Source organism: Pseudochrobactrum sp. B5, from assembly GCF_001939785.1.
Taxonomy (GTDB): Bacteria; Pseudomonadota; Alphaproteobacteria; order Rhizobiales; family Rhizobiaceae; genus Pseudochrobactrum; species Pseudochrobactrum saccharolyticum.
The window spans coordinates 1-115,343 of the sequence record NZ_MOYL01000006.1; the positions used below are offsets into that span (position 1 = coordinate 1).

The window sequence follows — 115,343 nt, forward strand, 5'->3', positions numbered from 1 at the left end:
CCTCAATCGCTTAAGTAAGGATGAGGGAAAGCTATAAACTGCTACTCAAGCTGTCAGAGTAAGCGTTCCTGATAAAGGCTGCCTTCCAGACGCAATAGTGCCTCTTTCTTGGCTAGGCCACCGCTAAAGCCTGTTAGCTGACCATTGGCGCCGATAACGCGATGGCAGGGAACAATAATCGAAATCGGATTAATCGCATTCACACGGCCAAAAGCACGCGCAGAGCCGCGATGACCGGCACGTTCTGCAAGTTCACCATAGGTGACAACTGTACCATAAGGCACTTTTGCAAGCTCCTGCCATGCTGCCTTGAGAAAAGGTGTGCCAAGTGGTGCAAGTGTAAGATCAAAATGACGTCTCTCCCTTGCAAAATACTGATGTATCTGCTCGGCGACATGGGCCACAGCCGCATCATCGTGCTGTGTAACAGGGATTTGTGTATTGGCCGGATGAACGCGGCTGTCATTCTCAAAATCAAGGCGCATAACCGCGCCCTGATCATTCACAATAACGGTCAGCTCACCAATAGGCGTCCGAATACAACCTGAGTAAAAACATACCGGCATGAGCAATGTTCCGCTTGAATATTTTGAATGCATAAAGCAGTGACAATCTACCACTTTATGCCTGATGGTGCAGCGCCAGCAAGCGAGGGAAATAAAGGTAAAACTTCTTCTGCCGCTATAAGCACGTTAATGTCATCTATTTACGTGTCGTGCTCTTCTGCGCAATGTCACTGGTTCACGGTAACTTACATCACATGGCATTGGTATTGCGTGATCTAGATAGGTTCATGCTGAAGTATGTTGTTTGGAGTTTAATAATTTAGAAGTTATGATTATTTATAATTTCAGCTGTAACAAGCAGTAGGACTTTTTATGCCGAGCCAGCTTCAGAAAGAAATCAAGCGTTTAAAGCAAGAGTTGGCTGAAAAAGAGGAGCTTATAAAAGAGCAAGCTCAAACATTTTCACACTACAAAAAGATATATGGTCAGTCTTCTATCGTTGCACAAATAGGTATTTGGGAGTGCGCATTACCTACTGAGGAATTGACTTGGTCTGATTATACCTATGATCTGTTTGAATTGCCGCGAGGAACTCGACTTGATAGGTCTCATACCTTGGCTTGTTATACTGAAGCCTCTCGTGCGGAGCTTGTGAAGCGACGTTCAGATGCAATTGCTGCGCGTAGCGGTTTTACATTGGAAGCTGAAATAATAACGTTTGGCGGTAAGAGCCGTTGGATACGTATTACGGCATCAATTGAGTGTCAGAACGACATACCTGTTCGGATTTTTGGCATGAAACAAGATATCACTGATCAAAAACTGTCATTTGATCATATGATGTATCTTGCGGAATATGATCAGATGACTGGTTTAGCGAACAAAAGCCAATTCCTTCTAAAACTATCATCTGCCATTCAAGGAGATCAAGTAGCTAGAGGACATGGATATCTGTTGTTAATTGACTTGGATGGGTTCAAGCCGATCAATGATGAATATGGCCACATCGCAGGTGATGAATGTCTGAAAGAAATAAGTAATCGACTAAAATCGATTAATCACTCTTATAAAGAGATATTCAGAATTGGTGGTGATGAGTTTGCCATTATCACTACTGACAGTCAGGACATAAAAGCTGTTCAAAAATTTGCACAGCGCATTATTGATTGTTTGAGCGAGCCGTTCATATTCGAGAAGCAATTTCTGAAACTCGGAGCGTCAATTGGCATCGCAAGAATAGTTGGTGATTCAGTACCGGACGTGTTTGTTAATGCAGATACGGCTTTATATGCGGCTAAAGCGGCAGGAAAGGCCACTTATCGTTATTATAACCCGAATATGGGAAGTTGTGCAGTGCGGATTTCAGTGTGATCTTCTTCGCGTGGTAAGTGTGACTTTTAGCTGCAAATGGTCTGTAGGTGGTGTAAATCAACCCACTGAGAATGAAATTATCTTTAAATAATTAATTGATCTAATAAGATAAAATGGCGGAGAGGGTGGAAGAAGTTTCTCGTTTCTGCGTTTTCAATAAATACAAAGCTTTACGTCTTTGCCCTCCATGGCGGCGTATTTGAAATGTACCACATTTGTGTATCTCCTATAAGCTGAGCTGATATAGCAATCAATTTTGAAAATGCAAACATTTGCAACTTAAGTAAAAATTATTACGTTGAGGCGAAATTTTGCGAAATATTATGAATAGTTGTTGTATATAACAATAATTGAAATATAGATCCATTTTCCGCATGTTCCGCTCTAAATATGAGAATATTAAGTGAAAATTACATTATCGAACCAGTTTAAATCAGTTCCTCCTTTCGATACAGTTGATCTCCCTGAATTCTTAGTGATTGTTGGGCTAAATGGGACTGGAAAATCACAGCTTCTTGAGGCTATCCAGCTACAGATCGCTAACTGCGATGCGATCACTCTTTCTAGCGATATCATGGTAAATGAGGCACATCCAGGCATAGTGAGGCTTACAAATGCAACATTGACACTGCAATCAGATATGTTTGATTGCATAAGTTCAGCAGACAACAATATATCGCAGTCAGTTTTCGAAGTGCACCGCGAGGCCATGTCTAAGTACTTTGTTTCTAACATCAAGCCGTTATTCCAAAATACGAAGCTTAGCCAGCGAACAGGGGCTGAGCTTCTATTGATGCCTCGTGAGGAATTAATCAGTAGCTTGAAGGAACTTGAAGACAACGAAATATTGATTATGCAATTGGATCAGCTGTTTAATAACGTGAACCACTCGCTTTCACATAATTATAATAATACATCTTGCATTGCTTCACAAAAAGCTATTCAACGCGTCTCTAGTGTTTTGAAGATTGAACCTCGATTAGTAACCCTTGAACAGGTTAACACATATGGATCTTGGGGAGACCATTCTTTATTTAATTCATACCTACCACGACTTTTTGCCGGATATCGTACTGAACAGATTAAAAATGAAACATTAGCTGCTACAGCAGGCCGTCCAGCAGCCACCAATTGGCTTGACCTGGAGGAGTTTCAAAATAAATTCGGTCATGCCCCTTGGGAAGAGCTTTCATCTATTATGGAGACCCTTGGTCTTAATTATCGGTTCGCGCCTCCCGGCAAGCGCATGATTGATCCAGTAGTATTGTATTTTGAACGCTTAGATGATGCTAATAAACATGTTGAGTTTTCTTCACTTTCGGCTGGTGAAAAGGTGCTAGTGATCCTCGCGATCGCATTATTGAATATTGATCCGATCCGTGCAAGCGTTCAAAAACCACAGCTCCTTTTGTTGGATGAAATCGATGCATCGTTACATCCAGCTGTTCTTCATCAATGGATGTCGACAATTCAGGAAAAAGTCGTTGGAGAAATGAACATCAATTGTATCATGACTACACATTCCCCGGTTACCGTAGCCTTAGCACCAGAGGCATCACTGTATGAGATGAGCCGAGGAGATATACCATTAGCAAAGGTCTCAAAACGTGAAGCACTGAATAAACTCACGGTTGGCCTACCTTCTATGGAGGTCGATTTTACACAGCGCCGACAGATTTTTGTTGAAGCTGAAGTTGATGCCCAAGCTTATGATCGATTGCATACGCTTATGAAAGCAGACCTACAACTTGTTCGTTCCCTTAATTTTCTCTCCACCGGTATTAAAAATAAAGATGGTATTGAACAAGGTACAGGCTGCGCGGCTGTAGAAAAGGTTGTGGGACAGTTAGCCAGTTATGGTAGTATATCAACCTTTGGCTTGCTCGATTGGGATGGAACCCGAAGTGCAAAAAACCAAATTCATATACTCGCCAAAGGCACACACTATGCGTTTGATAATGTAATTTTGAACCCGTTACTTGTCGGATTGCTACTAATCCGAACCGGCTACCCTCCAGCTGAAGATTTGCCGAAATTCGTAGGGATTGATCAACTAAACGTAATTGATTTACAAAGAATAGCAGATGCTGTGCAATCGCAGCTTTCCTATCCGGATCATGCCCCTACTGGACAAGTAGAAACATTTTTCTCTCGCGGTCTGAAAATTATGACAGATAAAGCATTCTGTGAGTGTAATGGGCACAAGATGGAAGAAGCACTTCATAATGCATTTCCTTCGCTAAGGGCGTACACAAACAAAAAAGGGCAATTGGCACTTAAAGTAATTGATCTTGTTATTGGAGACTGCCCCAGCTTATGTCCGATGCCATTCATAGATGCATTTAAAGAACTTTCAAATGCTAATCCTTGTAATGAAATCTAATTATCCATATTCGCATGCGCTATAGAAGGTGTTTTGAAAAAAGACAATGCGACGATCTTTCTTAGATGGTTACTTAAGTTTGGACTTGCGGCTGTGGCTCAAATATTGTTGCACTAATATCGTGATTTCATAATAAAATTATCAAACGCCAAGAAAGATAATTAGATTTTATGAATGGCATTTTAGACAAGATTTTATGATCATGCGGGCGAGTTGATTGCGTTATGCTCGCCCAAAATCATTATAACCCCTGATAATTGCTAGTTATCCAAGCTGAAAAATATTTTCAGAGAGGCTATTTGCACATAATTGCACTCCGTTTGAAGTTCAAACCCAAAAGCGTCCTGCTCTGCCTCTGTATTTTTTTATTGTTCTCTTCCCCGTAAGTGAAAAGAGAGCGTATAGGCCTAATAAGGAAACGGGCTACATATGCAAGGTTTACAGACTGCTGCTGAATGTCGATTGCCTTTTATTCCGTTGAACTTATGCTAGGGTTTCCGAGTGGGCCTTTGGGGGGGATTATCATGGGAAAAACACGACCATTTTCTATTTATCTACTGAAAGAAGATTTCGAACCGGCGAATTCTCTGAGAGAAGATCACGATCTTGAGGTAGCCGAAGCAACCGATCTGCCAGAGGGTGCAGCGCTTTACATACTCAATGCCGCTCCGAAACCTCCCATGGTGGAGAGGTTATTTCGGCGTTACAGAACCTCTCGAGCAGCAATTTAAGGGGGCGCTCGTTTTTCTTCCGGTCGGTGGACGCTGGTTCGCTCTATCTTTCGGGCAGGTTTTCCATCATCTGAACGACGCCGCCTACGAATACGATTTTGGCCTAAGGGTAACGCTGAACAGCGTCGATCCAAACGAATTGAAGAGCGCCGACATGGTCGCACCCGGCGTAGCGCGCCGAAAAAGAACTCAGGTGCCGGTTTCGACCGAACTTACCTATCTTGATTTCGATGGAAATAGCGAAATCATCAAGAGTCTTACCGGCAGGGTTAAAGAAGAATATGAGGAGCTGTTCAAGAATGCGACTGGCTCGGTATCGCTAAAATTAAGTCTCAACCTCGAACCCAGCGAGTTACCGGGCATATGCGAGACTTTGCTCACTCTCTATAGTTCGGACGATTACAAAGACTTATTTCCTAACATACAGAATATATCGCCGGTCAACGATCCACTCAAAATCACCGAACTTGATAATTTGCTGTTAAATTCCCTGAGGGCGAAGGACGGTAAAGCCACACTGACGATCCCAGACATCATAGATTATCGGGATAATACGTGTTGCATCTTCCACGGTGATGGTCGAGCCAGCGATGTCTTCCCGGATATTTCGCTGGAGGAATTCTACCAATTTCTCGGACAAGACTATGATCTCGCCGGCATAACGGTTGAGAGCTTCAAAGACTTCCGAATGATGTTGACGGATGTCGATGGAGCGCCCGGCCGGACCTATAGCGTCTATCGTTCTCTGATTTGCGATGGAGAACCCGAGGGAGAGGGCCTCGTCTACCATTTGTGTGAGGGGAAATGGTATCGCGTCGAAAAAAGCTACATTGAACGGTTGAAGAACTATCTCGACGCAAAATGCGCAAACTCCGATCTACCACCTTACAATCACGATGCCGTTAAAGACGGAAAAGCCGTTTATAGCGAGGGAGGTTACAACGCAGCCATTCCTGGCTGGAACAATGCTTTTATCTGCCTTGACCAGACAGATATCAGCCCAGCAGGTAGCACGCAAATCGAGCCATGTGATATCTATACGGTTAGTGCCGACGCTGGGGCCTCATGCGGCCATCGCTCGTTCTTCTACCATCTTAAGATTTCAACCCGTTCTTCTCACCTGAGCCATTTGTTCAATCAAAGTGTCAATTCGGCTGACCTTATCTAGTTGGAGACAGTCTCTCGCGAAAAGATAAAGGCACTGGTGACGGAGAAGTTAAACGGGAACGATTCAGAAACATTTCTCGCGCCTCTCGATTCGTTCGACTTCAAGGTCGTTTTCGGCATCATCACACATAAGAACAGCAACGATAGATCGGATAATCTGCCGCTGTTTTCGAAAATCAGTCTTATGCGTAACATGCAGCAGCTTGATGTTCGAAAAATACCGTCCGTTCTAATGTTCATAGAAGACCAAAGTCCGAAGAAGAACGGTCATCCCAAGCACGAGAAAATAGTTATCGAGATCATAGAGCTGGACAACGGCAAGACCGAAGTAAGAGCGGTCAATGGTCAGGGATATGATCCTGCAATTCCGATAAAATCGTGTCCGAAAGAAGTCCGAGAAAGCCCCGCCGGAACGCGCTATAGGTTGATAGTGAAAAGAGCGGAGGACGGTGCGTTCTCAAGTTATCATGGCTGGCCATTTGAGATTGTCGAGTAACGGCTTCGTAGGATATAGATTGCATCGTTAAGGAGTGAATCGCCGGGGCTAATCGCCGCTTATTGAGTGAAGCGTCCGCATAAAACAGCCCCAAGTATTTGACAAACGGTTCAGTGCCGGAAATGTGGCTCCTGATCACAATTGACAACACGCCGCGCATTGAAATTGTTTTAAAACAATATGTTTTCATCTAACTAATTGATTTAATATGATAAACTGGAGGAGAGGGTGGGATTCGAACCCACGATGGAGTTGCCCCCACGCCGCATTTCGAGTGCGGGGTCTTTGGCTGAAATCTTGTGGTTATAGAGGTGAAGAGGGGCTTTAAAGAATGTGAGAGCTGCCGCTTGAGAGTAGGTTGATGCCGTTAAGCGTCTGCCGACTGAGGTCTTGTGCCTGTTATGTGCCCGCATTAAAGCAGTCAAATCTTCGGTAACTGGAGAAAGTCGTTTTTCGCTAGGAGTGTATGGAAAATTTTTATTTTGTTCATATTTAGCTTGATGAATAAGCACTTTCAGTATTTGTGTCATACAGATTGTTTGTCGTAAAAAATCGTGAATCAGATGAAACGCGGCATTAAATGTGAGTGGCCCGATAGATGTATGACTTTTACAATCTATTACAACAAAATTATCCATTAAGTTATAGACAACTAATAGCATTCAAGGACAATACTGTTTTCACAGAGAAAAAAATCACCACTAAATGCGTGCTAGTCTAGATTGAGTAGAGCGAAGGAAAAAGCACAACAAATAATTTTAACATCCAGATGGATTGTTCTGGGATTTGAGGGACGTGTAGCTTATAGCACTTCTTATGTCTGACCCTATTTCACGTATTTTGACACAATTAAGCATTGATACAAAGACTCTTTCGACCATCCTAAATTTGGGGCCGAATGGCGAGGATAAGCTTGCTTTTTGGCGAGAAAATCCTTCTAAAATGCCTAAAAAAGAAGCCGCGCGCTTACAGCTTCTAAGAACAGGCATTCCACATCGTTCACAAGCAGGAACCTTTAAGTTTATAGACCTCTTTGCTGGGATCGGTGGCATGCGCCTGCCTTTTCAAGAGTTGGGTGGGCAGTGTGTTTTTACGGCAGAATGGGATAGACATGCTCAAGCTACCTATGCAGCGAACTTTGGTGAGCCGCCGTATAAGACAGGTGATATAACGGCCACCAAGGCATGTGATATTGCAGCCCACGATATTCTTTTGGCAGGATTTCCCTGTCAGGCATTCTCTCAGGCGGGGCGGCGTGCTGGGTTTCACGATACACGCGGGACTATGTTCTTTGAAATTCAAAGGATTTTAGCTCATCATCATCCTGCAGCATTTCTACTTGAGAACGTTAAACAGCTCAAAGGGCATGACAGTGGACGAACACTGGAAACAATTCTCTCAACGCTTAGAGGAGATACTGTTCCCAATATTCCGGATAAGGTTCCAATGTCGGTTGAAGCACGCCAGAGTCTTGGCACGAAGTTGGATTATGAAACCGAGACGATTCTCTTGAAAGCGCGTGATTTCGGTGTGCCACAAAATCGTGAGCGAATCTATATCGTAGGTATTCGTCGTGATTTGGGTTTGCCCTTTGGGAGTGTTAGAGCATTGTTGAAACGCGTCGTTGAAAACTACCAACAATCAAGCCGTTTGTCAGACATTCTCGAAGCCGACAGTGATTATACACGCAGTTTTACAATTTCTGATCGTTTATGGCTAGGTCATCGCCTGCGCAAAGAGAGAAATCGCTTAGCAGGTAAGGGGTTTGGGTATTCTATTTTTAATCACGAGAGTGCTTATACCAATACAATCAGTGCAAGATATGCCAAAGACGGAAGCGAAATTTTGATCGAGCAGCCCGATGGAATAAACCCACGTAAACTAACTCCAGAGGAGACTAGAGCATTACAAGGTTTTCCGCGAAATTTTCGCATTGATATGGTTGGAAATGGACAGATATATAAACAATTTGGCAATTCTGTCGCTGTGCCGGTGATCCGAGCCATTGCGACAGAGTTGATGGCGACTTTGCGGGTCGCACATCCACCATTGCATTCAAAAGCTGTGTCTAAGGTTAAGCCATAATTATATCAGTTGATTTTGATTTAGCAAATTTAAGATTAACTTTTAACCGAATACAGATATAATTTTTGAAGTAAAGTATTCATTGAAAATATATCTGTGTTACCGGTTGATGTAGTAAATTTCTTGGAGACTAAAATGCAAAACCAAGGCGAAGAGCACAATTTTCTTAATAGGATTGTCGAAGATAATATAGAGATTCTAGCACTTCGTCCTATTTCAGCTACAGTTATACTGTTTAGTAATGCTGGGCGTGGTGGAAAAAGAAACTGGTTTGTAATTACTACGGCACAGATTCTTTCTTGCCTCGAAGATATTCGAAGTAATATTGATAGCTTCCCTACGACCTACAATGAAAAACAATGGAGGGGCTTATTTTCCGAGCATTTGTGTGATGATGTCGCTCGAACTTTAGGTGCAACGCAAACCTTACCAATGTTTGAAATTCTCGCGAAAACAATTCATTTCGCAAATAGTTCTGGGGCGAGAGTTTATAAGGTTATTGATCTAACTCCTGATGCACTTGACAGGGCAATTACGTCCCTATCAAATGTGAAAGTGTAAATTATATTTTAAACCCAAGCCCTTCTGCTTTTTTAAGGGTGGATAGTGCACGCTTACATTGCAGCTCATTAGGGATTTTTCTGGGGATAGCACTGCAAACTTTGAGTGCGTTAGCTTCATTCTCCGTAAACGCGCGTTTGGCCATACCCCAGTCGTAAAGTTTTTGCCAAAAATAGCCACCGAGCTCTATTACTTTAGTCTCACCTATCAGATTATTTGTCTCTTTAGTCGACTGAAGCCGTTCACGTGCGCAACTTTTGTATTCCTCAAGATCCATCGCAGCATTTTCTAAATTTCGGTCGAAATTGATTTCTTGTTCTTTCAAACGCTTCCAACACATGGCCTTCTTAGTCCATTCTCCGGTATGGCGGACGCTGGAATCACCATTGAGAATGACAAATTGTGCCGCCTCGCCCGTAATTGAAAGAGCTTCCTCCAAAGCATTTGGAAGAGCTTGAAGTTTCCAGACCTGATCCAGGTCCATAATTTGGGATCTGATGCTAAGATCGTGAGAAAGTTTGGCAATCGCATAAGCAACAATGTTTGCGCGATAACCGCCTTGATACCATTCTGCTCTCGATACCATTCTCTCAGTTTCGCGGAATACGATCGCCTTTGCCACAAGACGTTTGAACCAAAGTTCATCATAATCCTCACCAGACTCTCCCCATTTCTTTCCAGTGTTTTCTGCAAATTTCACAAAGCATTTTTGTGCGCCCAAGCTAACTACATCGGGCTGGGAGTCGAAAGCTAGGACGAATTTTGCTAGGTCTGTCTTGGTGAAGAAACAAGATTTTGGAAAATCGGTGTCAAATTTTTTGCGTGCAGCAATAGTAAGTTTGGAGCGAGCATCTGCATATTGGCCTCGAGCCCGTTCATAAAACCATTTGCGCTCGACGTAACCTCTGACACCTGCAGGGGCAAGAACTCGACGCGATAACTCTTCAACACGCACATGGAAAGGATGGTTAGCAAAGAAATCCGCGGCATTAACTTTATTCTGGGAGTTTGCATATTCCGAGATGCGAGGAACTACTTCTTCACTTTGTTCGCGCGAAACAAGATTGATTTTCATTTGAATGCGCACGTTTTTAAGCTGCTCTGCAGCCTCTTTACGCACGGAATGCAGGGAGGCAGTGGTTTGGCCGCCATTGACAATCTGCATATTTTCCGCAGAGATCATCATAGTGCCATTTTCCGTTGTGACTAGGTCAATTTTATCCGCAGTGACTGATAATCCGTTATTATATGCGAGAAACATATGCGGTTCTTCAATAATAGTCTTGCGAATTCCTTTGTTCACAGCACCTTTCGCTTGTAAGAAACCGCGCACATTGGCTTCTAATAGTCTTGGTCCCCATTTTTCATATATAGCGGCTAGGGTGCTTCCAGAAATTACGGCGAGATAGCTGTTGATAGAAGCGCCCAGTGCACTGCATTCTAAAACAGGAATAATCTCATTAAATTCATTTTCAAAATCGATGAATAGAGTTTCGCGAGCATTTCCTTGTTCAATAAATCGGCGCAGGCGAGTTAAGTCCCAGACGTTAAATATAACGTCTTTTCCATCAATCGACCCCATAGAACGTGTATCAACCTTGGAGCTTGCAATGCCGTTGGTTACGAAGAAAAGATTGAATTTTTCAATTCGTGTCCATCGTTTCCATATTAAATCAATCAGAGCTGCGCCTTCACTAGCTTCTTCAAGGGAGTCACGAAAGACTGGGTCGCGTGCAGCTCGCACGAACTCTACCAGTTGGTTAAAGGCCTTTTTTACATCAGCACTGCCGACAGCATGAGGTTCTTCACCGTATCCCATATCTATTAGTATTAAAGAGAGGATATTATTGCTTTCATTTGGATCGCCGCTGAAGCCAGTTACACCCAATTCAGCTGTTTTTGTGACTTTGTCTTGTGCAAGTTTGCGCCTTCTTTTACCGGAATAATGACTCCACGTTGCTCCTTCTATTTCACCCGCTTCTGCCAAAAGGTCCACAGATTTCGCAAAAAAGCTTTCTACAGCATAAGCGGAGCTACTTTCAGCATCGCTTTGGATATCCGCTAACAGACTCCGATGGAAATCAATAATTTCGGTATCCAGCATCAATTTAGCTCCAAACATTCTATAGGATCGGTATCACAGAGATACTGTTCGCAAGCGTCTATGGCGACGTTGTAGGTAATGCCCGAGACACCTAGAAGAACTGGTGGCACCACACGAGGGAAACCTTCTTTGACGTTGAAAGTTCGGCAACGAGTAATAATCCAGCGCCGTCCATTATAATCATCCATAGAATCATAGCCAACTTCAGCTAAGAGCGTTTCCATGCGAAGCGAAGCCTGAGCATGGGCGCGGCACATAGCCAATGTTTGATTAACATGATCATGTAGATCAAAGCCTTCAGGCTGCACCGCATTTTGGATATCATAGATACGAAGTAGCAATTTACCATTTGCAAAATTGGCTAGTTGCTCTTCCGATGATATCCGCACAAAAGGCTTGGCGCCTTCACGTTTAGCCTTTACCTCGATAACTAGATTGGGTAGTTCGAAATCACGCGAAGCGCCTTCTGGCCCACGCCAAGCCTCAACAGCAGCTGCGGGGCCGATGGTCTGTATGAGAGTTCTTAGGCAAGCAAGTTCGCCGACCAACCCTCTTTGTTGTTCGAGAGATAGACTTTCTGCACTTCCAGCTTTTAGCAAAAAATGCCAACGACGCGCACGCGCAATACTCGCATTGAAAGCGCTTTCCGCATCTTTACTCAGCTCTCCAGCTCGAACAATGTTTTGACAAAGAATACTAAAAATATTGCGATGGCTCGGATCCTTTAGAGCCACCATAAAGATAGGTTGAGGAAGCGCTTGGTAGGACAGATCCATATTGCGTAGTTTAGGAATGTCTTTTGGGGGAGGAAGTCCAAGGGGTAAAAATAAAATTAGCGCAGATTGTCCCGTTTCTAGGGAGGCCCAGAAATAATTATATTTTCCATCTTCTTCGACGCGGCGCATTTCACCACGCGGAAGAGACTTCCAAGGGTCATTAATCATTTTCGGTCTCGTCATCTTCGTCGTCATCAGGTTGACCAAACAATTCGCGCTGTTTGACCTTGTTAATCACATATTCGACACGCTCATCTGGGCGCGTAGAAACAGGGAAGCTGATCGCCCAAGCTACAACAGGTTCTTGCGGGAAATTGTCCGGTAGGACCACCTTTAGTTCATCGGGTCGTTTAACCGAAACAAAATAGAGTGCCAATAGTGGTCGCTGACGCACTTCTCGATAAATATAGCCAGGATAATTTATATGCTTGTTATCGATGAGATTTTTGTTGCTACGATAGCTGGTCTCGGCGTCAGTAATTTGCGCAATGGTAAGCCCGAGCTTTTCAACATTACGCGACGAAACTCGCATATTGTGTTTACCCAAGGAGATGATGTCTTGTGCAAGATCATCAGTATTAATCGAGCGTTCGATCGGAATAATGCCATGACCGATTGTCGTGTTGATAACGCCATCGGCCTTGGTGCCGATTAAAACATCCCAAGTGTCCATTTCATCGGCACGATTATCGATATATGTGAGCAACGGTGAGATCTGAGTTGTTATATTGGCATCAGAATTGTTCCACGCCAACAAAAATGGTTCAATAAGCTCGCGTTTGATGTGTGTGAGAAATTTGCCACCAGAGACTTGCGGAGTGCCTTGAATGTTGAAACCTTCATTAGTGAGGCGGTCAAGCAAGGCCAGCGCGGCAGTGTGATTATTATCGAGTTCATGGTTATTAGCGGGAAGGCGGGCTGTTTCTACAAAACTGTTTGATAAACCTACAGAAACAGTGCGCTCACCGGATCCGACCTTGTTTCGCGCTGTAATCATTAGGGCTGATGGATGACTGCGCACAGCTAAACCAAACTGCATTGGTGTGGCCCGTGATTTTTCCATACGCTTGAGCTCTCGATGCAACTCATCGGTTGCAGAAGCAATATGGGAATACCAAACCGAAGCTGCACGCGGCATCCAAATACGGCAGAGGTCTTCATAATCGGGCCGATAGCCGAACCACCGCCCCATTTGCATGAGCGTGTCATACATCATAGTATTACGGAGGAACCAAGTGATTGTTAGTCCCTCAAGCGTAAGGCCGCGCGAGAGAGAAAAGCCGCCGACGGCAATTATCGTAGCGCCTAGAGTAGAGTAATCAAGGCCATTGGCTCTAGAGTTGACTTCAACAACTCGAATTGCCGCGACCGCATCAAACATAGCTGCTTGGATCTCGCTCCAAGAAAAGCCTGCATTGTAGAATTCATTTCGCCAGACAACTTGAAGAGCAGCAATTTCTGAGTCTTTCAGCCCCCTTGCTCCCCGCGAACCATTGATACGTAGAGCATCTAGAATTTCGTTGACCTTTTCATGTATACGATTTCGCAGCAGGCTCTGCATATTGGTGAAGCGACTGGCATTCACGAGCATAGAAGCGTGTTTTTTCTCTTGTCCTCGCAGATTTCGTATAGTGCGTGTGATCATAAAGGCGCGGATTGCAGTGATCAGGCTATGTGGGATTGTGTCGAGAGCATCATGCTGTTTATGAATAATGGGGAGATGAGCTTCATTGTCTTCAATGTAGCGAATGTAATCGGGGCTCTCAGTGTCGTCCTCAGGGATTCCATCAATAAAGATTTTTTTACCGCCAAAATAGTTTGTTGGTGCGTCGAGACCAATGATAAAATTGCGTGGGAAGAGATCTTCACCGAGCATTTCATGATCTTGATCTGGATCTATAAAAATATTAGCAAATGGTGTTGCTGTATAACCAACATAACAACTACGATGAAATGTTTGTAAAAGCTCTCTAATCTGACCATTGATGCGAGTTACTTCATCTTTACCATACTTAGTATTGATAGAAGCATTATCCGCCTCGTCATCTATCAAAAGCATAGGCTGATTAATAGTCAGTGCGTCCCCTTCGGCGCTGTTCTCTTTAAGCCAAGAAATCAAATTCTTTAGAGTATTTGAATTCTTTTTAATAACTAGAGCGACTGGGACTTTATAAGAATCAATTTGGCTTCGGTTTGTTGTTGCAGTAGTTTTTTTAAAGTCTTGAAGTGAGGTCGTCAAAGTGACTGGGAAACGCCCAGTCTCAAGTAGACCAACACCTATCTCTCTGCGATTGGCTTTTCCAAAGCCGGAGCTGTCACGACCAATAAATCCTTCGTCGATACGCTGTTGAGTCTGGCTGCGAAGATTGTTGTGAATACCAGCAATGACAATAATTAGACGGTATCCTGCATCGGCAGCTTTACATAAAAGTCCAGTATAATTAGCAGTTTTACCACTTTGCACATGGCCCATCACCATGCCTTTACGCTGCCAATATGAACCGCTATGGGGATTGCCCATTTGCGACAAAATCTTTTCAGTAACATTATCCATTTCATTGACAACATCACGCGGTAGGCCTTGACCAATTAACAGCTGGCGATAACGTTTCCAATAGAAGGGGTCGATAGTTTTTTTTGCCTCATCAAGCCAAGGCATGACGCTGTCATCATGCAGCACTGCTGCCTCCGAGATGCGCACCCCATTGGCTGCTTCAATCCTACGTGCAACTTTTTCAATTTCATTTTCATTGGCCTTTGGAGAGACAAAAAGCGTCAACCCATTAAGAAGAGCACGTAGTTCGATCGAGGTCTTGCGCGGCTGGTTAATCAGTGCCTGTGATGCTGTTGCAAAAAGTGCATCAATCGCCTCTTGACTTTCATTATTCAAATTCATTCAAGATTTCCTCAATATGCGCTTCAGCTGATTTCCAGTTGTTTTTAAGGAGTTCGTTCGTTCTGAATAATGCGATAGCATCTTCTTTGGTATAATTTTGTGTTATGCAGAAATTATAAATAGCTCTGGCCTGCAAAATCAAAGCCGAGTGATCAGCATCTGTGGCGATAACTTCTGCTTCATTCCCATGCATGTCTGCATATAAAGTAGCCAAAGGAAGGCCTGCGCCGAGTAGCCTTATACAAGAGAGGAATTCCTCTCTTAATTCTTCTGGCAAACGCTCAGCGAAGTTCATTAGAGCGGGATGTTTTAAATTTGGCTCGAAGGATATTTTCCCTGCTCGCAATATTCTATCCCATAGAGGGAGTTGCTCGTCGGATACAAGTTTGCGCCCGCGTGTATGATAAACGCGTTTTGAATTACTCGAAATGCGTTCTAAAATACTTGATAAGCGTCTGCGAACAACTAGAGGCAATTGCGCGGAAGCTTTTTTGACGTCGATCTTCCATTCGGAATCCATCGAATTAGGAATATCAACACGCACTCGAGCAAGCTTAGTGAGTTCGGTTTGCTTGGCCAAGCCAAGCCAACTGCCTGCAATTATCAATCTTTCCGCACGATAGACATAAAAACCTTGAGTTTTTAACATGCCTTCCCCGCGTCCCAACGCTTCCCACTGCGCGATTGTCATCCTCTTATGGTGGGGTAGCGTAACAGATTGGATTACGACTTTTCCTGCCGCTAAAGGAAGAATTTCTTCAGGATCGGATTGTCGGCTAGGCAAGCTCTCTGCAAATGGATCGTGTGGTGTGAGTTGTTTACCATTGAGCGTTAAGATCATTCGCGGATTGGGGCCCTGCATGAAGCGGTGAAATACCAATTGCAAATAGTTAGCAGCCTTTGATAGAGCTTCGTTGAGAACTCTGGTGCGATCAGGATGGATGTTACGAAAGCCGCCATCTAGTCGATCGAGGTTTTGCCAGATCACAGCAGTTCCAGTTGCGCCGATTGTATGCGCGCCCAAGAATATTTGCCAATCCGAGATAAGCTCAATTTCCCATTTGTTGGTGGCTTTAACCGCATCTAAGTCCCAAGCGGCACAAGAAGTGACACTGTTTTTTCGGCTTACTACAGTCAGTGAGCGACATTGTGAGAAGCTTGCGCTTTTAAGGCCGAGACCGAAGCGCCCAAGATCCTTAGCGTCGCGTGTGTCGAGAGGGTTCTTTGTGCCAAAGCGCATAGCCTCTATCAATTCTGCTTCTGTCATCCCGTGGCCATCGTCAATAATCGCGATCCAAGGATTGGCAGAGGTCGTGTCGGCTTCGAGGGATATATTACGCGCACCAGCTGTAATGGAGTTGTCGATGACATCTGCCAAAGCGGTTTCAAGACTATAGCCGAAATCGCGCAGGCCCTCAATCAGGTTGGCGGCATAAGGAGTGACATCAGCGTGGCGCATTCTGGTAAACATCGCGTGTATTAAGAAAAATACTAAGGCTACTAATGTTGATCATAATGTATTCATCTAGATCGGCAAGAGATTTTATATGTGAAATAAATTCAATGGTTCGCATAAGGTGATGTTTTATTTGGTTCTGTAATTACTGAGCCAAATAAAAGAGACGCTCCTGCGAGAATGATGGCTGAGATGATAACTCTTACACTGTGTAGTGGTTCGTTCTCAGTCGTCCTAAATGAGCCCACATCATAGAGCTGTATATGTCATATTTGATGGATTTTCGCACCATAGGCACATGAGGCTGATGCCTTGCTTAATTGCTTAGGTAACTGGAAAACCACAAAAGGCACCTGAGAGTATCCGCGAACGCGGTAATTAGTAATTACAACATCTGTGCCTCACAAAGATACCAAGCCGCAGTGATAATTTTGAATGACTCGGATGTGTGGCGCAAAACTGATACTACAGTGTTTCGGGGCTGGATTGCTACGGAAGATCACTCGAAGCCACATAACGAAAACTATGGAGCTACATGCTAATTCCTGATAATGCTGTTCAGCCCAGCTCAACATTGGACGGTTTAGTTATCATTCATAAGACCTCCTGCTGGTGGCCTATTCGATGCGTATAAATTGACTGGCGAGGAGATCTGCCCAGTTAAGAATGGGAAAGTATCATTCGTCTGTATGCGTGAAACAGTTGTTGCATAAATTTTAAACTTCATCGAATGGGGGGGCAGCGATCGATCACATTCTCCGAGCTTTATTGGAAACCTAAGTTTGTGCATGTCTGCTGAAGTGTGCAGTAATGTCTACGGATCTTAAATGCTAGCTGGCTCTGCGTGGTGTTGATGCTTTAATCACTACATCGCATTTCAAAGCGTGTTAGGTAGTCAAGATGATCGGTTAGGCGAAAATGCTCGAGCGGGGATAGTAATGGCGAAGCAATAGGTGCAAAATCCTTCTTACCAATAAAGGTGCCTATTATGCGATCTTTTGCCGCTCAATAATTGCTCGCAGCCTAGCATGCCATTGAATATATCTTGGATGAAATAGCTCACAGTCTTTAAATTTGCTCCCAGCGCTGGTATCCAAGAATAGTATTTAGCAAACTGGGTCGATTATATTCATAGTATGATCTTAAGAGATATGCTGCTCACTTTTGTTTCTTTTCGCCTTGAACCTGATAGTCCACCCAGTAGTATACCAGTAGGTCAGAATAACATGTCGCCAACGGCTGCATCTCTTAATTGGCTAGCTGATCATATTACTATAAGCGAAATCATGAGCCAGATAAAATTTCACAAGCTTTAATTGCGGCAGCCATTTCGGTTCTGAAATGTTGTCTTTGCTCAGCTCCAAACAGGACAATGTTTAGCTCCGGTAGATCACCAGCAGATGGAACGTTTATTGTGATTGGCATCCCATCATACCAAGATCGGCCAATGCCGGAGGCTGTGCTGCCAACATCCATTGAGATATCAAGACCTTCTCCAATAGTTGCAGCTAATACGCTTCCGGTGAAGGGTGAGAATGCTCCAACAGATTTCACTTCGCCTTTTGTGCTGAAACTTTCGGCGAGCGATTTCCAAGGGTTTAGATCTTTTGGTATATAAAGATGGAGAACGTGTAATTTTTTGTCGTTGCATGACAGCGAGACGCGTGGTCGTTCTGTTATTATGCGTTCTGTCAGGTTTTGGTCGACCAGTTCACTGCGGAAACTCACTCTGAGTGCGTCAATAGTCGTTTCTGCCGTTGGCCCTTCAAGAAATAGTGGGATGTTCACCTGTTCAGCGTTTGAAACATTTATTGTGCTGAGAGTAATAGCAAGAACTGCAAGTGCTGATGAAACAGGCTTCATTTGTGCGACATTCATGATGGTTGACTGCACAAAAGGGAACCCTTCTCCTAGTGCTTGAATAGCTATTTTTAAAAGACCGGAAGTCCTTGATTTTGATAGGCAGGCTTAAACGGTCAACAACTAAACCCATGCCGCACGAAAGGGTTCCTTTTCGTCAAGAGGGGAACGGGTATCTTCATCTCGGAATAGCTGAATATTTATCTCTAGTTATCCGGAATGAGTGAGATGAAAAAAATAGGATATGCCCGTGTTTCAACCAGCGACCAAAATCTTGATCTGCAGCTCAGCGCATTGAAAACAGCCGGTTGCACGAGGGTTTATACTGATCAGGGTGTGTCCGGTGCTGAATTTGAACGGGATGGCCTCATCAAGGCGCTAAAAGCGTTACAAGCCGGAGATATGCTGGTTGTATGGCGGTTAGATCGTCTCGGACGGTCATTGGTGGATCTTATCACATTAATCAATGATCTCGCCGGGAAGAAAATTGAATTTCATTCTCTGACGGAAGCAATAGATACTTCAACATCCGGCGGTCGGCTTACATTTCATATTATGGGAGCCATGGCTGAATTTGAGCGTGCAATCATTAGCGAGCGCACCAAAGCTGGAATGCGAGTTGCGCGTGCCAGAGGTAGCAGGATCGGCCGAAAACCCTCATTGACTGAAGGCGATCGTATTGCTGCACGCTTGGCAATCGAAGAACATGGCCGGACGGTTTCGGCCGTTGCGGCGGACTATAATGTTCATCCTCGAAGCCTTATCCGGATACTGAAGCAAGATGCTTCGTAGGATGAGCGTTTAATGCGCTCTGGTTGACACATAACGAGTCATGGGCGCGTTCCAGCGGTGGTGTTGTGAAATTCATCATCGCTAAGCTGGTGCGCGCCTGCACCTTTTCCTGCGGTTTTTTGCGAGGAGGGGTGGATTGGTCATAATCATTTCGCTGGTTAAATATGGTCTGTAAATCCGCAACTGTTGCGGATTTATTTTTCTATTGGTGCAACCAGTATAAGTTGGACCTCTCAATTCGGGCAGGTCTGCGGAAGTTCTTCGCTGTGAAGCAGTGCTGATACCCACAGACCACCCAGACGCAATATACCGTTTTCATGTGCGTTTAAACGATAGGTGAGCAACCGAGCCACCTCGCCATAAGTGCGGGCCTGACGAAGCCAGATCAGATACTCATGACCGCAGATCTTGCGGAAACCCGGATCGTAATTCTGAGGAAACGGTTCAGTGTCGTCTTCGAGCAGTTTGCAGACATCACCGAGTGTTAACGGCACGCCGTCGTTAACATAAACACCGGAAGCATCACTATGGTCTACAAATGATTCAAACCGGTTGCGGAAAAGCCGACGTGTAGTGGTGAGATCATATTTCATTATTTCAGTTCCTTATAAACATGCATCTTCCTCGCCGGTATAGACGCGTTTAGTGATTGATTTTGTTGAGGTTATTCAGGTGAGCTTAACCGGAGTGCTTCTGCATTTATATGAGGAATGAAAGCCCTCATGTTTCCCGGAAGATGTAAGCGCTTCCTATGTTATTATTATCCTTAAAAGAATATAGAACCATAGAGAGCGCTTACATCCTCCGGTTCCAGAGGTTATGGCACTTCTGAAAGGATATCTCCGGCTTCAGAGAGGGCATCCTCTTTCCGCTTCCGGTGATTGGCTGTATTCGTCCGGTTCCGTTTCTTTTCCGATTCCCAAGCTGGCGAGGAAAAGCCGGTTAAACGTTCGGTTTCCCTCATCGCTTTCTGGCCGAATGTCCGACACTGTTTAGCTACAGGGCAATTTGAGCAGGGCGATGCTTTGACGTTGATTGATTCAAACACGCCGAAACAGCTGGGAAGTAAGTTTACTGCGTCCAGTTTCTTTTCAGGTTCAGCAGGCCAAAATCCATCACTGAATGAAGATAAGGCATCCTTCTCAACTTTCTCCCGGTCGTCTTCCTTTACAAGATTAAGCGCGGACTCAAGGTAGATATGCCGTTTTGCATGGACACGTTCAGCAATTTTTTCAGACATCAAACGAGGGGAATTTTCTAATACACTAAGCATAACCTCTCGAAACTGATTTTGTGCCGGAAGACTGAGATCGTTTTCCAAGCGATAATGAGGCATATCTCCTGCTCCACGGATCAATGCTGGTGCGCGGTCATTGTAAAATTCGTCAAAACATTCCAACCACGCTTCTTTATTCTTGGCCGATGGGTGGAGTTGGCTGGGGAGCATTGTCCAATATCGCTTCCGGCGTGACGAAAAATCGAAAGAAAACTCTATATATGCCTCATAGGGGAGGAAGAATTCGTCAGCTCTTTGCCGTGCCTTCCATAAAGCTGTAAACCATGCAGCTGGCTCGGCAGGAGTATAGGTTTGGGTGCCGTAGACTGTATTCGATTTCGCCACGTCTTCGTGCCGACGAAGATGGGCGCGTAACTTCTCTTGATATATTTTTCCGAACTGTAAGGTGAGGGACAATGGTGATGTGAACCTATAGTCAAACCACCTGTTCATCATCAGGGCGCTTTCGTTTTTCCACTCTCTCGGATGTAAAAGAGTGCGCATCTTAATTAGATCGTCCAACCTGCTAGATATCGCATCATTCTTTGTAGGCATAAGCTCTCCTTCGAATAAGCATGATGGCCTATTCGTTTAGCTATTGTTTTTTGGGAGATTTCCCTGATGCTTTCGTTATAGCGAGATTTCGTTTGAGATGACGCAAGTTGTCTAGTTTTTTAAGAAATCGGATCCAAGAGGTATTGAAGATCCTGCAAATTACATTGTTGCGAATAACAGGCAGACTGCAGGCGATTGCCCTTAAAAATCGAATTTCTTTGACTTGAGGTTTCTCTCAGGCGCGCTCCGCGGTGTCTATTGCTAAACATTGCTGCTAGATAGCTGACGCTCGCCAGTGAGCTTCTAAGCCGGTGTTCCGATATGGGAGGTTTCAGTCACAAAGATGCGGTGAAGCCAGAAGGCATCCCCATCACTTGGCTTGTATTTCTCTAGGACTTCGATTGCTGCGGCAGCATCAATCCGGCGGATGGTTTGAAGCGCGGTGCGATGAATGAGGAGGTTGCGTTTCACCGGAGCAGGAAAAAGATTGCAACGGCGCGTCTCTGACAATCGTCCAGATCATACAAACTATTTCGACCGGGATTTGCTTAGGAGGATCCGGCAATGAAATTCATATCCGGAAGATGGTGACAGATGGCGATTCACAGACTGATTTTCTGCTGCCGATAAAAGACTGAAAATATGTTTTCGCTACTGTGCCACAAGGGTTTTGAGCGATGGCAAACGCAGTGATCAGACTATGATGCTGGTAGATGTATCTACTATTCGGAATGCTGCACGGCGTATGGCTTTTTTGCTGATGGTGCGTGTGTAATGTTCACGTGCCAATGTTGACAGATTTCCAAAACAGCAAAATTTGGTCGAAAGTGACAACATGAGGTAAAACTCTGTCAACATAGCGCAACAAAAACGGGCGTTTCCATCAATGTTGACGCTGATTATGTTGCGCTATGTTGACAAAATCGAGCGTTTTCCGAGCACTATGTTGTCACTTTTTGTATCTTTTGGGTGTAGTGACAATATTATGTTTCCACTTCCGGATGCATTTACCCAAGGCGACCAACCAGCGCATCAGCACTCAAATGTGTGTAGCGCTTCAGCATAGATAGTTCTTTGTGTCCGGAGATCGTGCTGACTTCCATCACGTTTAGACCTAGCTCAAAGAAACGGCTGACGGCTTCGTGGCGCAAATCGTGAAACTTAAGATCAATGATACCGGAACGTTTAATGACGCGTTTCCATGTTTGATCAAAAGCGGAGATCGTCATCCCAAAGGGCATGGATTGATCTGCACTGTCATTGTGATGAAGTGACATGAGCGCTTCATATGCACGGGTTGATAATGGAACTTCCCGGCTTGTTCCGATCTTAGTCAGAGCTAATGAGATCACCCTACGGTTATGTGAGATATCGCTCCATTTGAGTCCCAGAAGCTCACCACGGCGCATCCCGGTCTCAATGGCTACAATGACTAGCGCACGAAAACATTCGACTCTACCGTCGTCACAGGCGGCTAATAAGCGCTGCTCTTCTGAGGCAGTCAAACGACGTGATCGGGCATTATTAATGGTCGGTCGCCGGATCATCTTCACGACGTTCTGGGCGAGGGGGTAGCCCCAATCACGCATTGCAACATCTAGGACGTGGCTGAGAATTGCAAGCTCGCGGACGGCTGTAGCGGGTTTGACTGACCGGAGACGCTCGTCCCTGAATGATGCAATATCTTGCTGAGATACACCTATGAGCGTCCGGTATGCGAGATCATGACGCTGAAGCACGCCGAGACGCTGTATCTCTTGAGTAGCGCCGCGTTTGGACGGCGATACTTCTTCAGCGTATCGCTTCATTAATTCGCCAAGTGTCGTGCTTTCAAGAATGCGTGTGTCTGGTGCTGAGCCGAACTTGTCAACTTGGCTCTCTAGTTCACGTGCCCACTTTTCGGCTTCGGTCTTTGTATCAAATGATTTGCATCGTGGTTTCATACCACGTCTGCGGACTTGTGCTTGCCAGCGTCCTCTGAGTTTGCGGATCGTTGCCATGTGATCTCCAATGGATATTGAAGATCACGCGTAGGACGCCCCCGATTGGGAGCCAAGGGTAATTCCAGAGCTGCGGTGGGATTGAATAGACCTCAGAATAGATTGGGTTGTTGGGCACTCATCGACCGCTCAAGGCGGTCATCCAAGCTAACATAATCGGTGACATACATAAATGACTTATGAACCCCCGTGATAGACGGCTGGTTGGTAATTATTGCTCTTCAGCAATTCTGTGTGCTTCTGCCAATGTTGTCGGGTTCAGCGTGCGCTGACGTCGCCATCCCGTTCCGGAGTCCTTTTCTATAATGAATCCAGAGTTACTCTCGAGAATTCGTATCGCTTTACCCTTCTTGCGAAGAACGGGGTGCTCATCGAAAGTCCAATCGTGCACTTGCCCCCTGATATTGTTAAGAGCAGCAGATAAATCTGCACACGACTGGTAGCGATCACTGGGCTCTGCGCGCAAACATTGTCTGATGATTGATATCAATGCTCTAGGAACGCTATCCGGAAGGCTTCCATAGTCCAATAGTTTGCCAGCAGTGATACGCTGCTCAATAATCTTGGTTGCGAAATCTTGTTGATCAAATCCCGTAAGCTCATCGTATTTAGCTTGCTGCCGAGCCGTAAGCCAATCCCGCTCGGAATAAGGAAGTGATCCGCCTAGGAGCTGATACAGCAGTATACCTAGCTGATACACGTCGCTGGACTTGAAGTAACTATTTGATTGAATGGTTTCGGGTGGACGGTAAATGAGAGAGTGTTTGGTTAAGCATTTGGCATAACCCTCTTCGTCACAAGGAACTACAGAGCCAAAATCTCCAATCATGTATTGATCATTATCGCAGAAGATATTTTGCGGCTTCAGGTCACGATGTAGAAATCCGTTCCCGTGCAAGAACCCTGCGCCAGCCGCGACCTGCATGGTAACGTCTATGGCTTCCTTCAAACCAAAGCGCTTGATCTCCAAAACATTATCTACGTCACCGTTTGCGCACAACGGCGTAACGAAGAAAGCGAAATCGTCGTTGACCTTGGATGCGTCATGCACTTTTACGATGTTTGGATGTTCAAGCTTCGCTAGTAGCTTAGGCTCCGCGTGATCACTTCCCTCCCAAAAGTAAAATTTAACAGCCACCTCTCGTTCGAGAATCTTATTGCAGCCCAACAGCACGTAGCCGTTAGCGCCCTTCTCGCTCTCAGAGGTAAATTCAATGTCCTTGGCCAGATGCTTTATAGCGTCATGAATCTCAACCGGGAGGTGATCTATATTGATCATCAAATAAGTCCCAGGGTTTTCAAGTATACACCAGCTGATAGGTAGGCATCTTTTTGGTATGCAGCTACTCTACTCGGAATGCCGCCGACATTTGTTTTTGAAAATGAGCTTATTGCTTGTGGCGAGATAAAAGCGATATTTTTATGGGCCAGTTGGAATAGCGTTTCAATTTTGAACGTTACTCCCGAAGATGCCATTGCTCCGCTGCTGGCACGCTTTTTCACAGCTATGACGTCTATAGCATTTTCATGAATGAATGATTTTACAGCCTGAAAAAAAGATTCAAGTTCGGCACTGTCTTCATGATTTTTGAGGATCAAACGTTTTGTCTTACATTCCACAAGAGCAGGAGCTCCTGCAGCCTCCTCGACAATGATGAGTATTGCTTCACTAGCTTTAATTTGAAGACCACAAACTTTCAAAACACGCTCCAACTTAGACCTGAATAGTCGCAACCTATGCAGTCAAGAGCTGAGTCGTCAATCGAAAGATGATGGTTCATTTTCTGAGGAATGAGTGGCTACATGTGCCACAAGCGTGGCCCATAATACTAAAATTAACAGTGGATCGCATAGCTGAAGTCAAATGAGCAGAATAAAGCTTTTATACTAATTGATTTAATTAAGTAAAATGGCGGGCCGAAGCCGACGAAACGGAGAACTACACCTACGCTATAACCCTCTAAATAAGGCCCGAGCGAATGGCTCCGGTGGAGTGCGAAGCGGTCGGCAGGCTTCAGGCTGCTGCGTCGGGTCGGCAGCCCGTCACCTAGTTTACGGCCTCGTAGGCAACACAACTATATTTGCGACAGCGAGGCCAGCCGCTCAGCAGCCAAACCTTGATTGTCGATGTTCCGCGCTACGAGTTCAGTAGGTAGTTTTGTTGCGGAAATGTTCTGACTTCTCTATACAGCGACAGAAACGGTGAATTCCGCACAGGCGATTGGTTCACCATCATTTCCGCGTGTGCGAGGGGCGAATGGAGCATGTGCTTGTAGCCGATACGAATCTCTTCTTCGAGTGCAAGCGCCTAGAAGAGCTTCCTTGGTCTGACCTCGCCGTGGATCCGGTTGTGATCGCACTGACCAAACCCGTTTTGGCGGAGATCGACAAGCACAAAAAGGGCGGCGGCAGAACACGCAAGCGGGCAATCGAGATTTCGGGGCGCATACGTGGAATGCTTGCGGCCCTTCCGCCGGAAGTCGTTATTCAGGAAGCCGGACCACGCGTCCTGCTCCGGCTGATGCCCATCGTCCAGCCCGCCCCCGAACTCGCGAGCTCACTTGACTACGGCATCAACGACGACCGGATCGTCGGAACTGTCGCCACCCTTTCGAAGGACGAAACATTCGCCTCCGTCAAGATGCTCACAGATGACAGTGTTGCGGCGTCCACCGCGCAGGGACTTGGGGTTTCCTTCTTTCTGATCCCGGAGAGTTGGAAGCGACCGCCGGAGCAGACGACCGAAGCAAAGCGGATCAAGGAACTGGAAAAAGATCTATCGATCTATAGATCGCAAGAGCCTGTCATTAGCATCGCGAACGTCTCCGGCGAGGCAACAGCGGCTAATGTGGTCCGCCGGATCGCATTGGCACTTGAGCCCTCCGAAATTGACCGACTGATCGACAAACTAAAAGCGCGTCACTCCCCAACGGAGGATTTCTCTGCTCCGGAAGCCGAGATTCAGGCCGATGGAACCGAAATTTCCTACGAAGCGCCGGATGCTGAAGCGATCAGGAAATACTCGTCCGAAGCCTACCCAAAATGGATCGACGCGTGCCGCTCAATCTTTGAATCGCTGCATAAGGGCCGCGTCGAACCTGAGGCCGAAGTGGCGCTAACATTTGGGGTCGCCAACGGTGGAACTCGACCGGCCTCGAAGATGCGCGTCTCGTTTGAGGCTGTCGGCGACATCGATTTGAGCCGTGACGCAGATGATCCAGACGATCACGAGGATGGGAATGATGACGATGGGCAACCCACACTTCCCCCCATTCCTAGGCTGCCCGCACCGCCTGTTCCGCCAGCGGTTCGACGCATCGTGAAGCGGCCGCCTTCTGCGGCGAAAGGTGTTGATATCGCTACACTGAGAATGCCCGGCAGTGGTCTGAGGATTTCTGAGTTGGAGAAGGCTTCGCGCGGAGTGATGAGCGGTCTCGGTCCCCAACTTGCAGCGATACATAGCGCGCAGTCGATGTTTGACAACCTTCACGGTACAGGAGCGCTCGCTGACTTAGCGCGTGGCATAGGGCCAATGTCGGACATCATGAGAATGGCAGAGGAGCATGACCGCCTGCGTAGATCGCTTATTCAACCCACCGGCATTGCTAGGTCAACATATATCGATGTCCCTGCTTTCCGTATGCCGCTGATGCCCGAGAAGCACGATCCGGAGGGATTTTACTACGACCGGTGGCCAAAAGGGAAGCCGACCAAGCGTGGCGCTCTGACTTGTGATCTGTTCCGCCATCAGCGCGGAGAGGAGTTTTTCGAGATCGACGTACTGTTTCCTGACGATGGAGACGTCACTGGCGCAGTGCGGTGTACAGTCGAAGCCGAAAACCTCACTAAACCGGTGGAGCTTCTGATCCCTGTCAGCAGAAAGGTTGAAGCATACAATCTCATGGTGATTGCGGATGAGATCGTCGAGCACTGCGGCCGCTAGTTCGCCCCTTATCTTGCTCGCCCGCTACTGAAGTAACCGATTCTGGGGGAAGCGTTGGCAGGACTCAAAGATATCATCGGCAGCATAATCGCCGAATTGAAAGCTATACAGGTTGCGGACGAATTTCCCGGCCCAAATCACGGATTTCCCGGCCTGATTGACGGGGGCGACCGTGGCTCGCTGCTCGTGAACGAAAACATTGAGCGTTCAATTACCGAACTATCGAAGTTGCTTATTGAGAACGATACCGCCGCAACGCGTCAATTTTCCAATGCCGAATGGCGGGCGCTGGTTCGGAAGTCGCTCGGGCCGCCTTTGGCGTCGATTGACCTGGACGATCCCCTTGCGGTTGACACCGTGAGGAAGGAGTTGCGTAAGGCACTGGACGAGGCAAGGTCGAAGAATGGGGATCGGGAATACGCGGTAGGCTGCACGCTGTTTGAAAGCAACGATGACATCGAGCCCATCCGCGTCGGCCCGGTTGTTATTGAGGCTCGCCACCAGTGGCTGGCCCGCATGGAGACCGAGCAGAAAATCGGCAAGGTTACAGCCAAAAGGATCAGGAGAAAGTGGGCGGGTGGCAAGCTCGCCAAGCGGAAGGATGTTGTTGACCAGATCAGGGAGAAGGACGTTCTAGCTGTCGTCGGTGCATGCCCATTCGTGTGTAGTGTAAAGACAAAGGGACTTCCGCCCGAATCCGGAAAGCAGAAGGCGATCACTGCGGCGCGAATGGCACTCGCCATTGTCGCCCTTGCTTGGGACAAACCCTCATCGGCTCTTGACGGGTTCCGGCTCCTTATCGACCAGAATTTCCGGCAGGTTCGTGTCCTGACATTTGAACCGGGCAAGATCACGCTCGCTGGCTCAAAGCTCTCGCATCTACCTTCGGGGTACACTTTCAAGCCCGGTGAATGGCAAGTTCAGGCCAAGAGGCTGGCCCCGCTGTTTGGTGCTGCGGGCGAAGTGTTGGACTTCGTTACTCACGCGACAGGGCGGGTTTCTCGCCCCGCCCTGAACAATGTGCTCATGCAGGCGGTACTCTGGTTTCACGAAGCATGCCGTGAAGCTGTCGATGCAATGGCAGTCGTAAAGTTTGTCGCGGTGCTGGATGGGCTGGCCTGTGGCAACGGCGAGCCAGAGATTCGAGCACTGTTAACGGCACGAGTGGGATGGGACGATGACGACAACATCTACAGGAGCGGCGGACCCACATTGAAGCAAGCTGTCGCCCGGCTATATAGCGAAGGGCGCAGCCGAACCGTCCATGGAACCAGCGAGCGGTTGGCGCAGGATTGGTCGGAAATGCGCGGGCTGGCAGAAACCCTTTCCCGGCTGGCGTTGCTAGGCTGCCTCAACTGGTTCGAAAAGAACGCGTCAGGTGATGATCCGGCGCAGTTGAGGATACGTTAAAGTGATCGATATTGCGTGGTGTCTTGCTCGTCAGCCTTTAGGCGGCCGAATGCGTAATCCAACGTTCAACCAGCCCATTTTCGTCTAGTGCCCTAGGATGGTCTGCATCCTGCTTTGTAGCGTAGCAGTTAGAGCGCCGCGCCCTTCGACATTGTTAAGGTAACGGACATGGCGAAGGTGTCGTAGATCGAACGGAATATCGTGCTCGCTCTGCGTGATAAGAATCACCTCACGCCCAAGCGTGTGCGCAATGCCCGCCTCATAGAACACGTTTGGGTTTCTGCCGGTGCAGTCGCATACAACGACGCGCGAACGGTCGATGAGGGAAACCACATCCTGAATGATTGCCGGGTTCTCCCAAATATCGTCCGCCCGCCTGCAACGAAGGCCAGCATTGCCAGCACCAAGTTGGATGGCAGCATAGACATCATTGAAGCCAGCATCGAACGGCATCATCACTGATGCTAAGGCAGGCTCGATGTTTTCATGTTCGGGGATTTGGAACACGGCCGGGCGCTGACGGCGGGGGCGCACGTTGCGGAGCAAGAATCGGTAGAGGTCTACGTCTTTCACCGCCCAGTGATTCCGCGAAAACTCGAAGTCGTGAGGCATGTGCAACTCTGCCCGGTTCGCGTGAAGCATGCTGTTTTGTAGCGGTGGCACTTCCCCGTCGAAGCTGACTTCAAGAGACACATCCCTGCCGACGATGCGCGCGCGGTTGATCTGACCGACATAAGCGGCTTCATCCGTCGTGCCCTCTTCGCAGAACAAGCACGGCAGAGCGGCGAGACGATCTAGAAGAGGGTTCCCGCCTTCACGGAACTGTTCGGTTATGTGGTCATCCGTGTATTCAAACATCCGCCCCATCGGAACCGTGACTCTACCCGAGTGCCAATCGACGTTGAACATCAAGAGATTGAACATTGCTCCCCCAAGCACTTTGGAACGGGCTTAGCTTCCACGCTTCTTGTAGAGGCCGGCCCTCATCCAATCAGCTTGCATCGAACTGCGCATAATGCCTAGCGCCACCATTCCTATCAGCGTAGCTGAGCCGGCTAAACTCGCTGGGCCAGTTAGCCATCGCGTGCTTCAATGCAGAAAGCTTATATGGGATGTGAACGACACAGCCCTTGTCGCGAATGATTGCGGGGCATCTGTTGCTATCTTGTCGATTGGTTTCATTCAAATTTGCCGCAATGATCGGCAGGCCAAGCTCAAGGGCAAGCTCCAATTCCCATCGCACATACTTGTATAGATTTTTTGTTTTTTCACCTATCAAGACAACAACAGCGGACGACTGCCTCATTCTCTCGCGCAGCTTCGACTTGACGTATTGCTCATCTTGGGCACGACCCGTCATCGTATCCAGATCGTGCGCATTCTGATACGTGAAATCTATATTTCTGTTGGCCTTCCAGCCGTTCATATAGGCGTACGCCCATTTATCATTGTCGCCGTCAAATACGACATAAGCAGCGCCAGACATCTATTCCCCCTCAGTCCGATTGCCTTGCAAGCCACAAGGTATGTTCTCTTGAAAATGCTTTTTCCGCATCATTCACAAATTCTGAGAACTGCCCATCAGATTTCATGTCGTCTGTTAGTGCTTTAATCAAGCCGATTTCATGTGCGGTTACTGTGTAAGCGGCAGATAACTCATTAAATTTTTTAATTTGCATCCAGCCTACGATTGAAGCTGCGACGACAATGAGCGGCTCTATTGGCCAATACTGCCAACTTGGTAGAGCGATACGACTCAGGGCCATCGAACCCGCGATGACGTAACAGGCACCACTCACCCATACCCACATCCGGGAAGCATTGCGATTAGCCTTAGATTTTCGCCTATACCAACTCCGCTGATCCTCGACACGATGCTTTATGTAATACGCCATTCTGTCTTCGCGAGTTTTAACTCGCACGGCGTCCATAGCTCGGGTGATTTGGTCATTTCCAGACCAATCGTCCGTAATGCGTTTCGCGGTTTCTATGTTTTCGCGAAAAATTGCATTCAACTGATCTCGAAACTGCATCCTTGCTTGTGCATCTTCTCCCTCGAACGGCGCGGCGTGCATCATATACCGCCAAGTCAATGTTTTGACGCTTTCGGCTAATGCACGACACCTATACCACCACTGCTCCGGTTTACTGTGTGCGCGAGCTATGAGGATGACTAATCCGACAACAAACACTCCCGCGTAAAGCACGTAGTAGATAATATCATTCATGAAGCTCATGGAAAATATAGCTGCAAAAAACAACGCAACGTATTCGCCACGTATGAGCCGCAGAAACGTTCTTTGATACATATTGGAAGCGTTGTCTGCGTCTAGAAACAGCGCAGGGTAATCGTCGTGCTTCATCATGCCCCTCCCGTCACCGTTGCAAATATTATTGTTGCGTCCTGCGCGCAGAAGCAAGCGCCATCACGACAGTCCCCTAGAAATGCCAGAAGATTCTGGGATGTCCATCCCCCGGCGCTCCGCGCCGCTGGCTGCCCTCCGGCTCTCTACGGCGCAATATGGAAGCGCGTTCGCCTCCGGGCAGACGCGGCTATCGCCGCATGACGCTCAACAGGTTTGCTAAGGGCTTTGCCCTCGCGCCAGCAAGGTAAGTTGAACCGTCCGGGGCGGTATCCCCAGCCTTCCGCGCTTCGCTTGTGCAGGCCGGGTGATCCCCCTCCGCCCCGACCGCCCTTGCTCGTTGCTACCCCAGTCTCGGCGACGGCCATAAGGTCAGGCGCGGCGTTCCGCTTCGCTGACCTTCAGACCCGAGGATCAGAGACATGACCAACGTATCCGACAGCAATCCCCGCATCTATGTTGCCTGCCTTGCCGCCTACAATAACGGCTATCTGCATGGGGCTTGGATCGACGCGGATCAGGACGCGGACCAAATCAGGGACGAGATTGTGACCATGCTGGCACGGTCCCCCATCGCGCACGCAGAGGAATACGCCATCCACGACTTTGAAGGCTTCGAGGGCGTCACGATCAGCGAATATGCCGGCATCGACACTGTGGCACATATAGGCGCTTTCATCTCAGAGCATGGCGCACTCGGCGCGGGCTTGCTGGAGCAGTTCGTCGGCGACATGGACCAAGCCGAAACCGCCTTGCAGGACTGCTATCATGGTCAGTTTGCCAGTCTCGCCGATTACATGGAGGAACTGACCACCGAGAGCATCACGATTCCCGAGGCGCTACGCTACTATGTCGATTGGCAGGCAATGGCGCGAGACGCTGAAATGAGTGGCGACCTTTTCACCGTAGAGACCGCACATGATGAGGTCCATGTGTTTTCCAGCAGATGAAGGCCGGTCGCTTGCTCGCACATGCGGGCGACGACTGTAAAACTCAACGAGATAGTGTTAAGAAGAAAATAACCAATATTGATCGCGCTAGACGATCAATATATCTGCTTTGAGCAGCTTATATTACTTGAATAAATACTTGAATCTCTCTTGTCCGGGCGCAGCCTCGCGCGCCCCGGCTTTGAGAGGTGACGCCATGCTAAGCATCGACTGGCGTTTGCCGGCGGCATACAGACACGCGAAGCAAATTCCGGCCGCCGGTTTCGCTTGGGAATACCTGCGCCGGAATGACGATTATCGTCAGGACTTCGAGACCATCGCTAGGACCGGAGAACCGACCGGCAGTGACCTCGAAATGTTTGCACATCGCTGGGGCTTGCGATTTCCCGTGCGATCCCGATGCGCCGCATGACCGTCAATCGCCGATCTGGAATCCGAATCTTCACCCGCAAGCGGTGATGTTGTCGCCGGTCGATCACAAGAACGGCGATACCGAACCAATATTGACGCTGGCGCATCTCGATGGCCTTGACCTGCGCCGCGCCGCCGATGGTTGGCACGGCATCTGGCAGGTGGATGGCGTCGCGCATCAATTCTGGCTGCCCGATGCCGTGCCCGATGCCGCCGCATTCTACGCCGTCACGTTGCCGATGGATTCATTTCTGGAACTGCGTGCTCACGCTGTCCGCCGGTTCTGGCGGTCCCTCAACGGTCGCGCGCCCGGTCCTGATTTCCGAGCCGTGCCTGCCCAACTCCGGCAATGGCATATCTTGACCCTGCGCGCGCTTGACGCGCGGTTGCGCGGCGAAAGCTATCGCACCATCGCTGAAGTCCTGCTCGGCTTTCGCGGCACGAAGGAGGATTTCGAGAGCGATCCGCGCAAGAACAAAGCCCGCCGCCTGGTCGCGCACGGCATCAAGATGATGCGCGGGGGCTATCGCCTTCTGCTCCACTATCCGATCAAGCCCGACAAGCGTTGATGGGCACGGCCATCGACCTCACGCCCTATTGGCTGCCGCCTGCTCCAGAATCTTCCGGTAGCCTTCACGCGATAGCCATTGCGCGCGTTCGAGATGGCTTTGCCAGCAACGGCGGGTCAGCAGTTCCTCAGCGGCCGGATCACGGTGCAGCACGATCCGCGCGACTTCCTTCCAGTCCGCACCCTCGGCCTTCGCATCCAGCAAACGCAGATAGGTGACGTAATGCCGTTCGTCATAGACGGTTATGGTGTCGCCGGTCGGCGCTTCATCGTCCACATCTGGATCGAGTTCGACGGGCACCCGCATAGTCATTCCCCGTATCCGAGAGAGCTTTGTCTGCGGTGCGCCCCCGCAAACGATTCTCTCTGACTCTTGGTGATCGGGGAGTTAGTAACCGTCACGAAACGGCCCCATGGCCTTTAGCTCGGAAAGCCTGTTGTATACGCCACAGGCTCCCCGACCATAGGTCAAGGAGTTGGTGCCGTTCTGGCTGGCACCGGCCATTCGTGAGGGGTTACTACGCCCCAGAGCAGCGCGTCTGCTCCGCTGCGATTCTTAACCGAACCGCGTGGGAATGTCTCTGGCTTTTCGGCGCAGCAGGCAATGAGCCGCTGAAATCCCTCATCTATTGGCCGCGCACCGCCCCGAAGGGGGTGCCGCCAGCGCATAGGCGCAAATGCGGCACGCTACGCGCCGCCGATCCCTCGCCATGGTTCGCCACAGTCTGCTGCCGCCCCGGCAGCCCATTTCCGACTGGAGGTGATCCATGCCCAACCCACTTGCGGGCCTGCCGCCGCGCCTGCTGCGCACCAAGGAAGCCGCGCGCTTCCTCGGCATATCCATCCGCACCCTTGAGAAACATCGCACCTACGGCACCGGCCCGACCTATCGCAAGGTCGGCGGTCGCGTCCTCTACACCGTCCGCGATCTGGAGGACTGGAGCGCGGTCGGCGAACGCAAATCCACCCGCGACAAGACCGCCGGCACGGTCTTTCCCGCGCGTCCGCTCACACCCGAAGAACGGGACGAGCGCTAGATGCTGCGCGAGGACGATCACGCCCCCGCGCAGCCGACCGAGGACAGCGAGCGCAGCCGCCTAGACCCCTTCGTGGTCGCAACGGGCGACGCGCCGCCGCGCGACCAACGCGACTTGATGGAACGGCCGTTTTTCTCGCTGGCGAAGACCCCGCGCACCAAGCCGATTCTTTACAAGGCCGCCGACATAGAGGTGCAGGTGTTCGGGATGCCCGAGCATGGGATGGCGAGCATATGGGACGCTGATGTGCTGATATGGGCAGCCTCGCAGATCGTCGCGGCCGAAAACAACGGCCTCACGACTTCGCGCTTCGTCCGGTTCACGCCCTACCACCTGTTGCGCGCCATCGGCCGCCCGACCGGCAATCACCAATACCGGCTTTTGAAAGCCGCGCTGGCGCGGCTGCAATCCACCGTCATCGCCACCACCATTCGCAATGGCCCGCATTGGCGTCGCCGGCAATTCTCTTGGATCAACGAGTGGGAGGAAATGACGACGCGCGCCGGCCGCGTCGAGGGCATGGAGTTCGTCCTGCCCGAATGGTTCTACAACAGCGTCATCGACCGTTCGCTGGTCCTGACCATCGACCCGGCCTATTTCCGGCTGACTGGCGGCATCGAGCGATGGCTTTACCGCGTCGCCCGAAAGCACGCCGGGCACCAGCGCCACGGCTGGATTTTCGAGGTCGCGCACCTTCACCAGAAATCCGGCAGCCTCGCGCGGCCGTCCGACTTCGCGCTCGACCTTCGCCGCATCGCAGCCCGCCAGCAACTCCCCGGCTACCTGCTCCAGATCGAGCGGGAAGACGGCCGCGAGCTGCTGCGTATCCGCCCCGAAAACCTGTCAACAGGCACTGTTGATAACCCTGTTAATGCCATCGGCAGATCAGGCGCACGGGGTATCGGCACATCAGGCGCATCACTATCGGCAGATCAGGCGCACGAACCACAGCTAACGCTTTGGCCTGAAAAGCGAAATTCGACCGCTAACTTATCTAACAGAGAATCTAACTCTTTTTCTTTGACGCGCGCGCAGGTGAAGCGTGGTGCCGGTTCTGCCCAAAGGGGCGAGCCATGACGGCCGCGCTCGACGCGCTGCGCCCGCGCAGCCCCCAGCACATCACCGGAGACGCACAATGACCCGTCGCGCCCACCGCAGCGCGCACGGCCGTCCGCTGCCGGACGGGCCTGCGCCCTTCACCACATTGGTTGAGCTGACCTTCGAGAAACGCCGCATCGAGCATTGGATCAGGTTCGGCCGCAAGAGCTATGAACAGATCATCGACCGCCGCCGCAGCTTCGTCGGCTTCGCGCCGGGCAGCGTCTTCGCCTTCGTCCGATGGGCGAACGGCGACCATGGCACTGTCGTTTCCCGCATCGACATTGTGCGCGCAATCGGGCGCGGCGAGCCGTTCCAGACATTGCCATTCGTGCGCCCCGGTGGCGAAATCCTGTTGCGCCTCGATAGCTGGCCGAAGGTGCAGCGCGCGCTTGCCGCCATCGACGCCGTGGAATCGCTCGGCATCGATCCGGCCGATGCGTCGCCGGAGCATTGGCGACACGTCCACAACCGTTTGACCGCCAATCTGGAACCGCACGCCTACACCCCCGAGCGACATGCCGCTTGGCTTCATCGCCGAAGGATCGACCCATGACGCGCCGCCGCACCCTCACGGTGACGGCGCTGGCGGTGCTCGGCATCGCCGCTGCCAGCGCGGTCGAGACGCCGACGAAACTCATCTGGAACGCCACCGCCAGCGCGCCAGTCGGGTTCTACACCGTTGAGCCGCCAGACCGGATCGACGTGCCCGAGCTGGTCGCCATCATGCCGCCCGAACCGCTCGCCGGCTTCATGGTCGATCGCGGCTATATCGCGCGAGGCGTCCCGCTCCTGAAGCGCGTCTTGGGCCTGCCCGGACAGCGGGTTTGCCGCGCCGGCCGCACGATCACGGTGAACGGGATCGAGATGGGCGAGGCGCTGGAGCGCGACAGCCTCGGCCGCGATCTGCCCGTCTGGCAGGGCTGCCGCGTCATCGGCGACGACCAGCTTTTCCTCATGAATTGGGAAGTCCGCGACAGCCTCGACGGCCGCTATTTCGGACCCATCCCCGCAGCTTCCGTCATCGGCCGAGCAGTCCCGCTCTGGACCGATGAGGAAGGCGTCGGCCGCTACGAGTGGCGCGCGCCGACCCACTGAAACACCCCCCGAAAATCAACCGCAGGAGATTTCCCATGGCAGAGATAGGCACCTTCGCCCGCACCGAAACCGGCTTTGCGGGGGAGCTTCATTCGTTTGGCCTTCACGAAAAGCTGTTCATCGTCCCGGCTAAGCCGAGCGACGTGAAGAACGCGCCCGACTATCGCGTGCGCCTCGATAGCGAGAACGGCCCGGACGCCGGCCCGGCATGGAAGGACGCCAGCGAAAATGCCGGCGAGTTCGTGTCGATGAGGCTGGAAGGGCCGATCTTCCCGTTCCCGATCCGCGCCAAGCTGTTCCAGTCCAACGACGATCCTTCGGTCTGGACCCTGCGTTGGAAGCACCCCCGGAAAGTCGAGGATGAGGAATGACGGCGGGGCGTGTCCGGCCTGCTATCCGGTCCAAGATCGTCATCCCTTTGTTCTTGGAAAAGCCGTCTCATCCCTCCGTCCCGCTCGACAACCGGACGGCCGGCGCGCGCAGCGAAGGTCAGGGGCGGCCATCGGCCAGCGCTTGCGCCTTGACCTTGATCGCAGCGAGCACGCTGGCAGGCTGGTGGCGAAGCGGAGACAGGACTGCATGGCATTATGCCGTGCTGATACTGGCCGGCACGCTTTTTGTCTGCGCCGGATCGGGCGTCGCGGTCGCGCAATCCGCGCCCGTGGAGCGCCCGGCCGCAGCCCATCCCCATGCGGCCCACATTGCCGAGGCGTCGCAGCGTTTCGGCATACTGGAGCATTGGATCGTCGCGGTGCTGCGCGCCGAAAGCGCGGGCGACGTGCGCGCGATCTCAACGGCCGGGGCGATGGGATTGATGCAGGTCATGCCCGACACATGGGCGGGCCTGCGCGTCCGCTATGGTCTTGGCCGTGATCCCTACGACCCGCGCGACAACATTCTCGCAGGCACGGCCTATCTGCGCGAGATGTTCGACCGCTACGGCAATGTCGCGGCGATGCTCGCGGCATACAACGCCGGCCCCGGTCGCTATGACGAATACCTTGCGACCGGCCGCACCCTGCCAGCCGAAACACGAGCCTATGTCGCCGCGCTCGCTCCGATCCTCGGCGGCGCGGCTCCATCGGGTGCGCCGTCGCAACCACCGGCACCGCCGCCCGACTGGCGCGAGGCACCACTATTCGTCATGCGCCCGGCCGACACGCAAGCTGCCGCCGCGCCGCAGTCCGACGCACGATCCGGCGACGGCCGCGCGACCGTTCCGGCGCACGATCCTGTCGATGCAGAGTCGCAGGACGGCAGCATTTTCGTAGCCAGCGCCAGCGACGGGGGAAAGCTATGAGGGCGGCGTTCCCTCGCTCGGCGACGCTGGTTTCCGCATCCGGTCGGGCAGGTTTGCGCCCAGCAGGATTCCCGGCGGGATCGGCAGAAAAGACAGAAAGGGCGGAGGGCAAGATTAAAGAAGACGGCACCATATCGGGCCGCTTCTGGAAATTATTGTTGTCTGCACACTGGTTAGGTTGCCGGTTCCGGCACCATGGTTTTGAGGGGCCGCGTGCCGCGATTTCGCGCAAAGCCTTGGCTTTGCAGGGTTTCGAGCGGCACCATAGGCCCATATCGGCCGTTTTTCGGCGGTTTTTTCAGGAGTCGCGCCCATGAGCGCCGACGACGAAAACCGCTTCCGTCCGAAGCCCGGTCGCATCCGATCCGACACGCCGAAGGCCGGCAAGACCAAGAGTTTTTTCACGCAGGTCAGGAAGATCACCCGGCAGCATCAGGCAGCCGCCTCCCGCGATCCTTCCATGCCGTCATCCGCTCGCCCGTCATCGTCGGGGCGGTCCCGTGCCGTGGTCGCCAGCGGCAAGGGCGTGAAGCGCGGCCGGGGCGCGAGCTTCGTCCGCGCCCGGAACATCTCCGGCCGATGGCATCATCGTCAGCCCGGCAACCGCCGCGTGATCGTCAAGCAGCGCAGCGTCCGGGCCGCGTGGAAGGGCGGACGCGCCCGCGCGCATCTGCGCTATGTTCAGCGCGACGGTACGTCACGCGACGGCGAGCGGGGCCGGCTCTATTCGGCGACCGAGGACCGCGCCGATGGCGACGCCTTCCTTGATCGCGGCACGGACGACCGCCACCAATTCAGATTCATCGTCTCGCCCGAGGACGGCGCGGAGCTGTCGGACCTCACGGCCTACACCCGCGATTTCATGAAACAGGTGGAAGCCGACCTCGGCACGAAACTCGATTGGGTTGCCGTCAACCACTACAACACCGGCCATCCCCATGTGCATATCATCGTCAACGGCCGCGACGACACGGGCGGGGATCTAGTCATCAACGGCGACTATCTTTCCGCCGGCCTGCGCGAACGCGCCAGCGAGCTTGCCAGTCTTGAACTCGGCCCCGTGACCGAGATCGAGCAGACCCGCAAACTGTCGGCCGAAATCGACCAAGACCGCTTGACCCGGATCGACCGCGCCATGTCCGAAGAAGCCGATGCCCGTTTCCTCGACCTGCGCCATGAACCGGCAGAGCCGAAACGGCAGTTCGAGCGGACGCTGCGCCTGCGACGCCTCGCAAAGCTGGAGAAGATGGGGCTGGCGACCGAGCACGCGCCCGCCGTTTGGGAATTGAGCAAGGACATGGAGCCAGCCCTGCGCGAGCTAGGCGAGCGTGGCGACATTATCCGCACCATGCAGAAGGCGCTCGGCCCGCAGGGCGGCGAACGCGATCCCATGAGCTTCCAAATCCATGACGGAGCGCCCGAGACGCCTATCTTCGGGCGTGTCGTGGATAAGCACCTATCCGACGAGCTAGGCGAAGACCTCACCATAGTAGTGGACGGGATCGACGGGCGGACGCACCATATCGCCGGTATCGCGCCTGAGCGGCTGGAGGAAGCCCGCATCGGCAGCGTCATCCAGATCGGCCCGGCCGAGGTGACGGCCCGGCCGTCCGACCGCACCATCACCGCCATCGCCGAGGACGGCATCTATCGGCCGAGCCGGCATATGGAGCAGGCGAAGTTCGAGGGCCGTGTTCCGGGCGGCGACTATGAGGGCTATGTCGATGCCCATGTCCGGCGGCTGGAGGCGCTACGCCGCGCGGGGATCGTCGAGCGGATCGACGCCGACCAATGGCGCATCCCCGATGATCTGGTCAGCCGCGCCGCCGCCTATGACGCCGGCCGCGACCGGCAGGCCAGCGTTCGCGTCCTGTCCCCTGTCAATCTGGAAAGGCAGATACGTTCGGACGGCGCAACATGGTTGGACCGGCGATTGGTCCATGGGGAAACGGCCGACCTTGCGCCGGCCGGTTTCGGCCAGCAGGTGCGCGAAGCCATGGACCATCGCCGCGAGCATCATATCGAACAGGGCGATGCCACCCGAGCACGGAACGGCCGCATCTTCTACCGGCGCAGCCTTCTCGCCACCTTGCGCGAGCGGGAGGTTGCCCGCATCGGCGCGGAGATGGCCGAGCGCAAGGCGCTGCCGTTCCGTGCCGCCACGGACGGAGAAAGCGTCAGCGGCAAGTTCACCGGCACCGTGCAGCTATCGAGCGGCAAGTTCGCCGTGGTCGAGCAACCCCATGAGTTCACGCTTGTCCCATGGCGGCCGGTCATCGACCGCCAGCTCGGCCGCGAGGTCATGGGGGTCGTGCAGGGCGGATCGGTATCGTGGCAGCTAGGGCGGCAAAGGGGTATAAGCCTCTAACTGCCGGACGCGCGCATGGCGCTAAGCTTTTAGTCTCTTCAGCCGGTCAAGGTGAAGGATCAGAAGTCTCAGTGCAGCCTCTCCACTTTGCAGCCCGATCATCACAGCAGTGCTAAGGCCGTGCATCAGCCCTAGTAGAATAGCGGCCTCATCATCGGCATTTAGTTCGGCGTCGAACTCTCCTGCTCCCTGTCCTTGCTTCAAAAGCGAGACAATGCGCTGAAGCAACCGATCCGGGCCTTCAACGAACATCCGGTTTGGAACTTCGGTGTCGGTCATTCCTAGCACCGCATAGGACATCCAAAGCAGATGAAAATCGCGCCGCCGTGAGTCGGTCGGCAGAGCTTCTACAAAGAGGGCCTTTAGGATTTCTGTAGCGGTCGATGGCTCCGGCGAACTGGCGGCGCGATACGCCCACCGTTCGTTGCTCATCCTGTCCAGCATCGTGAGTCCTGCCCGCATCAAGCCGCTCTTAGTCTTGAAATAATACTGCACGAGACGAAGCGATATCCCGGCCTCGGAAGCCACTGAGCGCATGGAAACGGCGTGCAAGCCCTCTCGCACCGCCAGCGTGACAAACGCTTCTAAGATCGTTGATCGGCGTTCATCGTGGTCAACCGTTCTTGGCATAAAGGTTCCCTTGGTTCCGCAGAGTTTTCATGATACGACTGTATCATGAAAATCCAATTGAGTCCTCTGGTGTCGTAACCTCATGTCGTCAGCCCCTCCCAGCATCTCGCTTCGTCTTTGGATGGTTGCCGCAGTCACGGGGTCCGGCGCGTTCATGGCCATGCTCGATTCCACTGTCGCCAATCTTGCCATCGACACGATCAGTCGAGAGTTCGGTGCGCCGTTAGCGGACGTCCAGTGGATCGCCACGAGCTACCTTATTACGCTCGCACTCTCACTCCCGTTGACCGCGTGGCTCGCACGACGTTTCGGTTCAAGCCGCGTCTGGGTGGCCGCCATTCTTGTGTTTGTCGCTGCGTCTGTATTGTGCGGAATATCGCGTGACCTGACGACATTAATCGTCGCTCGATGTTTGCAAGGGCTGGCTGCCGGTTTGATGGTGCCAGTAGGACAAGCGATGCTTAGCGAAGCTGCCAATCGCCAACAACTCGGCCGTTTGATGGGAACAGTAGGCTTTGCAGTCGCGCTTGGCCCCGCATTGGGGCCGGGGCTAGGCGGTGTGCTGATTGATAACTTGTCTTGGCGCTGGTTGTTTTGGATTAATTTGCCGGTAGGAATCATCGCAGCGGTCGCAGCCAAGTATGTGCTGCCACCGGACGAAGTGTCACATACAAATCGGCTCGATACCATCGGGGTAATACTAATTGGCTTGGGGCTTCCACTCGCGTTGTATGGTAGCGCTGGGATCGGAGCGATGGGCATTACCACATCATCAATCCTTTCCCTTATACTCGGAATTATCCTTACTATCTCTTTCATCATACATGCTCGCCATTCAAGAAACGCGCTGATCGACATTCGACTATTCCGCCGAGCAGGTTTTGCGGCTGCCGTAGTCACCGCGAGCCTTACGGGGGCTGCAATGTATGGCGGGTTGCTCCTTATACCGATATTTTTGCAAGACAGTTTGCATCAGTCTCCGACTGATGCTGGTTTGATGTTGTTTTTGATGGGCTTGGGGTCAGCGGTCATCTTGCCAATCGCAGGCAACCTTACTGACCGCTACGGCGCTCTCGCAGTTTGTTTAGTCGGAAGCACAATACTACTGCTAAGCACGGCAGCCTTCTTTTGGCCCTCAATGCTGCCACTCGCCTTAGCTTCTATACTATTTGTCCGTGGAGGTGGGTTGGCATTGGCACAAATGCCAGCCATGACTGCCGCTTATGCCGCTGTTTTGAAGAATGAGACAAGCGACGCGGCGACAATTATCAACATCGCCCAACGTCTTGGCGGTGCGCTGGGCGCGATCACCACAGTCATTGTGCTTGAGCAAGCCGCGACGACGGACAACCAACTGGCTTACGGATGGGGGGGCGCTCTCTTAGTCGCCTTCGCAGTTGCATCAATGGTCACATCGACGCTGTTGAAACCGCCATTGAAACAATCCGATTAGTGGTGAGTGATGCGTCGTCGTGCCACACATACGATTGATCGCCCATGGGGAGCGCCGACCGCGCTCGGATCGCGCATCCCCCTCGCGTCGCTCATCCAGACGCTCGCCGTCGCCGAATATCTCAATTTCCGCCACGCCGCCAATGCGCTCGGCGTGGCCCAATCGAGTGTCAGCGCCCGCGTGAAGGCGCTGGAAGAAGACCTTGGCATCCTCCTGTTCGAGCGCCATGCGCGGGGCGTCCGGTTGACCGAAGCCGGACGCCACTTCGTGGAGAGGATCGCGGCCGGCGTCGATCAACTCGACCATGCGGTGAAGACCGCAGGCATGGCGGCGGTAGGCGAGTGCGGCCGGCTTCGTATCGGCATCCACGCCCTAATCCCGCGCAGTTTCCTCGCCGATCTGATCGGACGGTATCGGGAGGAACATCCCGGCATCGAGGTCGAGATCGCCGAGGGCACGGCCCGCGATGCGATCATGCAGCTTCGCGCAGACCGGCTGGACGTGGTGTTTGTTGCCGGCACGCCCGCACTGCCCGACTGCCATAGCCGCCCGATCTGGACCGAACCGCTGGTGGCGGCGCTGCCGGAGGGGCATCCGCTCGCCGGGCAATCATCGGTCACATGGGCCGATCTGGCGGGCGAGACGTTCCTTGTCCGCCATGGGGGCACCGGCCCGCAAGTTCATAGCCATATCGTGCTACGTCATGCCGGGCGCTGGCCCGCCCCGTCGATCCTGCGCTTCGACATTGGGCGCGGCGCGCTGCTGTCCATGGTCGGACAGGGGTTCGGCATCACTATCGCCGGTGCGGCTACGTCGCTGCTGAAAACATCCGGCGTCGTCTTCGTCCCGTTCGCGGATGAGCCGGAACCAGTTCCGTTCTCGGCCATCTGGTCGCCGTTCAACCGTAGCGCGGCGCTTCGTAACCTGCTCACCCTCGCCAGCGACATGGGCCAGCTAGTCCGCACCGACTATATCTAGCCGGCTGGCGGCCGACCATCGACCGCCAGTTGGGCCAGGAAGTCATGGGCGTTGTGCAGGACGGATCGGTGTCGCGGCAACTCGGGCGGCAGAGGGGGATAGCCTCTAATCTATTGTAGATAAATGTAGCCGCTCGAAACCGGTGATGAGGCTGTCGAGTCCGAAGTTGAACGCAGCATCCGTGCCGTCTGCTTCCAACTCGTGAAACAGATCGTGCAGGAAGGACGACGGTGCTTGCTCGGACACATCTGGCCTGTCCGAAATTCTCTCATCGGCATCAGATGCCTGCTGTTCGAGAACGGAACCAACCACATAGTGACTGACCGCCCGGAGCGCCCAAACGGCGCGCTTCGGGCTAAAGCCCGCTGTGCAGAGAAAGCGTATTTGTGCCTCGGCGGTGCCAAAATTCGGTTCTGTCGGTCGGGTGCCCGCATGGATACGCGCGCCGTCGCGATAAGAGAGCAACGCCGTTCTGAAACTCAGGGCGTTTTCTTTCAGGTACACCCGCCAGTCCTCGCCTTCCTTGGGCAGGGACCGGGTGTGGCGTTCCATCAACATCGCCTCCGCAAGAGCGTCAAGCAGCGCGCGCTTGTTCTGGAAATGCCAGTAAAGCGCAGGCTGCTGAACCTTGAGGCGTTCAGCGAGCTTTCGCGTCGTCAGGTTGTCCATGCCAACCTCGTTCAGCAGCTCCAGCGCCGCTGCGATCACGGTGCCCTTGTCCAGTTTGGTCATTCACGTTCCTTCGCCAACGCTTGACAATTTATCACCGATAAGTTCTATGTCTATGTCCTTATCATTGATAAAGTCGCTCGCATTGAGCGGCGCTGGAGTTTCAGGTGCGCAGCTCTGCCATCATTGCCCTGCTGATCGTGGGTCTCGACGCCATGGGTCTCGGCCTCATCATGCCCGTCCTTCCGACGCTTTTGCGTGAGCTTGTGCCAGCAGAGCAGGTCGCTGGTCACTATGGTGCCTTGCTGTCGCTCTATGCGTTGATGCAGGTCGTCTTCGCGCCCGTGCTTGGACAACTTTCGGATGCTTACGGTCGGCGTCCGGTTCTTCTGGCTTCTCTTGCGGGAGCCGCAGTCGATTACATGATTATGGCATCTGCGCCGGTCTTATGGGTGCTCTATATCGGCCGACTCGTCTCCGGCGTCACGGGCGCAACCGGAGCTGTAGCTGCCTCAACCATTGCTGATTCGACGGGGGAAGATTCTCGCGCGCGCTGGTTCGGCTACATGGGGGCCTGTTATGGGGCAGGCATGATTGCCGGGCCAGCACTTGGTGGCATGCTCGGCGGTATTTCTGCTCATGCTCCGTTTGTCGCCGCTGCCCTTCTCAACGGGTTCGCGTTCCTGCTTGCCTGCATTTTGCTCAAGGAAACTCATCGCAGCCATGGCGGGACCGGAAAGCCGGTTCGCATCAAACCATTCATTCTGTTCCGGCTGGATGATGCATTGCGCGGGCTAGCTGCGCTTTTCGCAGTTTTCTTCATTATTCAACTGATCGGCCAAGCGCCTGCGTCCCTATGGGTCATCTATGGCGAGGACCGTTTTCAGTGGAACACCGCGACCGTTGGTTTGTCGCTCGCGGCGTTTGGGGCAACACATGCGATCTTCCAAGCGTTTGTTACCGGCCCGCTTTCAAGCCGGCTTGGAGAGCGGCGCACGCTACTGTTTGGCATGGCTGCGGATGCGACTGGCTTCGTTCTTCTGGCTTTTGCCACGCAGGGATGGATGGTGTTCCCGATTCTGTTGCTGCTTGCCGCCGGGGGTGTTGGCATGCCGGCCTTGCAGGCAATGCTCTCAAACAATGTCAGCAGTAACAAGCAAGGGGCTTTGCAGGGAACGCTAACGAGCCTCACCAATCTAAGCTCTATCGCAGGACCGCTTGGCTTCACAGCACTCTATTCTGCCACCGCCGGAGCATGGAACGGTTGGGTTTGGATTGTCGGCGCGACCCTCTATTTAATATGTCTGCCAATACTACGCAGACCTTTCGCAACTTCATTGTGATTGAGTCATGGCGAATTGGTATGCGTAGACTTACGAGGAATGACGGATTAAATCCGTTGAGCCATCATCTCCTCTCGGGGCGAGTGCCGATGATGACCTTAGTTCACACTCTCGCCGTCGCCGAATATCTGAACTTCCGCCACGCCGCCAATGCGCTCGGCGTGGCGCAATCCAGCGTCAGCGCCCGCGTGAAGGCGCTGGAAGAAGACCTTGGCATCGTTCTGTTCGAGCGCCATGCGCGGGGTGTTCGGTTGACCGAGGCCGGACGCCACTTCGTCGAGCGGATAGCCGCAGGCATCGACCAACTCGACCATGCGGTGAAGACCGCCGGCATGGCGGCAGCCGGAGAAAGCGGCCGGCTTCGCATCGGTATCCATGCCCTGATCCCTCGCAGCTTCCTCGCAAAGCTGATCGGCCAATACCGCGAAGACCACCCCGGCGTTGAAGTCGAAATGACCGAAGGTACGGCCCGCGATGCGGTCATGCAGCTTCGCGCCGACCGGCTGGACGTGGTGTTCGTGGCCGGCACGCCCGAGCTGCCCGACTGCCATTCCCGCCACATATGGACCGAACCGCTCGTGGCGGTGTTACCGGAGCGGCATCCGTTCGCCGAGCGGTCGGCCGTTGCATGGGCCGATCTGGCGGGCGAGACGTTTCTTGTTCGGCATGGCGGCACTGGCCCGCAAGTTCATAGCCATATCGTGCTGCGCCATGCCGGACTCTGGCCCGCGCCGTCGATCCTACGCTTCGACGTGGGGCGCGGCGCGCTGCTGTCCATGGTCGGACAGGGCTTCGGCATCACCATCGTCAGTGCGGCCACGGCGCTGTTGCCGTCAACCGGCATTGTCTTCTTGCCCTTCGCCGACGAGCCGGAGCCGGTCGCCTTCTCGGCTGTCTGGTCGCCGTCCAACCGCAGCGCGGCGCTTCGTAACCTGCTCAGTCTCGCCAACGACATGGGCCGGCAGGTCTGCACGAATTCGGTACTGCCACGGATAGCGAGGGCGTGAGCTGCCGGTCCATCGGCATCGTACAATTATCCAGCAGCAAGTTCGCTGTGGTTGAAAAGAGCCATAAACGCACCCTTGTCCCGTCGCGGCCGGTCATCAACCGCAAGCTCGGCAGCGAGGTCATGGCATCGTGCAGGGTGGATCGGTATCGTGGCAGTTGCGCGAGCAGATAGGACTGGCGCTATAGGATCAACGCTATATTCGGCCTTCCTCTCAACAGCGTAGCGAACCGAAGTGGTCGCGGAAGCCACCGTCCAGAACTGTTACTGCCATCGCCGGAAAGCGACACTTGCATTAACGCCGCCAAAGCCGAACCCGTTGGAAATGGCATGTTCCATGAGAATGGGACGTGAAGACTGATAAACGAGGTCGATACCTGCGACCGCAGGATCGGGGTTTGCTAAATTTCTCGTTGGGGGAGCGATTTGATCCCGTAGGGCGAGTATCGTGAAAATCGCCTCAATGCCGCCTGCGGCACCAAGTAAGTGTCCGGTCGCCGATTTCGTGGCGCTTACCGCCACATCATGATTGCCAAACACGGATTTTATCGCGGCAATTTCTCCTCGATCTCCTACGGGGGTGGAGGTCGAATGAGCGTTCAAATGCTGTATATCGATTGGCTTCAATCCGGCACTCTGGAGCGCGATTTTCATCGCACGGGCCGCACCTCGACCGTCCTCTGGACCGGCAGTCATATGGTGTGCATCAGCGCTTGTGCCGTATCCCACCAATTCGGCTATGGGCGTGGCACCCCGAGCCAGGGCATGTTCCAATTCCTCTATGACGATCAGACCCGCCCCTTCGGACATTACGAAACCATCGCGCCCGGCGTCGAACGGCCTCGACGCCAGTTCCGGGGTAGTATTGTAGCCGGTGGATAGTGCTCGCGCGGCGGCAAATGCCCCGAGACTAACCTTGTCAATACACGCTTCTGCTCCGCCGCACAGAGCGATATCGGCCTCGTTGGAGCGTATCAGCCGCGCGGCGTCTCCGATGGCCTGAACGCTGGCAGCGCAGGCGGTTACAGGCGTGCCAATTGGGCCTGTAAATCCATACCTGATGGTAACCTGTCCTGCCGCGAGGTTGGCGAGGAACGATGGCACGGTAAAGGGTGAGAGCCTCCGTGCTCCCCGTGTATCCGTTATGCGAACGGCCGAAGCGATAGCAGGAAACCCGCCTATACCAGAGGCGATAATTGTCGCCGTGCGCTCGCGTTCGTAGTCGCTCGTGGGATGCCATCCCGCCGTTTCAAGAGCCTCCTTCGCGGCCGCAAGTGCAAACAGAATGAAGCGATCCATTTTTCGTTGATCCTTTGTGTCAACGATTAAATCGGGATCAAAACCGGCTTCGGAATCTTCAATCAGGCTAGGAACGATTCCCCCGATTTTCACCGGTAGATCGTTGGAGATTTCATCGGGCAAACTCCTGATTCCCGATTTCCCGTCGAGAAGTCTTTTCCAGCTTGATTCGATGCCAGAACCAAGAGGGCCAACTAAACCCATGCCGGTTACAACAATTCGGCGCATTGGATTATTCCGTTTCTTTTTCTGAGCTTATTCGCTTCACGCGATGTATGACGCGCATCGTTTCCTCTGTTGCGGCGGGGCCTGCCAGAAGAACGGTGTTCTCAGGAGTGATTGCTTCTCCTGTATTCGCGTCGATGATAAGGGCGGTCCTCTCCCGTCCGGTTTTCTTGTCTCCAAGGCGCATGGCTATTTCATTGGGCGCAAGGTTCCGGTTCCCCCATGCGAACAGGGCGATTGCTACCGGATAAAAATCTCGCCCCTTGTCGGTAAGGACGTATTCAAATCGAGGCGGATGATCATTGTATCGTCGCCTTTCAAACAGTCCTTCCGCCGTGAGGTGTTTCAATCGCCTCGCCAAAATGTTCGCGGAAATACCGAGATTCTTCTCGAATTCATCGAATTTGCTCAACCCTTGGAAGGCGTCTCGCAGGATCAAGATACTCCACCAGTCACCGACGCTTTCCAGCGCGCGGGCTGCGGGACATTCGGATGACAGAAAGCTTGTTCGTTGCATGGCACATCCATAATGATGTAACTTCTATTATGCAAGTTACATCTATGACAGCGGCGACATGACGCGAGGGCCATCCGATGCGTCTGTTGCGGCGATTCGCCCGGCCAGTTGGGCAGCGGCGATCATCCCGCCGGATGGCGGTGAAGGCACCCTGTCCTATTTGCCGCCGATAGTATCCGGCAGCCCTCCCGCACCCCCTTTCCTGTTGCCTGTCCCGATTTTGCCTACTCTCTGATCGGCTCCGTCTCTTTTGCTGACTGGAGCCTGCATTGCGCGGAGGACGAATCCTTTGGGGTCAAATCGCTGTCGTCTTCACCATCGTTCTGGTGATGGTGTGGGCAGCGACGCAATGGACGGCGTTCCGCCTCGGATTCCAGCCGCAGCTTGGAGCACCATGGTTCGAGCTGGCGGGCCTGCCGGTCTATTATCCGCCCGCCTTCTTCTGGTGGTGGTTTTCGTTCGATGCCTACGCGCCCGCGATCTTCGTCGAGGGCGGCATCATCGCGGTATCGGGCGGCTTCTTCGCCATTGTCGTCGCCATCTTCATGTCGATCATCCGGGCGCGGGAGACGCGCAACGTCGCGACCTACGGATCGGCGCGATGGGCCGAGGACAAGGAAATCCGCGCGGCCGGATTGCTCGGCCCCGATGGCGTCCTGCTCGGCCGATACGACCGGGACTATCTGCGCCATGATGGTCCCGAACATGTCCTATGCTTCGCCCCGACGCGCAGCGGCAAAGGTGTCGGGCTGGTGGTGCCGACGCTGCTGACATGGCCGGCATCCGCCATCGTTCACGACATAAAAGGCGAGAACTGGACGCTAACAGCGGGCTTCCGCGCGAAGCATGGCCGCGTGCTGCTGTTCGATCCGACCAACGCCAGATCGTCGGCCTACAACCCGCTGCTGGAGGTCCGGCAAGGGGAATGGGAAGTCCGCGACGTGCAGAACATCGCGGATATTCTGGTCGATCCCGAAGGCAGTCTCGACAAGCGCAACCATTGGGAAAAGACCAGCCATTCGCTGCTGGTCGGCGCGATCCTGCATGTTCTCTATGCGGAGAAGGACAAGACCTTGGCGGGCGTCGCCAACTTCCTGTCCGATCCCCGCCGTCCGGTCGAGGCGACCTTGCGTGCCATGATGGATACGCCGCATCTCGGCGAGGCCGGCGTTCATCCAGTCATCGCGTCGTCGGCCCGCGAGCTGTTGAACAAATCCGAGAACGAACGGTCGGGCGTATTGAGCACCGCCATGTCGTTTCTCGGCCTCTATCGCGATCCCGTGGTGGCGCGGGTGACGGCACGATGCGACTGGCGCATTGCCGATCTGGTCGGCAGCCGCCAGCCCGTCACGCTCTATCTGGTCGTGCCGCCGTCCGACATAAACCGCACCAAGCCGCTCATCCGCCTGATCCTCAACCAGATCGGCAGGCGGTTGACGGAGGAATTGACCACCTCCGGCAAGCGGCATCGGTTGCTGTTGATGCTGGACGAGTTTCCCGCGCTCGGCCGTCTGGATTTTTTCGAGTCCGCCTTGGCCTTCATGGCGGGCTACGGCCTCAAGGGCTTTCTGATCGCGCAAAGCCTCAACCAGATCGAGCGCGCCTATGGCCCGAACAATGCAATTCTCGACAACTGCCATGTGCGCGTCAGCTTCGCCACGAACGACGAACGCACCGCCAAACGAGTGAGCGATGCGCTCGGCACCGCGACCGAGCTGCGCGATTCCACCAACTATGCCGGCCATCGCCTTGCGCCGTGGTTAGGGCATCTCATGGTGTCGCGGCAGGAGACGGCCCGGCCGCTGCTCACGCCGGGCGAGATCATGCAGCTTCCGCCCACCGATGAAATCGTGATGGTCGCGGGCACGCCGCCGATCCGCGCCACCAAAGCCCGCTATTTCGAGGACGCACGGTTGCAGGAACGCATCCTGACCCCGCCCGATCCGGTCGCCGCTCCGCTGGCGCCCAGCCCATCCGCCGATGATTGGTCCGGCCGCGTGGTCGCGGCGGAAAGCCATTCCGCGCCGGCCGCCGCAGACGGGGCCGATGGCGATCCGGCCAATGCCGGCATCCGCCGCGAGCCGGAATTGCCCGAGCATGAGGAAATCGTCACGCCGCCGCCGTCGCCCGAACAGGAGTTCGAGTTTCTGGACGACGAGCCGGACGTTGACGCGGCCAAGGCCCGCGCCATGCGTCAGCGCATGAAGATGGTCGCGCGGCAGGTGGCGATGAACCCCGATGATGGAATCGACCTTTGAGGACACGCCCATGACCACACGCACCCGCCTGAATATCTATTTCGACCCCGCGCTCATTCCGCAGATCGAGGCGATGGCGCTACGTCGCTCGGTGGCGCTGCGCCGCAATGTCTCGAAATCCGCCATCGTGGAGGCGGCTGTCATGTCCTACCTGTCCGGCGATGCCGACGACCAGCTTGAAGCCGCCATGTCGCGCCGCTTGGACAAGCTCGGCCGCCAGATCGACACGCTCGACCTAGATCTCGCCGTCCTCGGCGAGACGGTCGCGCAGTTCATCCATTTCTGGATGACCATCACACCGCCCCTTACGGGAGCCGCGCAATCCGCTGCCCGCGCCAAAGGCGCGGAGCGGTTCGAGGGCTTCATGCAGAATCTCGGCCGGCGTCTGGCGACGGGTGACAGGTTTCTCAAAGAGCTGTCGCGTGACCTCGACTCGCTCCACGACGATCCCGTGCCAGACGAGACACAGATCAACGGCGATCAATAGTAAGTATTCGGACCCATCCTATTTACCGCCGTTCGCCGCCGATCACCGCCGCCGCTTAGATACTTGTTGAACCGGCCGCATTTCGGTCTCTCTTAATCGACCCCGATCCGGGGATCGCCTGTCGCGCCCCATGAAGAAACGGGGCCGACATGACCACCAACCACCAAAAACCGGAAGCCATTGCGCGCGGCGCGCGCATGTTGCGCACCGCGCTCGGCCCCGCCATTGCCCGGCTGCTCGAAGACCCGGCCGTGGTCGAGGTGATGCTAAACCCGGACGGGCGGTTGTGGATCGACCGCCTGTCCGAAGGGCTTTCCGACACGGGAGAGCGCCTGTCCGCCGCCGATGGCGAACGCATCGTGCGGCTGGTCGCGCATCATGTCGGCGCGGAGGTTCATGCCCGCAGCCCGCGCGTCTCGGCCGAGTTGCCGGAGTCGGGCGAAAGATTCGAGGGCCTGCTGCCGCCCGTGGTCGCCGCCCCGACCTTCGCCATCCGCAAGCCCGCCGTCGCCGTGTTCAGCCTCGACGACTATGTGGCGGCGGGCATCATGTCCGCCGATCAGGCCACGACGTTACGCGCAGCCGTTTCTTCCCGCGCCAACATCCTCGTGGCGGGCGGCACCAGCACCGGCAAAACCACACTGACCAATGCGCTGCTCGCCGAGGTGGCGAAGACGGCGGATCGCGTCATCATCATCGAGGACACGCGCGAGCTGCAATGCGCCGCGCCCAACCTTGTCGCCATGCGGACGAAAGACGGCGTGGCGACGCTTTCCGATCTGGTCCGTTCCTCGCTGCGCCTGCGCCCGGATCGCATCCCCATCGGCGAGGTGCGCGGATCGGAAGCCCTCGACCTGCTCAAAGGGTGGGGCACCGGCCATCCGGGCGGGATCGGCACCATCCATGCCGGTTCCGGCATCGGCGCGCTGCGCCGCCTTGAACAGCTCATTCAAGAGGCTGTCGTCACCGTCCCGCGCGCCATGATCGCCGAGACCATCGACCTTGTTGCCGTCCTTTCCGGGCGCGGTTCCGCGCGCCGGCTTGCCGAGCTTGCCCGCGTCGAAGGGCTGAGGCCGGACGGCGACTACCGCATCATCCCCGCAATCCAAACCAGCACAGGAGAATCTTCATGATCCGCACGATTTCGCGCGGCTATCGCTTCGCCGCGTCTGCCGCATATGCCCTTGTCCTCAGCGTCATGCTCGCCCCGGCCGCCCATGCGTCCGGTTCGTCGATGCCATGGGAACAGCCCTTGCAGCAAATCCTCCAGTCCATCGAGGGGCCGGTCGCCAAGATCATCGCCGTCATCATCATCATCGTGACCGGCCTGACCCTCGCGTTCGGCGATACAGGCGGCGGTTTCCGCAAGCTGATCCAGATTGTGTTCGGCCTGTCCATCGCCTTCGCCGCATCGAGCTTCTTCCTGTCCTTCTTCTCGTTCGGCGGCGGGGCGCTCATCTGATGGCCGCCGCGTTCGAGCAACTGGACGCCGTGCCGGGATTTTCGGTCCCGGTCCATCGGGCGCTGACCGAGCATATTTTGCTCGGCGGCGCACCGCGCGCCATCGCCATCATGAACGGAACGCTGGCCGGGGCCGTGGGCCTCGGCCTGCGCCTCTGGCTGGTGGGCCTCGCCCTATGGGCCATCGGCCATTTCGCGGCCGTGTGGGCGGCGAAGCGCGATCCCCAATTCGTCGAGGTCGGGAGGCGGCATCTGCGCATCCCCGGCCATCTGGCGGTGTGAGGGCGCGTCGATGATGAACCTTGCCGAATACCGCCGCACCGCCACCCGGCTCGCCGACTATCTGCCATGGGCGGCACTGGTCGGCTCCGGCGTCGTCTTGAACAAGGACGGCTCGTTCCAGCGCAGCGCCAAGTTTCGCGGTCCCGATCTGGACTCCGCCGTCGCCGCCGAACTGGTCGCCGTCAGTGGGCGCATCAACAATGCCATGCGGCGTCTGGGCTCCGGCTGGAGCATCTTCGTCGAAGCCGTTCGGCTTGCGGCTCCGCAATACCCGGAGAGCCAATTCCCTGATCCCGCGTCCGCGCTGGTCGATGCCGAACGAAGGGCGCAGTTCGACGAGGATGGCACCCACTTCGAGTCCCGGTACCACCTGACCTTCCTTTGGCTTCCGCCAGCCGATGAAGCGGCTCGCACCGAGAGCTGGCTCTATGAGGGCCGGGAACAATCCGGCGTCGATCCATGGGAGGCCCTGCGCGGCTTCACGGATCGCACGGACCGCGTGCTGGCGCTGCTTGACGGCTTCATGCCCGAATGCCGTTGGCTCGATGACGGCGAGACTCTGACCTACCTGCACTCCACCATCTCGACCAACCGGCATCGTGTGCGCGTGCCCGAGGTGCCGATGCATCTCGACGCGCTGCTGGCTGACCAGCCGTTGACTGGCGGGCTGGAGCCGCGCCTTGGCGACGCGCATCTGCGCGTCCTGACCATCGTGGGATTCCCGACCGCGACGACGCCGGGCCTGCTGGACGAAATGAACCGGCTGCCGTTCCCCTACAGGTGGAGCACGCGCGCGATCCTGCTCGACAAGACCGATGCGACCCGGCTGCTGACCCGCATCCGTCGCCAATGGTTCGCCAAGCGCAAGAGCGTCGCCGCGATTCTGAAAGAGGTGATGACGAACGAGGCGTCCGCGCTTGTGGACACCGACGCCGCGAACAAGGCGCTCGACGCCGACATGGCGTTGCAGGAGCTTGGGGCGGACGTGGCGGGCATGGCCTACGTCACGGCGACCGTCACCGTTTGGGATTCCGACCCGCGCATTGCCGACGAGAAGCTGCGCCTGGTCGAGAAGATCGTTCAGGGCCGTGACTTCACCGTCATGGCCGAAACCGTCAACGCGGTTGACGCATGGCTCGGCAGCCTGCCCGGACACGCCTACGCGAACGTCCGCCAGCCGCCCATCAGCACTTTGAATCTCGCCCACATGATCCCGCTTTCGGCGGTGTGGGCGGGGCCGGAACGGGACGAGCATTTCGGTGCGCCCCCTTTGCTCTTTGGAAAGACCGAAGGCTCAACCCCGTTCCGGCTAAGTCTCCATGTCGGCGACGTAGGGCACACCCTTGTCGTCGGCCCCACGGGCGCGGGCAAGAGCGTGCTGCTCGCCCTCATGGCCTTGCAGTTCCGGCGCTATGCGGGATCGCAGGTTTTCGCCTTCGACTTCGGCGGCAGCATCCGCGCCGCGTCGCTCGCCATGGGCGGCGACTGGCACGACCTTGGCGGCGGGCTGACAGAAGGGGCCGAGGCGTCCGTCTCGCTCCAGCCGCTTGCCCGCATCCACGATACCTATGAACGCGCATGGGCGGCGGACTGGATTGCGGCCATTCTCATGCGTGAGGGGATCGCCATCACCCCCGAGTTCAAAGAGCATCTTTGGACGGCGCTGACTTCGCTCGCCTCCGCGCCGGTCGAGGAACGGACCATCACCGGCCTTGCGGTGCTGTTGCAATCCAACGATCTGAAACAGGCGCTCCGGCCGTTCTGCGTCGGCGGGGCCTATGGCCGGCTACTCGACGCCGAGACAGAGCATTTGGGATCGGCGGATGTGCAAGCGTTCGAGATCGAGGGCCTTGTCGGGACCGGCGCGGCCCCGGCCGTGCTCGCCTATCTGTTCCATCGTATCGGCGACCGGCTCGACGGGCGGCCGACGCTGCTCATCATAGATGAAGGCTGGCTTGCGCTGGACGACGAGGGATTTGCCGGCCAGCTCCGCGAATGGCTGAAAACGCTGCGCAAGAAAAACGCCAGCGTCATCTTCGCCACGCAAAGCCTGTCCGACATTGACGGCAGCAACATCGCGCCCGCGATTATCGAGAGCTGCCCGACGCGGCTCCTGCTGCCGAACGAGCGCGCCATCGAGCCGCAGATCACAGCCATCTATCGCCGCTTCGGCCTCAATGACAGGCAGATCGAAATCCTCGCACGGGCCACGCCCAAGCGGGATTATTACTGCCAAAGCCGCAGGGGCAATCGCCTGTTCGAGCTTGGCCTGTCCGAAGTCGGCCTCGCGCTCTGCGCCGCATCCGCCAAATCCGACCAGACCGAAATCGCGCGCATCCATGCCGAGCACGGCCGCGCCGGTTTCCTCGCCGGCTGGCTACGCCATCGCGGCGTCGAGTGGGCGGCCGACCTGATCCCGAACCTCACCAATCTTGCGGACCGGCCGGAATCCGCCGCGCCGGCCCGGCTCGATAACCACCCCACACAGGAGATTCTTCCATGACCTATCCCAAGATCGTCGGGGCCTCGGCCCTCGCGCTGGCGCTCGCCGTGCCCGTCGCGCTTTCGCCCATGCTGGCAAGCCCGGCCCATGCGCAATTCGGCTTCGGCCGCATCGTCTATGACCCGAGCAACTACGCGCAGAACGTCCTCACGGCAGCGCGCACGCTCGAACAGATCAATAACCAGATCACCAGCCTCCAGAACGAGGCGCAGATGCTCATCAATCAGGCCCGCAACCTTGCGAGCCTGCCGCATAGCTCGCTCCAGCAGCTCCAGCAGAACGTCCAGCGCACGCAGCAGCTTCTCGGGCAGGCCCAAAATCTCGCCTTCGAGGTCGGGCAGATCGACCAAGCGTTCCAGAGCCAATACGGCAATGTCTCGCTTTCGGCGACCGACGCCCAGCTTGTCGCCGACGCGCGCGGCCGTTGGGAAAATACGGTTGGCGGTTTGCAGGACGCCATGCGCGTGCAGGCTGGCGTCGTCGGCAACATCGACAGCAATCGCGCCGAGATGGCCGCGCTTGTCGGCCAGAGCCAAGACGCGACCGGCGCGCTGCAAGCCACGCAGGCGGGCAACCAGCTTCTTGCCCTCCAGTCGCAGCAGCTTTCCGACCTGATCGCGCTCATCTCGGCGAACGGCCGCGCCGACGCGCTGACCGAGGCAGAGCGCGCGACCGCTGCCGAACAGGGCCGCGAGCAGCGTCGCCGCTTCCTCACGCCGGGCAGGGGATACCAGCCGGGCAACGCGCAGATGTTCAACAACGGCAACAACTGACCGGGAGGCTCGCCATGGACGGCAAGATGCTGGCCCGGCTCGGGGCCGTGGTGTTCATCGCCATCGCCGTCACGGCGACCGCAATCGACATGGCGCGGAAGGATGAACCTTCCGCGCCGCCCCCCGCGCCGGCCTTCCAGCCCCCGGCCGATCCCCTGCGCGAAACCCTGCGCCGCTGCCAGCAGCTCGGCGAGGCAGCCGCCAGCGATGCCGACTGCCTCGCCGCGTGGGCGGAATCCCGCGACCGCTTCCTCGGCCGTGATCGAAGCGAGGCGCGCTGACCATGGGCAACACGGGCGTCATCGACAATTTTCTCGGGGTCTTCACCTCATACATCGACTCGGGGTTTGGCCTGCTCGGCGGCGAGGTCGCCTTCATCGCAACGACGCTGATCGTCATTGACGTGACGCTCGCCGCGCTCTTTTGGGCATGGGGCGCGGATGACGACATTATCGCGCGGCTGGTGAAGAAGACGCTGTTCGTCGGCGTCTTCGCCTACATCATCGGCAATTGGAACAACCTCGCCCGCATCGTCTTCGAGAGCTTCGCCGGCCTCGGCCTCATGGCCTCCGGCACCGGCTTTTCCGTCACCGATCTGATGCGGCCGGGCCGCGTGGCGCAGACCGGCCTCGACGCTGGCCGTCCGCTGCTCGATTCCATTTCCGATCTCATGGGGTGGATCGCCTTCTTTGAAAACTTCATCCAGATCGCGTGCCTGCTGTTCGCATGGGCGCTGGTGGTGTTGGCGTTTTTCATTCTGGCAATCCAGCTCTTTGTGACATTGCTGGAGTTCAAGCTGACCACGCTCGCCGGCTTCGTCCTCATTCCCTTCGGCCTGTTCGGCAAGACCGCGTTCATGGCTGAGAAGGTCTTGGGCAACGTGGTGTCCTCCGGCATCAAGGTCTTGGTGCTCGCCGTCATCATCGGCATCGGCAGCACCTTGTTTTCGCAATTCACGGCCGGTTTCGGCGGGGCGACCCCGACCATCGACGACGCAATGGCTATCGTGCTCGCCGCGCTATCGCTGCTCGGCCTCGGCATCTTCGGTCCCGGCATCGCCAACGGCATCGTCTCGGGCGGCCCGCAGCTTGGCGCAGGCGCAGCCGTGGGAACCGGCCTCGCTGCCGGCGGCATGGTGCTTGCGGGCGGTGCGGCGGCTGGCGGCGGGGCCATGCTTGCCGCCAAGGGCGGCGCTGCTGCCCTGTCCGGTGGAGCCGCGGCCGTTCGGGGAGGCGCGACCGCCGCGGGCGCGGCGACCGCAGCCTATAGCCTCGGCTCGCTCGGCCAGACCGGGGCGGCGGGCGTTGCCTCCGGCCTCGGCGGTGTCGCCCGAGCGGCAGGTTCGGCCGCCATCTCGCCGCTCAAACGCGCAGCTTCCAGCGCAACATCCCGAGCAACCGAAAGCGTCAAATCCAGCTTCTCCGCTGGCGCTAAGGCAGGGTTCGGCGCGTCGGGGGGCAGCTCCACCATGGGCACGGTCGGCGGCGCAAGTGCAAACCCCGCCGCCCCATCTGGCCCAGCCGGCAGTCCTCCCGCATGGGCGCAGCAGATGCGCCGCTCGCAGGCCATGAACCATGGCACGACCATGGCTGCCCATGCGGTGCGCTCCGGCGACAGCCACGGCTCCGGTTCCTCCATCAACCTTTCCGAAAGTGACCGCTCATGAGCATCTTCAAACGACCAGCAACCCATTACGGCAAATCGCCGGAACCCGAGACGCCTTATCAGAAGGCCGCGCAGGCATGGGACGAGCGTATCGGCTCGGCCCGCGTGCAGGCGAGGAACTGGCGGCTGATGGCCTTCGGTTCCCTGATCCTTTCGGCGGGCTTCGCCTCGGCGCTGGTCTGGCAGTCCGCACGCGGGATCGTGGTGCCTTGGGTCGTGCAGGTGGACAATCTCGGTCAGGCGCAGACCGTCGCGCCTGCCAACGCCGACTATCGGCCGACCGATCCGCAGATTGCTTTCCATCTCGGCCGGTTCATCGAGCAGGTGCGCGCGATCCCGGCCGACGCGATCATTGTCCGCCAGAACTGGCTTCGCGCCTATGAGTGGACCACGGATCGCGGCGCGGCGGCGCTCAACGACTACGCCCGCGCCAATGATCCTTTTGCCAAGGTCGGCCGCCAGCAAGTCGCCGTCGAGGTGTCGAGCGTCATCCGGGCGTCCCCCAACAGCTTCCGCGTCGCGTGGACGGAACGCCATTTCGAGAACGGCCAGCTTTCCAGCACGGAACGATGGACGGCCATCCTCACCATCGTCATCCAGCCGCCGCGCGACGCCGAGCGTCTGCGCGCCAATCCGCTTGGAATCTACGTCAATGCAATTTCATGGTCGCGGGAGATGAGCCAATGAAAGCGTCAGCTTGCATCAATCACCTCGCTGATCTTCCCCTCGGAGATCATGAAGAACGAGGTACCCGTCATCTCAATCTCCTGTCCGGCCTTCCAGCCGTTGGGAAGGTCAGCTTTGACTTTCGCTCTATACCCGATCCGCACCGCTGCGCGATCCTCGATGGCGATGCAATCGAGGATCGTCTGCTCTCTTTCCGCAAACAATTGAACGCCCTGTTCAGCCAACGCGCGAAACGCTTCAATTCCGTGCGTCTCGTTCGTTATTTCGCCGTTCGATCTGTTAACAAACCGAACATCGCTCGACAGACAATCAAGCATCGCCTGAACATTCATCGTGTTGTAGGCGTCGATATACCGGGCAACAATCGTCGGGGCAGAATCCATTCTGTCGGTTCCTCATCATTGGTTGTGAAGCCGCTATCCTATGCGACTTTTGTGACGGTCGTGGCAATCGCTTTGGCAGGCTGCGCCACCAACCGGACGCCGCAATTCAGCTACGATACCAGCGTGCCGCCGCTGCCGACCGTGCAGGCGATAGCAACCGACAACACGCCCCGGCCTTTGCATGTGCCCCCGGCATGGACCGTCGCACGCGGCGGCATCGCCGCAGGCACGCCGACCGGCCGCGTCGAGAACGCCAACGCCGCCGCCCGCGTCGAGCCGCGCCGGGAAGGCTACTACAACGCCATACAGGTTTATCCGTGGTCCGAAGGCGCGCTCTATCAGGTCTATGCCGCAGTCGGACAGATCACGACGATCGCGCTGGAGCCGGGCGAGAGCCTGACAGGCGCGGGGCCGATTGCGGCGGGCGACACCGCCCGCTGGATCATCGGCGACACCGAGAGCGGCAGCGGTGCGAACCGTCGCGTCCATATCCTCGTGAAGCCGACACGGCCGGATATTTCGACGAACCTTGTCGTGACCACCGACCGGCGCACTTACATGATCGAGTTGCGCGCGCGGGAATCGCTCTACATGCCGGCCGTGGCATGGGCCTATCCCGCAACGCCGGGCCAGCGCCGAGCTGTTCCGGCTGCGCCGATCATCCCTGCCGAGGCGGCGCGGAACTATCGCTACGCCTTGCAGGTGCAGGGCGACAGCCCGCCGTGGCGGCCCGTCTCCGTCTTCGACGATGGCCGGCGCGTCTATGTCGTCTTCCCGGCCGGGATCGTGCAGGGCGAAATGCCACCCATCTTCGTGCTTGGCGCGAACGGCGAGCCGCAAATCGTCAATTCCCGCATCCACCAGAACGTCTTGATCGTGGACCGCCTGTTCGGCGCGGCCGAGCTGCGCCTTGGCAGCGGCAACCGCCAGCAGGTCGTCAGGATCGTTCGCATCAACCCGACGCAGGCCGCAGCAGAGCCAGCCAGCACGACCACGGGAGGATCGTCCTCATGAGCGATACCGATACCGCAGCCCCCATGCGCTTGCGCGCCGAAACGCCCAGCGTCACCCGCCTGTCCCGCAAGATGCTGGCTGGCGTCGGCGCGGTTGCGCTTCTCGGTATCGGCGGGGCGCTGATCTACGCGCTCCAAACCCGTGATGCAGGACCGGGCGGCGACGAACTCTATTCGACCGAGAACCGCCCCACGGCGGACGGCCTCGCCGGTCTGCCAAGCGACTACAGCGGGCCGGTGCTCGGCCCCGCGTTGCCCGGAGATTTGGGCCGACCCATCCTCGACGCGCAAAATCGGGGACAACCCATTGTAATGCCGGCTATCACGACACCCGCCGTCGATCCCGAGGAAGAACGCCGCAGGGCTGAGGAAGAAGCCGCGCGCTTGAGCAACGTCTTTTTCCAGTCCGGCCCACGCACGGCAGCGCCAGCCGGCACCGCCATGCCCGGCCTTGCCGGGCTTGACCTCGGCGGGCAGCCCGCGACACAGGATCGCCACGCGGCATTTCTCAACGGCCCGGTGGACCGGCAGACCGTCGCGCCGGATCGCGTGATGCCGCCGGCTTCGCCCTACATCCTTCAGGCCGGGGCCGTGATCCCCGCTGCGTTGATAACCGGCATCCGTTCCGACCTTACGGGCCAGATCACCGCGCAGGTGACGGAGAACGTCTATGACAGCCCGACCGGCAGCCTGCTCCTGATCCCGCAGGGCACTCGCATCATCGGCCAATACGATGACGGCGTGACCTTCGGCCAGCGCAGGGTGCTTTTGGTGTGGAACCGCCTGATCCTGCCGGGCGGCCGGTCCATCGTTCTGGAGCGCCTGCCGGGAGCGGATGCCAGCGGCTACGCCGGACTTGAGGATGGCGTCGATTATCATTGGTGGGATCTGATGAAAGCGGCTGGCCTCTCCACGCTGCTCGCGGTCGGCACGGAGCTGGCGACGAGCGACGAGGACCGGCTTATCCGTGCGATCCGCGACGGGGCGCAGGATACCGTCAATCAGGCGGGCCAGCAGATCGTGCGGCGCCAGTTGCAGGTTGCGCCGACGCTCACCATCCGGCCCGGCTTCCCGGTCAGAATCATTGTCACCCGCGACCTTGTATTCGAGCCGGCAGGAGGTTGACCATGACCAAGCTGAAACTCGGCCCGCTTCCCGACGACAAGCCCGTGAAGGTGACGGTGGAGCTACCCGCGCCGCTTCACCGCGATCTGACCGCCTACGCCGAGGTGCTGGCCCGCGAAACCGGCCAGCCCGCCGCCGATCCCGTCAGGCTGATCGTGCCCATGCTGGAGCAGTTCATCGCCACGGATCGCGGCTTCGCAAAGGCACGGCGAGAAGGACGTCTATCAACGAACTGAGCAGCTAATTTGCGAGACAAGCTGCCGGTTACACTTCGTGATCCATCAATGTCTCAATGTTCTGTCGGATAGATAGGCAACGTCGTTCACTAAGACAGTTATGCGATCTGACTTCATTAAAACACCGAGAGTCGTTGGTTGAGTTCTTGCTTGATTTCATGCTGTTTTGCCGCAATATGGCCACGATCAACCGGACCCGCATCGCGGGTGGCTTCTCCGGGCGCCTATCCCCCGGCAACCAGCTAGCTCCTGCATCATCCACCTAACACGGTGGGGTGCATAGAGCATTCCGATTGGGCTCCTCATGACTGCAATCGATTGACCACGCGCAGCGGTCTGCCGCCGCTTTGAATACCATTTTCATACCCTATGACGCGCGTTCGCCCGCGTCGGAGCACCATAGCAATTCCAGTTAAATGCCGCTTCGACGGGCTCTAAGGCGTCACCGGCATGGAGAGCATAAACTTGAACCGAAAATTCCTTGGCACCCTCAAAACCGACTGGTTCGGCAACATCAAAGGAGACGTGCTTGCGGGCCTGGTCGTCGCGCTCGCCCTGATCCCCGAAGCGATTGCCTTTTCCATCATCGCCGGCGTCGATCCGAAAGTCGGTCTCTATGCGTCCTTCTCGATCGCCGTGCTGATCGCCTTTGTTGGTGGGCGGCCCGGTATGATCTCGGCCGCAACCGCCGCCACGGCCGTTCTCATGGTCACGCTCGTCCGCGACCATGGCCTGCAATATCTGCTCGCCGCGACCGTGCTGGCCGGCATCCTGCAAATCGTCGCCGGCATTTTCAGGCTCGGCTATCTGATGCGCTTTGTGTCACGCTCGGTGATGACCGGCTTCGTCAATGCGCTCGCCATCCTGATTTTCATGGCGCAGTTGCCCGAGCTAACCAATGTGCCACCGCTCACCTATATCCTCGTCGTGGCCGGCCTCGGCATCATCTACCTCTTTCCCTATGTCACGAGGGTTGTGCCTTCACCGCTCGTCTGCATCGTCGTACTGACGGTTTTGTCGATCTGGTTCGGGTTCGATATCCGCACCGTTGGCGACATGGGCGAACTACCTTCCACCTTGCCGGTGTTCCTGATCCCGCAGATTCCATTCAACCTCGAAACGCTGTTGATCATCCTTCCCTATTCGGTAGCCGTCGCAGCCGTTGGCCTGCTGGAGTCGCTCATGACGGCGCAGATCGTGGACGATCTAACCGACACGCCCAGCGACAAGAACCGCGAGTGTATTGGTCAGGGCGTTGCCAATACGGCAACCGGCTTCATCGGCGGTATGGCTGGCTGCGCCATGATCGGTCAGTCCATGATCAATGTGAAGTCGGGCGGGCGCGGGCGTCTTTCCACCTTCTGCGCCGGCGTATTCCTGCTGTTCATGATCCTCGTGCTTGGCGATCTGGTCAGCCAGATTCCCATGGCCGCGCTCGTTGCCGTCATGATCATGGTGTCGATCGGCACCTTCTCATGGTCCTCGATCAAGAACCTTGCTGTTCAGCCGCGCTCGTCCTCGCTCGTCATGATCGCGACGGTTGTTGGCGTGGTCTATACCCACAATCTCGCCATCGGCGTGCTGATCGGCGTGCTTTTGTCGGCCGTCTTCTTCGCGTGGAAGATTTCGCAGATATTCCGCGTCACCTCGACGGCCTCTGCCGATGGCGCGAATCGCACCTACACGGTCGAGGGCCAGATTTTCTTTGCCTCTGCCGACGATTTCAGCAAGGCCTTCGACTTCAAGGAAGCACTCGACAAGGTGACGATCGACGTTAGCCGCGCCCATATCTGGGATATTTCCAGTGTCGCTGCCCTCGACATGATCGTCCTGAAGTTCCGCCGCGAAGGAGCAGACGTGGAGATCATCGGCATGAACGAAGCGAGCGAGACCATCGTTGACAGGCTCGCAATCCACGACAAGCCCGGCGCACTCGAACGCCTGATGGGCCATTAAGGGAGGATCGCAACATGAAAATACTCGGACTGATCGACGGCTCGGCCTATGCCGAAAGCGTGTGCGATCACATTGCCTGGATCGCCGGCAAGATCGACGCCAGCGTGGAAATCCTGCATGTCATCGGTCGGCGCGATCTCTCGACAGAGCCGGTCAATCTCAGCGGCAATATCGGTTTGGGCGCGCGCACGGCACTTCTTGAGGAACTGGCGGACCTTGACGCCCAAAAGGCGAAGGTTGCGCAAAAGCGCGGCCGGCTCCTGCTCGAAGATGCCAAGGCGCGGCTACACGCGGCTGGTATCCAGAACGTCGAAACCAAGCTGCGCAACGGCGATCTGGTCGAAACCGTGCTCGAATTTGAAGCCGACGCGGATATCATCGTCATCGGCAAGCGTGGTGAGGGAGCCGACTTCGCCAAGGGCCATCTCGGCTCCAATCTGGAACGGGTCGTTCGATCTACCCATAAGGCGATCGTCATTGCCTCGCGCGCCTACAAGCCGGTCAACAAGCTGCTAATCGCCTATGACGGCGGGACGATGGCCATGAAAGCCGTCGATCAGGTTTCCCGCAGTCCCATCCTCGCCGGCCTTGGCTGCAAGCTGGTGATGGCGGGCGACGACACCCCGGAAAACCGCAAGAAGCTCGATGACGCGGCGGTGATCCTGAAAGCCGCCGGCTATGCGCCGGAAGCCGCGCTCGTGCAGGGAGCGGCTGACAAGGTAATTACCGGGATCATCGAACAGGAGGGCTTCGGCCTTCTGGCAATGGGGGCCTACAGCCATTCGCGCCTGCGCAGTCTGTTCATAGGCTCGACGACCACGGAGATGATTCGATCCTGCAAGGTGCCGGTCGTCATTTTCCGTTGAGATATCACAGAGTCCTGCATGAAAAGATGATTACCAACAGGGGTGCCGTCAGCGCACAGGCGTAAATGCGGCACGCTACAGGCCGCCGACTGCCCTCCATGGTTCGCTTAATTCCGGGGCCTTGAGCGCCCCGGAATCACACCGAACCAAGGAGGATTCCATGTGCGCAGAGCGCCGCCGCGCCCGCAAAGGGCGACCGCGACACCCGGTCGCCGAAGCACTTCCCGACGATCTTTTCGACTACGCCGATGAACCCACGCCAGACGGCCGGGAACGCCGTAGGTCGCCGCTTCGCATCGTCGATGTGGAGTCGCTGCCCGTCTTCGACGACTGGCCCGATAAGGTGCCGATCACCGAGGAAGAACTGCAAATCTTCGAGCGGTATTTCGGCCATGTGCTCGACCGCCTGTTTGGCCCTATCGACACTGATCCCGGCAATCGGGGCTTGCCACCGTTAACATCAGATGATAACAGTAAGTCATGAGCGAGGATCGTGACCAGAGCCTCGACACGCTTCTGGACCTCGACGGTCAGGTGCTTGTCGTCGATCCCGAGGGCGGCCATTGGGTGAAGTTCATCGTAACCCGCGTTCCGGCCTCGCCAGAGAAGCCGCACGGCCTCGATTACTCGCTCACGCTTCACGGGCCTTCGGGCGAACGGCTGGTCGGCTTCGATAATGCCCATCCGGTCGGCCGAAGCAGACGCGGCGAGCCGATGGACCATCGGCACCGCCTCCAGACCGTGAAGCCCTATGCCTACGAGGACGCGGCCACGCTCTTGGCCGACTTCTGGCAGGCGGTGGACGCGGTGTTGAGGGAGCGAGGCGTAACATGACCACATTGAAAGTCGGGATTGCCGGCTACGACGAGATGAAGGCCCGCACCATGCGGATCGCCAAGGGCGAGGAAAAGCCGGCGGCGGACGATCCGAAGGTGTGGTTCACATCCATGGAATCCTTCGCGCAGCTCCTTTCCAGTGGGAACCGGGAGTTGCTGCGCGTCATCGACGAGCAGTCGCCCGGCTCGCTGGAGGAACTGTCGCGGATCACGGGGCGGGCGAAGCCCAGCCTGTCCCGAACCCTCAAGAAGATGGCGAGCTACGGCCTGATCCGCATGGACCCCGGCGAGGGCCAGAAAGTCGTGCCCAAGGTGCTGCATGATCGTGTCGAGCTGGACTTGCCCTTGCTCGAACGCCGGGCCGCGAAAGGAGGCGCGCTATGAACATTCATTCCCCGCACGTCGCCCTGCGCGCCGCCCTCTATCTGCGCGTCTCGACGGCGCGGCAGGCCGAGCATGACGTGTCGATCCCCGATCAGAAGCGGCAGGGCGAAGCCTATTGCGAGTCTCGCGGCTATCAGCTCGTGGAAACCTTCGTCGAGCCGGGTGCATCGGCGACCAACGACCGCCGCCCCGAGTTCCAGCGCATGATCGAAGCCGGCACGTCGAAGCCGCCAGCGTTCGACGTGGTGGTGGTGCATAGCTTCTCGCGGTTCTTCCGCGACGAATTTGAAATGGAATACTACTACCGGAAGCTGGCGAAGAATGGCGTCAAGCTGGTTTCCATGACGCAGGAGCTTGGCGACGATCCGATCCACCAGATGATGCGGCGGATCATGTCGCTGTTTGACGAATACCAGTCGAAGGAGAACGCCAAGCACGTCCTGCGCGCCTTGAAGGAGAACGCCCGGCAAGGCTTCTGGAACGGCTCGCTGCCGCCCATCGGCTACCGCGTCGTCGATGCCGAGCAGCGCGGCACGAAGATGAAGAAGAAGCTGGAAATCGACCCGCTGCACGCCGACACCGTGCGGCTCATCTTCCGCCTTGCATCGGAAGGCGACGGCACCTCCGGCCCCATGGGCGTCAAGAACATCGTCAGCTACCTGAACAAGCACCGCATGTTCACCCGCAGCGGCGGGCGTTGGGGCATCGGCCAGCTTCACCGCGTCCTGACCCGCCGCACCTATATCGGCGAACATCGGTTCAATCGCCGTTCCAAGAAAGGCGAGGTGAAGCCCGAGGAAGAAGTCGTCACCGTCGCGGTGCCGCCGCTGATCGACCTTGAGATATTCGAGGCGGTGCAGAAGCGATTGCAGGTCAATAATCCGAAGGTGACGCCGCCGCGCGTGGTCAGCGGCCCGAACCTGCTGACCGGCATTTGCTATTGCGGCAATTGCGGTGGAGCCATGACGCTGCGCACCGGCAAGAACGGCCGCTACCGCTATTATGCCTGCTCGATTCGGGCGCGGCAGGGCGAAACCGGCTGCAAGGGCCGCGCGATCCCGATGGACAAACTTGACCGTATCGTGGTCAGCCACATCGAGGAAAGGCTGCTGGACCCCGAGCGGATCGAAGACGTGCTCGCCTCGCTGCTGGATCGCCGGCAGGAGAGCGTCGAGCGGCGCAGCCAGCACATCACCGAGTTGAACCAGCGCGCGGCCGAGGCCGATATGCGGCTAAAGCGGCTCTACGAGGCTATCGAGGCGGGTTCGCTCGACCCGGCCGAATCCGCCCTCGGCGAACGCATCGCGGGCCTTACGGCTATACGGGATCAGGCACGGGCCGACGCGGTGAGGACCGAAGCCATGCTGAAAAACTCGGCCCATAAGGGCCTCACAGGGGCGGCCGTGCGGGAACTGGCGAGCGAGGCACGCACCGGGCTTCGGCTCGAAAAGGGCGGCTATCGGCGGGATCACGTCCGGGCTTTCGCCCAGCATGTCGAGGTCGCGGATGATGCGATCTACATCAATGGCAACAAAAACACGCTGTTGAAGACGCTGATAGCCACTAAGGGAGGGAAATCGGCGGGAATCGGCGTTCCCGGTTTTATACCAAGATGGCGGAGAGGGTGGGATTCGAACCCACGATGGAGTTGCCCCCACGCCGCATTTCGAGTGCGGTACTTTCAACCACTCAGCCACCTCTCCGCTGTGTCATCATATGAAAGTTTCAGACTAAACAATCTGCTTTCATATCAAATCATGCGATTTGCTGAATGTGTGTCGCGCTCATAACGCGGACAGCGGATTTAGACAAGTCCTAATCGTTCAGAACGCACCATAATTTCGCAGATAATGTGCTTTGTGGTCTGAAAAACCTTGACGCGGCGGTGTTTTTGCCACTATATGCGGCCACGTCGCAGGAGGATGAGAATCCCCTTTGACTTTTGTTGTGTGTTTATCAGACCTTAAACTGATGTTTTTGCTAAGATAAATAATCAAACTGTCACGACTGACAAGAAGACGGTCCCTGCCTCGCGGGAGAACCGGAAACGAACGACCCGAAAGGAAAACAAATGTTCGCAGTCATTAAGACAGGTGGTAAGCAGTATCGCGTTGCCGCCAATGATGTGCTTAAAGTTGAAAAAGTTGCCGGTGAAGCCGGTGATGTTGTAGAATTTGCAGAAGTTCTGATCGTTGGCGAAGGTGAAAACGCCACTGTTGGTGCTCCGCGCGTTGAAGGTGCTGTTGTAACTGCGGAAGTAGTTGAACAGGGCCGTGCGAAAAAAGTTATCGCGTTCAAGAAGCGTCGCCGTCAGAACTCCAAGCGTACACGCGGTCATCGTCAGGAACTGACGACAATCCGCATTTCGGAAATCCTCACCGGTGGCGCAAAGCCATCCGCTAAAGCAAAGGCCGCGCCGAAAAAGGCTGCGCCAAAAGCTGAAGCTGCTGAGTAATCAACGAATTAAAGGAGAATACCGATGGCACATAAGAAAGCTGGCGGTTCATCGCGTAACGGTCGCGATTCAGAGTCGAAACGCCTTGGCGTGAAAAAATTCGGCAGCGAAGCTGTTATCGCAGGCAACATCATTGTTCGCCAGCGCGGTACCCAGTGGCATCCGGGTGCAAATGTTGGCATGGGTAAAGATCATACCCTGTTCGCAAAGGCTGACGGCGTTGTGTCTTTCAAGACAAAAGCAAACGGCCGAACCTTTGTATCCGTGAACCCGATGGCTGAAGCTGCGGAGTAACCGGTGCTCCATTCATATACCGGTGTTCCTGTTGAACCCGATATATGAAGCCGCTTTACGGACAAAATATTGAAGGGGAGACGGGAAACCGTCTCCCCTTTTATTTTTCCCGGAGGATGGCCGGCAGGCCTGAAAGCAACAATGACAAAATTGCAGAGCGGAACAGAATTAAGAAGTGAAAGCAGACAGGCTGCACTGGCGACGGATGATGACCTCAGAGGTGCGGGGCTGACAGGAGCCTATGGTGCGAAAGTAAGTTTGCGGGATTCCCCAGTGCAGCTCACAGAGCGTCTTGTGCTGCGCCCGCCGCATGAAGAAGATATTGATGCGATCGCTGGATTGGCAAACAATATTAATGTGGCGCGTATGCTGGCGCGTTTGCCTTATCCATATTCGCGCGAACATGCGGTTGATTTTATCAAGCTTGCAGCGTCCGGTGCGATCGGGCAGTTTGTTTATGCGATTACGCTTGCCGATACGGGCGAGTTTATTGGCGGCCTCACATTGCACGATCATAAATATGGCCCTGGCTATGAGATCGGCTATTGGCTGGGTGAGCCTTACTGGGGCAAAGGCTATGCCACAGAAGCTGCAACGGCTTTGATCGATTTGTCGTTCCGTGAATTGTCGCTGGAGCAGATTTATATCAGTGCGCAAAGCCGCAATGAAGGCTCAAAGCGTGTGATTGAAAAATGCGGTTTCAGACATACGGGCTCTGCCATAGGCCACTCTGTTGTTGACGGAGATGTGCCGGTTGAGTGCTATATCATGACCCGTCAGCAATGGCTGGAATTGCGTGGTGCAGGGCAATAATGCTCTGCACTGCGAAGAGCTGATATAAGCAGCTGCTCACTTTGTTGTCTCTGCACTGAAACTATAGTTTGCAACTGCAGCGGGCGGCGGTTTTCAAGTCCGGTTTTTTGCTGTATTGGCTCAGTTTAAATATCTCAGTTAAAATTGCGGTCGCATATATCTGCAATTTATTACCTCTTAATATCGGACTATCCGACAGCCGGCCTGTGCCGGAAAAGGCAAGCACATGAAGTTCCTCGACCAGACAAAAATTTATATCCGTTCCGGAAATGGCGGTGCTGGCGCGGTTTCGTTCCGTCGCGAAAAATTTCTGGAATTCGGCGGCCCTGACGGCGGTGACGGTGGTCGCGGCGGTGATGTCTGGGCCGTGGTCGTGGATGGTCTGAATACACTGATCGACTATCGCTATCAGCAGCATTTCCGGGCAAAAACCGGTATGCATGGCATGGGTCGTAACATGACCGGCGGTAAAGGCGATGACGTCATTCTGAAAGTGCCGGTCGGTACCCAGATTTTTGAAGAAGACAATGAAACGCTGATCTGCGATCTGACTACTGTTGGCCAACGCTACCGTCTTGCCAAAGGCGGTAATGGCGGTTTCGGTAACCTGCATTTCAAAACCTCAACCAATCAGGCACCACGTCGTGCCAATCCGGGTCTTGAAGGTATTGAGCGCACCTTGTGGTTGCGCCTGAAACTGATTGCGGATGCGGGTCTCGTTGGTCTGCCAAATGCCGGTAAATCGACTTTCCTTGCCAGTGTGACCGCTGCCAAGCCGAAGATCGCTGACTATCCTTTCACTACGCTGCATCCGAATCTTGGTGTTGCCCGTGTGGATGCGCGTGAATTTGTGATCGCGGATATCCCAGGGCTGATTGAAGGTGCAAGCGAAGGCATTGGTCTCGGTGACCGCTTCCTCGGCCATGTGGAGCGTACCCGTGTGCTGCTGCATCTGGTTTCGGCACAGGAAGAAGATGTGGCGAAGGCCTATAAGGTTATTCGCGGCGAGCTGGAAGCCTATGGTCATGGTCTGACCGATAAGATTGAGATTGTCGCATTGTCACAGGCCGATACGCTTGATCCGGACGCCCGCAAAGACAAGATGAAAGCGCTGAAAAAAGCGTGTGGCCGTGAACCGTTGTTGCTGTCGGCTGTGAGCCGCGAAGGCATTGAGACAACATTGCGCGAACTGGCACGTATTATTGATCAGAGCCGTGCGGAAGAGGCGGATCAGGAAGCTGCGAAAGCGGACGCTAAAGCCAAGTCGGATTACAAAGGTAAGTGAGCAGATCATGACGATCGGGGCGCTGAAGAATTATCGTCGTATTGTTATCAAAATCGGCTCGGCGCTTCTGGTTGATCGTGCTCAGGGGTTGAAGCAGAGCTGGCTGACAAGTCTTGCTGCCGATATTGCGGCTTTGCAGGCGCAAGGCGTTGAAGTGCTGGTGGTATCCTCCGGTGCGGTTGCACTTGGGCGCACGGTTCTGGGGCTGCCTTCCGGTACGTTGAAGCTTGAGGAAAGTCAGGCATCAGCGGCAGCAGGGCAGATTGCATTGGCGAAAGCCTATGCTGATGTGCTGGGTGCCCATCAGATTATGGCAGGACAGGTGCTGCTCACATTGTCTGATACGGAAGAGCGCCGCCGCTATCTCAATGCCCGCGCAACGATTGAAACGCTGCTGAAACTCAAGGCCGTGCCGGTTATCAATGAGAATGATACAGTAGCGACCAATGAAATCCGTTATGGCGATAATGATCGCTTAGCTGCCCGTGTTGCCACAATGATCGGCGCTGATCTGCTCATTCTGTTGTCTGATATTGACGGCCTTTATACCGCGCCACCGCATAAAGATCCGAATGCGCAGTTTTTGCCGGTCGTGGAAGCCATTACACCGGATATTGAAGCTATGGCCGGTGCCGCCGCATCTGAATTGTCGCGTGGTGGCATGAAGACCAAGCTGGATGCCGGTAAGATTGCCAATGCGGCCGGAACTGCGATGATTATCACCTCCGGTACGCGGATGAACCCGCTGGCGGCGATTGATCGCGGTGAGCGGTCAACTTTGTTCAAAGCCTCCGATGCGCCGGTTAATGCATGGAAAGTCTGGATTTCCGGTCATCTCGATGCAGCAGGGCAATTGGTGATTGATGACGGTGCTTTGAAAGCGCTGAAATCAGGTAAGTCTCTTTTGCCTGCCGGTGTGCGGGAAGTACGCGGTGATTTCCAGCGCGGCGATACGGTTTCCATTCTCAACTTGGAAGGCCGTGAGGTTGCCCGTGGTCTGGCCGGTTATGATGCTGCCGATGCCGTGAAGATCGCCGGTCATAAGAGCGGTGAGATTGAGGAAATTCTCGGCTATTTCGCGCGTTCTTCGATGGTGCACCGCAATGATCTGGTGATCCGTGGCAGCCGTGCGCAAGGTGCTGCGAGCGCTGAAGGGGAAATGTGCAATGCAGGATAAGCAGGACACTCTGGCAGTTGCTGAACTGATGGCAGAGCTTGGTCGCAAAGCGCGTGCTGCGGCTGGCCCGCTGGCGATTGCCAGTGCCGAGCGCAAACATGCAGCTTTGATTGCTATGGCCGATGCTTTGCTGCGTCGCAAAGACCTGATCCTCAATGCCAATGTGCTGGATGTCGCCGCAGCGGAAGCTGCCGACACTGCTGCGTCTTTCATTGACCGACTGAAACTGGATGAAACACGTATCCGTGCAATGGCCGATGGTATTCGCGCGATTGCAGCCCTGAGAGATCCGGTCGGTGAAGTGATGACCGAATGGGATCGCCCGAATGGTCTGCATATTGAACGCGTACGCACGCCGCTTGGCGTGATCGGCGTGATTTATGAAAGCCGTCCGAATGTGACAGCTGATGCCGGTGCGCTCTGCCTGAAAGCCGGTAATGCGGTGATCCTGCGCGGTGGTTCGGATTCCGCCCATTCATCCCGTGAAATTCATGCCGCATTGGCTGAAGGCTTGAAGGCCGCAGGTCTGCCGGAAGCTGCTATTCAGATGGTGCCGGTGACAGATCGTGCCGCTGTTGGTGAAATGCTCAAAGGTCTGAACGGTGCGATTGATGTGATTGTACCACGCGGTGGCAAAAGCCTTGTTGCCCGTGTGCAGGAAGAGGCGCGGGTGCCGGTTTTCGCGCATCTCGAAGGCCTGTGCCATGTTTATATTGATGCCAGCGCTGATCTGGAAATGGCAAAGAAGATCGTTCTCAATGCCAAAATGCGCCGCACTGGTATTTGTGGCGCAGCAGAGACTTTGCTGGTTGATCGCAAAGTGGCTGAGACGCATCTGGTGCCTGTGCTGGATGAACTGGCAAAAGTAGGTTGTGTGATCCGTGGCGATGTGGATGTTTGTGCGCTATATTCTCAGGCTGAACCGGCGACTGCGGAAGACTGGTCAACGGAATATCTTGATGCGATCATTTCCGTGGCGCTGGTTGACGGAATTGATGGTGCGCTGACGCATATCAACCGCTATTCATCCCATCACACGGAAGCGGTGATTGCTGAAGATGCTGCGGTGGTTGAGCGGTTCTTTAACGAGATTGATTCAGCCATTTTGCTGCACAATGCTTCAACGCAATTTGCCGATGGTGGTGAGTTTGGCATGGGCGCGGAAATCGGTATCGCGACCGGTAAAATGCATGCGCGCGGACCGGTTGGTGTGGAACAGCTCACTTCGTTTAAATACCGCGTGCGCGGTAACGGACAGACACGGGTTTAAACACACGCATGTCCAAACCAATGAAAGATCAATCAGGCAAGACCGCAGTGCCGCAAGCGTTTCAGGATGTTGCTGAAGACTATCTGCACATGCCCGTTGCACCGGCTGGTGCTAAAATCGGTCTGTTCGGTGGTTCTTTCAACCCGCCTCATGCAGGCCATGTTCTGGTGGCAGAATTGGCACTTGAGCGGCTGGGGCTGGATCAGGTCTGGTGGGTGGTGACACCCGGCAATCCGCTGAAAGATGTGAATGAACTGGCGCCGCTGTCCAAGCGCATTGCGCTGAGTGAAGAGCTTATCACTGATAAGCGTATTCATGTGACAGCATTTGAAGCCAGTTATCAGGTGCGCTATACGGCAGATACGCTGGCGCTGGTGCGCAAACATAATCCGGATAAGCATCTGGTCTGGATTATGGGCGCGGATAATCTGATGAATTTCCATCACTGGCAGGAATGGGATGAGATTGCCCGTACCTATCCGATTGCTGTCATCAACCGGCCGGGTTCGAATATGGCGGCGGAAGATTCCGTGATGGCGCAGCAATTTGAGGCGGCACGCCTGCCTGAAACAGAGGCTGCAAAACTTGCAACACAGCCGGCTCCGGCATGGGTTTTTATCCACGGGCCGCAGTCGGATCTTTCATCCACGCAATTGCGCCGGCAAGAGATGAGAGAATAAGACGCAAAATCAGCAGGTTATTTTTCCTGTCAAATTTCCATGAGTCCGTGTCTTGAAACAGACACAGGACTCTGCCACTTTTATAGTTACACGGGGAGTAGTTGCCGTGTGGCGTTGTTCTTTACGGAAAGGTACTCATTGAGAACAGCAATTGAAAAGAAGGGTGTTACCACGCCTTCACCAGCTGAGGTCAGCGGCGAAGCCACTGTGTCTCATGCTTTAGAGGTTCTGCTTGCAAGCCTTGATGACTCCAAGGCAGAAGATATCATTTCCATTGATCTGCGCGGTAAATCCGCTTTGGGCGATTATATGGTGATCGCTTCCGGTCGCTCCCAGCGCCATGTCGGTGCTGTGGCCGATCATATGCTGCGTGCGCTGAAAGAAATCGGTGTGCGTGATGTTCAGATCGAAGGTCTTGAAGCAGCAGACTGGGTTCTGGTCGATACGGGTGATATCATCATCCACATTTTCCATCCGGAAGTCCGTGAGTTCTATAATATCGAAAAAATCTGGCTCACACCGGAAGCGGATGAATTTAATCCGCGTAAAAAGTCAGTGCATTAATTTGCACGATGATTTGTAAGATCAGGCATGCCGGATTGTGACGGCATGCTGCTTAAACTGCCTGACATGCTATGGCAGGCAGAGGTTTTTTGATTATGCGTGTTACAGTTTTTGCGGTTGGAAAAATGAAAGCCGGTCCCGAGCGGGAATTGGCCGAGCGATACTTTGACCGTTTTTCCAAGTCCGGAACGGCCTTGGGATTTGAGTTTACCGGCGTCAGTGAGATTACCGAAAGCAGGGGCGGCAATGCGGATCAGCGCAAGACCGATGAAGCTGCACGTGTTTATGAAGCACTGGATAATGGCGCAGCGCTGATCCTGCTGGATGAGCGCGGCAAAGAACTTGGCTCTGAAGCCTTTGCCGAGCAAATGGGAAAAATCCGTGACGGCGGCAAAAGACAGTTGATTTTAGCGATCGGCGGGCCGGACGGTCATGATCCGCAATTACGGGCGCGGGCTGATCTGGTGCTGGCGATGGGCAAGATGACCTGGCCGCATCAGCTGGCACGTATTCTGATTGCCGAGCAATTATACCGTGCGGTGACTATTCTTTCCGGTCATCCCTATCATCGGGTGTAATTTGAGCGTATCCCGAAAAATGTGAAGCACCTACGCGGGGAAATCAGTTCACCGGACTGATTTCTTTCCCGCTCCGATCAGATAAGATACGCGTAATCACAAATAAATAGAGCATTTACAGACGGATTTTGACACGGATAATCTTTGTTATAGATTCACCGCTATAACTGAGTGATCGCAACGGATCAGTATTCGAATTTTGATGAATAACAGCAGCATTTCCTTCCGGCTTTTTAAGATGAGCCGCATTTGTGCCGGACAGGCCAGATGCGTGTTTTCTGCCGGTTTGTTGCTGCTGTTGCCGGTTCCGGCTCTTGCGCAGGAGGCAGCACCATCCGCTCCGCCGCCGGTGCCGCTGGAAGAACAGCATCAAAAAGTCTCGGGCAGTCTGGATGCTATTAACAGCGAGATTGCGCTTTCCAAAGAAAAGCTGCAGCAGCTGGAAACAAGCGTTTCAGAACTGAAAAAAGATCAGGCAACCATTACCGCCGCATTGATCCAGTCTGCCAAGACAGACAAGAAACTCTCGGAAGATATTGAGGCTGCGGGGCAAAAACTGACTGCGCTCAGCGAGCAGGAAGACGGTATCCGGCTGTCTTTGCGTTCCCGCCGTAAAGTGCTGGCGGAAGTACTGGCAGCTTTGCAGCGCATGGGATTGAACCCGCCGCCTGCCATTCTCGTGCGCCCTGATGATGCGCTGTCTTCTGTGCGTTCTGCCGTGCTGCTCGGTGCGGTGGTGCCGGAAATGCGGGCGCAGACGCTGGAACTGATGGCTGATTTGAAAGAGATGCAGCGCTTGCAGGCTTCGATCAAAGATGAGCAGGAGCGGCTGATTGCCAGCCGCACTGCGCAACTTGAAGAGCGTCAGAAACAGGAATTACTGCTGGAAGAAAAGCAAAAGCTTTACAGCCAGTCTGAAGAAGAATTGCAGACCGAACGTGCTCATGCCGCAGAACTGGCGAAAAAAGCAACCAGCCTGAAAGATCTGATTGCCTCGTTGCAGGAGCGGATGGATAAAGTCCGCACGGCGGCGGATGCCGCACGCGATGCCGAGCAGCAGCGACTGGCCGACGGGCAGGAGCGCGCAGCACAGTCCGGCGAGAATTCGCTGGTGTCCCGTGCGAGTTTTGCATCTCTGCGCGGGCAACTTGTGCTACCGGCCAGCGGTAAGATCGTACAAAAATTCGGTCAGAAAGATGATTTTGGCCGCCCGCGTGCAGGAGAAATGCTGCAAACGCCGCAAAACGCCACGATTACGTCACCTTCTGATGGCGTTGTACTTTATGCGGGGCCCTTTCGTTCCTACGGACAACTCTTAATCCTTGATGTTGGCAGCGGATATCATATCGTGATGGCAGGATTAAGCAGAATCAATGTTGCGCAGGGCCGGTTTGTGCTGGCGGGTGAGCCGGTCGGAACCATGGGAGATAAGCTTTTAACCAGTGTTGCTTCACTGGGGAGTGGTAATTCTTCACCGATGCTTTACATAGAATTTCGAAAAGATGGGAAATCCGTCGATCCGACCCCGTGGTGGACCGACAGGCATTCCGGAAGGACACAAGATGATACGTAAACTGTCGCTTCTTTTCGCAGGTGCCTTGATGGGGGCTTCGGCGATGGTTGCTGTGCAGGGGGCTCCGGCTTCAAGTGCAAATGCTGCCAGTAATGATACCTATAAAGAACTCGCAATTTTCGGCGATATTTTTGAACGTGTGCGCCAGCAATATGTGACGCCGCCGGAAGATAAGAAGCTGATAGAAACCGCCATCAACGGTATGCTGACCTCGCTTGATCCGCATTCCTCTTATCTCAACCCTGAAGCAGCGCAGGATATGCGCGTGCAGACAAAGGGTGAGTTCGGCGGTCTTGGTATCGAAGTGACTATGGAAAATGATCTGGTAAAGGTCATTGCACCGATTGATGACACACCGGCATCGAAAGCCGGCGTTCTCGCCGGTGACCTGATCACGCAGATCAATGGCGCGGAAGTGCGCGGCTTGTCGCTGAATGATGCTGTCGACAAGATGCGCGGGCCGGTTGATGAGGCGATTGAACTGACCCTGATCCGTCAGGGTGCGGATAAGCCGATCAAACTGTCGATCAAACGCGCGATCATCAAGGTTAAAGCTGTCCGTTACCGCGTTGAGAATGACGTTGGCTATCTGCGTGTGATTTCCTTCACCGAGAAGACTTCTGACGATCTGACAAAAGCGATCAAGGATATTCAGTCACAGATTCCTGAGAACAAGCTCAAAGGCTATGTGCTCGATCTGCGTCTTAATCCGGGCGGTCTGCTCGATCAGGCTGTGTCTGTATCGGATGCGTTCCTTGATAAGGGTGAGGTTGTTTCAACCCGTGGCCGTGACCCTCAGGATGTTACCCGTTTTGATGCCCGCGCAGGCGATCTGACCAAAGGCAAACCTGTTATCGTTCTGATCAATGGCGGCTCGGCCAGTGCGTCTGAAATTGTGGCCGGTGCATTGCAGGATCACCGTCGTGCAACGGTTCTGGGGACACAGTCCTTCGGTAAGGGTTCTGTGCAGACCATCATTCCGCTTGGTGAAAACGGCTCGCTGCGTCTGACGACAGCGCTCTATTACACCCCATCGGGCAAGTCGATTCAGGGCAAGGGCATTACACCGGATATCAAGGTGGAACAGCCGCTGCCGGATGAGCTGAAAGGCCGTGATGTAACGACCAAAGGTGAGGCCGGACTGAAAGGCCATATCAAGGGTGCTGAGGAAGATGACAGTGGTTCAGGCTCTTCGGCCTATGTGCCGCTGGAGCCAAAGGACGACATTCAGCTGGGCGAAGCTCTGAAGCTGCTGCGCGGTGAAATGGCCAATGCGGCATTCCCGCCGGATCCTAAGAAAGATCTGCCAAAGCCTGATAAACAATAAGCTTGTACACTTCAGAAAAACGCGGGGCAGTCCCCGCGTTTTTTGTCTCTGGTGATAAATAAACGGAATGAAAACATGACTGAAAAGCGTGACCCCGCATCGCTGCCTTATCGCCCTTGTGTGGGCATTATGGTTTTGAACAGCGAAGGCAAAGTCTGGGCAGGACGCCGCATCATTGAGCCGAATGGTGAGATGGAAGGTGCAACGCAGCTTTGGCAGATGCCGCAGGGTGGTATTGATGCCGGTGAAGATCCGGCAACGGCATCGCTGCGCGAGCTCTATGAAGAAACAGGAATGCGCAGCGTCAGCCTTTTGGCAGAAGCGCCGGACTGGATCAATTATGATCTGCCGGAACATCTGATCGGTATTGCCTTAAATGGCAAATATCGCGGTCAGACACAGCGCTGGTTTGCCTATCGTTTTGAGGGCGACGAAAGCGAGATTGCAATCAACCCGCCACCGGGCGGACATGATGCTGAATTTGATATGTGGGCATGGAAACCGATGATGGAGCTGCCGGAACTGATCGTTCCGTTCAAGCGCCCTGTTTATGACGAAGTCATTCAGGCTTTCAGACATCTGGTCTGAGATTTTATCTCTTACAAAAACGCCGCTCTTTTGGATGCCTATCTTGTCCGAAAGAGCGGCGTTTTTATGCCGGATCGTAGCGCATATTATTGGCCGGAGCATCGAGCCTGAACTCCAGCCCCTGCGATAAATAATGCAGCTCGGCAGAGCCGCCGAGACTGGCTGCAAGGGTACGCTCAATCAGGCGGGAACCGAAGCCGCGCCGCGCAGGCTTCTCCACTTGCGGGCCGTTCTTTTCTATCCAGTAGAACCGGAAACGGCCGTTTTCCACGCGCCAGTTGATCTCGATATGTCCGTCAGGTGTGGAGAGCGCACCATATTTGACAGCATTGGTGCCAAGCTCATGCAGAGCCATGACCATGGATAAAGCCTGCCGTGAACCAAGCGTCACGGGAATGCCGCTGATGCTGATCCGTTTTTCACCGGCTCCGGCATGAACGGACAGGCTGTTGGTGACAATATCTGCAAGTTCGGCACTGACAGATTTTGCCCCTTGGGTCAGCACGTCCTGTGCCTTGCTCAGCGCCATAATACGGGCTTCGAAAGCGGCTCTTGCATCTTCCGCGCTGGTCGTACTGCGCAATGTCTGATTGGCAATGCCCTGAATAACTGCAAGAATATTCTTACTGCGATGGGCCAGTTCTGCGGTCAGCATAGCCTGTTGTTCTTCTGCATGTTTGCGGTTTGTAATATCCTGTACGATACCACGCATGCGCACCACAGCACCCTGATCGTCGCTGATGAGTTCCGTTGAAAGTGCAACCCAGCGCTGTTCATTATTATCCAGCCGGTGAATAAGATATTCGCTATAGCCGGAACGGGGCAATGCCAGAGAACCGGATTTTGCCGTATCGGTTTTATGCTCGTCACAGTTGCGGGGTGACATCAGCTTTTCAAAAAGCTCAATCGTAATATTGGTGTCCGGAGCAATGCCGTAAATCTGCCGGATCTGGTTGGTGACGGTGATGGTGCGGCTGATCAGATTTATATCGAATGCCCCGATCCCGCCGGCCTCCTGAGAAAGACGAAGCATTTCTTCCTGTTCGCGCAAGCGTTCCTGCTGCTCGCGAACGAATGTGCGATCCATGAGGATTTTGAGAAAACCCTGCATATGGCCGTCCTGATCGTAGAGCGGCAAAAGCTGGCCGCTTGCCCAGAACCGGCTGCCGTCTTTGCGCATATGCCAGCGCTCCACTGCATCCTGTTTGTGATGCAAGGCGCTGACACGGCGCATTTCCGGTACATTTTTCTCACGCTCTTCCGGTGTGAACAGGATATCGACGGAAGATTTCAGCACTTCCTCTTCTGTCCAGCCGAATAATCTGCGCGCACCTGCATTCCAGCTGGTGACCTGACCGCTCAGTGTTGTGGTGATAATCGCATAGTCCAGCGCATTATCGATAATAAGCTGGTTCAACTGTTCTTTGTGTTGCTGCCGGTGATGGCGCGCCTGCATTTCCATATGCGAACCGGCGATCTGTGCCAGCCTGCGAAAATCCTTGAGTTGCTCGGCAGATAAATGGCGCGGCTTTTTATCGAGTATTAGCATCGTGCCGAAAATGGTGCCGTCATGGCCGGCCAGTTTTATTCCGGCATAAAAACGGTAAGGCGAGGTGCCGGTTACAAACGGTTCGCTGGCAAAGAGCGGCGTTGTGCTTGCATCGCTGACGATAAAAATATCATCGGCGAGTAATGTCTGGCGGCAAAAATTATGCCCGGGAGGAGGGGCGTTCAGCGTCAGGCCGTAAACGGCTTTAAAAATCTGCTGCTCTTGTGAGATGAGATTGATAGCCGCGACCGGTGCGTCGCAAAGTCTGGCAGTCAGCGCTACCAGATTATCAAGAACCGGATCATTTTGTCCGTTCATGATTGTAAAGCGCGGTAAAACAGCCTGAAATAATGAAGATGCTTCGGACAATCCGAAAAGATTACTGACTGAGGTATCCCATCTGGCTTCCACCTGCGTATCCCCCATGCGAGCTTGTACTTTAGCAAATGTATAAATTTACACGATTTTAACAAGCGGAATATTTGGAGGGCAGTATCTCTGATTTTGAGGATGAAAATAAGGCGTTTCTTAAAATAGTGTTAATTTGTAAAGCCGGGCTTTGTATTGTCTGTTTATGTTTGTGCCTTGTGTTTATGAAAAACCGGCTCCTGATTTTACCGGCACTGCTCTGATCCTGTTATATTTATTGATTTTATTATGCAGCCATGTGGTCTTTAATGCGTTATCCTGATGATGCGACCGGTCATTGTTGTCGGAATAATGAGCGGAATGCAGTAAATTCTGAAATAGGCAGCAATTAATATCGGAGATAATAATGGGTGCAGAAAGTTTACTGGTCTTTCTTATCGTAGGTCTCGTCGCCGGCTGGCTCGCGGGTCAGGTCGTGCGCGGTGGTGGTTTCGGTTTGCTCGGAAATCTCGTCGTTGGTGTGATCGGCGCGTTTCTGGCTGGCTGGTTGTTGCCGCGTCTTGGTTTCGCGATCGGTGGCGGTGTCATTGCCGCGATTGTGAATGCATTTATCGGTGCTGTTATCTTGCTGGTTATACTGAGACTTGTAAAACGAGCGTGATCTTTTAAAATTCATTGTTACAGCCTGCCGGAACAGAGTCCGGCGGGCTTTCATTTGTTCTGACGCTTGTTTTAGTGAGTTGTGATGACGCCTCCCGCCCGTTTGCTGACCGGTCTGGTTCTCACTGCCGTTGCCGGTTTTGTTGATGCGCTCGCTTTTATTGAGCTGGGCGGTTATTTTGCCTCTTTCATGAGCGGGAATACAACGCAGCTCGGGTTGGCAATGAGCGGGCCCGATGGTCGCGCGCTGCAATTGCTGCGCGGACAAAGCCTGTTTATGCCGCTGCTGCTGATCGGGCTGTTTTTCAGCGGGGCATTTCTTGCGTCTTTTATCAGTGCCCGTGAGCAACACTGGTATTCAGCGCGGGTTATGCTGCTGGTTATCACTCTTCTCTTGAGCACCATGCTGCTTGGTCAGATCCAAGGACTGGCATCAATGCCGGTCATTTTGCTGGCGGCGGCAATGGGTGCGCAAAATGCTGTGTTTAAACCGCATGGGGCAGCACGGCTTGGTACAACTTTTGTGACCGGAACGATTTTTAACGCCGCGAATGATCTGGCGCATAGTTTACGCGGACAGGCTCCGCGTTACCGCTGGCTGCAGCATATTTATGTGTGGCTTTCGCTGGTCTTTGGTGCAGCCTGCGGGGCCGTTTTATATACCGGCACAGGTATCTGGTCGCTTTTACTGCCCGTCGCGGTTCTGACACTGATGCTGGTCTTTTACCGGCTCAAAGAGAAGTGAGGATCGCCTAAATAAATAAATGGCGCTCCTGCTCCACCAGACCGGAAATGTAATCCGCAACAATATGGATGCGGCGCAAGGTGCGGGCTGTTTCATGATAGGACAGCCAGTAGGAGCGCTTGATACGTTTATGGGGCAGTATTTCGGTCAGATCGGAATATTCGCGGGCAATAAACCCGTGTAAAATACCGATGCCGGCTGCGGCTTTGACAGCTTCAACCTGTCCCAAAGCGCTGGAAACCTCAAAGGCAGGCTGCCAGTCGCGGCTGATTTCCCGTGCATAATCCAGTGTCGGTGTGGCAACCAGATCCTCCACATAACCGATCAGCCGGTGATGATTTAAGTCCTCAACAGTTTGCGGTGTGCCATAGCGTTCAAGATAGTCTTTGTGCGCATAAAGGCCGAGATTGTAGCCGGTGAGTTTACGGGCAATCAGTCTGCCGGTCTCCGGTCGCTCGACACTGATGGCAATATCAACCTCACGACGTGAGAGTGAGAAAGAGCGGGGAACGGGCACGAGCTGAATGGTCAGATCGGGATAGAGCGCTGAGAAACGCGCAAGTCTCGGGCTGAGAAAATTCACACCGAAGCCGTCCGGTGCGCCGATCCTGATTGTACCGGCCACAGTAATATCCGCATTGGCCAGATGGGCATGGGCGTTGAGCATTTCTGCTTCCATTTTTTCTGCGGAAAGCAGAAACTCTTCACCGGCCTGCGTGAGTTCCGAGCCATTGGTGCGCCTGTTGAGTAATGTGGTTTTCAGGCTGCTTTCAAGTGCGGCGAGTCTGCGTGAGACTGTTGTGTGGTTAAGGCCGAGCTTCTTGGCCGCACCGAGAATTTGTCCGGAGCGTGCAACAGCCAGAAATATACGAATATCATCCCAGTTCATGGCTAAAGCTTATATATATTTTTGCACAACGGATACGCTTTTCGCCTACTTGAAAACTATTTTTTGCAGGGCGATGATGGAACAGAGATTTTAAATTTGGGAGAGAGTTGTGATGAGACAGGTCGGGCATTTTATCGGCGGCAAGCATGTGGCAGGCGCAAGCGGCCGGACGACTGAATTTTATCAGCCTATGGATGGTGCGGTGCTGGGGCAGGTTGCTCTGGCGACCAAAGACGAAGTGCGTGCAGCGGTTGAAAATGCCAAGGCGGCGCAGCCTGGCTGGGCTGCAACCAACCCGCAGCGCCGTGCGCGTATTTTGCGCAAATTTCTGGAACTGGTTGAGGCTGAATATGACAGCCTTGCGGAATTGCTGGCGCGTGAACATGGTAAAACCATTCCTGATGCCAAGGGCGATATTCAGCGCGGTCTGGAAGTGATCGAATTCTGCCTTGGTGCGCCGCATCTGCTGAAAGGTGAATTTACAGATGCTGCCGGTACCGGCATTGATGTCTATTCCATGCGCCAGCCGCTCGGTGTTGTGGCCGGTATCACGCCATTCAACTTTCCGGCGATGATCCCGCTGTGGAAGGCTGGCCCTGCGATTGCCTGCGGTAATGCGTTTATTCTCAAACCTTCCGAACGCGATCCGGGCGTGCCGATGCGCTTTGCGGAATTGTTTATGGAAGCTGGTCTGCCTGCCGGTATTTTCAACGTGGTCAATGGCGATAAAGATGCGGTTGATGCGCTGCTGGATGATCCTGATGTCAAGGCAATCGGCTTTGTTGGCTCCACCCCGATTGCGCAATATATTTATGCGCGCGGTTGCGCCAATGGTAAGCGCGTTCAGTGCTTCGGCGGCGCCAAGAACCATATGATCATCATGCCGGATGCGGATATGGATCAGACTGTCGATGCATTGATTGGCGCTGGTTACGGTTCTGCCGGTGAACGTTGCATGGCGATTTCTGTTGCTATTCCGGTTGGGCACGACACGGCAGAACGCCTGATGGATAAGCTCATTCCGCGTGTTGAGGCGCTGAAAGTTGGTCCGTCAACGGATGTGTCTGCGGATTACGGTCCGCTGGTAACAAAACAGGCTCTGGAACGCGTGCGCGGCTATGTTGATCTAGGTGTTGAAGAAGGCGCGAAACTGGTTGTTGATGGCCGTAACTTTAAAATGCAGGGCTATGAAAACGGTTTCTATCTTGGCGGCTGTCTGTTCGATCATGTGACACGCGACATGCGTATTTATAAAGAAGAAATTTTTGGCCCTGTGTTGAGCGTTGTGCGTGCTGCAAATTATGAAGAAGCATTGTCGCTGCCAAATGATCATGAATATGGCAATGGTGTCGCGATCTTCACCCGTGATGGCGATGCTGCCCGCGATTTTGCCTCCCGTGTTCAGGTTGGCATGGTTGGTGTGAATGTGCCGATCCCTGTACCGATTGCCTATTACACATTCGGCGGCTGGAAAGGCTCCGGTTTCGGTGATCTCAACCAGCACGGCCCTGATGCTTTCCGCTTCTACACCAAGACCAAAACCGTGACCTCACGCTGGCCGTCGGGCGTAAAGGATGGTGCAGAGTTCGTCATTCCGACCATGAGCTAACACCCGACTTTTATCTGTTTGCATGTCCTCACCACTTCGTGGCTGCGGGCATGCGGCAGGGTGTTAATGATGGTTCAGAGTTCGTCATTCCGACCATGAGCTAACACCCGACTTTTATCTGTTTGCATGTCCTCACCACTTCGTGGCTGCGGGCATGCGGCGGGGTGTTAAGGATGGAGCTGAGTTTGTCATTCCGACCATGAGCTAACACCCGACTTTTATCTGTTTGCATGTCCTCACCACTTCGTGGCTGCGGGCATGCGGCAGGGTGTTAAGGATGGTTCAGAGTTCGTCATTCCGACAATGAGCTAACACCCGACTTTTATCTGTTTGCATGTCCTCACCACTTCGTGGCTGCGGGCATGCGGCGGGGTGTTAAGGATGGTGCAGAGTTTGTCATTCCGACAATGAGTTGATATTTCGGCTCTGGCGGGCTGCAAATGGCACTTTGCTCCACTTGCATTTTGAGTTTTTCATTAACCCTAATCAGGCTAATGAGGGCTCACATATTTTAGTACGCTCCGCTCCGGTTTTCGCAAAGCATCACATTCGCCACGCCATAACCAAAATATTGGCAGCATCTCATCCTGAAACCCCGTTTGCAAAAACGGGGTTTTTATTATGCATACAAGGTCACAATTGGTGGATTTTCCTGACAAAACCGCCAGTGAACAAAACCCGTTGCTCCGTGCCATTGATAAACAACCTGCGGTGACCTGACTTCTTCCTGTCGCCAACGGGTGTTTTCTGACATGCGGAGTTGTGCATCATGTATCTGGAATGTTTTCGCGTTATGGAGAATGCGCCGCAGATTATTTCCGGTCGTGCCGAGCGTGACTGGATGGATGGTTTTCACATCCGGTTTCCCTATCGCTGCCTTCCATTGACCATGGCGAATACGACCGGCTGGGAAATCCTCTGTCCGACAGATATCCGGATTTGCTGGAATGGCGGTAAGGATAAGACGGATGTCACTATATCTTGCCGCGATCGTGAATTTTCACATTTTGTAGAATCGCATTTCAGCCACGGCGTTGTGACTTTCCATACCGGCTATCTGTTCCGCACACCGCCGCAATGCGCATTGCTGGCAGGTGGTGCGCCCAACCATGTTAAGGATGGTATTCAGCCTCTGACCGGTCTTGTTGAGACGGACTGGCTGCCTTTTCCCTTTACCATGAACTGGATCATGATACGGCCGGGCATTGTGCGTTTTAAAAAAGGGGAGCCGTTCTGTTTTATCCAACTGACGGAGCATCATAAAATGGATGCAGTCAAGCCGGTGATCCGCAGGATCGAGGACGCACCGGTTTTGCAGCAGGAATATGAAACATGGTCAAAGGTGCGCCGCGAATTTAATCAGAACCTTATGAATGGTGATGCGCAGACTGTTAAACAGGCATGGCAGAAATTCTATTTCAAAGGCGAAAAGCCGGATTCTGAAGGTGAGGGGCAGGCGGAAGGGCATGTGAATAAACGACGTTTACATATGCCGGAAATCGCAGATCAGTCATCTGTTGAGATGCCTGCAGGGAGTGTGACTGACGCCTGAGAGACAGATTATCGTCTCTGTAGCCCTGTTTCTTATAAAATTGACTTTACTATAGAATCCGGCGGGGGTTCTATAGCGACATATTTATATTCATGCCGGATATCTTCCATGACCGTTTCTGCGCCGACAAGCACCAATGCCGTAATCGTTATTTCCAGCCATGTGGTGCGGGGCTCTATCGGCAACAGAGCAGCTGTCTTTGCACTGGAGCGGCTTGGCTATCCGGTTTGGGCTGTGCCGACCGTTATTCTGCCATGGCATCCGGGGCACGGGCCTGCGGGGCGGATTATTCCTGATGCCGCGCAATTTTCTTCCTTGATCGGTGATCTTGAACGCGCGCCATGGCTGGGTGAGGTGAGTGCTGTACTGACCGGCTTTATGAGCAATGCTGCGCAGGTTGAAGCCGTTGCGCATCTCATAGCTGCCATGAAAGCCAAAAATCCGAACCTGCAATATATTTGCGATCCTGTGATCGGGGATATGAAGGGGCTTTATGTGGCGGAAAGCACAGCCATTGCCATTCGTGATCTGTTGCTGCCGCTGGCCGATATCGCCACACCGAACCGTTATGAACTGGGCTGGTTGACGGGAACAGAACCGGCTGACAACCAGCAATTGATGGAAGCCGCTTTGCGTGCAGGGCCGGAGACCATGCTGGTCACTTCTGCCTTTGCACTGATGCGCGATAGTATCAGTAATGTTCTGGTGACACGGACGCAGGCTTTGATGGCCGAACACCGGATAGTTCACGGACCCGGCAATGGTATGGGCGATCTGACCTCGGCTTTGTTCCTTGCCCGTAAGATGAGCGGCATGAATGAAGAAAAATCATTGCAGCTGACCACAGCTGCCGTGTTTGAAATTCTTGCCCGCGCAGCGAAGCGCGGTGCGGATGAACTGATGCTGGAGGCCGATGCAGCGAGTCTGGAGCGGCCGATGGCCATGGTGCAGTTGCGTCGTCTGGTTCATCCAAATCACGGCCAGGTCGCGGGATGAGCGCCTTAGAGGCGCTCTTTTTGCATTGTGGGGCATCAAAGCTTGAAATTTTTTGTAGATAAAATTTTTTTTGATAGATTGTTTGATGCGATCAAAAAGAGCGGAAAATAGTCTGATTTTGGATGAAAACAGGTTGTTTTTGCCGGTTTGAGCCGAAAAATGCAGGGTAAATTGAGCAAGGCAATTTCTGCCCGATGTCTGTGCTGTGTGAAATTCTGACTAATCTTTGATTGATCTTGGCAAAATATGGGTTTATCGAAAAATCATGGTAGATCTTCCAGACACACTCCTCGCCGGTTACCGCAACTTCATGGCATCGGATTTTGCCGATGAAAGAATGCGCTATAAGGAACTCGCAGATCAGGGGCAGACACCGGAAACGATGGTCATTGCCTGCTGTGATTCCCGCGCAGCGCCGGAAATCATTTTCAATACCCGTCCGGGTGAAATCTTTGTTTTGCGCAATGTAGCGAATCTCATCCCGCCCTATGAGCCGGATGGTGAATATCATGCTGCTTCTGCAGCACTGGAATTCGCTGTGCAGAGCCTCAAGGTCAAGCATATTGTTGTGCTTGGGCACGGACGATGCGGTGGCATTAAAGCGGCGCTAGATACAGATAGCAGCCCGCTGTCTCCGGGTGACTTTATCGGCAAATGGATGAGCCTGCTGGCACCGGCTGCAGAGAATGTCACATCCAACACGCTGATGACACAGACAGAGCGGCAGACTGCGCTTGAGCGTATTTCAATCCGCTTCTCCCTGAATAATCTGCGCAGTTTTCCATGTGTTGATATTCTGGAGAAGAAGGGTCGTCTCTCGCTGCATGGTGCATGGTTCGATATTTCGACCGGTGAATTGTGGGTGATGGATTCGCAGACCGGCGATTTTATTCGTCCGGATACGGATGAAATGCCGGTGCAGCCTGAAAGTAATGAAACACCTGCTGCTTGAACCTGAATTCAGATAATAAAAAAACCGGCTTTTCAGCCGGTTTTTTGTTGTCTTTAAGTGACGATTATTTACCGTCGATTGCCTGACCCATAATGGCAATAGCCTGCTGGTAAACGGTTGCAGCGTTCCAGCCCTGAATTGCCACATAGTTTGGCTGACCCTGCTGGTAGCCTGCACCGGCGCGCCAGCCGTGAGCTTTCAGGAAGTTGGCGGTCGAAGCCAGTGCATCGGCGCGGGAGCCAACCATGTCGATATGGCCGTTGCCGTCACCGTCTGCACCAAATTTAATGACGCTGGATGGCAGGAACTGTGTCTGGCCGATTTCACCATGCATTGCGCCAACAGCATTCGGGCTGAGATCGCCGCGCTGAATCAGCTGCAGAGCTGCATAAAGTTCATTGGTGAAGAATTCCGAACGGCGGCAGTCATAGGCCAGTGTTGCAACAGCTGAAAGCGTGTGCTGTTTGCCAAGATAATTGCCAAAGCCGGTTTCCATGCCCCAGATGGCCAGCAACGGGCCGGCAGGAACGCCGTAGCGCTGTTCAATCTTGGCGAACAGGGCTGCATTCTGCTTTTTCAGGGTTTTACCACGATTGATGATTGTGGTTGAACCGCGTTTCTTCATGAAGTCGTCGAGTGACAGCTTGAAGCTTTTCTGGTTGCGGTCAGCATTAATGGTTGCTGTTGCGTATTTTACATTGTCCAGAGCGGACAATGCATTGCCTTTGATGCCGCGCGCTGCTGCTTCCTGTTTGAAGCCCTGCACCCATGCCGGAAAGCCTGCGCCTGTATTGCCGCACTGGGCTGCCTGTGCAACGCCGGAAACGGCCAGCACAGCGATTGATCCGCCGATTACACGAATTGCCAACTGGCGGAGAGAAGATTTGATAGTCTTTGACTGCATGAAGCTGCCTCGTTAGAACTTTGCTCGGATGCTTTATAGATTTATATGGTTAACAGGGTTTTACAGAAAATATAATTCCGGCCTGTATATATATGAATGACGGCGATGTCTGTTGAATGTGGTCTGAATGAGGCGCAATGTTTTTGTACAGTCCCGTTTGAGACTGACCGCGTTTTTTAGGTCACAGTTTAAAATGGGTGGAAGCATTTTATATTTAATCACGCGTCAGATGATTGCTTCCTCTGTAAAGGACGCAGCAAAAGCTTGACTCATAAACTGCAGATCATGTAAAGAACGCGCGATAATTCCGCTATGAGTATATGTTCTCAGGCAGCCGACCGGGACCCGTATGGTATAAAGAGATCCCGGAGGTCAACATCCGACAGCGCAATGCGCCCTCGGGTGCTGTTTTGCTTTGGATGCAGCTCCGGTTTATAAACCGTCTGTCATATATGATTTCGGGATGAACCTGCACTCAGATCCGGCACATGACCGGTCTGAACAGAGATTGGGAAATTTGGATGTTTGAATCACTTCAGGAGCGTCTTGGCTCTATTCTGAACGGTCTGACCGGACGCGGGGCTCTCTCCGAGTCCGATGTTGCAGGCGCGTTGCGAGAAGTGCGCCGTGCGCTGATTGAAGCGGATGTGTCGCTGGAAGTGGTTCGCTCATTTACTGACCGCGTACGTGAAAAAGCGGTTGGTGCGGAAATTCTGAAAAGCATCAAGCCTGGTCAGATGGTCGTTAAGATCGTCCATGACGAACTGGTGGAAATGCTTGGCACCGAAGGTGTGTCCATTGACCTGAATGCACCGGCACCGGTTGTGATCATGATGGTCGGTTTGCAGGGGTCGGGTAAAACCACCACCACCGGTAAGCTTGCCAAGCGCCTGACAGATCGCCAGAAGAAAAAAGTTCTGATGGCCTCGCTGGATACGCGCCGTCCTGCTGCGCAGGAACAGCTGCGCCAGCTCGGTATTCAGACCAGTGTTGACACATTGCCGGTTATTGCCGGTCAGTCACCGGTAGAGATTGCCGCGCGCGCCGTACAGGCTGCGAAGCTCGGCGGTCATGATGTGGTGATCCTCGATACTGCGGGTCGTACGCATATTGACGAACCGCTGATGGTGGAAATGGCGGATATCCGCAAAGCCGCCAATCCGCATGAAATTCTGCTGGTTGCCGACAGTCTGACCGGTCAGGACGCCGTTAATCTGGCGCGTAACTTTGATGAGCGCGTTGGTATTACCGGTATCGTGCTGACCCGTATGGACGGTGACGGTCGCGGTGGTGCGGCGCTTTCGATGCGCGCGGTTACCGGCAAGCCGATTAAAGCCATTGCCACCGGCGAAAAAATGGATGCGCTGGAGGAGTTTTATCCGAAGCGTATTGCAGACCGTATTCTCGGCATGGGTGACATTGTTTCGCTCGTCGAAAAAGCGGCTGAAACCATTGATGCTGAAAAAGCAGCGGCAATGGCCAAGAAAATGCAGGCCGGCAAGTTCGATCTCAATGATCTGGCCGAGCAGCTCAAGCAGATGAAGAAGCTGGGCGGTATGGGCGGTATCATGGGTATGATGCCGGGCATGGCTGGCATGAAAGACAAGGCAGCAGCTGCCGGTCTTGATGACAAGCTGTTTGACCGTCAGCTCGCAATTATCGGTTCTATGACCAAGGCTGAACGCGCCAATCCGGATTTGCTGAAGCACAGCCGCAAGCAGCGTATTGCCAAAGGTTCCGGCAGCAATGCTGCTGACATTAACAAGCTTCTGAAAATGCATCGCCAGATGGCCGACATGATGAAAGTCATGGGCAAAGGCAAAGGCGGCATGATGAAACAGATGATGGGTGGCCTTGCCGGTAAAATGGGACTTGGTGGTCTCGGCGGTATGGGTGGCCTCGGGGGCGGAATGCCGGATCTGTCTAAAATGGACCCGAAACAGCTGGAAGCTCTGCAGAAACAGGCTGAAGCAGCCGGTTTTGGTAAGAGCGGGGGTATGCCGGGTCTCGGTGGTGGCCAAGGGATGGGATTGCCGGGCCTTGGCGGTCCGAAACTTCCTGGTCTTGGCGGCGGTCTGCCTGGCCTGCCTAAGAAGAAGTGAGCACGATGAGCGAACAACAGACAATTCCTGCCGAACTGCTCGCTTTGCGTGCATCTATCGATAATATTGATGCGGCGCTGATCCATATGCTTGCCGAGCGTTTTCGCTGCACAAAAGCTGTCGGTGTTCTGAAAGCCGAGCGCGGTCTGGCCGCTGCTGATCCGGCGCGTGAAAAACGACAAGTGGAACGTCTGCGTAACCTTGCGCAGGACGCCAGTCTCGACCCTGATTTTGCTGAGAAATTCCTGAACTTCATCGTGAAGGAAGTGATCCGGCATCATGAGCATACCGCCGCAAACCATACCGGACAGTGATGTTCGTTTTGCGGTGTAAAACACCATTGCGATCGTTTTAACGGTCGTATTTCAGAAATTGTTACTGTTGAAGTGACACGACATAAACTTTAAGGAAAACACTATGTCCCTGAAAATCCGTCTGGCACGCGCCGGCTCCAAGAAGCGCCCTTACTACCACATCGTTGTTGCAGACGTTCGCGCACCACGCGACGGCCGTTTCATCGAAAAGCTGGGTTCATGGAATGCAACCCTTGCTAACAAAGAAGAGCGCGTTGTTGTTAATGCAGAACGCATTCAGTATTGGATCGGTCACGGCGCACAGCCAACAGACCGCGTTCTGCGCTTCCTCGATCAGGCTGGTATTGCCAAGCGTGAAGCCGGCAACAACCCAACCAAAGGCGTACCAGGCAAAAAAGCTCAGGAACGTCTGGCAATGGCTAAGCAGGCTGAAGAAGAAGCCGCTGCAAAGGCTGCAGAAGCCGCTGAAGCAGCAGCTGCTGCCGCTGCTGCGCCTGCTGAAGAAGCTCCGGCTGCAGAGTAATTCTGAGCAAAGCATTTCCAGCAAAAGTGGGTACCGCCTTCGCGGGGAAATCAGTTCACAGGACTGATTTCTTTTCCCGCTTCGATGCGTAGGATAATGCGCTAAATAAAAATAGAGTTTTTGCGGGTTAATATCCGTGATTAAAAATACCGTGCCTCTGTAAAGCGGCACGGTATTTTTTTTGTTTTGAAATACCGGTTTGAAAAGCTACGCATTATTTGTATTTTTCATATTTATTAAGTGTGTATTTTCAAATGGGATTTTGCGGTTTATTTATAATCAATGATCTGCGCGAAACTTGTGCAAGATGAGGAGATATCCATGACCGGTCAGACTTCTGCTGTAACAACAGTTCCGCTGAAACTGCGCTCGCTGCTTACACTTGTTTTATTGATGTTCATGCCACTTCTGGCAGCATGCGGTTTCAACACTATTCCGACCAATGAGGAAAAAGCAAAGGCGGCATGGAGTGAGGTACTGAACCAGTATCAGCGCCGAACCGATCTTATTCCTAATCTGGTGGAAACCGTTAAAGGCTATGCTGCCCATGAGCAGGAAACGCTGACTGCGGTGATTGAAGCCCGTTCCAAGGCAACGCAGACACAGATTTCTCCGGAAATGCTGAATAATCCGGAATTGTTCAAACAGTTTCAGGATAATCAGGCCAATTTGAGCAGTGCTCTGTCCCGTCTGATGGTTGTGGTTGAGAAATATCCTGATCTGAAAGCCAATCAGAACTTCCTCGCGCTGCAATCACAGCTGGAAGGCACGGAAAACCGTATTGCTGTGGCACGTCGCGATTATATTGAAGCGGTACGCGTTTATAATACCGGCCTGAAGACCATGCCGACCATGTTGTGGAAGACATTGTGGTTCTGGAACAATGAGCCGATGCCGACTTTCACCATTGATCCGGCTTCTCAGGCCGCTCCTAAAGTACAGTTCAACTGATGATAGCGGGCAGGAGAAATCCTGCCCGTTCAACTTTTGCTGGCAATTTAGGAGAATGGTATGATTTCTGCCCGTCTCGCTGGTCTGCGTCTCATTCCGGAACAAGCTGCTTTCCGGTTTGCACTGAAAATGTTTCTGGCGGTGCTGCTGCTGGCATTTGCAAATCTGGCCTATGCGCAAAGCACGGATAAACCGGCTATTGCTTTAACCGATCGTGTGGTTGATGCGGCGGGGGTGCTGTCCTTTGCGCAGCAGCAGGAGCTGATTGCCAAACTCAGCGCCTATGAAAAAGAGTCATCCGATCAGATTGTGGTGGCAACGGTTCCAAGCCTCAATGGTATGGATATTGAGACCTATGCTAACCGGCTCTATCGTGCATGGGGTATTGGCCAGAAGAGCGAGAATAACGGTATTTTGCTGCTGGTAGCGCCCACTGAACGCAAAGTGCGTATTGAGGTCGGCTATGGTCTGGAGGGCACGGTAACGGATGCTCTCTCGGCAATCATTATCCAGAATGCGATCATTCCTGAATTCCGCAATGGCGACTATGGCACCGGCATTACCAAAGGTACCGATGATATTTTGCAGGTTCTGCGCGGAGAAGGGGCCGAATTACAGGCACGTGCAAAACGCAATCAAAAAGAGGCTGCAGACCAGACGGACTGGATTGAGGTCATTTTTCTGATTTTCTGGATCAGTATTTTCTTCGGCGGTTTTGGTTTTACTTTGCTGGCTCCGGTTTTTGGCAGAAAAATCGGCCCCGGCCGTTATGAATGGCTGGGTGTGACGATTGCACTGGGCGGCGGCGGTGGTGGTTCTTCAGGACGCGGTGGCTATGGAGGTGGTTTCGGTGGTGGCTTTGGCGGCGGTTCATCCGGCGGTGGCGGCTTTTCCGGTGGCGGTGGTTCATCGGGTGGCGGCGGCGCATCGGGCAGCTGGTAAAGGGGCAGGGCTATGACACATTCTCAGCGTAACCATATTTCTCAGGAAGACCGTCAGCGTATTGCCTCTGCCATTCGCGATGCGGAAGCGCAAACGGGCGGCGAAATTTATGCAGTGCTGGCGCAGCGCAGCGATGATTATTTTTATGTGGCGGGTTTTATTGCCTGTTGTGGTATGATCGTCACGGCAGTGATTGCTGCCTTTGTGGCGCATTATTACTGGTTTGATCTGTCACTGCCGAAATTCGCACTGGCTATTCTGGCGGCCTTCATATGTCTGGTGGCGCTTTTGGCTTTTGTACCTGCATTGCGCATGGTGCTGGTGCCGCATCGGGTGCGCTACCGGCGGGCACATTTGAATGCCTTGCAGCAATTTATCGCCCGTAATGTGCATCTGACCAATAAACGCACGGGTATCCTGTTATTCGTCTCCCTCGCTGAACGCTATGCGGAAGTGGTGGCCGATGCAGGGATTAATGAGCGGGTCGATCAGCAGGAATGGAATGCGATTGTTGCCACGCTTAGTCGTCATGCAGCACAGGGAAGTGTTGCGGAAGGGTTTGTTGAGTCGATTGCCAAAGCCGGCAACCTGCTGGCACAGCATTTTCCTAAAGAGGATGGCGACAAAAACGAGCTGGAAGACCATCTGGTGGAACTATAAGAATTTTATCCACCGCTGATTTTTATTTTTGCAGCGGGTTTATGATTTTTAAGAACGATTTAATTTCACTTTTGCTTGTTTGCGGGTGAAAAAATCGAAAAAAACGGTTCTTTTGTCACAATTTGCTTGTTATTTGAGAGAAAGAGCAGGCCGAAGGTAATTTAGGCAGAGGCGGTCTGTATAATGAGGAGTTTTACAGTGAGTGCCGATACAGACCATACCGCTCAGATCAAATTCGTTGTCGATTATCAGAATATCTCTGAGCCTGTAGCTTCTCAGTTCGCCAAGCTGTTGTTTGAATGGGCACCGGCGGAAGATATTGCCGCCTATGATGCCGGTGATATGGAAGAAGCTGCAAAGCTCGCTTTGAAAGCTCTTGGTGGCTATCAGGCCGATAAGCCTGTCATCAGCGTCGATAATGACAGTATTCTGCGCCGTCGCGGCCGTCCGCTGACAGTTGTAACTCTGATCAACCGCAATATGCCGTTTCTGCTTGATTCGACGATGGCGGAAATTCTCGAACGTTCCGGCATGATCTATATGGTTGTGCATCCGGTGCTCAATGTTGCCTTTAATGGCAGCAGCTATGAAGTTCATGGCGAAGCAACCTCCGGTAAATCCGTTGCAGGGACGGAACAGGTCAGTGTTATTCAGCTGCATCTGCCGCAACTGGATGAAAGCGCAAGAACAGCTCTGGAGCAGGCGCTCGGAATGGTGCTGGGGCAGGTTTATGCTGCTGTCAGTGACTGGAAACCGATGCTGGCGCGTCTTGATGAGGTGATTGCCTCTTACAGCGCTGTCAAAGGTCTGCCGGAAACAGCGGAAGGTCGTGAAGCTATTGCGCTGCTCAAGTGGCTGCGCGATGGTAATTTTACATTTCTGGGTATGCGTGAATTCCGTTACGATGCGGCTCAGGGTACGCTTATTCAGGCTGATGCACCATCACTGGGGATTCTGCGTGATGAAGCTGTCCGCGTCTTGCGTCAGGGGCAGGATAATGCTTCGATCGCACAGGAATTACAGGACTTCCTCAAAGGCTCTGAAAGCCTGCTGATTACCAAAGGCAACAGCCGCTCGCTCGTCCATCGCCGCGAATATATCGACTATATCGGTATCAAACTGTTTGATGCAGATGGCAAAGTAACCGGCGAAATGCGTCTGGTCGGGTTGTTTACTTCGACGGCCTATACATCTTTCCTGAGCACGATTCCTTATCTGCGCGGTAAAGCGGAAGCGGTGATCGGTCGTCTGGGCTTCAATGCTGCTGACCATTCCGGCAAGGCTCTGGTGCGAGTGCTGGAAGATTATCCGCGTGATGACATGTTCCAGATTGATCTGGATGCCCTGACCGATCATGCTGAACTGATCGTGGCATTGGATGAGCGTCCGCGTGTGCGTGTGCTGCCGCGTATTGACCGTTTCAGCCGTTTTGTCAGTGTGCTGGTCTATCTGCCGCGCGACCGCTATGACTCGGTGGTGCGTGAAGCAATCAGCAATTATCTGATGGATGTTTATCACGGCGAATCCGTGGAATTCCATCCGGTGTTCCTTGATAAAGGCGTGACCCGCGTTCAGTTCATCATCCGCCGCCATGACGGCAGCGTGAGCGAAATGGCTCGCGAGGCTCTGGAAAAGCAGATCCGCAGTTTCGTCCGTACATGGGAAGATGGTGTACGTGATGCGGCAGAGGAAAGCTCACAGACTTTCGCCCCGCGTGTGATCAGTCTGGCTTCCGGTTTTCCGGAATCCTATCGCGAGACCTTTAACGAATCCGAAGCGCTTGTTGATGCCGTACGTATTGAGGCGCTGACTGAAGAAAATCCGCTTTATGTTGATTTTTATCGTTATGACACACAGGAACCGCAGGCGGCTTTCCTGAAACTCTATCATTTCGGTGAGGCACTGGCGCTGTCGCAGCGCGTGCCGCTGCTGGAGAATATGGGTTTTCGTGTCATCAGCGAGCAGACCTTCGCTCTTCCGGTACAGACGGCTACCGGCGGCAAGAACATGGTGCATGTCCATGATATGCTGATTGTCAGCGCATCGGACAAAGCCGTTGATCTTAGTGATGATGGTGATCTGCTGGATGATGTGTTCCGCACTGTATGGAGCGGACAGGCAGATAATGACGGTTATAATGGCCTTGCACAGAGCGGACGTCTGACAGCGCGTCAGATCATGATCCTGCGTATGTATGGCCGTTATCTGCAGCAGGCCGGTATTACCTATTCGCAGGACTTTATTGCTGCGGCACTCAATCGTTACCCGGACATTGCCGCCCATCTCTACACATTGTTTGATCTGCGCTTTAATCCGGCACTGGCAAAACAGGCGGATACAGAAGTGAAAGAACGCGCTGTTGTTGAAGCCATTGAGACAGCTTTGCAGGCTGTATCAAGCATTGATGATGACCAGATTTTGCGCCGTTACCGTAATCTGGTTGAAGCTTCTCTGCGCACCAATGCCTATATGCATGATAAGGACGGCAATGCGCCGGTGACACTGGCGATCAAGCTTAACCCGCGTGCTGTTGACGGCCTGCCGGAACCACGCCCTTACCGCGAAATCTTCGTCTACGGGCCGGAAGTGGAAGGTGTTCACCTGCGCTTTGGCGCTGTGGCACGTGGCGGCCTGCGCTGGTCTGACCGTGCGCAGGATTACCGCACAGAAGTGCTGGGTCTGGTTAAGGCACAGCAGGTAAAGAATGCGGTGATCGTGCCGGGTGGTGCCAAGGGCGGTTTCTATCCGAAGCGTCTGCCGGTTGGCGGCGACCGCAATGCGGTATTTGAAGCCGGGCGTGCGGCCTATATCACTTTCATTTCAACCATGGTTTCCATCACCGATAATATTATCGAAGGCAAGATCGTGCCGCCGGTCGATGTTATCCGTCAGGACAGTGATGATCCGTATTTCGTGGTTGCGGCGGATAAGGGCACAGCCACTTTCTCCGATACGGCCAATGCGATCAGTCAGGCACAGCATTTCTGGCTGGATGATGCTTTTGCTTCCGGTGGTTCAGCCGGTTATGACCATAAGAAAATGGCCATTACCGCCCGTGGCGCATGGGAGGCAGTGAAGCGTCATTTCCGCGAAATGGATATTGATATCCAGACCACGCCATTCACTGTTGCCGGTGTGGGCGATATGTCCGGTGACGTATTCGGTAACGGCATGTTGCTGTCGCCGAAAATCAAACTGGTAGCTGCATTTGACCATCGCGACATCTTTATTGATCCGATGCCGGATACCGATATCGGTTTTGCGGAACGTCAGCGTCTGTTCAACGTGCCGCGCTCCAGCTGGCAGGATTATGACCGCTCCAAAATCTCTGCCGGTGGTGGTGTATTCAGCCGCTCGCAGAAGGTGATTACGCTTTCTGAAGCGGCAGCCGAGGCCATTGGTCTGGGCAAACTGACCGCAAGCCCGAATGAAGTGATCGGTGCGATCCTGCGTGCGCAGGTTGATCTGCTGTGGTTCGGTGGTATCGGCACTTATATTCGTGCGAACGAAGAAAGCGATGCGCAGGTCGGTGACCGCGCCAATGATGCGATCCGTATTACCGGTCGAGAGGTTCGCGCCAAGGTGATCGGTGAGGGCGCTAATCTGGGTGCCACCCAGCGCGGCCGTATTGAATACAGCCTCAATGGCGGTCGTTGTAATACGGATGCGATTGACAATTCGGCCGGCGTGAATTCGTCGGACGTTGAGGTCAATATCAAGATTGCTCTGACACCAAGCCTGCAGGATGGTCGTCTGACCCGTGAAGCACGCGACGTGCTGCTCGCGCAGATGACTGATGAAGTGGCAGCACTGGTGCTGCATAATAATTATGAGCAACCACTGGCTCTGTCGCTGGTTGAAAAACGCGGTGCATCCGAACTGCCATATCTGATGCGGATGATGTCGTCTCTGGAACGCCGCAAACTGCTGGATCGCAAGGTGGAATATCTGCCGGATGATCAGGTGCTCGCAGACCGCCAGAAACGCGGAGAGGCGCTGACCCGTCCTGAACTGGCCGTGCTTCTGGCCTATGGCAAAATGGTACTGTCCGATGATCTGATCGCTAGCAATCTGCCGGATGATACCTATCTGCATTCGCGCCTGTTCGGCTATTTCCCGCAGGAAATGCAGGAGCGATTTGCCAAGGACATTACCCATCACCGTCTGCATCGCGAAATCATTGCAACGCTCCTGTCCAATGATGCGATTAATCGTTGCGGGCCAACATTTATCAGTCGTCTGAATGATCTGACAGCTGAGGCACCGGCAGAAATTCTGCGGTCTTATGTGGCTGTGGCTGATGGTTTTGAAACCGAGCAGCTCTATCAGGCGATCAATGCGCTGGATAATAAGATTCCGGGTAAAGTGCAGAATGAATTCTATGCGCTGGTAGGGGAAATGCTGTTCTCAACCACCGCATGGGTGCTGCGCAATAACCGCTTTGATGCGACTTTGAGTGAAATGGTCAGCGCGGTGAAGCGGACACGCATGGCGCTGGAGCCGAAGCTCGAAGAGCTGATGCCTGATTTCATTGCTGATCTGATTACAGCAGATACGGCAAAATATATCGCTAAAGGTGCCGGTGAAGCGCTGGCGCGCAAACTTGCCCGACTGCAGTCGGCTAAGCTGATGGCGGATATTGCGCTGATTGCCTATCAGGGCAAGGCAGAGCTGATGACCGCTGCGACGGCTTATTTCAAAATTGTTGATGCGTTCCGCATCGCCAATATTGAAAAGGCTGCGTCTGCGGTGCCGGTGACAGATTATTATGATGGTCTGGCATTGTCGCGTGCGACAGACACGATCACACAGGCAACCCGTGCTGTGACGATGGAAGCGCTCACCAAATTTAAAGGTGAGGCCGATCCGGTACAGAGCTGGCTGACCCGCGATGCCGAGCGGATTGACGGTGTGCGTCAGCGCATGATTGCACTGACAGAAGGCGGAGATCTGAGTGTTTCCCGTCTCGCAGTGGCAGCCGGTTTCATGGCGGATCTTGCGGGCTGATTTTGCTCATTTTGCGAAATTCAAAAAGGCCGGTGGTATTTCACCGGCCTTTTTGTTTTAACTAACTGGAATGATGAATTGAGGGCAGTGATTTGAGCATCACACATCCGTCTGCAGAACGACCAACGCATGACAGCGTGTGGAGCAAAGGCATCTGGGGCTGGATGTTTTTCGACTGGGCGGCTCAGCCGTTTTTTACCGTCGTAACCACTTTCATTTTCGGCCCTTATTTTATTTCGCGTATGTCGGCTGATCCGGTGGCAGGGCAGGCGGCATGGGGCTATGGCGTGGCTTTTGCCGGTATCGTCATCGCAATCCTGTCTCCGGCACTGGGTTCTATTGCGGATAAAACCGGTGCAAGAAAACCGTGGATCGGTTTCTTTGCAGTCATCAAAATCATCAGCCTGACTTTGCTGTGGTTCGCGGAACCGGGATCAAGCTATGTCTGGGTATTGCTGGCCTTTATCTGCGCTTCCGTTGCCGCAGAGTTTTCTATCGTTTTCAACGATTCCATGATGCCGAGGCTGATTCCAGCCTCGCATATCGGGCGGGTGTCGAATTTTGCATGGGGGCTGGGTTATCTCGCCGGAATGATCGTGCTGATCTTTGTTGTCACCTGTCTGGCAGCCTCGCCGGAAACCGGAAAAACGCTGATCGGCATTGAACCACTCTGGCATCTGGATGCACTGAAAGGTGAGGATGCTCGTATCACAGGGCCGATTGCAGCGCTATGGTATCTGATTTTCATTCTGCCGATGTTTATCTTCACGCCGGATCAGGAAAAGGGCATGGGGCTGAAAGCAGCCATTGGCGAAGGTCTGGCAGAGCTGAAAGAAACGCTGCATGAAGTGCGCAAAAAGGCGGCTCTGTTCCGTTTTCTGATCGCGCGGATGATCTATCAGGACGGTGTAAATGCATTGCTGGCGCTGGGCGGCGGTTTTGCTGCGGCCATGTTCGGCTGGTCGATCACTGAGATTGGTTTGTTTGGTATCATCCTTAATGTCGTGGCGATTTTCGGTTGCTGGTTTGCCAGCTATGTTGATAGTTGGTTCGGCTCCAAATGGGTGGTTGTTGTCTCATTGGTGCTGTTGCTGATCGCCACATTGGGTATTGTGTCCACGGGGCCGGATTATACGCTTTATGGTCTGGTGCATTTCCCGCCGGACAGTAATACGGGGCTGTTTTCTTCCGGCGGGGAGAAAGCTTATCTGGCTTTCGGTATGCTGATTGGCATCGCTTTCGGGCCGGTGCAGGCGTCTTCCCGTTCGTGGTTTGCCCGCAGTGTCGAGCCGCATGAAGCAGGGCGCTATTTCGGTATTTATGCGCTGGCGGGCAGGGCAACCAGTTTTCTGGCACCGTTTCTGGTGGCGAGCATGACAGCAGCCAGTGGCTCACCGCGCCTTGGCATTGCAGTGCTGGTACTGTTCTTCGTGGCTGGTTTATATCTGGCGGTCAGAACGCCTTATCCGGCAAAATCAGAATAATAAAAAAGGCGGCTGAAAAGCCGCCTTTTTTATTTGAGTATGCCTGTTAGTGGCGGAAGTGGCGCATGCCGGTAAAGACCATGGCAATGCCTGCTGCATCAGCCGCTGCAATCACTTCATCATCACGCATAGAACCACCCGGCTGGATAACCGCTGTGGCACCGGCTTCAATCGCCGAGATCAGACCATCAGCAAACGGGAAGAACGCATCAGAGGCTACAACTGAGCCTTTGGTCAGTGGTTCACCCCCAATACCCCCATTGGCGGCAACGGCTGCTGCATCTTCTGCCTTGCGTGCTGCAATACGGGAAGAGTCGATGCGGCTCATCTGGCCTGCGCCAACGCCAACAGTTGCGCCGTCTTTAACATAGACAATCGCATTGGACTTGACGTGTTTGGCAACACGGAAGGCAAATTTCAGGTCAATCATTTCCTGTTCGGTTGGCGCGCGTTTGGTCACGACTTTAAGGTCGAGATCATCAACATTGCCATTGTCACGGTTCTGGATCAGCAGGCCACCAGCAACGGTTTTAGCGGCAATGCCCGGTGCGCGGACATCCGGCAGACCGCCGGTAACGAGCAAACGCAGGTTTTTCTTGGCGGCAACTATGGCCTGTGCTTCCGGTGTCGCGTCCGGTGCGATAATCACTTCAGTGAAAATCTTGACGATTTCCTCAGCAGCTTCCGCATCCAGTGTACGGTTGAGAGCGACAATACCACCGAAGGCTGAAACTGTATCGCAGGCATAGGCCTTGAGATAAGCCTCTTTCAGCGATGTGCCTTCAGCTACACCGCATGGATTGGCGTGTTTGATGATGGCAACGGCTGCGACCTTCGCCGGATCAAATTCTGCTACTAGCTCATATGCTGCATCGGTGTCATTGATATTGTTGTAGGAAAGCTGCTTGCCCTGAAGCTGGGTGGCAGTGGCCACACCGGCGCGGGTTTCACCGGTCAGATAGAAGCCTGCCTGCTGGTGCGGGTTTTCACCATAGCGCATTACGGAATGCAGTTTACCGGCGAGTGCACGGTGCAGTGGTGCTTCTTCTTTTGTGGTTTCAGCAAACCAGCCGGAAATTGCGGCATCATAAGCAGCGGTACGGGCAAAGGCTTTACCGGCCATGCGCTGACGGAAGGCATAAGGCAGGGAACCATTGCCGGTTTCCAGCTCAGCAACAACGCTGTCATAATCGTTTGGATCGGTGACAATGGTCACATAAGCATGGTTTTTGGCCGAAGCGCGGATCATCGCAGGGCCGCCGATATCGATATTCTCAACGGTGGTGTCGTAATCACTGCCCTGATAGCGCACTTCTTCAAACGGATAGAGATTGATTACTACCAGATCGATGCCGGTAATATTGTGGGCTTCCATCGCCGCAACATGTTCCGGATCATTACGCACAGCGAGCAGACCGCCGTGAACGCCCGGGTGCAATGTCTTGACGCGGCCATCCATGATCTCAGGGAAATTGGTAATTTCCGAAACGTCGCGCACCGGAATACCGGCTGCTGCGATGGATTTGGCGGTACCGCCGGTGGACAGAAGCTCAACGCCCTTTGCGTGCAAAGCGCGGGCAAAGTCTACCAGACCGGTTTTATCCGATACGGAAAGCAGTGCGCGGCGCACAGGGAAAAGATCAGGAGCGGGAATATGTTTGGAGCTGACAGCCATGACGGTCTCTTTGTGCTTTATGTCGGGACAATGCGTCTGGACGGATCTGATTACCCGTCACATACATCAATCCGGTAAAGTGGGACAAAGGCGGCGTATCACAGGCGCGCGAGGAATCCTAGATTTTTATGACATTCATACATACTGACCGAGACCGGTGCGGGTAAAGCGCCAGCTGACATGGTCACTCTCTGTCGCAGAGAAGGTCAGCACGATCTGGCGCGAGCGCACAGGGCCACGGAAACCGGCGAAGAAGATGGAATCTTCAAGCTGCGGCATGACATCGGCACAGGAAAATGCCCAGCTGTCATCGTGATCGGCGGTCAGATGCACCACACCGTCTTCATCCATGCGGATATAGACCTGCGGATGAATATGAAAGCGCACTGTCACCAGATCGGATTGCTGTTTGTTTTTACCACTGCGCGTGGTTTTCAGATGCGACTTGATAAAGCGGTCAACACCTTCAATCAGACTGCCATTATGAGACAGCACAACCTGCCGCTCATGGGTATAGCCGAACAGTCGCACATAACCGTCATGACTGGCAACAAAACCCTGTTCGCCCATGCCTTCCAGCCGTTGACGTCTGACGCTGGTCGGGCCTGCAATAATCGGCGTGCCTAGAACGCTGGAAATGCTGGAATTGAGGCTGAAACGGCACGAAGACGTGTCGTTGATCGTCGCCGTGGAATGGGCCGCTGTGGTGCGGCCAAGCGGCCGGAATTCCGGCGGGCCGTAACGGTCGATACCGGAATTGACAATATAGCGTTGACGGCCGGAGGACATTTCAAATGCCAGACAACCGGCATGGGCATCGCGTGATGCGGTGACCGGTGGCGGCAACCCTGTATCCGCAATGATTGTGGTCGAGCCCATATGTAAGCGCTCATAGCCGGAATGCGGCGCATGAGTGAGCGGCGCGCCATCCGTTTCATCATGGCGCAACACGGAAATCAGACGCTCCGGCAAGGTAGGCCCCACGCCATTGAACAATGCCAGACTGCCATCCTGATGACGGAAGAAACGCAAGGCTGGCAACATCCGCTCAACGGTTTCAATCAGAGCTTTGGGCGGCGATTCATTGCCGTTGCTATAGGTCTGGCGCAGTGGCAGCAGATCGGCCAGCAATTCCAGAATGGCGGCAGGATTGCGCGAAATATGGCCGCCATCGGCCAGTATCTGCCGGTTCAGCTCATATTCAAGATGGCGGCGTGCCGAACGCGCCATGGATTGCGAGACCGGCAGTGCAAGACTGGCAAAAGCCAGTGCAATACGTGCGCGTAATTTGTCTTCACCATCATCCATCACACCGGTCATGGTGCGCAAATAGCGTACTTGCATCGCCAGCGAGCGCATGAATTTGCGATAGGTGGCGAGATCGGAGGTGGCAAGGATGATGTTGGAATGCTGGAGCCAGGCGATAATACGCTGCGCGGTAATTTCCGGCGACCAGGCAATGCCTTCAATGCGCTTGCCATGCATACGGATCCAGTCTTCGACCAGAGCGCGGGCATTGACCATAGCCAGTTCGGTTCCGGCAGCACGCATATTGCGAAGCCAGCCAAAGGAATGCAGCGAGGCTTCCCATGCATCCGTTGGTGGTTCAATGGCAAAAGGGGAGATGCCGCCGGTTTCCACCAGACGACCGGCCAGCGCATAGCGGCCGTGATAAAATTCCTGTGCCAGCTGTGGATCGGCAACGCGCAAATCCGGCGGGGCAATCAGCACCCGTTCCGGTGTAAAGCCGGAAAAGCGCCAGCGAAACATCGGCCCGCGCCGCACACGTCTGCTGAAACGTCGCCAGCCTTGGGCAACGGCCAGTGTCCACAGATGCGGGGTTTCGCTCAGCGCGACATTCACGGCAGGGTACTCCTTAGAGCATGTCGCGCTCAAATGAATGCATTTGAGCTACCGCGAACATGCGACAATTAACAGAATCTAGAGCGAACGCAGTGGCTACGATTAAACGCGACACGCTCTAGAGCATGTCGCATGGATAAATCCGGTGGCGATATGCTTCGTTATTCATGCGCTATGATCTATCATTCCACGGCAATAGTGAACTCTTTGTTAACCAAGAGCTGCGGAATGATGTGGATCGGCATGTTTTTTTAAGAAACAGATAAGTTATTGGTTGGTTTTCAGGCCGGACGACGGAAGCGTGCAGCAAAGAAACCGTCAAGACCGGCCATTTTTGGCTCATCATGAGGCAAATCAGCAGGCGTTGAACGCAGGAAGCCCTGATCTGTAATCAGCGGTTCCATGCCCTTCAGTTCTTGCACCTTGAATGGTTCGGATTTCAGCACGCCTTCTGCAAGAATAGCCTGCGCCATATCTTCACCTTCCTCGCGGTTAAGCGAGCAATTGGAGAAGACAATAATGCCGTCCGGTTTGACCAGAGAAATGGCATGACGAAGAAGTTTGGCCTGTACCTGTGCCAGCCGGACAATATCATCCGGTGTTTTTGTCCAGAGTACATCCGGATGGCGGCGCACTGTGCCGGTGGATGAGCAAGGCGCATCCAGCAGAATGGCGTCAAACAACTCGTCCGTTTGATAATCGAGAATATTGGTCGCGATCAGCTCTGCGTCCAGTTGCAGACGGTCGAGATTGCTTTTGAGACGCTTGAGGCGGTTCTTATTGATATCGAATGCGGTGACATGGGCACCGGCCATAATCAGCTGGGCAGTTTTGCCGCCGGGTGCGGCGCAGAGGTCAGCCACGCGTTTGCCTTTGATATCACCGAGCAATGTGGCAGGCAGGCTTGCTGCCGCATCCTGCACCCACCATTCGCCTTCCGCAAAACCTTCCAGCGAGGTGAGGGCACCTTCAAAAGAACCAAGACGTACAGAACCGTTTGGCAGCAGCGTGCCGCCGAGTTTTTCTGCCCATTCGGCCGGATTGTTTTTAACCGTCAGATCAATGGATGGTTCATAGGCCTGCATCGCCAGAATGGCTTCGGCCTGTTTCTTGCCATAGGTTTTAGTCAGGCCTTCAATATACCATTCAGGGCCATTCGGAATTTTCAGCTCGATAGCGCGTTCTTTATTGCGGGTGAGGCGGCGCAGCACGGCATTGACGAGGCTGGCATATTTGCGGTTGCGCGGATCAATATTGGCGGAAGTTACAGCCAGATCAACGGCTGCATGATCCGGCACGTCGAGATAGAGGATCTGTGCAGCACCGATATGAAGCAATTGCTGCAAGGCAGTCGCATTGGCAGGCAGCGGACGGTCGAGCAGCTTGCACAAGGCTGTTTCAATGGTGTTGCGATTGCGCAAGGCGGTGCCGAGAATAGCGCGCACAAGCGAACGGTCGCGGTCATCCAGTTCCATATATTGCGGGTGACCGTGATGCGCGTCCGTGAGGCCGTCCAGCGATGTGTTTTTGGCAACCACGGCATTGAGCAGTTTGGCAGCGCATTGGCGCACATTCAGCCCCGGATGCTCTGCTTCAAGCTTTGCGCGATATTCGGCCTCGGACTGACCAAGATTATGATCCTGATTTTGACTCTGCTTATCAAACGGCTTTTTATCTGAGCGAAAGCCGGTGCGTTTTGCGGCAGGGTTTTTATCGTTCAAGACCACGGTCCTTTATAGGGTTTTTCCGGCTCATCATCCGGTGATGAACCACTCTGCGGCGTTTGCCCCCACGGATTATTCCGTGACGGTGTGCTGCGCGGGCGGTTCTGTGATTGGTTATTTGTCGGGCTATATGCACCAGACTGACGGTTCTGAAAACCATTATCTGTATTATCATAGACAGAATTAATGCCCATTTCCTGCGCAATGCCCTCCAGAGCGGCAATACGGTTTGCCGTATCAGGGTGGGTGGAGAACAGATTATCCGCGCCGCGGCCGCTCAAAGGATTGATAATAAACATATGCGCGGTTGCCGGATTATGCTCCGCCTCTTCATTCACAGTTTCATGGGCACCGCGTGCAATCTTGTTCAAAGCCGAGGCCAGCCAGAGCGGGTTGCCGCAGATTTCGGCGCCACGCCGGTCGGCAGCATATTCACGGGTACGGCTAACGGCCATCTGCACAATCATGGCCGCAAACGGTGCAACAATCATCGCGATGATTGTGCCGATCATGCTCAGAGCATTGTTGTTTTCACGATTGCCGCCAAAGAACATAGCGAAATTGCCGAGCATGGAAATCGCACCGGCAAGCGTCGCGGTGATTGTCATGGTCAGCGTGTCGCGGTTTTGCACATGCGCCAGTTCATGTGCCATAACGGCAGCAACTTCCTGCTTGTTCAGGCGCTGCAAAAGGCCGGTTGTGGCAGCAACAGCTGCATTTTCCGGATTACGGCCGGTAGCAAAAGCATTGGGCTGATCTTCGTTGATGACATAGATTCTAGGTGTTGGCAGACCGGCGCGATCCGACAATTCACGGACGATGCGGTAATATTCCGGTGCAGTATTTTCATCCGCCTCCTGCGCATTATACATACGCAGCACCATCTTGTCGGAATTCCAGTAGCTGAAGAAGTTCATGGCAACAGCTATCACCAGAGCAATCATCATGCCGCCTGAGCCGCCGATCAGATAACCGATACTCATAAACATGGCTGTCATGAAGGCAATCAGCATGGCAGTACGCATCATGTTCATTCAGTATCTCCGTTCCGGTTCGTCAATAAGGTCATTTTCATGTGATGATAAAATGGGGCTTGCAGACTATATCTTCAATAAGACACGGGCTATGATAGCACTGTTAAAACTTAATTTGATATATGCTGCAGACGGACAGGACAAAACCCATGGATAATGAAACACCATCAGCGAATAATAATGTGGTTTCATTGGCAGATTATCAGAAATCTGATGCTCCTGCACCGCGCAAAAAGTTTGAAGACCTGCCACCTGCCGCCCAGCGTGCTTTGCTGGAGGCTGAAGAGCGCCGCGCCGCAGAACAGCAGGCAGAAGCGGCAAAAGAAATCGGTGGTCGTGGCGGCAAAGATCCGGCGCGCTATGGTGATTGGGAAATCAAAGGCCGCACGATTGATTTTTAAAGGCGGATTTTTCCTTTTCTATGATTCACGTGAAATGGCGGGGAGGCGGGTATAGTAAATGTCCCATTCATCCTCGCCGGTTTTGTGAAAGCCGTGTTTTTCATAAAATCGTGCAGCATCGCTTCTTTGTAAGACACTGAGCTTTATAATTTTCTTCGCCTGTTCAGCTTCGGTAATCAGTTGCGCTAAAACAAGGCTCCCTAAGCCAATTCCCTGAAATTCCGGCGCTATATAAAAATGCTCCAGAAGCCAGTCGTCTTCGTCAGGCCCCAGCGCAACACATCCGGCGAACTGGTTGCCTATCAAGATTAAGCGTGTGTGCTGCGGGCGGAAGCTGTTTTGAAAACGTTCAAACGCCCGCTGCGGGTCAAAACGGCCGATCCGTTCAAGGCTTTCCCGCATGGTGAGCAGGCGCAGCTCCAATAATCTGCTGAAATCTTCTGAACGTGCGGGGCTGAAGTGAAAATGCATGATCCGGTCTCATTTGGCTGCAAAGCGGTATGATTATTGCCAGAGCATTGCTATCAGGAAAACAGGTATTTCAAATACGGGTTTGACAGATGAAAATTGCGGTTACCGGTGCAGGCGGGTTTATCGGGCGCAGGCTTGTCATGCATCTGCGCGAACAGGCGCATGAAGTGAGGATTATTGCTCGTCATGAGCTGAGTGAACCTGATTTTTCCGGTATAGAATGTGTCATCCATTGTGCAGGCATTGCGCACAGAAGCGGAAGTAATGATGCCGACCCCGCAGAGATGGATGCGGTTAATCACCGGCTGGTTTTGGCATTGGCTGAACAGGCACGCATGGCGGGGGTGAAGCGTTTCATCTTTGTTTCGACAATTAATGTGGTTGCGGGGCATCCGTCACCACTGACAACAGATTTGTCCTATCGTCCGCTGTCTGATTACGGGCATACAAAAGCGCTGGCGGAACAAGGGCTTTTGAAAATGCAGGGCATTGAGATTGGTATTGCACGGCCTGCGCTGGTTTATGGTGCCGGTGCCCCCGGTAATCTGCGCCTGCTATTGAAGCTCTGCGACAGTGCTGTGCCTCTGCCCTTTGGCTGTGCCAATAATCAGCGCAGTTTTGTTTCTTGTAATAATGTGGTGCGGGCACTGGAATTTATGGCTCTGGCCGGTCAGTCACAAATTGACCGCCGGATTTTCCATCTGGCTGATCCGGTTTTGCTATCGACAAAACAGCTTGTCACAAGGTTGCGGCAGGCAATGGGTAAAGCGAACAGAATGGTGCCGGTGCCGCGCCCGCTGATGAAAGCAGGGCTGACATTCTTAGGTAAAAAAGCCATGTATGAGCAGCTTTTTGAAGATCTGATTATTGATGGCAGTGATCTGGAGGCCGCTGGTTTTGCTTATCATGACGGCCAGCCGGATATGACCGCAATGGCCGATGCCTATATAAATAAAAAGGCCGGTTGAACCGGCCTTTTATTCTATTACTTGCGGTTCTGACGCTTTTCGATCAGATCATCCACCACTGCCGGATCGGCCAGAGTTGATGTATCGCCGAGTGCACCAAAATCATCTTCCGCAATTTTACGTAAGATTCGGCGCATGATCTTGCCCGAACGGGTCTTTGGCAGACCCGGTGCAAACTGGATCATATCCGGTGTTGCAATCGGTCCGATTTCACTGCGCACATGCTTGGTCAGTTCTTTGCGCAATGCATCTTCATCATGCTCTGCTTCGCCGGTCATCAGCGTGACATAGCAATAGATGCCCTGACCCTTGATCGGATGCGGATAGCCGACAACAGCGGCTTCCGATACCGAGTGATGCGAAACCAGAGCCGACTCGATTTCCGCAGTACCGAGGCGGTGTCCGGAAATATTCAGCACGTCATCGACGCGGCCGGTAATCCAGTAATAGCCGTCTTCATCACGGCGGCAGCCGTCACCGGTGAAATATTTGCCCTTATAGGTGGTGAAATAAGCCTCAATGAAGCGGCGGTGATCACCATAAAGGGTACGCATCTGACCCGGCCATGAATCGGTGATGCAGAGATTGCCGTCGGCAGCACCTTCGATCACAGCACCTTCCGCGTCCACCAGCTGTGGCTTGATGCCGAAGAACGGACGGGTTGCCGAGCCCGGTTTCAGATCGGTTGCACCCGGCAGCGGGGTAATCAGAATGCCGCCGGTTTCGGTCTGCCACCATGTATCAACAATCGGGCAGGTCTGATCGCCGACCACATTATAATACCATTCCCATGCTTCCGGATTGATCGGTTCACCGACCGAGCCGAGCAGGCGCAGGGATTTACGGGAATTGCGGGTTACGAATTCATCACCGGCACCCATCAGAGCGCGGATTGCTGTTGGTGCGGTATAGAAAATATTGACCTGATGCTTGTCGACCACTTCCCAGAAACGTCCCTGATCCGGGAAGTTCGGCACGCCTTCAAACATCAGCGTGGTTGCGCCATTGGCGAGCGGACCGTAGACAATATAGGAGTGACCGGTGACCCAGCCCACATCCGCTGTACACCAGTAAATATCGCCTTCATGATAATCGAAGACATATTCATGGGTCATCGAAGCATAAACGAGGTAGCCGCCGGTGGTGTGCAGCACGCCTTTTGGCTTGCCGGTGGAGCCGGATGTATAAAGGATGAAGAGCGGGTCTTCGGCTTTCATCGGCTCCGGTTCGCAAACTGCATCGACGCTGGCAACTTCCTGATGATACCAGAGATCACGGCCGCGACCCCAGTTGATCTTGCCGCCGGTACGGCGAACAACCAAGACCTTGTTTACAAAAACATATTGCTTGGCGGCGATATCAATGGCGGTATCGGTATTTTCTTTCAGCGGAATAGGTTTGCCGCCGCGAATACCCTCATCCGATGTGATCACGAATGTGGATTCACAGTCAATTATACGGCCTGCCAGCGCTTCCGGCGAGAAACCTGCAAAGACGATCGAATGCACAGCACCGATACGCGCGCAGGCCAGCATCGCATAGGCTGCTTCCGGAATCATCGGCAGATAGATAGTAACGCGATCGCCTTTGCGCACGCCGTGCTTTTTCATCACATTGGCAAGGCGGCAGACATTTTCATGCAACTCGCGATAGGTGATTTTCTTGTCGATATAAGGGTTGTCGCCTTCCCAGATAATCGCGGTCTGATCTCCGCGCTTTTCCAAGTGACGGTCAATACAGTTATAAGAGACATTGGTGACGCCGTCTTCATACCAGCGGATAGAGACGTTATCTTCGAAAGACGTATCTTTCACCTTGGTATAAGGTGTGAACCAGTCAATACGTTTGCCGTGTTTGCCCCAGAATGCGTCAGGGTCGCTGATGCTTTCATTGTACCATGAAAGATAGGTGTCATTGTCGATCAGCGCGCGCGCTTTCGCCTCCGGCAAAATCGGATATTTCTTCTCGGACATAGTTCCTCCTCGCGCCGGCGGCCCTCCTTGCCGGCACATTGCATAAAAAACCGCACCATTGTTAATGCGTGCGGTTCGCATCGTAAATCAGGCAAAAAGTCTGATCTGCTCCCGTATTGGTGTCGGGGTGCCCCATAGCGTTCCCTCATAGGGTTCAATGACGGCGTAATCCCTCCGGCACAATTGTCGGAATTGCGCCGGAGTTTATAATTGTTACAGGGTGAAGCAAGACAATTATTTGCGACAAGTTGTTGTACTGTAAGATTACAGTGAAAAACTGCACAGCCTGGAAAGAAGATTTGGTCAGGCCTTTGTTAAAGGCGGACGGCTGCCGAAAATTGCTGAGCCGACACGCACATAAGTCGCGCCGAAAGCAATGGCGGTCTCAAAATCACCTGACATACCCATCGATAATTCAGAAACGCCTGCTTCAGCCGCCAGCTTGCGTAGCAGGGCAAAATGCGGGCCCGGATTTTCATCAACCGGCGGAATGCACATCAGACCGGCAATCTTCAACCCGTGCACATCGCGGCAACGAGCAACAAAGGCAACAGCTTCACGCGGATCAATACCCGCTTTTTGCTCTTCACTGCCGGTATTAACCTGAACGAATAATTTGACGGCGCGGTTCTGTTTCTTGATTTCTCCGGCAAGGCTTGCCGCGATTTTTTCGCGATCAACGGTCTGGATCACGTCGAACAAGGCTACAGCGTCTGCCGCTTTGTTGGATTGCAGCGGACCTATCAGATGCAGCTCGACACCTGAAAATTTCTCACGCAGTAGCGGCCATTTGGCTTCTGCTTCCTGAACACGGTTTTCACCGAAAATACGTTGTCCCGCTTCCAGTGCAGGTGTGATTTCTGCAGCATCAAAGGTCTTGGAAACCGCAACCAACTGCACCGAACCTGCTGTCCGCTGCGCTTCATGTTCACTTTGCGCAATGGCCGTGCAAACTGCTTTGAGATTGTCAGCAAGGGGGCTGGCGAGTGCATTCATGGTATAAATCTCCTTTTTCTGCCGCTTCACTATGGGAGAAGGTTGACGCTTTGGCCAATCCATGATGAAGGTCGCACTACATATTCCATTCTCTTTGCATGAGTAAATACAGCCATGGTAACTGAACGGGCAACCGAACGATATAATCCGCGCGTAAGCGAAGCCCATTGGCAGAAGATCTGGGAAGAAAACAAGATCTTCGAAACGTCCAATGATGATCCACGCGAAAAATATTACGTGCTGGAAATGTTTCCTTATCCGTCCGGCCGCATTCACATCGGCCATGTGCGCAATTACGCAATGGGCGACGTGATTGCCCGCTATAAGCGCGCACGCGGTTTTAATGTTCTCCATCCGATGGGATGGGACGCCTTCGGTATGCCAGCAGAAAATGCGGCGATGCAGAACAAGGTTCATCCGAAAGAATGGACCTATCAGAATATCGCCACCATGAAACGTCAGCTCAAAACCATGGGTCTGTCGCTGGACTGGTCGCGTGAGTTTGCGACCTGTGACGTGGATTATTACCACCGTCAGCAGATGCTGTTCCTTGATATGTTTGAAAAAGGTCTGGTGACCCGTAAAACATCCAAGGTCAACTGGGATCCGGTCGATAATACTGTTCTGGCCAATGAGCAGGTTGTTGACGGCCGTGGCTGGCGCTCCGGTGCGCTGGTTGAACAGCGTGAACTGACCCAGTGGTTCTTCAAGATCACCGATTTCAGCGAAGAGCTGCTCGCCGGTCTGGATACGCTTGACCAGTGGCCGGACAAAGTACGTCTGATGCAGAAGAACTGGATCGGCAAGTCGGAAGGCCTGCAGCTGCGTTTTGCGCTTGCTGAACGCGAAGGCGATATTGAGGTTTATACAACCCGTCCGGATACGCTGTTCGGTGCGTCTTTTGTGGCGATTGCTGCCGATCATCCGCTGGCAAAACAGCTCGCTGAAACTAACGAAGGTCTGGCTGCTTTTGCTGCTGAATGCCGTCAGCATGGCACATCTGTTGCGACACTCGAAACCATTGAGAAAAAAGGTTTCGACACTGGTTTGCGCGTTCAGCATCCGTTTGATCCTTCATGGACATTGCCGGTCTATGTCGCCAATTTCGTGCTGATGGAATATGGTACAGGCGCGGTCTTCGGTTGCCCTGCGCACGATCAGCGCGATCTGGATTTCGCCAATAAATATAAGCTGACCGTCACACCGGTTGTTCTGCCTGCCGGTGCAGATGCTGCAAGCTTCACAATCACCGATACGGCCTATAGCGACGAAGGTACGCTGATTAATTCGCGTTTCCTCGACGGCATGACACCGGAAGCTGCGTTTAATGAAGTGGCAGATCGTCTGGAAAAGACAGATCTCTATGGCAAGCCGCAGGCGTTCCGCAAAACACAATATCGTCTGCGTGACTGGGGTATTTCCCGTCAGCGTTATTGGGGCTGCCCGATTCCGATGATTCATTGCGAATCCTGCGGAACCGTGCCTGTGCCGCGCAATGATCTGCCGGTGCAGCTGCCGGATGATGTTACTTTTGACCGTCCGGGCAATCCGCTGGATCGTCATGACAGCTGGCGCCATATCAACTGCCCGAAATGCGGTAGCAAAGCCCGCCGTGAAACCGATACGATGGATACATTTGTTGATTCATCCTGGTATTTTGCGCGCTTCACTGCTCCTTGGGAAAATGAACCGACTGACCGCAAGGCTGCTGATGAATGGCTGCCGGTTGATCAATATATCGGCGGTGTGGAACATGCGATCCTGCATCTGCTCTATTCGCGCTTCTTCACCCGCGCCATGAAAGTGGCCGGTCATCTGGAAGTGGAAGAGCCGTTCAAAGGTCTGTTCACACAGGGTATGGTGGTTCACGAAACCTATAAGCATAATGGTCAGTGGGTGTCGCCGCTGGAAATCCGTATCGAAGACAAAAACGGTGTTCGTTCGGCAACCATGCTGGATTCCGGTGAAACGGTAGAAATCGGCTCGATTGAAAAAATGTCGAAGTCGAAGAAAAACGTTGTCGATCCGGATGATATTATTTCATCTTATGGTGCGGATACCGCGCGCTGGTTCACTCTGTCGGATAGTCCGCCGGAGCGCGACATTGTGTGGACAGAAGCCGGTGCGGAAGGTGCGCATCGCTTTGTGCAACGCGTCTGGCGTCTGATTTCTGAAGCCGGTGAAAACCTGCAAGGTGTTGCTCCGAAAGCTGCCTATGAAGGTGATGCCGCACAGATTTCCAAGGCCGCCCATAAGACTGTGAAAGCCGTTGGCGACGATATTGAGAAAATCGTTTTCAACCGTGCGATTGCCCGTCTTTATGAGCTGCTGAATGTGCTGAGCACACCTTTGCAGGCTGTTGCTGCCGGTAAAGCCGATGATGTGACCAAAGCTGCCACCCGTGAAGCGACAGATATGTTCATCAGCATGATTGCACCGATGATGCCGCATCTGGCTGAACAGTGTAATGCGGTTCTGGGCGCGACAGATCTGGTTGCTACCCGTGGCTGGCCGGTGATTGATGAAGCATTGCTCGTTGAAAATGACATTACGCTGCCGGTACAGATTAACGGTAAGAAGCGTGGTGACATTACAATTGCGCGTGATGCGGATCAGGCAACAGTGCAAGCAGCGGTTTTGGCTCTTGACTTTGTTCAGGCTGCGTTGAACGGTAGTCAGCCTAAAAAGCTCGTTGTTGTACCGCAGAGGATTGTGAATGTCGTTGTCTGATCATCACACTAAAGACAAATCTCCGATCCGCAAAAAGCGGCTGGCAGTGCTGACAGGTCTCGTCCTGTCAGCGTTTGTTGCCGGTTGTACGGTGCAGCCGCTTTATTCATCAAGTGGCAGTGCCGGTGTCGGCGGTGTGCCTTCCAGTGTTAAAACCAAACTGGCAACCATCAAAGTGGATGATGTGGATTCCATTCCGGCGCAGGCGGTGCGTAACCGCCTGATCTTCGGGTTGTCCGGCGGAGCAGGGGAACCGTCACAGCCGGCCTATCATCTGGCGCTTGGTTTCTCGACAAGCACAGAATCTGCTGTTGAAGTGGATGTTGGTGATTCAACGGAAGGCCGTGCATCTGCCGGTACGGTTCGTATGAGCTCAAATTATGTGCTGCGTGACAGGGATGGCAAGGTTGTAGCCACCGGCCGCCGTCAGGTCAGTTCATCTTATGACCGTCCGCGTCAGGAATTTGCGAACCTGCGTGCCCATCGTGATGCCCAGCAGCGTGCAGCCGAAGAGCTGGCGCAGTATCTTGTATTATCATTAGCTCAGGATATGCAGAAACTCCCATAGCACCTGTTCCAAAACCGCCAGACTGGGCTGCAAATGGCAATTTCCTGCGCTCCGGTACTCATGTACCTCAAAGTACATTCCGTTCCGGTGCTCAAAAATCACCATTTTCGCCACAGCCTGACAATTTTTGACCGAGGTTCTATATCCGCGTTTCGTGAATATTAAAAAAGCCCGCTGAAAAGCGGGCTTTTTTATTCATGCGAATATTGCCTGATTAAGCAATCGACTGACCGGTTTTTGCCCAGTCTGCCAAAAATGCTTCCAGACCCTTATCTGTCAGCGGGTGCTTGACGAGGGCTTTCAGTGTGGCAGGCGGTGCAGTGATGACGTCCGCGCCGATCAGTGCAGCTTCCTTAACGTGATTGACGGTACGCACGGAAGCAGCAAGTATCTGAGTTTCAAAACCGTAATTATCATAGATCGTGCGGATTTCACCGATCAGATCCATGCCATTCAGACCGATATCATCAAGACGGCCGATGAAAGGCGAGATATAAGTCGCACCGGCTTTGGCTGCGAGCAGCGCCTGATTGGCCGAGAAGCACAGGGTCAGGTTGGTTTCATGGCCATCAGAGGTCAGAGCCTTACAGGCCTTCAGACCATCCAGCGTTACCGGCAGTTTGATGCAGATATTGTCGGCGATTTTCGCCAGAACAGCTGCTTCTTTCATCATGCCTGCATAGTCAGTTGCGGTGACTTCTGCGGAAACAGGACCTTTAACAATCGAGCAGATTTCCTTGGTCACATCAATGATGTTGCCACCGGATTTCAGGATCAGCGATGGATTGGTGGTAACGCCGTCAACCAGTCCCAGATCGTTGAGTTCACGGATGTCTTTGACATCGGCGGTATCCACAAAGAATTTCATTTCAGCTTATCCTCCGTTATGGGCTTGCTGTACAGACGGTATTATATCCGACAAAGATAGGATTGTTTAACGCATATTTCCATAAACCGAAACTGCCTTTGGTGAATAACAGCGCATCTCATCAAGAATTGAATATAAGCAGTGTTTGCGGTTAAGTGCAGTTGTGAAAAATAGCGGTGAAAACAGCATGCCGGAACTGATCGGGATAATTTTTTGAACGGGAAAACAGAGATTAAGACGCGCCGTGTTGTTCCGGTTCTTGTACCGATGCCAGCGGAACGTCCCTATAGTTATCTGGTTCCTGAGGAAATGGACGTTCAGGCCGGTTCAATTGTGCGCGTGCCACTGGGGCCGCGCGAAGTGGCCGGTATTGTCACCGATGATGCGAGCGATCAGGTCGATCCTAAAAAACTGAAAGCCATCCTGCATGTTTTCGACTGCCCGCCGGTGAGCCGCGATATGCTGCGCTTTATCCGCTGGACTGCGGATTACACACTATCACCGCCCGGTATGGTGGCAAAAATGGTGCTGCGTGCACCGGCCGCTTTCGATCCTGAACCGTTCATTCCGGGCTTGCGCTATATTGGCGGCAAAGCTGAGCGGCTGACAGCAGCGCGTGAAAAAGTGCTGGAGGTTGCCAATAATGGTCTGAGCTGGACAAAAT

General features: G+C 54.1%; 101 protein-coding genes, 1 tRNA gene, 3 pseudogenes and 1 other annotated feature (1 of these 106 running past the window's edge). Of the genes and pseudogenes, 73 read left to right on the top strand and 32 right to left on the bottom strand.

Going from position 1 to position 115,343, the window contains the following annotated elements; all coding sequences use genetic code 11:
• Nucleotides 1-53 precede the first annotated feature (53 nt).
• Entirely contained in the window at nt 54-485 is a 432-nt protein-coding gene (locus BKD14_RS15685) for a methylated-DNA--[protein]-cysteine S-methyltransferase (protein ID WP_083647254.1), read from the bottom strand.
• A 393-nt stretch (nt 486-878) separates the two neighbouring features.
• Here BKD14_RS15685 and BKD14_RS15690 point away from each other — a divergent pair, with 393 nt between their 5' ends.
• The 5 genes and pseudogenes from BKD14_RS15690 to BKD14_RS15710 all read left to right on the top strand — a co-directional run bounded on the left by BKD14_RS15690 (nt 879) and on the right by BKD14_RS15710 (nt 9,300).
• A complete protein-coding gene (locus BKD14_RS15690) occupies nt 879-1,877 on the top strand; it encodes a diguanylate cyclase (protein WP_075657180.1) in 999 nt (332 codons plus the stop codon).
• Between the two features lie 403 nt (nt 1,878-2,280).
• Entirely contained in the window at nt 2,281-4,260 is a 1,980-nt protein-coding gene (locus BKD14_RS15695; RefSeq protein ID WP_075657181.1) for an ATP-binding protein, read from the top strand.
• A 660-nt stretch (nt 4,261-4,920) separates the two neighbouring features.
• Nucleotides 4,921-6,654, top strand: a pseudogene (locus BKD14_RS15700) (DUF6119 family protein).
• Nucleotides 6,655-7,470: 816 nt separating this feature from the next.
• Nucleotides 7,471-8,739, top strand: a complete 1,269-nt coding sequence (locus tag BKD14_RS15705) for a DNA cytosine methyltransferase (RefSeq protein ID WP_083647218.1) — start codon at nt 7,471-7,473, stop codon at nt 8,737-8,739.
• A 135-nt stretch (nt 8,740-8,874) separates the two neighbouring features.
• Nucleotides 8,875-9,300, top strand: coding sequence for a hypothetical protein (locus BKD14_RS15710; RefSeq protein ID WP_075657182.1), 426 nt, complete (start codon nt 8,875-8,877; stop codon nt 9,298-9,300).
• A 1-nt stretch (nt 9,301) separates the two neighbouring features.
• On the opposite strand, the gene BKD14_RS15715 is transcribed toward BKD14_RS15710, so the two are convergent.
• The 5 genes from BKD14_RS15715 to BKD14_RS19165 all read right to left on the bottom strand — a co-directional run bounded on the left by BKD14_RS15715 (nt 9,302) and on the right by BKD14_RS19165 (nt 18,425).
• Nucleotides 9,302-11,404 (bottom strand): AIPR family protein, encoded by a 2,103-nt coding sequence (locus tag BKD14_RS15715; RefSeq protein ID WP_075657345.1) that lies wholly within the window; start codon nt 11,402-11,404, stop codon nt 9,302-9,304.
• Nucleotides 11,404-12,348, bottom strand: coding sequence for a PD-(D/E)XK motif protein (locus tag BKD14_RS15720; protein ID WP_075657183.1), 945 nt, complete (start codon nt 12,346-12,348; stop codon nt 11,404-11,406). The genes BKD14_RS15715 and BKD14_RS15720 overlap by 1 nt, the downstream gene beginning before the upstream one ends.
• Nucleotides 12,341-15,076 (bottom strand): Z1 domain-containing protein, encoded by a 2,736-nt coding sequence (locus tag BKD14_RS15725; RefSeq protein ID WP_075657184.1) that lies wholly within the window; start codon nt 15,074-15,076, stop codon nt 12,341-12,343. Before BKD14_RS15725 ends, BKD14_RS15720 begins: the two co-directional genes overlap by 8 nt.
• On the bottom strand, nt 15,063-16,535 hold the full coding sequence (locus BKD14_RS15730) for an ATP-binding protein (protein WP_210215523.1): 1,473 nt from the start codon (nt 16,533-16,535) through the stop codon (nt 15,063-15,065). Before BKD14_RS15730 ends, BKD14_RS15725 begins: the two co-directional genes overlap by 14 nt.
• A 1,281-nt stretch (nt 16,536-17,816) precedes the next feature.
• The gene (locus BKD14_RS19165; RefSeq protein ID WP_139316449.1) at nt 17,817-18,425 is read right to left on the bottom strand and encodes a hypothetical protein; all 609 of its coding nucleotides are present in this window, start codon (nt 18,423-18,425) and stop codon (nt 17,817-17,819) included.
• A 195-nt stretch (nt 18,426-18,620) separates the two neighbouring features.
• Between BKD14_RS19165 and BKD14_RS15735 the strand changes: the two genes are divergently transcribed.
• Nucleotides 18,621-19,184: a recombinase family protein gene (locus tag BKD14_RS15735; RefSeq protein WP_075657186.1), complete on the top strand. Its 564-nt coding sequence runs from the start codon at nt 18,621-18,623 to the stop codon at nt 19,182-19,184.
• A gap of 233 nt (nt 19,185-19,417) precedes the next feature.
• Here the strand turns inward: BKD14_RS15735 and BKD14_RS15740 are convergent, their stop codons facing one another.
• The 5 genes from BKD14_RS15740 to BKD14_RS15760 form a co-directional block, all read right to left on the bottom strand.
• Nucleotides 19,418-19,777, bottom strand: a complete 360-nt coding sequence (locus BKD14_RS15740) for a hypothetical protein (RefSeq protein WP_075657187.1) — start codon at nt 19,775-19,777, stop codon at nt 19,418-19,420.
• A gap of 224 nt (nt 19,778-20,001) precedes the next feature.
• The gene (locus tag BKD14_RS15745; protein WP_075657188.1) at nt 20,002-21,015 is read right to left on the bottom strand and encodes a hypothetical protein; all 1,014 of its coding nucleotides are present in this window, start codon (nt 21,013-21,015) and stop codon (nt 20,002-20,004) included.
• Between the two features lie 1,007 nt (nt 21,016-22,022).
• Nucleotides 22,023-23,015 carry a site-specific integrase gene (locus BKD14_RS15750; protein ID WP_075657189.1) on the bottom strand — a complete coding sequence of 331 codons (993 nt, stop codon included), beginning with the start codon at nt 23,013-23,015 and terminating at the stop codon, nt 22,023-22,025.
• A 211-nt stretch (nt 23,016-23,226) separates the two neighbouring features.
• Nucleotides 23,227-24,294 carry a serine/threonine-protein kinase gene (locus BKD14_RS15755; RefSeq protein WP_075657190.1) on the bottom strand — a complete coding sequence of 356 codons (1,068 nt, stop codon included), beginning with the start codon at nt 24,292-24,294 and terminating at the stop codon, nt 23,227-23,229.
• Entirely contained in the window at nt 24,294-24,728 is a 435-nt protein-coding gene (locus BKD14_RS15760) for a DUF3010 family protein (RefSeq protein WP_075657191.1), read from the bottom strand. The genes BKD14_RS15755 and BKD14_RS15760 overlap by 1 nt, the downstream gene beginning before the upstream one ends.
• 544 nt (nt 24,729-25,272) lie before the next feature.
• Between BKD14_RS15760 and BKD14_RS15765 the strand changes: the two genes are divergently transcribed.
• Nucleotides 25,273-26,958 carry a PIN domain-containing protein gene (locus BKD14_RS15765; RefSeq protein WP_139316450.1) on the top strand — a complete coding sequence of 562 codons (1,686 nt, stop codon included), beginning with the start codon at nt 25,273-25,275 and terminating at the stop codon, nt 26,956-26,958.
• Nucleotides 26,959-27,012: 54 nt separating this feature from the next.
• Nucleotides 27,013-28,368, top strand: a complete 1,356-nt coding sequence (locus BKD14_RS15770; RefSeq protein ID WP_075657193.1) for a hypothetical protein — start codon at nt 27,013-27,015, stop codon at nt 28,366-28,368.
• Nucleotides 28,369-28,452: 84 nt separating this feature from the next.
• On the opposite strand, the gene BKD14_RS19580 is transcribed toward BKD14_RS15770, so the two are convergent.
• The 3 genes from BKD14_RS19580 to BKD14_RS15785 all read right to left on the bottom strand — a co-directional run bounded on the left by BKD14_RS19580 (nt 28,453) and on the right by BKD14_RS15785 (nt 30,731).
• Nucleotides 28,453-29,292, bottom strand: coding sequence for a hypothetical protein (locus BKD14_RS19580; protein ID WP_075657194.1), 840 nt, complete (start codon nt 29,290-29,292; stop codon nt 28,453-28,455).
• A 67-nt stretch (nt 29,293-29,359) separates the two neighbouring features.
• The gene (locus BKD14_RS15780; RefSeq protein WP_075657195.1) at nt 29,360-29,854 is read right to left on the bottom strand and encodes a TIR domain-containing protein; all 495 of its coding nucleotides are present in this window, start codon (nt 29,852-29,854) and stop codon (nt 29,360-29,362) included.
• A gap of 10 nt (nt 29,855-29,864) precedes the next feature.
• Complete coding sequence (locus tag BKD14_RS15785; protein ID WP_075657196.1) at nt 29,865-30,731, bottom strand: DUF4231 domain-containing protein; 867 nt, start codon at nt 30,729-30,731, stop codon at nt 29,865-29,867.
• Nucleotides 30,732-31,153: 422 nt separating this feature from the next.
• Here BKD14_RS15785 and BKD14_RS15790 point away from each other — a divergent pair, with 422 nt between their 5' ends.
• The 3 genes from BKD14_RS15790 (at nt 31,154) to BKD14_RS15800 (ending at nt 32,661) form a co-directional block, all read left to right on the top strand.
• Nucleotides 31,154-31,681, top strand: coding sequence for an antirestriction protein ArdA (locus BKD14_RS15790; protein WP_075657197.1), 528 nt, complete (start codon nt 31,154-31,156; stop codon nt 31,679-31,681).
• 196 nt (nt 31,682-31,877) lie between these two features.
• Nucleotides 31,878-32,093, top strand: a complete 216-nt coding sequence (locus BKD14_RS19585) for a DUF6499 domain-containing protein (RefSeq protein WP_075657198.1) — start codon at nt 31,878-31,880, stop codon at nt 32,091-32,093.
• Nucleotides 32,094-32,139: 46 nt separating this feature from the next.
• Nucleotides 32,140-32,661, top strand: a complete 522-nt coding sequence (locus BKD14_RS15800) for a DUF2285 domain-containing protein (protein ID WP_075657199.1) — start codon at nt 32,140-32,142, stop codon at nt 32,659-32,661.
• An 18-nt stretch (nt 32,662-32,679) separates the two neighbouring features.
• On the opposite strand, the gene BKD14_RS15805 is transcribed toward BKD14_RS15800, so the two are convergent.
• Complete coding sequence (locus BKD14_RS15805) at nt 32,680-32,967, bottom strand: DUF2285 domain-containing protein (RefSeq protein ID WP_075657200.1); 288 nt, start codon at nt 32,965-32,967, stop codon at nt 32,680-32,682.
• A gap of 460 nt (nt 32,968-33,427) precedes the next feature.
• Between BKD14_RS15805 and BKD14_RS15810 the strand changes: the two genes are divergently transcribed.
• The 7 genes from BKD14_RS15810 (at nt 33,428) to BKD14_RS19590 (ending at nt 39,561) form a co-directional block, all read left to right on the top strand.
• Entirely contained in the window at nt 33,428-33,697 is a 270-nt protein-coding gene (locus BKD14_RS15810) for a helix-turn-helix domain-containing protein (RefSeq protein WP_075657201.1), read from the top strand.
• Nucleotides 33,698-34,774, top strand: coding sequence for a replication initiator protein A (locus BKD14_RS15815; protein ID WP_075657202.1), 1,077 nt, complete (start codon nt 33,698-33,700; stop codon nt 34,772-34,774).
• 58 nt (nt 34,775-34,832) lie between these two features.
• Nucleotides 34,833-35,351 (top strand): DUF2840 domain-containing protein, encoded by a 519-nt coding sequence (locus tag BKD14_RS15820; protein ID WP_075657203.1) that lies wholly within the window; start codon nt 34,833-34,835, stop codon nt 35,349-35,351.
• The gene (locus tag BKD14_RS15825) at nt 35,348-35,893 is read left to right on the top strand and encodes a S26 family signal peptidase (RefSeq protein ID WP_075657204.1); all 546 of its coding nucleotides are present in this window, start codon (nt 35,348-35,350) and stop codon (nt 35,891-35,893) included. The genes BKD14_RS15820 and BKD14_RS15825 overlap by 4 nt, the downstream gene beginning before the upstream one ends.
• A 35-nt stretch (nt 35,894-35,928) precedes the next feature.
• The gene (locus tag BKD14_RS15830) at nt 35,929-36,264 is read left to right on the top strand and encodes a DUF736 domain-containing protein (protein WP_075657205.1); all 336 of its coding nucleotides are present in this window, start codon (nt 35,929-35,931) and stop codon (nt 36,262-36,264) included.
• Nucleotides 36,261-37,193: a lytic transglycosylase domain-containing protein gene (locus BKD14_RS15835; protein ID WP_075657206.1), complete on the top strand. Its 933-nt coding sequence runs from the start codon at nt 36,261-36,263 to the stop codon at nt 37,191-37,193. The genes BKD14_RS15830 and BKD14_RS15835 overlap by 4 nt, the downstream gene beginning before the upstream one ends.
• A 1,135-nt stretch (nt 37,194-38,328) precedes the next feature.
• The gene (locus BKD14_RS19590) at nt 38,329-39,561 is read left to right on the top strand and encodes a DUF3363 domain-containing protein (RefSeq protein WP_280949121.1); all 1,233 of its coding nucleotides are present in this window, start codon (nt 38,329-38,331) and stop codon (nt 39,559-39,561) included.
• Nucleotides 39,562-39,582: 21 nt separating this feature from the next.
• Here BKD14_RS19590 and BKD14_RS15850 read toward each other — a convergent pair whose 3' ends face one another.
• Nucleotides 39,583-40,191, bottom strand: coding sequence for a TetR family transcriptional regulator C-terminal domain-containing protein (locus BKD14_RS15850; RefSeq protein WP_075657209.1), 609 nt, complete (start codon nt 40,189-40,191; stop codon nt 39,583-39,585).
• A 121-nt stretch (nt 40,192-40,312) separates the two neighbouring features.
• Between BKD14_RS15850 and BKD14_RS15855 the strand changes: the two genes are divergently transcribed.
• The 3 genes and pseudogenes from BKD14_RS15855 to BKD14_RS15865 all read left to right on the top strand — a co-directional run.
• Complete coding sequence (locus BKD14_RS15855) at nt 40,313-41,644, top strand: DHA2 family efflux MFS transporter permease subunit (protein ID WP_280949122.1); 1,332 nt, start codon at nt 40,313-40,315, stop codon at nt 41,642-41,644.
• Nucleotides 41,645-41,653: 9 nt separating this feature from the next.
• Nucleotides 41,654-42,622 carry a LysR family transcriptional regulator gene (locus BKD14_RS15860; protein ID WP_075657211.1) on the top strand — a complete coding sequence of 323 codons (969 nt, stop codon included), beginning with the start codon at nt 41,654-41,656 and terminating at the stop codon, nt 42,620-42,622.
• Nucleotides 42,623-42,627: 5 nt separating this feature from the next.
• Nucleotides 42,628-42,741 (top strand): annotated as a pseudogene (locus BKD14_RS15865) (DUF3363 domain-containing protein); the annotation flags it as partial.
• Here BKD14_RS15865 and tetR read toward each other — a convergent pair.
• Nucleotides 42,728-43,354, bottom strand: coding sequence for a tetracycline resistance transcriptional repressor TetR (gene tetR / locus BKD14_RS15870; protein ID WP_075657212.1), 627 nt, complete (start codon nt 43,352-43,354; stop codon nt 42,728-42,730). The pseudogene BKD14_RS15865 and the gene tetR sit on opposite strands and share 14 nt — an antisense overlap.
• 104 nt (nt 43,355-43,458) lie before the next feature.
• On the opposite strand from tetR, the gene tet(G) reads away from it, so the two are divergent.
• The 3 genes and pseudogenes from tet(G) to BKD14_RS15885 all read left to right on the top strand — a co-directional run.
• A complete protein-coding gene (tet(G), locus tag BKD14_RS15875; RefSeq protein ID WP_075657213.1) occupies nt 43,459-44,634 on the top strand; it encodes a tetracycline efflux MFS transporter Tet(G) in 1,176 nt (391 codons plus the stop codon).
• 89 nt (nt 44,635-44,723) lie between these two features.
• Complete coding sequence (locus tag BKD14_RS15880; RefSeq protein ID WP_245293662.1) at nt 44,724-45,641, top strand: LysR family transcriptional regulator; 918 nt, start codon at nt 44,724-44,726, stop codon at nt 45,639-45,641.
• Nucleotides 45,620-45,828 (top strand): annotated as a pseudogene (locus BKD14_RS15885) (DUF3363 domain-containing protein); the annotation flags it as partial. The gene BKD14_RS15880 and the pseudogene BKD14_RS15885, both read left to right, overlap by 22 nt.
• 76 nt (nt 45,829-45,904) lie before the next feature.
• On the opposite strand, the gene fabF reads toward BKD14_RS15885, so the two are convergent.
• A complete protein-coding gene (fabF, locus tag BKD14_RS15890; protein ID WP_075657215.1) occupies nt 45,905-47,167 on the bottom strand; it encodes a beta-ketoacyl-ACP synthase II in 1,263 nt (420 codons plus the stop codon).
• Between the two features lie 4 nt (nt 47,168-47,171).
• Nucleotides 47,172-47,681 (bottom strand): helix-turn-helix domain-containing protein, encoded by a 510-nt coding sequence (locus BKD14_RS15895; protein ID WP_075657216.1) that lies wholly within the window; start codon nt 47,679-47,681, stop codon nt 47,172-47,174.
• 269 nt (nt 47,682-47,950) lie between these two features.
• Here BKD14_RS15895 and BKD14_RS15900 point away from each other — a divergent pair, with 269 nt between their 5' ends.
• The 10 genes from BKD14_RS15900 (at nt 47,951) to trbF (ending at nt 57,797) form a co-directional block, all read left to right on the top strand.
• Nucleotides 47,951-49,939, top strand: a complete 1,989-nt coding sequence (locus BKD14_RS15900; RefSeq protein ID WP_075657217.1) for a conjugal transfer protein TraG — start codon at nt 47,951-47,953, stop codon at nt 49,937-49,939.
• Nucleotides 49,940-49,949: 10 nt separating this feature from the next.
• Nucleotides 49,950-50,426 (top strand): CopG family transcriptional regulator, encoded by a 477-nt coding sequence (locus BKD14_RS15905; protein ID WP_175576124.1) that lies wholly within the window; start codon nt 49,950-49,952, stop codon nt 50,424-50,426.
• 149 nt (nt 50,427-50,575) lie between these two features.
• The gene (gene trbB / locus BKD14_RS15910; protein WP_075657218.1) at nt 50,576-51,559 is read left to right on the top strand and encodes a P-type conjugative transfer ATPase TrbB; all 984 of its coding nucleotides are present in this window, start codon (nt 50,576-50,578) and stop codon (nt 51,557-51,559) included.
• Nucleotides 51,556-51,888 (top strand): TrbC/VirB2 family protein, encoded by a 333-nt coding sequence (locus tag BKD14_RS15915; protein WP_075657219.1) that lies wholly within the window; start codon nt 51,556-51,558, stop codon nt 51,886-51,888. Before trbB ends, BKD14_RS15915 begins: the two co-directional genes overlap by 4 nt.
• Complete coding sequence (locus tag BKD14_RS15920) at nt 51,888-52,169, top strand: VirB3 family type IV secretion system protein (RefSeq protein ID WP_075657220.1); 282 nt, start codon at nt 51,888-51,890, stop codon at nt 52,167-52,169. The genes BKD14_RS15915 and BKD14_RS15920 overlap by 1 nt, the downstream gene beginning before the upstream one ends.
• A 10-nt stretch (nt 52,170-52,179) precedes the next feature.
• Nucleotides 52,180-54,672 (top strand): conjugal transfer protein TrbE, encoded by a 2,493-nt coding sequence (gene trbE, locus BKD14_RS15925; protein WP_075657221.1) that lies wholly within the window; start codon nt 52,180-52,182, stop codon nt 54,670-54,672.
• Nucleotides 54,669-55,445, top strand: a complete 777-nt coding sequence (gene trbJ, locus BKD14_RS15930) for a P-type conjugative transfer protein TrbJ (protein ID WP_075657222.1) — start codon at nt 54,669-54,671, stop codon at nt 55,443-55,445. The genes trbE and trbJ overlap by 4 nt, the downstream gene beginning before the upstream one ends.
• A gap of 14 nt (nt 55,446-55,459) precedes the next feature.
• Nucleotides 55,460-55,726 carry a putative entry exclusion protein TrbK-alt gene (trbK-alt, locus tag BKD14_RS15935; RefSeq protein WP_018426314.1) on the top strand — a complete coding sequence of 89 codons (267 nt, stop codon included), beginning with the start codon at nt 55,460-55,462 and terminating at the stop codon, nt 55,724-55,726.
• A gap of 2 nt (nt 55,727-55,728) precedes the next feature.
• Nucleotides 55,729-57,111 carry a P-type conjugative transfer protein TrbL gene (gene trbL / locus BKD14_RS15940; protein ID WP_075657223.1) on the top strand — a complete coding sequence of 461 codons (1,383 nt, stop codon included), beginning with the start codon at nt 55,729-55,731 and terminating at the stop codon, nt 57,109-57,111.
• The gene (trbF, locus tag BKD14_RS15945) at nt 57,108-57,797 is read left to right on the top strand and encodes a conjugal transfer protein TrbF (RefSeq protein WP_075657224.1); all 690 of its coding nucleotides are present in this window, start codon (nt 57,108-57,110) and stop codon (nt 57,795-57,797) included. Before trbL ends, trbF begins: the two co-directional genes overlap by 4 nt.
• 5 nt (nt 57,798-57,802) lie before the next feature.
• Here the strand turns inward: trbF and BKD14_RS15950 are convergent, their stop codons facing one another.
• Nucleotides 57,803-58,180 (bottom strand): nuclear transport factor 2 family protein, encoded by a 378-nt coding sequence (locus BKD14_RS15950; protein WP_075657225.1) that lies wholly within the window; start codon nt 58,178-58,180, stop codon nt 57,803-57,805.
• Nucleotides 58,181-58,231: 51 nt separating this feature from the next.
• Here BKD14_RS15950 and trbG point away from each other — a divergent pair, with 51 nt between their 5' ends.
• The 8 genes from trbG (at nt 58,232) to BKD14_RS15990 (ending at nt 64,596) form a co-directional block, all read left to right on the top strand.
• Nucleotides 58,232-59,194 carry a P-type conjugative transfer protein TrbG gene (gene trbG, locus BKD14_RS15955; protein WP_245293663.1) on the top strand — a complete coding sequence of 321 codons (963 nt, stop codon included), beginning with the start codon at nt 58,232-58,234 and terminating at the stop codon, nt 59,192-59,194.
• Nucleotides 59,191-60,318 carry a TrbI/VirB10 family protein gene (locus BKD14_RS15960; protein WP_075657226.1) on the top strand — a complete coding sequence of 376 codons (1,128 nt, stop codon included), beginning with the start codon at nt 59,191-59,193 and terminating at the stop codon, nt 60,316-60,318. The genes trbG and BKD14_RS15960 overlap by 4 nt, the downstream gene beginning before the upstream one ends.
• 2 nt (nt 60,319-60,320) lie before the next feature.
• Entirely contained in the window at nt 60,321-60,554 is a 234-nt protein-coding gene (locus tag BKD14_RS15965; RefSeq protein ID WP_075657227.1) for a DUF2274 domain-containing protein, read from the top strand.
• 189 nt (nt 60,555-60,743) lie between these two features.
• Nucleotides 60,744-60,795: a sequence feature (sul1 is cis-regulatory element that is thought to sense ions involved in sulfur or methionine metabolism; They are found in Alphaproteobacteria), on the top strand.
• Nucleotides 60,796-61,004: 209 nt separating this feature from the next.
• On the top strand, nt 61,005-62,510 hold the full coding sequence (locus tag BKD14_RS15970; protein ID WP_075657228.1) for a SulP family inorganic anion transporter: 1,506 nt from the start codon (nt 61,005-61,007) through the stop codon (nt 62,508-62,510).
• Between the two features lie 14 nt (nt 62,511-62,524).
• The gene (locus BKD14_RS15975) at nt 62,525-63,376 is read left to right on the top strand and encodes a universal stress protein (RefSeq protein ID WP_075657229.1); all 852 of its coding nucleotides are present in this window, start codon (nt 62,525-62,527) and stop codon (nt 63,374-63,376) included.
• Nucleotides 63,377-63,536: 160 nt separating this feature from the next.
• Complete coding sequence (locus BKD14_RS19170) at nt 63,537-63,860, top strand: hypothetical protein (protein WP_139316452.1); 324 nt, start codon at nt 63,537-63,539, stop codon at nt 63,858-63,860.
• Complete coding sequence (locus BKD14_RS15985; protein ID WP_075657230.1) at nt 63,857-64,210, top strand: DUF6516 family protein; 354 nt, start codon at nt 63,857-63,859, stop codon at nt 64,208-64,210. Before BKD14_RS19170 ends, BKD14_RS15985 begins: the two co-directional genes overlap by 4 nt.
• Nucleotides 64,207-64,596: a helix-turn-helix domain-containing protein gene (locus BKD14_RS15990; RefSeq protein ID WP_075657231.1), complete on the top strand. Its 390-nt coding sequence runs from the start codon at nt 64,207-64,209 to the stop codon at nt 64,594-64,596. The genes BKD14_RS15985 and BKD14_RS15990 overlap by 4 nt, the downstream gene beginning before the upstream one ends.
• Before the next feature lie 1,613 nt (nt 64,597-66,209).
• Here the strand turns inward: BKD14_RS15990 and BKD14_RS16000 are convergent.
• Nucleotides 66,210-66,299: transfer RNA gene (locus tag BKD14_RS16000), tRNA-Ser, on the bottom strand.
• Between the two features lie 368 nt (nt 66,300-66,667).
• Here BKD14_RS16000 and rplU point away from each other — a divergent pair.
• From rplU to BKD14_RS16060, 12 genes are all read left to right on the top strand, one after another.
• On the top strand, nt 66,668-67,051 hold the full coding sequence (gene rplU, locus BKD14_RS16005; protein ID WP_022712234.1) for a 50S ribosomal protein L21: 384 nt from the start codon (nt 66,668-66,670) through the stop codon (nt 67,049-67,051).
• 24 nt (nt 67,052-67,075) lie between these two features.
• Complete coding sequence (gene rpmA / locus BKD14_RS16010; RefSeq protein ID WP_022712235.1) at nt 67,076-67,345, top strand: 50S ribosomal protein L27; 270 nt, start codon at nt 67,076-67,078, stop codon at nt 67,343-67,345.
• 141 nt (nt 67,346-67,486) lie between these two features.
• The gene (locus tag BKD14_RS16015; protein ID WP_083647225.1) at nt 67,487-68,158 is read left to right on the top strand and encodes a GNAT family protein; all 672 of its coding nucleotides are present in this window, start codon (nt 67,487-67,489) and stop codon (nt 68,156-68,158) included.
• A gap of 226 nt (nt 68,159-68,384) precedes the next feature.
• Nucleotides 68,385-69,443 (top strand): GTPase ObgE, encoded by a 1,059-nt coding sequence (gene obgE / locus BKD14_RS16020; RefSeq protein WP_075657232.1) that lies wholly within the window; start codon nt 68,385-68,387, stop codon nt 69,441-69,443.
• A gap of 7 nt (nt 69,444-69,450) precedes the next feature.
• The gene (proB, locus tag BKD14_RS16025; RefSeq protein WP_075657233.1) at nt 69,451-70,620 is read left to right on the top strand and encodes a glutamate 5-kinase; all 1,170 of its coding nucleotides are present in this window, start codon (nt 69,451-69,453) and stop codon (nt 70,618-70,620) included.
• Nucleotides 70,610-71,890 (top strand): glutamate-5-semialdehyde dehydrogenase, encoded by a 1,281-nt coding sequence (locus BKD14_RS16030; RefSeq protein ID WP_075657234.1) that lies wholly within the window; start codon nt 70,610-70,612, stop codon nt 71,888-71,890. The genes proB and BKD14_RS16030 overlap by 11 nt, the downstream gene beginning before the upstream one ends.
• Before the next feature lie 89 nt (nt 71,891-71,979).
• Entirely contained in the window at nt 71,980-72,570 is a 591-nt protein-coding gene (locus BKD14_RS16035) for a nicotinate-nucleotide adenylyltransferase (RefSeq protein WP_245293669.1), read from the top strand.
• A 138-nt stretch (nt 72,571-72,708) separates the two neighbouring features.
• Nucleotides 72,709-73,134 (top strand): ribosome silencing factor, encoded by a 426-nt coding sequence (gene rsfS / locus BKD14_RS16040; protein WP_028233940.1) that lies wholly within the window; start codon nt 72,709-72,711, stop codon nt 73,132-73,134.
• 95 nt (nt 73,135-73,229) lie between these two features.
• Complete coding sequence (gene rlmH, locus BKD14_RS16045; protein WP_075657351.1) at nt 73,230-73,712, top strand: 23S rRNA (pseudouridine(1915)-N(3))-methyltransferase RlmH; 483 nt, start codon at nt 73,230-73,232, stop codon at nt 73,710-73,712.
• Nucleotides 73,713-73,950: 238 nt separating this feature from the next.
• On the top strand, nt 73,951-75,285 hold the full coding sequence (locus BKD14_RS16050; protein WP_245293664.1) for a murein hydrolase activator EnvC: 1,335 nt from the start codon (nt 73,951-73,953) through the stop codon (nt 75,283-75,285).
• Nucleotides 75,275-76,612, top strand: a complete 1,338-nt coding sequence (locus BKD14_RS16055) for a S41 family peptidase (RefSeq protein ID WP_022712243.1) — start codon at nt 75,275-75,277, stop codon at nt 76,610-76,612. Before BKD14_RS16050 ends, BKD14_RS16055 begins: the two co-directional genes overlap by 11 nt.
• Before the next feature lie 75 nt (nt 76,613-76,687).
• On the top strand, nt 76,688-77,200 hold the full coding sequence (locus tag BKD14_RS16060; RefSeq protein ID WP_075657236.1) for an RNA pyrophosphohydrolase: 513 nt from the start codon (nt 76,688-76,690) through the stop codon (nt 77,198-77,200).
• Nucleotides 77,201-77,264: 64 nt separating this feature from the next.
• Here the strand turns inward: BKD14_RS16060 and BKD14_RS16065 are convergent, their stop codons facing one another.
• Nucleotides 77,265-79,175 carry a PAS domain S-box protein gene (locus BKD14_RS16065; protein WP_083647229.1) on the bottom strand — a complete coding sequence of 637 codons (1,911 nt, stop codon included), beginning with the start codon at nt 79,173-79,175 and terminating at the stop codon, nt 77,265-77,267.
• A 349-nt stretch (nt 79,176-79,524) separates the two neighbouring features.
• On the opposite strand from BKD14_RS16065, the gene BKD14_RS16070 reads away from it, so the two are divergent.
• Both BKD14_RS16070 and BKD14_RS16075 read left to right on the top strand, forming a co-directional pair.
• Nucleotides 79,525-79,779 (top strand): GlsB/YeaQ/YmgE family stress response membrane protein, encoded by a 255-nt coding sequence (locus BKD14_RS16070; RefSeq protein WP_022709794.1) that lies wholly within the window; start codon nt 79,525-79,527, stop codon nt 79,777-79,779.
• Nucleotides 79,780-79,863: 84 nt separating this feature from the next.
• The gene (locus BKD14_RS16075; protein ID WP_075657237.1) at nt 79,864-80,523 is read left to right on the top strand and encodes a YoaK family protein; all 660 of its coding nucleotides are present in this window, start codon (nt 79,864-79,866) and stop codon (nt 80,521-80,523) included.
• Nucleotides 80,524-80,530: 7 nt separating this feature from the next.
• Here BKD14_RS16075 and BKD14_RS16080 read toward each other — a convergent pair whose 3' ends face one another.
• On the bottom strand, nt 80,531-81,412 hold the full coding sequence (locus tag BKD14_RS16080; protein WP_075657238.1) for a LysR family transcriptional regulator: 882 nt from the start codon (nt 81,410-81,412) through the stop codon (nt 80,531-80,533).
• A 112-nt stretch (nt 81,413-81,524) separates the two neighbouring features.
• On the opposite strand from BKD14_RS16080, the gene BKD14_RS16085 reads away from it, so the two are divergent.
• From BKD14_RS16085 to BKD14_RS16100, 4 genes are all read left to right on the top strand, one after another.
• Nucleotides 81,525-83,021: a CoA-acylating methylmalonate-semialdehyde dehydrogenase gene (locus BKD14_RS16085; RefSeq protein ID WP_075657239.1), complete on the top strand. Its 1,497-nt coding sequence runs from the start codon at nt 81,525-81,527 to the stop codon at nt 83,019-83,021.
• A 769-nt stretch (nt 83,022-83,790) separates the two neighbouring features.
• Complete coding sequence (locus tag BKD14_RS16090; RefSeq protein ID WP_075657240.1) at nt 83,791-84,573, top strand: DUF6065 family protein; 783 nt, start codon at nt 83,791-83,793, stop codon at nt 84,571-84,573.
• Nucleotides 84,574-84,681: 108 nt separating this feature from the next.
• Nucleotides 84,682-85,569: a pyridoxal kinase PdxY gene (gene pdxY, locus BKD14_RS16095; RefSeq protein ID WP_022709789.1), complete on the top strand. Its 888-nt coding sequence runs from the start codon at nt 84,682-84,684 to the stop codon at nt 85,567-85,569.
• Between the two features lie 265 nt (nt 85,570-85,834).
• A complete protein-coding gene (locus BKD14_RS16100) occupies nt 85,835-86,521 on the top strand; it encodes a carbonic anhydrase (protein ID WP_075657241.1) in 687 nt (228 codons plus the stop codon).
• A gap of 64 nt (nt 86,522-86,585) precedes the next feature.
• On the opposite strand, the gene BKD14_RS16105 is transcribed toward BKD14_RS16100, so the two are convergent.
• Nucleotides 86,586-87,425 carry a lytic transglycosylase domain-containing protein gene (locus BKD14_RS16105; RefSeq protein ID WP_022709787.1) on the bottom strand — a complete coding sequence of 280 codons (840 nt, stop codon included), beginning with the start codon at nt 87,423-87,425 and terminating at the stop codon, nt 86,586-86,588.
• A gap of 521 nt (nt 87,426-87,946) precedes the next feature.
• Between BKD14_RS16105 and ffh the strand changes: the two genes are divergently transcribed.
• The 8 genes from ffh (at nt 87,947) to BKD14_RS16145 (ending at nt 99,408) form a co-directional block, all read left to right on the top strand.
• The gene (gene ffh, locus BKD14_RS16110; protein ID WP_075657353.1) at nt 87,947-89,527 is read left to right on the top strand and encodes a signal recognition particle protein; all 1,581 of its coding nucleotides are present in this window, start codon (nt 87,947-87,949) and stop codon (nt 89,525-89,527) included.
• On the top strand, nt 89,524-89,841 hold the full coding sequence (locus tag BKD14_RS16115) for a chorismate mutase (RefSeq protein ID WP_028233597.1): 318 nt from the start codon (nt 89,524-89,526) through the stop codon (nt 89,839-89,841). The genes ffh and BKD14_RS16115 overlap by 4 nt, the downstream gene beginning before the upstream one ends.
• A 103-nt stretch (nt 89,842-89,944) precedes the next feature.
• Nucleotides 89,945-90,364, top strand: coding sequence for a 30S ribosomal protein S16 (rpsP, locus tag BKD14_RS16120; RefSeq protein WP_022710765.1), 420 nt, complete (start codon nt 89,945-89,947; stop codon nt 90,362-90,364).
• Between the two features lie 321 nt (nt 90,365-90,685).
• On the top strand, nt 90,686-91,315 hold the full coding sequence (locus BKD14_RS16125; RefSeq protein WP_075657242.1) for a LemA family protein: 630 nt from the start codon (nt 90,686-90,688) through the stop codon (nt 91,313-91,315).
• A 129-nt stretch (nt 91,316-91,444) separates the two neighbouring features.
• Complete coding sequence (locus BKD14_RS16130; RefSeq protein WP_075657354.1) at nt 91,445-92,257, top strand: YgcG family protein; 813 nt, start codon at nt 91,445-91,447, stop codon at nt 92,255-92,257.
• A 12-nt stretch (nt 92,258-92,269) separates the two neighbouring features.
• On the top strand, nt 92,270-92,917 hold the full coding sequence (locus tag BKD14_RS16135; protein WP_075657243.1) for a TPM domain-containing protein: 648 nt from the start codon (nt 92,270-92,272) through the stop codon (nt 92,915-92,917).
• Between the two features lie 228 nt (nt 92,918-93,145).
• Nucleotides 93,146-97,924 (top strand): NAD-glutamate dehydrogenase, encoded by a 4,779-nt coding sequence (locus tag BKD14_RS16140; protein ID WP_245293670.1) that lies wholly within the window; start codon nt 93,146-93,148, stop codon nt 97,922-97,924.
• Between the two features lie 164 nt (nt 97,925-98,088).
• A complete protein-coding gene (locus BKD14_RS16145) occupies nt 98,089-99,408 on the top strand; it encodes an MFS transporter (RefSeq protein WP_075657245.1) in 1,320 nt (439 codons plus the stop codon).
• A gap of 46 nt (nt 99,409-99,454) precedes the next feature.
• Here BKD14_RS16145 and purH read toward each other — a convergent pair whose 3' ends face one another.
• The 4 genes from purH to htpX form a co-directional block, all read right to left on the bottom strand.
• On the bottom strand, nt 99,455-101,083 hold the full coding sequence (purH, locus tag BKD14_RS16150) for a bifunctional phosphoribosylaminoimidazolecarboxamide formyltransferase/IMP cyclohydrolase (protein WP_075657246.1): 1,629 nt from the start codon (nt 101,081-101,083) through the stop codon (nt 99,455-99,457).
• A gap of 135 nt (nt 101,084-101,218) precedes the next feature.
• Nucleotides 101,219-102,946: a heparinase II/III family protein gene (locus BKD14_RS16155; protein ID WP_022709880.1), complete on the bottom strand. Its 1,728-nt coding sequence runs from the start codon at nt 102,944-102,946 to the stop codon at nt 101,219-101,221.
• Between the two features lie 281 nt (nt 102,947-103,227).
• Nucleotides 103,228-104,523 (bottom strand): RsmB/NOP family class I SAM-dependent RNA methyltransferase, encoded by a 1,296-nt coding sequence (locus tag BKD14_RS16160; protein ID WP_245293671.1) that lies wholly within the window; start codon nt 104,521-104,523, stop codon nt 103,228-103,230.
• A gap of 140 nt (nt 104,524-104,663) precedes the next feature.
• Nucleotides 104,664-105,704, bottom strand: coding sequence for a zinc metalloprotease HtpX (gene htpX, locus BKD14_RS16165; protein WP_075657248.1), 1,041 nt, complete (start codon nt 105,702-105,704; stop codon nt 104,664-104,666).
• Between the two features lie 149 nt (nt 105,705-105,853).
• Here htpX and BKD14_RS16170 point away from each other — a divergent pair, with 149 nt between their 5' ends.
• Nucleotides 105,854-106,105, top strand: a complete 252-nt coding sequence (locus BKD14_RS16170) for a DUF1674 domain-containing protein (protein WP_022709884.1) — start codon at nt 105,854-105,856, stop codon at nt 106,103-106,105.
• A gap of 18 nt (nt 106,106-106,123) precedes the next feature.
• On the opposite strand, the gene BKD14_RS16175 is transcribed toward BKD14_RS16170, so the two are convergent.
• Nucleotides 106,124-106,576 (bottom strand): GNAT family N-acetyltransferase, encoded by a 453-nt coding sequence (locus BKD14_RS16175; RefSeq protein WP_075657249.1) that lies wholly within the window; start codon nt 106,574-106,576, stop codon nt 106,124-106,126.
• Nucleotides 106,577-106,665: 89 nt separating this feature from the next.
• Between BKD14_RS16175 and BKD14_RS16180 the strand changes: the two genes are divergently transcribed.
• Nucleotides 106,666-107,544 (top strand): NAD-dependent epimerase/dehydratase family protein, encoded by an 879-nt coding sequence (locus BKD14_RS16180; protein WP_075657250.1) that lies wholly within the window; start codon nt 106,666-106,668, stop codon nt 107,542-107,544.
• Between the two features lie 17 nt (nt 107,545-107,561).
• Here BKD14_RS16180 and acs read toward each other — a convergent pair whose 3' ends face one another.
• Entirely contained in the window at nt 107,562-109,517 is a 1,956-nt protein-coding gene (acs, locus tag BKD14_RS16185) for an acetate--CoA ligase (protein WP_022709886.1), read from the bottom strand.
• Nucleotides 109,518-109,820: 303 nt separating this feature from the next.
• Nucleotides 109,821-110,513, bottom strand: a complete 693-nt coding sequence (locus BKD14_RS16190; RefSeq protein ID WP_075657251.1) for a YggS family pyridoxal phosphate-dependent enzyme — start codon at nt 110,511-110,513, stop codon at nt 109,821-109,823.
• Between the two features lie 114 nt (nt 110,514-110,627).
• Between BKD14_RS16190 and leuS the strand changes: the two genes are divergently transcribed.
• Both leuS and lptE read left to right on the top strand, forming a co-directional pair.
• Entirely contained in the window at nt 110,628-113,243 is a 2,616-nt protein-coding gene (gene leuS, locus BKD14_RS16195; RefSeq protein ID WP_075657252.1) for a leucine--tRNA ligase, read from the top strand.
• Entirely contained in the window at nt 113,230-113,811 is a 582-nt protein-coding gene (gene lptE / locus BKD14_RS16200; RefSeq protein WP_075657253.1) for an LPS assembly lipoprotein LptE, read from the top strand. The genes leuS and lptE overlap by 14 nt, the downstream gene beginning before the upstream one ends.
• A gap of 214 nt (nt 113,812-114,025) precedes the next feature.
• Here lptE and fsa read toward each other — a convergent pair whose 3' ends face one another.
• Entirely contained in the window at nt 114,026-114,679 is a 654-nt protein-coding gene (gene fsa, locus BKD14_RS16205; protein WP_075657254.1) for a fructose-6-phosphate aldolase, read from the bottom strand.
• A 213-nt stretch (nt 114,680-114,892) separates the two neighbouring features.
• Here fsa and BKD14_RS16210 point away from each other — a divergent pair, with 213 nt between their 5' ends.
• Nucleotides 114,893-115,343: the start of a primosomal protein N' gene (locus BKD14_RS16210; RefSeq protein WP_075657255.1), read on the top strand. It continues 1,739 nt past the right edge of the window; only the first 451 of its 2,190 coding nucleotides appear in the window; the start codon lies at nt 114,893-114,895; its stop codon lies beyond the right edge, outside the window.

What these genes read in the sequence shown, in the direction of transcription:
- BKD14_RS15685 (WP_083647254.1), bottom strand. Translation starts at nt 485, where the DNA reads ATGCGCCTTGATTTTGAGAATGACAGCCGCGTTCATCCGGCCAATACA.
- BKD14_RS15690 (WP_075657180.1), top strand. Translation starts at nt 879, where the DNA reads ATGCCGAGCCAGCTTCAGAAAGAAATCAAGCGTTTAAAGCAAGAGTTG.
- BKD14_RS15705 (WP_083647218.1), top strand. Translation starts at nt 7,471, where the DNA reads ATGTCTGACCCTATTTCACGTATTTTGACACAATTAAGCATTGATACA.
- BKD14_RS15710 (WP_075657182.1), top strand. Translation starts at nt 8,875, where the DNA reads ATGCAAAACCAAGGCGAAGAGCACAATTTTCTTAATAGGATTGTCGAA.
- BKD14_RS15715 (WP_075657345.1), bottom strand. Translation starts at nt 11,404, where the DNA reads ATGCTGGATACCGAAATTATTGATTTCCATCGGAGTCTGTTAGCGGAT.
- BKD14_RS15720 (WP_075657183.1), bottom strand. Translation starts at nt 12,348, where the DNA reads ATGATTAATGACCCTTGGAAGTCTCTTCCGCGTGGTGAAATGCGCCGC.
- BKD14_RS15725 (WP_075657184.1), bottom strand. Translation starts at nt 15,076, where the DNA reads ATGAATTTGAATAATGAAAGTCAAGAGGCGATTGATGCACTTTTTGCA.
- BKD14_RS15730 (WP_210215523.1), bottom strand. Translation starts at nt 16,535, where the DNA reads ATGCGCCACGCTGATGTCACTCCTTATGCCGCCAACCTGATTGAGGGC.
- BKD14_RS15735 (WP_075657186.1), top strand. Translation starts at nt 18,621, where the DNA reads ATGAAAAAAATAGGATATGCCCGTGTTTCAACCAGCGACCAAAATCTT.
- BKD14_RS15740 (WP_075657187.1), bottom strand. Translation starts at nt 19,777, where the DNA reads ATGAAATATGATCTCACCACTACACGTCGGCTTTTCCGCAACCGGTTT.
- BKD14_RS15745 (WP_075657188.1), bottom strand. Translation starts at nt 21,015, where the DNA reads ATGCCTACAAAGAATGATGCGATATCTAGCAGGTTGGACGATCTAATT.
- BKD14_RS15750 (WP_075657189.1), bottom strand. Translation starts at nt 23,015, where the DNA reads ATGGCAACGATCCGCAAACTCAGAGGACGCTGGCAAGCACAAGTCCGC.
- BKD14_RS15755 (WP_075657190.1), bottom strand. Translation starts at nt 24,294, where the DNA reads ATGATCAATATAGATCACCTCCCGGTTGAGATTCATGACGCTATAAAG.
- BKD14_RS15765 (WP_139316450.1), top strand. Translation starts at nt 25,273, where the DNA reads ATGGAGCATGTGCTTGTAGCCGATACGAATCTCTTCTTCGAGTGCAAG.
- BKD14_RS19580 (WP_075657194.1), bottom strand. Translation starts at nt 29,292, where the DNA reads ATGTTCAATCTCTTGATGTTCAACGTCGATTGGCACTCGGGTAGAGTC.
- BKD14_RS15780 (WP_075657195.1), bottom strand. Translation starts at nt 29,854, where the DNA reads ATGTCTGGCGCTGCTTATGTCGTATTTGACGGCGACAATGATAAATGG.
- BKD14_RS15785 (WP_075657196.1), bottom strand. Translation starts at nt 30,731, where the DNA reads ATGAAGCACGACGATTACCCTGCGCTGTTTCTAGACGCAGACAACGCT.
- BKD14_RS15790 (WP_075657197.1), top strand. Translation starts at nt 31,154, where the DNA reads ATGACCAACGTATCCGACAGCAATCCCCGCATCTATGTTGCCTGCCTT.
- BKD14_RS19585 (WP_075657198.1), top strand. Translation starts at nt 31,878, where the DNA reads ATGCTAAGCATCGACTGGCGTTTGCCGGCGGCATACAGACACGCGAAG.
- BKD14_RS15800 (WP_075657199.1), top strand. Translation starts at nt 32,140, where the DNA reads ATGTTGTCGCCGGTCGATCACAAGAACGGCGATACCGAACCAATATTG.
- BKD14_RS15805 (WP_075657200.1), bottom strand. Translation starts at nt 32,967, where the DNA reads ATGCGGGTGCCCGTCGAACTCGATCCAGATGTGGACGATGAAGCGCCG.
- BKD14_RS15810 (WP_075657201.1), top strand. Translation starts at nt 33,428, where the DNA reads ATGCCCAACCCACTTGCGGGCCTGCCGCCGCGCCTGCTGCGCACCAAG.
- BKD14_RS15815 (WP_075657202.1), top strand. Translation starts at nt 33,698, where the DNA reads ATGCTGCGCGAGGACGATCACGCCCCCGCGCAGCCGACCGAGGACAGC.
- BKD14_RS15820 (WP_075657203.1), top strand. Translation starts at nt 34,833, where the DNA reads ATGACCCGTCGCGCCCACCGCAGCGCGCACGGCCGTCCGCTGCCGGAC.
- BKD14_RS15825 (WP_075657204.1), top strand. Translation starts at nt 35,348, where the DNA reads ATGACGCGCCGCCGCACCCTCACGGTGACGGCGCTGGCGGTGCTCGGC.
- BKD14_RS15830 (WP_075657205.1), top strand. Translation starts at nt 35,929, where the DNA reads ATGGCAGAGATAGGCACCTTCGCCCGCACCGAAACCGGCTTTGCGGGG.
- BKD14_RS15835 (WP_075657206.1), top strand. Translation starts at nt 36,261, where the DNA reads ATGACGGCGGGGCGTGTCCGGCCTGCTATCCGGTCCAAGATCGTCATC.
- BKD14_RS19590 (WP_280949121.1), top strand. Translation starts at nt 38,329, where the DNA reads ATGTCCGAAGAAGCCGATGCCCGTTTCCTCGACCTGCGCCATGAACCG.
- BKD14_RS15850 (WP_075657209.1), bottom strand. Translation starts at nt 40,191, where the DNA reads ATGCCAAGAACGGTTGACCACGATGAACGCCGATCAACGATCTTAGAA.
- BKD14_RS15855 (WP_280949122.1), top strand. Translation starts at nt 40,313, where the DNA reads ATGGTTGCCGCAGTCACGGGGTCCGGCGCGTTCATGGCCATGCTCGAT.
- BKD14_RS15860 (WP_075657211.1), top strand. Translation starts at nt 41,654, where the DNA reads ATGCGTCGTCGTGCCACACATACGATTGATCGCCCATGGGGAGCGCCG.
- tetR (WP_075657212.1), bottom strand. Translation starts at nt 43,354, where the DNA reads ATGACCAAACTGGACAAGGGCACCGTGATCGCAGCGGCGCTGGAGCTG.
- BKD14_RS15880 (WP_245293662.1), top strand. Translation starts at nt 44,724, where the DNA reads ATGATGACCTTAGTTCACACTCTCGCCGTCGCCGAATATCTGAACTTC.
- fabF (WP_075657215.1), bottom strand. Translation starts at nt 47,167, where the DNA reads ATGCGCCGAATTGTTGTAACCGGCATGGGTTTAGTTGGCCCTCTTGGT.
- BKD14_RS15895 (WP_075657216.1), bottom strand. Translation starts at nt 47,681, where the DNA reads ATGCAACGAACAAGCTTTCTGTCATCCGAATGTCCCGCAGCCCGCGCG.
- BKD14_RS15905 (WP_175576124.1), top strand. Translation starts at nt 49,950, where the DNA reads ATGACCACACGCACCCGCCTGAATATCTATTTCGACCCCGCGCTCATT.
- trbB (WP_075657218.1), top strand. Translation starts at nt 50,576, where the DNA reads ATGACCACCAACCACCAAAAACCGGAAGCCATTGCGCGCGGCGCGCGC.
- BKD14_RS15915 (WP_075657219.1), top strand. Translation starts at nt 51,556, where the DNA reads ATGATCCGCACGATTTCGCGCGGCTATCGCTTCGCCGCGTCTGCCGCA.
- BKD14_RS15920 (WP_075657220.1), top strand. Translation starts at nt 51,888, where the DNA reads ATGGCCGCCGCGTTCGAGCAACTGGACGCCGTGCCGGGATTTTCGGTC.
- trbE (WP_075657221.1), top strand. Translation starts at nt 52,180, where the DNA reads ATGATGAACCTTGCCGAATACCGCCGCACCGCCACCCGGCTCGCCGAC.
- trbJ (WP_075657222.1), top strand. Translation starts at nt 54,669, where the DNA reads ATGACCTATCCCAAGATCGTCGGGGCCTCGGCCCTCGCGCTGGCGCTC.
- trbK-alt (WP_018426314.1), top strand. Translation starts at nt 55,460, where the DNA reads ATGGACGGCAAGATGCTGGCCCGGCTCGGGGCCGTGGTGTTCATCGCC.
- trbL (WP_075657223.1), top strand. Translation starts at nt 55,729, where the DNA reads ATGGGCAACACGGGCGTCATCGACAATTTTCTCGGGGTCTTCACCTCA.
- trbF (WP_075657224.1), top strand. Translation starts at nt 57,108, where the DNA reads ATGAGCATCTTCAAACGACCAGCAACCCATTACGGCAAATCGCCGGAA.
- BKD14_RS15950 (WP_075657225.1), bottom strand. Translation starts at nt 58,180, where the DNA reads ATGGATTCTGCCCCGACGATTGTTGCCCGGTATATCGACGCCTACAAC.
- BKD14_RS15960 (WP_075657226.1), top strand. Translation starts at nt 59,191, where the DNA reads ATGAGCGATACCGATACCGCAGCCCCCATGCGCTTGCGCGCCGAAACG.
- BKD14_RS15965 (WP_075657227.1), top strand. Translation starts at nt 60,321, where the DNA reads ATGACCAAGCTGAAACTCGGCCCGCTTCCCGACGACAAGCCCGTGAAG.
- BKD14_RS15970 (WP_075657228.1), top strand. Translation starts at nt 61,005, where the DNA reads ATGGAGAGCATAAACTTGAACCGAAAATTCCTTGGCACCCTCAAAACC.
- BKD14_RS15975 (WP_075657229.1), top strand. Translation starts at nt 62,525, where the DNA reads ATGAAAATACTCGGACTGATCGACGGCTCGGCCTATGCCGAAAGCGTG.
- BKD14_RS19170 (WP_139316452.1), top strand. Translation starts at nt 63,537, where the DNA reads ATGTGCGCAGAGCGCCGCCGCGCCCGCAAAGGGCGACCGCGACACCCG.
- BKD14_RS15985 (WP_075657230.1), top strand. Translation starts at nt 63,857, where the DNA reads ATGAGCGAGGATCGTGACCAGAGCCTCGACACGCTTCTGGACCTCGAC.
- BKD14_RS15990 (WP_075657231.1), top strand. Translation starts at nt 64,207, where the DNA reads ATGACCACATTGAAAGTCGGGATTGCCGGCTACGACGAGATGAAGGCC.
- rplU (WP_022712234.1), top strand. Translation starts at nt 66,668, where the DNA reads ATGTTCGCAGTCATTAAGACAGGTGGTAAGCAGTATCGCGTTGCCGCC.
- rpmA (WP_022712235.1), top strand. Translation starts at nt 67,076, where the DNA reads ATGGCACATAAGAAAGCTGGCGGTTCATCGCGTAACGGTCGCGATTCA.
- BKD14_RS16015 (WP_083647225.1), top strand. Translation starts at nt 67,487, where the DNA reads ATGACAAAATTGCAGAGCGGAACAGAATTAAGAAGTGAAAGCAGACAG.
- obgE (WP_075657232.1), top strand. Translation starts at nt 68,385, where the DNA reads ATGAAGTTCCTCGACCAGACAAAAATTTATATCCGTTCCGGAAATGGC.
- proB (WP_075657233.1), top strand. Translation starts at nt 69,451, where the DNA reads ATGACGATCGGGGCGCTGAAGAATTATCGTCGTATTGTTATCAAAATC.
- BKD14_RS16030 (WP_075657234.1), top strand. Translation starts at nt 70,610, where the DNA reads ATGCAGGATAAGCAGGACACTCTGGCAGTTGCTGAACTGATGGCAGAG.
- BKD14_RS16035 (WP_245293669.1), top strand. Translation starts at nt 71,980, where the DNA reads ATGCCCGTTGCACCGGCTGGTGCTAAAATCGGTCTGTTCGGTGGTTCT.
- rlmH (WP_075657351.1), top strand. Translation starts at nt 73,230, where the DNA reads ATGCGTGTTACAGTTTTTGCGGTTGGAAAAATGAAAGCCGGTCCCGAG.
- BKD14_RS16050 (WP_245293664.1), top strand. Translation starts at nt 73,951, where the DNA reads ATGAGCCGCATTTGTGCCGGACAGGCCAGATGCGTGTTTTCTGCCGGT.
- BKD14_RS16055 (WP_022712243.1), top strand. Translation starts at nt 75,275, where the DNA reads ATGATACGTAAACTGTCGCTTCTTTTCGCAGGTGCCTTGATGGGGGCT.
- BKD14_RS16060 (WP_075657236.1), top strand. Translation starts at nt 76,688, where the DNA reads ATGACTGAAAAGCGTGACCCCGCATCGCTGCCTTATCGCCCTTGTGTG.
- BKD14_RS16065 (WP_083647229.1), bottom strand. Translation starts at nt 79,175, where the DNA reads ATGGGGGATACGCAGGTGGAAGCCAGATGGGATACCTCAGTCAGTAAT.
- BKD14_RS16070 (WP_022709794.1), top strand. Translation starts at nt 79,525, where the DNA reads ATGGGTGCAGAAAGTTTACTGGTCTTTCTTATCGTAGGTCTCGTCGCC.
- BKD14_RS16075 (WP_075657237.1), top strand. Translation starts at nt 79,864, where the DNA reads ATGACGCCTCCCGCCCGTTTGCTGACCGGTCTGGTTCTCACTGCCGTT.
- BKD14_RS16080 (WP_075657238.1), bottom strand. Translation starts at nt 81,412, where the DNA reads ATGAACTGGGATGATATTCGTATATTTCTGGCTGTTGCACGCTCCGGA.
- BKD14_RS16085 (WP_075657239.1), top strand. Translation starts at nt 81,525, where the DNA reads ATGAGACAGGTCGGGCATTTTATCGGCGGCAAGCATGTGGCAGGCGCA.
- BKD14_RS16090 (WP_075657240.1), top strand. Translation starts at nt 83,791, where the DNA reads ATGTATCTGGAATGTTTTCGCGTTATGGAGAATGCGCCGCAGATTATT.
- pdxY (WP_022709789.1), top strand. Translation starts at nt 84,682, where the DNA reads ATGACCGTTTCTGCGCCGACAAGCACCAATGCCGTAATCGTTATTTCC.
- BKD14_RS16100 (WP_075657241.1), top strand. Translation starts at nt 85,835, where the DNA reads ATGGTAGATCTTCCAGACACACTCCTCGCCGGTTACCGCAACTTCATG.
- BKD14_RS16105 (WP_022709787.1), bottom strand. Translation starts at nt 87,425, where the DNA reads ATGCAGTCAAAGACTATCAAATCTTCTCTCCGCCAGTTGGCAATTCGT.
- ffh (WP_075657353.1), top strand. Translation starts at nt 87,947, where the DNA reads ATGTTTGAATCACTTCAGGAGCGTCTTGGCTCTATTCTGAACGGTCTG.
- rpsP (WP_022710765.1), top strand. Translation starts at nt 89,945, where the DNA reads ATGTCCCTGAAAATCCGTCTGGCACGCGCCGGCTCCAAGAAGCGCCCT.
- BKD14_RS16125 (WP_075657242.1), top strand. Translation starts at nt 90,686, where the DNA reads ATGACCGGTCAGACTTCTGCTGTAACAACAGTTCCGCTGAAACTGCGC.
- BKD14_RS16130 (WP_075657354.1), top strand. Translation starts at nt 91,445, where the DNA reads ATGTTTCTGGCGGTGCTGCTGCTGGCATTTGCAAATCTGGCCTATGCG.
- BKD14_RS16135 (WP_075657243.1), top strand. Translation starts at nt 92,270, where the DNA reads ATGACACATTCTCAGCGTAACCATATTTCTCAGGAAGACCGTCAGCGT.
- BKD14_RS16145 (WP_075657245.1), top strand. Translation starts at nt 98,089, where the DNA reads ATGTTTTTCGACTGGGCGGCTCAGCCGTTTTTTACCGTCGTAACCACT.
- purH (WP_075657246.1), bottom strand. Translation starts at nt 101,083, where the DNA reads ATGGCTGTCAGCTCCAAACATATTCCCGCTCCTGATCTTTTCCCTGTG.
- htpX (WP_075657248.1), bottom strand. Translation starts at nt 105,704, where the DNA reads ATGAACATGATGCGTACTGCCATGCTGATTGCCTTCATGACAGCCATG.
- BKD14_RS16170 (WP_022709884.1), top strand. Translation starts at nt 105,854, where the DNA reads ATGGATAATGAAACACCATCAGCGAATAATAATGTGGTTTCATTGGCA.
- BKD14_RS16175 (WP_075657249.1), bottom strand. Translation starts at nt 106,576, where the DNA reads ATGCATTTTCACTTCAGCCCCGCACGTTCAGAAGATTTCAGCAGATTA.
- BKD14_RS16180 (WP_075657250.1), top strand. Translation starts at nt 106,666, where the DNA reads ATGAAAATTGCGGTTACCGGTGCAGGCGGGTTTATCGGGCGCAGGCTT.
- acs (WP_022709886.1), bottom strand. Translation starts at nt 109,517, where the DNA reads ATGTCCGAGAAGAAATATCCGATTTTGCCGGAGGCGAAAGCGCGCGCG.
- BKD14_RS16190 (WP_075657251.1), bottom strand. Translation starts at nt 110,513, where the DNA reads ATGAATGCACTCGCCAGCCCCCTTGCTGACAATCTCAAAGCAGTTTGC.
- leuS (WP_075657252.1), top strand. Translation starts at nt 110,628, where the DNA reads ATGGTAACTGAACGGGCAACCGAACGATATAATCCGCGCGTAAGCGAA.
- lptE (WP_075657253.1), top strand. Translation starts at nt 113,230, where the DNA reads ATGTCGTTGTCTGATCATCACACTAAAGACAAATCTCCGATCCGCAAA.
- fsa (WP_075657254.1), bottom strand. Translation starts at nt 114,679, where the DNA reads ATGAAATTCTTTGTGGATACCGCCGATGTCAAAGACATCCGTGAACTC.